We start from the raw sequence: 113,098 nt of genomic DNA on the forward strand, positions 1-113,098 counted from the left end.
GGTAGAAAATCGCCCGTTCGGCCTGTGGATGGTTTGCAACAGCCGTCCCGGAGCCCCGTCCGGCGTGGCTTGCAGCCGCCCCTCTCACGCGCCGCGTCCGGCGGCGCTACAATCGCACGATGAATGCGCCCCTCGATACCGCCATCGCCGTCGACGTCTACCGCCAGCGCCGTGAACGCGTGCTTGCCGCACTGCGCGCCGCGGGCGGCGGCGTCGCCATCGTCCCCACCGCGCCGGAACTGCTGCGCAACCGCGATACGGCCTTTCCGTACCGGCATGACAGCTACTTCCACTACCTGACGGGCTTCACCGAGCCGGATGCCGTGCTCGTGCTGAACGCGGCCGGGTCGCACGGCGCGCCGGAATCCATCCTGTTCTGCCGCGCGAAGAATGCCGACCGCGAGATCTGGGAAGGTTTTCATTACGGACCGGAAGCCGCGCGCGACGCGTTCGGCTTCGACGCGGCCTACGCGGTCGACGTGATCGACACCGAAATGACGCGCCTGCTCGCCGATGCGGGCACGGTGCACTACCGGTTCGGCGCGTCGGCCGAGTTCGAGCGCCAGCTTGCCGGCTGGATCGACGCGGTGCGCGCGCAGGCACGCACGGGCGTGGCCGCGCCGGACGCGCTGCTCGACCTCACGCCGCTGCTCGACGACATGCGGCTCGTGAAGGACGAACACGAACTCGCGATCATGATGCGCGCCGCGCACATCTCCGCGCTCGCGCATCGCCGCGCGATGCAGGTGTGCCGCCCGGGGATCCGCGAATACGAACTCGAGGCCGAGCTGCTGTATATGTTCCGCAAGCACGGCGCGCAGGCGCCCGCGTACGGCTCGATCGTCGCGGCCGGCGCGAATGCGTGCGTGCTGCACTACCCGGCCGGCAACGCAGCCGCGCAGGACGGCGACCTGATCCTGATCGATGCCGCATGCGAACTCGACGGCTACGCGTCGGACATCACGCGCACGTTCCCGGCCAACGGGCGCTTCTCGCCCGCGCAGCGCACGCTGTACGACATCGTGCTCGCCGCGCAGCAGGCAGCGATCGACGCGACGCGTGCGGGCGTGCCGTTCGAGGCGCCGCACGACGCGGCCGTGCGCGTGCTCGCGCAAGGGCTGCTCGATACCGGCATCATTCCGAAGACGCGCTTCTCGAGCGTCGACGACGTGATCGCCGAGCGCGCGTACGCGCGCTTCTACATGCATCGCACCGGCCACTGGCTGGGCATGGACGTGCACGATTGCGGCGATTATCGCGAGCGTCTCGCGGCGCGCGACGCGAACGGCGCGCTGCCGTGGCGCACGCTGAAACCGGGCATGACGCTCACCGTCGAGCCGGGCCTGTACGTGCGGGCCGCGGACGACGTGCCGGCCGAATACTGGAACATCGGCATCCGCATCGAGGACGACGCGATCGTGCGCGAGCACGGTTGCGAGCTGATCACGCGCGACGTGCCGGTGGCCGCCGCCGAGATCGAGGCGCTGATGCGCGCGGGCGCGGCCGGCGCATGAGCGTGCCGCAGGCTGCCGTGGACTCTCGGCCTTCGGAAGGCGCCGGCGTCCATCGCCCGTCTGCCTGTCCGTTGTCGTTCGCCGTTGACTTGCCGTTGAGCCGCCGTTGACCCGCCGTTGACCGTTACCCCGTTTCACGAACACTGATGACGACCGCTTCCTCCCCGGCCACGCCGGACTACGACCTCGCCATCGTCGGCGCGGGCCCCGTCGGGCTCGCGCTCGCCGGCTGGCTCGCACGACGCAGCGCGACGCAGCACGCGTCGATCGCGCTGATCGACGCACGCGAACCGTCCGCGAGCGCCAACGACCCACGCGCGATCGCCGTGTCGCACGGCAGCCGCGTGCTGCTCGACACGCTCGGCTGGCCCGGCGACGCGACGCCGATCGAACACATCCACGTATCGCAGCGCGGCCATTTCGGCCGCACGCTGATCGATCGCGACGAACACGATCTCGCCGCGCTCGGCTACGTCGTGCGCTACGGCTCGATCGTGCAGGCGCTCGCGCAGGCGGTACGCGGCACGCGGGTCGACTGGCTCACGTCGACCACCGCACGCGCGCCGCACCAGGACGCCGACGGTGTCACGCTGACGCTCGACGGCCCGCAGGGCGAACGCATGCTGCGCGCGCGCATCGTCATCAATGCCGAAGGCGGGCTGTTCCACGAACAGCAGGCCGACGCCGGCAAGCATCGCCGCGACTACGGCCAGACCGCGATCGTCGGCACGGTCACGGTGTCGGCACCGCGCCCGAACGTCGCGTGGGAACGCTTCACGCACGAAGGCCCGCTTGCATTGCTGCCGCTTGGCGGTCCGCGCCAGGCCGAGTATTCGCTCGTGTGGTGCTGCGCGCCCGATGAGGCGGCCCGGCGCGCGGCGCTGCCCGACGACGCGTTCCTGCGCGAACTCGGCGCAGCCTTCGGCGAGCGGATGGGCCGGTTCGTCGCGATCGCGGGGCGCGCGTCGTTCCCGCTCGGGCTGAACGCGGCGCAAACGCTCGTCAACGGACGCATCGCGATCGTGGGCAACGCCGCGCAGACGCTGCACCCGGTCGCGGGCCAGGGGCTCAACCTCGGGCTGCGCGATGCGCACACGCTCGTCGACACGCTGTCCACGCAGGGCTTCGAAGCGACCGCGCTCGCGACCTTCAATGCGCGGCGCGCGCTCGACCGCCGCTTCACGATCGGCGCGACCGACACGCTCGCGCGCCTCTTCACGATCGATGGCGGGCCGCTGCCGCTGCTGCGCGGCGCGGCACTCACCGCGCTCGAATTCGTGCCGCCGCTCAAGAAGGCGATCGCACGCCAGATGATGTTCGGCCAGCGCAACTGACACGCAACGCCCCGCGCGTTGATCGCGCGCAACCCGACCACGCAAACCGGGTCAAATCGGCGGGGCATGGGAATACGCTAAAATACGCGTTTTCCCTCCGCCCTTTTTGGCCCGCGACGCCCCGCGCTCGCGGGCGGTGCCATTGCGATGCCCGTTATCGGCTCTCACGTTTTGCGTAACAACCTGTTCGTCGCGCCGATGGCCGGCGTGACGGATCGCCCGTTCCGCCAGCTGTGCAAGCGGCTGGGGGCCGGATACGCCGTGTCCGAGATGGTCGCGTCCAATGCGCAGCTGTGGAAAAGCGCGAAGACGATGCGGCGGGCCAACCACGAAGGCGAAGTCGAGCCGATCGCGGTGCAGATCGCCGGCGCCGATCCGGCGATGATGGCCGAAGCGGCCCGCTACAACGTCGACAACGGCGCGCAGATCATCGACATCAACATGGGCTGCCCGGCGAAGAAGGTGTGCAACGTCGCGGCCGGCTCCGCGCTGCTGCAGAACGAGCCGCTCGTGCAGCGGATCGTCGAGGCCGTCGTCGCGGCGGTCGGCACGGGGCCCGATGCCGTGCCCGTCACGCTGAAGATCCGCACCGGCTGGGATCGCGAGCACAAGAACGCGATCACGATCGCGCGCCTCGCCGAAGCGGCCGGCATCTCGATGCTGACCGTGCACGGCCGCACGCGCGCCGACCTCTATCGCGGCGACGCGGAGTACGACACCATCGCGGCCGTGAAGGCGGCCGTGCGCATCCCGGTCGTCGCGAACGGCGACATCACGTCGCCGGCGAAAGCGAAGGCCGTGCTCGACGCCACCGGCGCCGACGCACTGATGATCGGTCGCGCCGCGCAAGGTCGGCCGTGGCTGTTCCGTGAAATCGATCATTTCCTGCAAACCGGCGAACTGCTGCCCCCGCCGCGGATCGACGAGATCCAGCACGTGATGAACGAACACCTGGAAGACCACTACGCGTTCTACGGCGAATTCACGGGAGTCCGTACTGCGCGCAAGCACATCGGCTGGTACACTCGCGGCCTTTCCGGTGCCAACGGGTTCCGGCACAGGATGAACACGCTCGATTCCACCCGCGAGCAGCTCGCCGCCGTCAATGCATTCTTCGAGGCGCAAAAGGCGCTGTCGGACCACCTCGTCTACGTCGATGACGAAGAGGAAAACGGCCAGGGCGAGTCGGACGACCATAACCAGTTAGCAGCATGAGCAAGCACAACATCGAACAATGTGTCCGCGAGAGCCTGGACGTGTATTTCCGGGATCTAGACGGCTCCAATCCGCACGACGTCTATGAAATGGTGATGTCCTGCGTCGAAAAGCCGATGCTCGAGGTCGTGCTCGTACAGGCCGGCGGCAACCAGTCGCTCGCCGCGGAGTACCTCGGCATCAATCGCAATACGCTGCGCAAGAAGCTGCAGCAGCACGGCCTGCTGTAGGCAGCCGTCCCGTCCCCGTTTCCCTGGCTATTGGTGGTTCCATCATGATCAAGCAAGCGCTCATTTCCGTTTCCGACAAGACCGGCATCGTCGACTTCGCGAAGTCGCTGTCCGACCTCGGCGTCAAGCTGCTGTCGACCGGCGGCACCGCGAAACTCCTCGCCGACGCGGGCCTGCCCGTAACCGAAGTGGCTGACTACACGGGCTTTCCGGAAATGCTCGATGGGCGCGTGAAGACGCTCCACCCGAAGGTGCACGGCGGCATCCTCGCGCGCCGCGACCTGCCCGAGCACATGCAGGCACTGGAGCAGCACGGCATCCCGACGATCGACCTGCTGGTCGTGAACCTGTATCCGTTCGTCGCGACGATCGCGAAGGACGACTGCACGCTCGCCGACGCGATCGAGAACATCGACATCGGCGGCCCGACGATGCTGCGCTCGGCTGCGAAGAACCACCGCGACGTGACGGTCGTCGTCGATCCGGCCGACTACGCGGTCGTGCTCGACGAAATGAAGGCGAACGGCAACGCGATCGGCTACGCGACCAACTTCCGCCTCGCGACGAAGGTGTTCGCGCACACCGCGCAATACGACGGCGCGATCACGAACTACCTGACGAGCCTGACCGACGAGCTGCAGCACGCATCGCGCAACACGTACCCGGCGACGCTGAACCTGGCGTTCGACAAGGTGCAGGACCTGCGCTACGGCGAGAACCCGCACCAGAGCGCCGCGTTCTACCGCGACCTCGCCGCGCCGGCCGGCGCACTGGCCAACTACCGCCAGCTGCAGGGCAAGGAACTGTCGTACAACAACATCGCGGATTCGGACGCGGCGTGGGAATGCGTGAAGACGTTCGACGCGCCGGCCTGCGTGATCATCAAGCACGCGAACCCGTGCGGCGTCGCGGTCGGCAACGACTCGGCCGACGCGTACGCGAAGGCATTCCAGACCGACCCGACCTCCGCGTTCGGCGGCATCATCGCGTTCAACCGCGAAGTCGACGAAGCGGCCGCGCAAGCCGTGGCGAAGCAGTTCGTCGAAGTGCTGATCGCGCCGTCGTTCTCGGACGCCGCGAAGCAGGTGTTCGCCGCGAAGCAGAACGTGCGCCTGCTCGAGATCGCACTCGGCGAAGGCCATAACGCATTCGACCTGAAGCGCGTCGGCGGCGGCCTGCTCGTGCAATCGCTCGATTCGAAGAACGTGCAGCCGAGCGAGCTGCGCGTCGTCACGAAGCGCCAGCCGACCGCGAAGGAAATGGACGACCTGCTGTTCGCATGGCGCGTCGCGAAGTACGTGAAGTCGAACGCGATCGTGTTCTGCGGCAACGGCATGACGCTCGGCGTCGGCGCAGGCCAGATGAGCCGCGTCGATTCGGCGCGCATCGCGAGCATCAAGGCGCAGAACGCCGGCCTCACGCTGGCCGGCTCGGCCGTCGCGTCGGATGCGTTCTTCCCGTTCCGCGACGGCCTCGACGTCGTCGTGGCAGCCGGCGCGACCTGCGTGATCCAGCCGGGCGGCTCGATGCGCGACGACGAAGTGATCGCGGCAGCCGACGAGCACGGCATCGCGATGATCCTGACGGGCGTGCGTCACTTCCGTCACTGATCGCACGCGGCCCGCGCGGCCGCTGCACGCAAACCCGGCGGCGTCGCACCCGCCGGGTTTTTTATTGCGCGGCGCCGGCGCACGCGAGCATGCGGCCGGTGCCGTGCACCATTCGTTGTAGTATCGCTGCATCAGCTTTTTCTCCTCACTCATGCGAATTCTCGGCATCGACCCTGGCCTGCGCGTCACCGGCTTCGGCGTCATAGACGTCAGCGGCCATCGGCTCGCGTATGTCGCGAGCGGCGTGATCCGCACGCCCACGGCCGACCTGGCCACCCGGCTCGGCACGATCTTCCAGGGCGTCTCGACCCTCGTGCGCGAGCACGCGCCCGACCAGGCTGCGATCGAACAGGTGTTCGTCAACGTGAACCCGCAGTCGACGCTGCTGCTCGGCCAGGCGCGCGGCGCCGCGATCTGCGGGCTCGTGTCCGGCGGACTGCCGGTCGCCGAGTACACCGCGCTGCAACTGAAGCAGGCCGTCGTCGGGTACGGCCGTGCGACCAAGTCGCAGATGCAGGAAATGGTCACGCGGCTGCTCAACCTGACCGGCCAGCCCGGCAGCGACGCGGCCGACGCACTCGGGATGGCGATCTGCCATGCTCACAGCGGCAATACGCTCGGCACGATCAGCGGCCTCGCACCGGCTCTCGCGAAAAAGGGGCTGCGCGTGCGGCGCGGACGGCTCGTCGGCTGACGCAGCGGCACGCAAGCGCCGAGCGCGGCGCACGGCCACGCACGGCCGCACACGGCCGCAAGCGTCGCGCGCATTTCACGTCCGGGCGCCCTGCCCGGGTAATCCTCCCCGACGCGCATCCATCGCCCATCGCCTCGACCGGACGGCCAACCCATCGGCATCGCGCCGCACCTGCGCTACACTCGCGCTTTCTTCCTCGCATCCCGCCATCCATGATCGGTCGCATCGCCGGCATCCTGCTCGAAAAGAACCCGCCTCACCTGCTCGTCGACTGCAACGGCGTCGGCTACGAAATCGACGTGCCGATGAGTACCTTCTACAACCTGCCGCAAACCGGCGAGCGCGTCGTGCTGCTCACGCAGCAGATCGTGCGCGAGGACGCGCACCTGTTGTACGGCTTCCTGACGCCGCAGGAGCGCACGACCTTCCGCGAACTGCTGAAGATCACCGGCATCGGCGCGCGCGTGGCGCTTGCCGTGCTGTCGGGCATGAGCGTGCAGGAGCTCGCGCAGGCCGTCACGATGCAGGACGCCGCGCGCCTCACGCGCCTGCCCGGCATCGGCAAAAAGACCGCCGAGCGCCTGTTGCTCGAGCTGAAGGGCAAGCTCGGCGCGGACCTCGGCGCACTCGCCGGCGCCGCGTCGCCGTCCGACCACGCGACCGACATCCTCAACGCGCTGCTCGCGCTCGGCTATTCCGAGAAGGAAGGCCTCGCCGCGATCAAGAACGTGCCGGCCGGCACCGGCGTGTCCGACGGCATCAAGCTCGCGCTCAAGGCATTGTCGAAGGCGTAACGGCGGCCCGGGCAGGCGCCTGAACCGGCTGTCGGAGCCAGTGTCGCGCCGCCGTGCGGCGCGCGCCAGTCGGCCGTTCGGCCAGTTCGGCCGCGTGACGGTGCGCGGTACAATGGCCGCATGATTGAAACCGACAAACTCGCCGCCGAGCGGATCATCGCCGCCACGCCCGCCTCTTCTCACGAGGAGGTGTTCGAACGCGCGCTGCGGCCGCGCCAGCTCGACGACTATGTCGGCCAGGAAAAGGTGCGCGGCCAGCTCGAGATCTTCATCGAGGCCGCGAAGCGCCGCTCCGAGCCGCTCGACCACGTGCTGCTGTTCGGGCCGCCGGGCCTCGGCAAGACCACGCTCGCGCACATCATCGCGCGCGAGATGGGCGTGAACCTGCGCCAGACGTCGGGCCCCGTGCTCGAGCGCGCGGGTGATCTCGCCGCGCTGCTGACCAACCTCGAAGCGAACGACGTGCTGTTCATCGACGAAATCCACCGGCTGTCGCCGGTCGTCGAGGAAATCCTGTATCCGGCGCTCGAGGATTACCAGATCGACATCATGATCGGCGAAGGGCCGGCCGCGCGCAGCGTGAAGCTCGACCTGCAGCCGTTCACGCTGGTCGGCGCGACCACGCGCGCGGGGATGCTGACCAACCCGCTGCGCGATCGCTTCGGGATCGTCGCGCGCCTCGAGTTCTACGACGCCGAGCAGCTGTCGCGCATCGTGCGGCGCTCGGCGTCGCTCTTGAACGCGCAGATCGATCCGCACGGTGCGCTGGAGATCGCGAAGCGCTCGCGCGGCACGCCACGGATCGCGAACCGGCTGCTGCGCCGCGTGCGCGACTACGCGGAAGTGAAGGCCGACGGCCAGATCACCGCGGCCGTCGCCGACGCCGCGCTCGCGATGCTCGACGTCGATCCGGTCGGCTTCGACCTGATGGACCGCAAGCTGCTCGAGGCGATCCTGCACAAGTTCGACGGCGGCCCGGTCGGCATCGACAACCTCGCGGCCGCGATCGGCGAGGAGCGCGACACGATCGAGGACGTGCTCGAGCCGTACCTGATCCAGCAGGGCTTCCTGCAGCGCACGCCGCGCGGGCGCATCGCGACACTGCTCACGTACCGCCACTTCGGGCTCTCCGCGCCCGATGCCGGCAACGCCGAACGCGGCACGTGGGATACCACCGACGGAAAGTAGCGCGCCGCCTGCGCCAGACCCGTCGCCAAGCTCGCCATGACCACGCCGCCCAGCCCTCACCCCGCCGCGCCCGCATCGCGCCCGCGCTGGGCCGAGCCGATCCGCAAGCGGCTGGTGGCCGGCATCACGCACCTGACGGCAGGCGGCGGCGGACCGTCGATCGATCTGTCGTCGCCGCCCGGCGACCCGGGGCTCTTCGGCCCCGACGCGATCTGCTGGCGCGTGCATGCCGATTTCACGTCGATGATGACGGGCGGCATCGCCGCGCTGCTGCTGCAGGCGCTCCATCCGCTCGCGCTCGCGGGCGTCTGGGACCACTCGTCGTTTCGCACCGACATCCTCGGCCGCTTGCGCCGCACCGCCACGTTCATCACGGGCACGACGTTCGGCAGCCGCGCGGACGCACTCGCGCTGATCGAGCGCGTGAAAACGATCCACGCACGCATCTCGGGCACCGCGCCCGACGGCCGGCCGTACCGTGCCGACGATCCGGCGTTGCTGACCTGGGTGCATGTCGCGGAAGTGTCGAGCTTTCTCGCCGCGCATGTGCGCTATGTGAATCCCGCGCTCGCCGGCGAGCTTCAGGACCGCTACTACGCTGAAACGGCGTTGATCGCCGAGCTACTCGGTGCGCAGGATGTTCCGCGCTCACGTGCCGAAGTGGCGGCCTATCTCGCGCGCATGCAGCCCGAGCTCGCCGCCGGGCCGCACACCTTCGAAGTGATGGATATCCTGCTGAATGTGCCGGTCGCCTCGCCGGCGCTACGGCCGGCCGCGTCGCTGATGATGCATGCGGGCATCGACCTGCTGCCGCCGTGGGCGCAGCGCATGCTCGGCGTGTCGACGTTCGCGCCGCTGCGACGTGCGGTGGTCCGGCCCGGCGTGCGCGCCGTCGCGCCCGTGCTGCGTTGGGCGCTCGTCAATGGCGCGTCGAAACGCGCACGCCGCCGCGCGGCCGCGACACCGCCCGACGGCACCCCGCCCGCCTGACGGCTCTTCCGATCATTTACTGGTAACAGGCTGGCGCACTTGTACCCGCGCAGCATTGCGCCCGCTGGCTATTCGCGAGGCGCAGGCCCGCGCGATCGGATCAGAGTACCTTGCGATACCCGTCGTCGTCGTCGCTCGCGTCTTCGAGATGCGACACGTCGGCCCATTGCACGACCTGCGCACGGCCGTCGACGTAATCGACGACGTTGATGCTCGTGTTGAGCAGCTGATAGCTGCGCGGCGCCGACAGCTCGAGACCGTTTGCGAAGCGGTACACGCAGTCGAGCACGCCGCCGTGCGCGACGCACGCGATCCGGCCGCCCGGATGCGCGGCGACGATCGGCTCGAGCGCATGCAGCACGCGGTGATAGAACGCGCGCTGCGACTCGCCGCCGTCGGGCGCGAAGCCCGGGTCGCGGGTCTGCCATGCGGCGTACGCGTCGGGGAACAGCGTTTCGATTTCGGTGCTGTCATGGCCCTGGAACACGCCATACGACCGTTCGCGCAGCCCTTCGCGCAGTTGCAGCGGCAACCCGAGCGCATCGGCGAAAGGTTGCGCGGTCTGCTGCGCGCGCATCAGGTCGCTCGAATAGACGGCATCGATCCGCTGCCCTTCGCGCGCTTCCCGCGCGAGCCGCACGGCCAGCCGCTGCGCCTGCGCGAGCCCCGAGTCGGCCAGCGGAATGTCGATATGGCCCTGGATGCGCTTGATGCGGTTCCAGGCCGTCTCGCCGTGACGAATGAACAGAATCTGCGTGGTGGCCATCGCGGCACGTCTCCGGGAAAGAATCAGGGCCGCACTTGCAGCCAGAACGTGACGGGGCCGTCGTTGACGAGCGACACCTGCATGTCGGCGCCGAACTCGCCCGTCTCGACGACCGGATGGCGCGCGCGTGCGGCCGCGACGAAATAGTCGAACAGGCGCTCGCCTTCGTCGGGCGGCGCGGCCGGCGTGAAGCTCGGCCGCAACCCGCTGTTGGTGTCGGCCGCGAGCGTGAACTGCGACACGAGCAGCAGGCCGCCGGCACCACCCGCGCCGTCGATGTTCGACACCGGCAGGTTCATCTTGCCGGCCGCGTCGCTGAACACGCGATAGCCGAGCAGCTTCGCGAGCAGCTTGTCGGCCGCGGCCTCGGTGTCCCCGCGCTCCGCGCAGACGAGCGCGAGCAGCCCCGCGCCGATCTCGCCCGTCGTGCGATCGCCGACGCGCACGTCGGCGCGCTTCACGCGCTGGATCAGCGCGATCATGCGGTCAGCGTGACGCGCGCGAAGCGGCGCTTGCCGACCTGGACCACGAATTCGCCGGCCTCCACCTTCAGGCCCTTGTCGGACACGGTCGCGCCGTCGATCTTCACGCCGCCCTGCTCGATGTTGCGCAGCGCTTCGCTCGTCGACGGCACGAGGCCGGCCTGCTTCAGCAACTGGCCGATCGCGAGCGGTGCGCCCGCGAGCGTGACCGACGGGATGTCGTCCGGCACGCCGCCCTTCGCGCGGTGGTTGAAGTCCTCGAGCGCGCGCTCGGCGTCGGCCTGCGAGTGAAAGCGCGCGACGATTTCCTGCGCGAGCAGCACCTTGAAGTCGCGCGGGTTGCGGCCGCCTTCGGCGTCGCGCTTGAAGCCGGCGATTTCGTCGAGGCTGCGGAACGACAGCAGTTCGAAGTAACGCCACATCAGCGTGTCCGAGATGCTCATCAGCTTGCCGAACATGTCGGTCGGCTTTTCGCTGATGCCGACATAGTTGCCCTTCGACTTCGACATCTTCTCGACGCCGTCGAGCCCCTCGAGCAGCGGCATCGTCAGGATGCACTGCTGTTCCTGGCCGTACTGCTTCTGCAGTTCGCGGCCGACCAGCAGGTTGAACTTCTGGTCGGTGCCGCCGAGCTCGAGGTCGGCGTTCAGCGCGACCGAGTCGTAGCCCTGCATCAGCGGGTACAGGAATTCGTGGATCGAGATCGGCACGCCGCCCTGGAAGCGCTTCGTGAAGTCCTCGCGCTCGAGGATCCGCGCGACCGTGTAGCGCGACGCGAGCTTGATCATCCCGTCCGCGCCGAGCGGCATCGACCATTCGCTGTTGTAGCGGATCTCGGTCTTGTCGCGGTCGAGCACGAGCGCGGCCTGTTCGAAGTAGGTTTTCGCGTTCGATTCGATCTGTTCGCGCGTGAGCGGCGGACGCGTCGCGTTGCGGCCCGACGGATCGCCGATCAGCGACGTGAAATCGCCGATCAGGAAGATCACGGTGTGGCCGAGATCCTGCAGCTGGCGCATCTTGTTCAGCACGACCGTGTGGCCGATGTGGATGTCGGGCGCGGTCGGGTCGAGGCCGAGCTTGATGCGCAGCGGCGTGCCGGTGGCCGCGCTGCGCGCGAGCTTCTGCGCGAACTCTTCCTCGATCAGCAGTTCGTCGACGCCGCGCTTCGTGACGGCGAGCGCATGGCGGACTTCGTCGGTGATCGGGAAAACAGGCTTGGAACTGGGTTCGGTGCTCATCGGGGCCGGGAAGAATGTCGCAAAGACAGGGATTTTCCCATAACTTGCACGTGCATCGCTTAACGACGCGTCAGGTTGCGCGGATAATCGGGCGCAAGGCGCGCGGCACCGGCCCGCGCCGCTCGATCGAGGAGAACCCAACGTGCCGCAACGACATCCGCAACCCGCCCATCCGGCCGACGGCATCTACTTCGGGCTGATGTCGGGAACCAGCATGGACGGCGTCGACGGCGTCGCCGTGCGTTTCGAGACCGGCCGCGCACCGGTCGTGCTCGCGGAAGCGTTCGTCGGCTTCGCGCAATCGCTGCGCGACGCGTTGTTCGCGCTGCAGCAGCCCGGCGACAACGAGATCGACCGCGAATCGGTCGCGGCGAACGCGCTCGTCGCCCGCTATGCGGTGTGCTGTCACGAGCTGCAGCGCACGGCCGGCCTGACGCGCGATGAAATCCACGCGATCGGCGTGCACGGCCAGACGGTCCGGCACCGTCCGGAGCGCGGCTACACGCGCCAGCTCAACAACCCGGCGCTCCTTGCCGAGCTCACCCATCTCGACGTGATCGCCGATTTCCGCAGCCGCGACGTCGCGGCCGGCGGCCACGGCGCGCCGCTCGCGCCGGCGTTCCATGCGACGGTGTTCGGCGCGCCGGGAAACACGCGGGTCGTCTGCAATCTTGGCGGTATCAGCAACATCACGATCCTGCCCGGCGAAGGCGGCGACGTGCGCGGCTTCGATTGCGGGCCCGCGAACGCGCTGCTCGACGAATGGGCGACGCGCCACCTCGGCAAGCCGTACGACGACGGCGGCAAGTTCGCGGCGCGCGGCAACGTGCACGGGCCGCTGCTCGACGCGCTGCTCGACGAGCCCTACTTCGCCGCGCCGCCGCCGAAAAGCACCGGTCGCGACCTGTTCAATCCCGCGTGGCTCGACGCGAAGCTCGCCGCTTTCGCGCAAGTCGCACCGGAGGACGTGCAGGCGACGTTGACGGCGCTCACCGCCGTTTCCGTGGCCCGCGAGATCGCGCAGCACGCGCCGGCGTGCAAGGCCGTGTTCGTCTGCGGCGGCGGCGCCCGCAATCCGGTGCTGCTCGATGCGCTCAGGAATGCGCTGCAGAAGGCCGGCGTGCCGGCGACGGTCGATACGACGGCCGCGCTCGGCGTACCGCCGCAACAGGTCGAGGCGCTTGCGTTCGCATGGCTCGCCTATCGCTTCACCGCGCGCCAGCCGGGCAATCTCGCGAGCGTGACGGGTGCCGCGGGCGAACGCGTGCTCGGCGCGCTGTATCCGCGCTGACGGCCCGACCAAGCCGGCGCGGTTCGCACCGCTTACAGGAATAAAAAAACGGGGCATCAGCCCCGTTTTTCATTCCGGCGAACCGGACAGGATCCGTCGTGCGCTCAGACCGAGAACGACGAACCGCACCCGCAGGTGGTCGATGCGTTCGGGTTCTTGATCACGAACTGGGCGCCGTTGAGGTCGTCCTTGTAGTCGATCTCGGCGCCGACCAGGTACTGGTAGCTCATCGAGTCGATCAGGAGCTGGACGCCGTTCTTGTTCATCACGGTGTCGTCCTCGTTGACTTCCTCGTCGAACGTGAAGCCATACTGGAAGCCCGAGCAGCCGCCGCCCTGCACGAACACGCGCAGCTTCAGGTCGGGATTGCCCTCTTCGTCGATCAGTTGCTTGACCTTGTCGGCCGCGGCGTCGGTGAAGACGAACGGAACCGGCATTTCGGTGGTCGTTGCTGCGGATTCGGTAACAGCGTTCATGCGAACTCTCCAAAAAGCTTTAGCCGCTATTGTAGGGCCGATCAGAAGATCGTGCTGATGTCCATGAAATCAATAGGTTCTTGTTGATTTCAATGCGCGGCCCGGCACGCGGACGGCCACCGAGCGGGCATAAAAAAACCGCCAGCGCGAAAACTGGCGGTTTTTCCGGCGAACACCGCCCGAAAGCGGCGCGGCCATGAAGCGGAATTAACGCTTCGAGAACTGCTTTGCGCGACGTGCCTTGCGCAGACCAACCTTCTTACGCTCGACTTCACGTGCATCGCGCGTGACGAAGCCTGCGTTCGACAGCGACGGCTTCAGCGTTGCATCGTAGTCGATCAGCGCGCGGGTGATGCCGTGACGCACTGCGCCTGCCTGACCCGTTTCGCCGCCGCCGTTGACGTTGACCTTGATGTCGAACGTCTGGCCGTGGTTCGTGAGTTCCAGCGGTTGACGCACGATCATCAGCGACGTTTCACGCGAGAAGTAGTCAGCGATGGGCTTGCCGTTGACGATGATGTCGCCCTTGCCAGCCTTGATGAAGACACGTGCGACTGCGCTCTTGCGGCGGCCCGTACCGTAGTTCCAGTTACCGATCATGTGGGTCCCCTTAGATCTCGAGCGCCTTCGGCTGTTGAGCCGAGTGCGGATGCGTCGCTTCTGCGTAGACCTTCAGCTTCTTGATCATCGCGTAGCCGAGCGGGCCCTTCGGCAGCATGCCCTTGACCGCCTTCTCGAGCGCACGGCCCGGGAAGCGTTCTTGCATCTTGCCGAACGTCGTTTCATAGATACCGCCCGGGTAGCCCGAGTGACGGTAGTACTTCTTGTCCAGAGTCTTGTTGCCCGTGACCTTCAACTTGCTTGCGTTGACGATGATGATGAAATCACCGGTGTCGACGTGCGGGGTGAACTCAGGCTTGTGCTTGCCGCGCAGACGGCGTGCCACTTCGCTGGCAACACGGCCGAGAACCTTATCCGTCGCGTCAATCACGTACCATTCGCGCGTCACCTCATGGGCTTTTGCGGAAAACGTCTTCATGATCGATCCAAAAAAAATGCTTTGCCCGATGTGTTCGTCCTGCTTGTCTGTGTGCGCTTCGAGGCGCGGTGCAGGCTCTCCCTGTTCTTTTTCCGTGGGCATGAATGCGGAAAAGCCCTGAATTATAAAGGAAATACCGCAGCACGGTCAAAGAGAATCCATGCCCCGTGCCGGCGGCGCCCGAAATGGGCCAAAATCCGGTCGTGCCCCAACACACCAGGCGAACCGAGCGCCCGGGGAGGCACCCATCGACGCGCGGCACGCAACCCTGCCGCGCCAGACCGGTCGAACACGGAAAACAACAAACAAGCATGATGAAACAACGACTTACGCCCTTTCTCGCGGCCGCGTTGCTGGCCGCCGCGACACCTGCCATCGCCGCCCGGGCCGGCTGCGAAGCCAAGCTCGACGCCCTCGATGCCCGGATCGCCGACGCCCGCGGCACCCATGCCGAAGAGCGCATCGCGCGCCTGCGCGCCGTTCGCGCACGCGTACGCCACTTCTGCGCGCACGGTCACGGCCAGGCGTCGGCCGACAACGCGCCCGCGCCCGCCGCGCGTTCGACGGACACGCCGCCCGGCGCGGCGTCGCAGCCGCCTGCAAGGCAGCCGGCCTGACCGGCGTCAACCCGCGGTGCCGGAACGTGCAAACCGCGGGTCGATACTTGCATGGGACGAAAAAAAGCCCGAACGGCTGGTTCGGGCTTAATCCACCTCAGGAGGAGAGTGGAGGAGACATGCGGAGGTTGCCGCAGCGCGACAACCAATGAGGCTCATTATACGAACGGGTTTTCGACTGCACAAGAAAATTTGCATTGCGAAATCCAAAACCACAATGCGGGATGCATCAGGCTCGCAGGGGCCCGACACATTTTTCCCTTTGAAATCAATTGTCTGGGCAAAAACCGCGGGATCGACGAACTGTCGCATCTAGAGCAAAACCCCTAAAGCAGACAGGGAAATCGGCGTTCGGGGCCCCGTTGGGCAGCATCGACGCGACCGCGGCATTTCGCGTCGTGCAGCGCATCAGCCGACCATTGCGCCGCGGGCTACAATGCCGGATCGAATCCGAATCAGGCAACGCTGGAGTGCAAGCATGGAATGCAAAGTAAGCTGGATGGGTCAGGACGGCATGGCGTTTTCGGCCCAGACCGGAAGCGGGCATCTCGTCGCGATGGACGGCGCGCCGGAAGGCGGCGGTCATAACCTCGCACCGCGCCCGATGGAAATGGTGCTGGTCGGCACCGGCGGCTGCACCGCGTACGACGTCGTGCTGATCCTGAAGAAGAGCCGCCAGGAAGTCACCGGCTGTTCGGTCACGCTGAAGGCCGAACGCGCGAGCGAAGATCCGAAGGTGTTCACGAAGGTCCACTTCCACTTCACCGTCACGGGCCGCAACCTGAACCCGGCCACGGTCGAGCGCGCGATCAACCTGTCGCACGACAAGTACTGTTCCGCGTCGATCATGATCGCGAAGACGGCCGAACTCACGCATTCGTTCGACATCGTCGCCGACTGATCGCACGGCGGCCGCGCATGAGAAAAAGGGCCGGCGCTCCGATGGAGCGCCGGCCCTTTCGCATTCGAACGGCAAAGCAGGCCGATAAGCCGGATTCTGTGCACGCTGCGCACCGAAGCGCACAACGCGTGGCAGCCATTCCTCTAGGCGCGCCATTGCTGACGCGCTCAAGCTTCCTACCCGCAGACGAGACGGGGGCCCCGTCCTGCATCCGAAAATGCGCGCCTGCCTACTTGGAATTGCTCCGGGTGGAGGTTACCGTGCCGGCGAACGTCGCCGTCGCCGCGGTGCGCTCTTACCGCACCGTTTCACCCTTACCTGATCCCGGCTTGCGCCGGGCCATCGGCGGTTTGCTTTCTGTTGCCCTGTTCCGCGTGTCGCCACGGATGGCCGTTAGCCATCACCCTGCCCTGCGGAGTCCGGACTTTCCTCGCCCCCGCCTGCCCGAAGGCGGCGAGGCCGCGACTGCCTGGCCTGCTTTGCGACGCGCATTCTAGCACTGCGCGCCGCCGTCGGCAGCACGCGCGCGCCGGCCGCTGCGGAACACCGCCGGATCGTCGTAGAACGCGGCCTCGGCATTCGCGTCGCACCAGCCCGGCACGCCGAGCACCGGCAACGGTGCGAAATCGCGGCTCGTCAGCGCGCGCGTCGCGAGTTCGCCGGCGATCCGCGCGTCCAGATGCGCGGCTCGCTGCGCGTCGGACCAACAGAAATAGTCGTCGCTCACTTCGATGATCCACGCGTGCGCGGTGCAGGACTTGTAGGGCGCGACGAGCTGCTCGAGCAGCGCATGGCCGACGAGCCGCGCCTCGCAGCGCGTGCCCCACGCGTCGCGCGCGGCCACGAGCAATTGCTGCCAGCTGAAGCCGCGCAGTGCATCGGCAAGCGTGCGGTCGGCCGTCACGAACAGCGCGGCGTTCTCGTCGAACAGCGTCAGCGCATCGCGCAGCGTGCCGCGCACCGGCCCGACGCCGCCCGCGGCATCGATCGCCGCGGCCTGGCGGGCATTCAGCGCGGCCTTGGTACGCGGATACGCGAACCAGACGAGCGCATTGAAGAAGTCGTGAAGATTGTGGCGGGTCGGCACGCGACCCGTGTCGGCGATATGAGTCTCGTACGCAATGCCGGGCGGCAGTTCGGCCTGCGGCACGAAACGAAGCGGCTTGCCACGACCGCTCGCGTGCGCGCCGCCTTGCAGCGCGCCGTTCAGCGCGTCGAGCAGCGCGACCTCGCCCGCGAGCGCGGCCGCCTGCAGCGTACGACCGGGCTGCGCGTAACACGCGAGCCACGGCGCGGACCAGTCGATCCGCGCGAACGCCGCCGCCGCTGCGCCGGCCGTCTGGCCGGCGACGCGCGGCGGCGAGGCCGTCACGCGAACTTCCACCCGATCGTTTCGCCGGCGCGCAGCGGCACGACCGGCGTATCGCCCGCGAAGACCTCGCGCGGCAGTTCCCAGGTCTCGCGACGCAGCGTGATCGTGTCGGTGCTGTGCGGCAGCCCGTAGAAATCGGCGCCGAAGCGGCTCGCGAAATTCTCCAGCTTGTCGAGCGCGCCGGCCTTGTCGAACGCTTCCGCATACAGCTCGAGCGCGTGCAGCGCCGTGTAGCAGCCCGCGCAGCCGCACGCGGTTTCCTTTGCGTCGCGTGCGTGCGGCGCGCTGTCGGTGCCGAGGAAGAAGCGCGGGTTGCCCGAGGTCGCCGCTTCCACGAGCGCGACGCGATGCGTCTCGCGCTTCAGCACCGGCAGGCAGTAATAGTGCGGGCGGATCCCGCCGACGAACAGCGCGTTGCGGCTGTACAGCATGTGCTGCGGGGTGATCGTCGCGCCGAGCAGGCCCGGCGCCGCGTCGGCGTCGCGCACGTAGTCGGCCGCATCCTTCGTCGTGATGTGCTCGAACACCACCTTCAGGCCCGGGAAATCGCGGCGCAGCGGCGTCATCACGCGGTCGATGAACACCTTCTCGCGATCGAACATGTCGATCGCCGGATCAGTCACCTCGCCGTGCACGAGCAGCGGCATGCCGGTTTCCTCCATCACCTCGAGCGTCTTCGCGCACTTCGCGAGATCGCTGACGCCGTGGTCGGAATTCGTTGTCGCACCGGCCGGATACAGCTTCACGCCGTGCACGAAACCGCTGTCGCGCGCGCGGCGGACCTCGTCGGGCGCCGTGTTGTCGGTCAGGTACAGCGTCATCAGCGGCTCGAACGTCATGCCCGCCGGCAGCGCGGCGAGGATCCGCTCGCGATAGGCCTGCGCATGCGCGGTGGTCGTGACGGGCGGCTTCAGGTTCGGCATCACGATCGCGCGGGCGAACTGGCGGGCGGTGTGCGGCAGCACCGCGGCCAGCATGTCGCCGTCGCGCAGGTGCAGGTGCAGGTCGTCGGGACGGGCGAGCGTGAGCGTCGCCGGAGAGGAAGCGTTCGAGGCAGTCATAGGAGGCGTCGTGAGGAACGGGCTGGCGAAACGGGCTGGCCATCTGCGGGGCCGGAACGCGCGTGCGCGGGCCGACTGACGGCAAACCGCAACACGCGGCCTTCGGCCGGCGGAATCCGCTTTTTACCGCTCAAGGCTCGGTGATATGCTAGAAGCCATATTGTACCGGGGTTCACCCGGTTGGTTACCCTGCTTCCGCCCCCGCCCCCAAGTAAAATGTGCCAACTCCTTGGAATGAACTGCGCCGCGCCGACGGACGTCACATTCTCCTTCACGGGTTTCGCGGCTCGGGGCGGCCTCACCGATCACCATGCCGACGGCTGGGGCATCGCGTTCTTCGAAGATAAAGCCTGCCGCCTCTTCATCGACCAGCAGGCGTCGGCCACGTCGCCGCTCGCGGAAATGGTGAAGCGCTACCCGATCAAGTCCAAGAACACGATCGCGCACATCCGCAAGGCCACGCAGGGCCACATCCTGCTCGAGAACAGCCATCCGTTCATGCGCGAGCTGTGGGGGCGCCACTGGATCTTCGCGCATAACGGCGATCTGCAGGACTACGAACCCGATCTCGACGGCAGCGTCTACCACCCGGTCGGCACGACCGACAGCGAGAAGGCGTTCTGCGTGCTGATGCAGGGGCTGCGCGAAGCGTTCCCCGGCGCGCAGCCGCCGTTGCCGGAGCTGTTCGAGCGCGTCGGCGAGCTGACGCGCGACATCACCGATCACGGCGTGTTCAACTTCCTGATGTCGAACGGCCAGGCGCTCTTCGCGCACTGCTCGACGCGGCTGCACTACCTCGTGCGGCGCTGGCCGTTCTCGACCGCGCACCTGGTCGACGAAGACCTGTCGATCGACTTCGCGAAATACACGACGCCCGAGGATCGCGTGGCGGTGATTGCCACGCAGCCGCTGACCGACAACGAAATCTGGACCTCGTTCGAACCGGGCGAGCTGATCATGTTCCAGTGCGGCGACGTCGCCGCGCGGATGCAGATCCCGGTGCCGGAGCGCGTGCTCGAGAAGCTGCGCAATCCGGCGCTCGATGCGTCGGCGTCCTCGCCGTGCGCCGGTGCCGCCGTGCGCCGCGCGGCGCTGGCGGCCAGCGGCGCGGACGACGGCGACGATCCGATCGATTTCTGAGCCGCGCGGCTCGCACCCTTCCCCGCTTCCTATCCCTTTCCGGCGCTCGCCATGCGACGGCGCGATCGTCGGTCGTGCCCGTTTGGCGTAGCCGGCGATCGGCACCGTTGCGCATGAGCGCGGAAAATCGCACCGCTCAGCCGCCCGCAGCCGTATTTCCGTTTCGTCGGAACCCGCCGACGAAAAAAAACCGCCCGGCGTTTCGGCCGGGCGGTTTTCGCATCGCGGATGCACGAACGCTCAGTGCAGGATTTTCGCGAGGAAGTCCTTCGCGCGATCCGACTTCGGGTTCGCGAAGAACTCTTCCTTGCGGTCGTCCTCGACGATCGCGCCCTTGTCCATGAAGACCACGCGATGGGCGACCTTCTTCGCGAAGCCCATTTCGTGCGTGACGACCATCATCGTCATCCCTTCCTGCGCGAGTTCGACCATCACGTCGAGCACCTCGTTGATCATCTCCGGATCGAGCGCCGACGTCGGTTCGTCGAACAGCATCGCGATCGGGTCCATCGACAGCGCGCGCGCGATCGCGACCCGCTGCTGCTGGCCGCCCGACAGCTGGCCCGGAAACTTGTGCGCATGCGCCTTCAGCCCGACGCGATCGAGCAGCTTCATGCCCTTGTCGGCCGCTTCGTCCTTGCCGCGGCCGAGCACCTTGATCTGCGCGAGCGTCAGGTTCTCGGTGATCGACAGGTGCGGAAACAGCTCGAAATGCTGGAACACCATCCCGACCTTCGAGCGCAGCTTCGACAGGTTCGTCTTCTTGTCGCCGACCGACTGGCCGTTCACGAGGATCTCGCCCTGCTGGAACGGCTCGAGGCCGTTCACGGTCTTGATCAGCGTCGACTTGCCCGAGCCCGACGGACCGCACACGACGACCACTTCGCCTTTCTTGACCTCGGTCGTGCAATCGGCGAGGACCTGAAACTGGCCGTACCACTTCGAAACGTTCTTGATGGAAATCATCTTGTGACCTTTTTCTGGAGACCTTTGACGAGGGCAGACGCCACCGAGCAAATCACGAAATAGCATGCACCCGCGAACAGGACCATCTCGACGGTCGTGCCGTCGCGATCGCCGATGTTGGCGGCGGTGCGGAAGAAGTCCGCGAGACTGATCACGTACACGAGCGACGTATCCTGGAACAGGACGATCGCCTGGGTGAGCAGCAGCGGCACCATCGCGCGAAACGCCTGCGGCAGGATCACGAGGCGCATGGCCTGTGCGTAGTTCATGCCGAGCGCGAACGCGGCGTTGACCTGCCCGCGCGCCACCGCCTGGATGCCGGCGCGGATGATCTCGGAATAATACGCGGCTTCGAACAGCGAGAACGCGACCATCGCCGACGCAAGTCGGATGTCGATCGTCGGCGACAGCCCGAGCACGCCCTGCAGCACCTGCGGCACGATCAGGAAGAACCACAGCAGCACCATCACGAGCGGGATCGAGCGGAACAGCGTCACGTAGCCCTTCGCGAACCACGCGAGCGGCTTCACGCCGGACAGCCGCATCAGCGCCAGCAGCGTGCCCCAGACGATGCCGACGACGATCGCGATCAGCGTGATCTTGAACGTGATGATCGCCCCCGACCACAGGGTCGGTACCGCGCCGGGAATACTACTCCAGTCGAACTGATGCATCACTTGCCTCCGATGTAGCCGGGCAGCCGCGTGCGGCCTTCGATCCAGCGCATGAACGCCATCACGACGAGGTTGATGAGCGCGTACGCGAGCGTGACCGCGATGAACGACTCGTAGGTCTGCGCGGTATAGTCGACCAGCTGGCGCGCCTGCGCGGACAGGTCGAGCAGACCGATCGTCGACGCGACCGCCGAATTCTTGAAGATGTTCAGGAACTCGGACGTGAGCGGCGGCACGATGATCCGGTAGGCAACCGGCAGCAGCACGTAGCGGTACGTCTGCCATTGCGTGAAGCCCATCGCGAGGCCGGCCGCGCGCTGGCCCTTCGGCAGCGCGTTGATCCCCGAGCGCACCTGTTCGCACACGCGCGCGCCGGTGAACAGGCCGAGACAGACGATCGACGCGGTGAAGAACTGCGTGCCGGGCGGCAACTGCTTGATCCAGGTGCCGATCGATGCAGGCAGCAGTTCGGGTATCACGAGATACCAGATGAAGAACTGCACGATCAGCGGGATGTTCCGGAAGATCGACACGTACACGGTGCCGATCGCGGACAGCCATTTGTTCGGCACCGTGCGCAGCACGCCGAACAGCGAACCGACGACCAGCGCGATGACCCAGGCGACGAGCGATACCTCGATCGTCACCAGGAAGCCGGACAGCAGCCAGCCGAAGTAGGTCGTCGGCTCGCCGGTCGACACGGGGCTCAGGAAGATGCCCCAGTTCCAGTGGTAAGACATGGGCAAGACTCCAGCAAAAAGAAACGGAAGAAGCGTGGCCTCTTCCGTTTCAGTAGCATCATTTCTGCATCAACAACCGCGTGGTCAGTCGAGCGCCTTGTCGTTCGGGTTCGCGTACAGCTTCTTCATCGACTCGGACAGCGGGAAGTTGAGGTTCAGCCCCTTCGGCGGGATCGGGTTCTCGAACCACTTCGCGTAGATCTTCGCGGCTTCGCCCGACTTCTCGACTTGCGAGATCGCGTCGTCGACGACCTTCTTGAAGTCCGCATCGCCCTTGCGCATCATGCAGCCGTACGCCTCTTCCGATTGCGGCGTGCCGACGATCACCCACTCGCCCGGCTGCTTCGCCTTCGCGCGCTCGCCCGCGAGCAGCGCGTCGTCCATCATGAACGCGACCGCGCGGCCCGACTCGAGCGTGTTGAACGAGTCGCCGTGGTCCTTCGCGCTGATGATGTTCATGCCCAGCTGCTTGTCGTTGTTCATCTTGCGCAGCAGGCGCTCGGACGTCGTGCCGGCGGTGGTCACGACCGTCTTGCCCTTGAGGTCGGCGAAGTCCTTGATGCCGGAATCCTTCTTCGTCATCAGGCGCGTGCCGATCACGAAGATCGTGTCGGAGAACGCGGCTTGCTGCTGACGCTCGGTGTTGTTGGTCGTCGAGCCGCATTCGATATCGACCGCGCCGTTCTGCACGAGCGGGATGCGGTTCTGCGACGTGACCGGGATGTTCTTGACCTGCAGGTTCGGCAGGTTCAGCTTTTTCTTCACCGCGTCCACGATCTTCATCTGGAATTCGCGCGAATAGCCGACGACCTGCTGGCTCTGGTCATAGTAGGAGAACGGGATCGACGATTCGCGGTGCCCCAGCGCGATCACGCCCGAGTCCTTGATCTTCTTCAGCGTGCCGGTCTCCTGTGCATGCGCGCCGCTCGCGAACGCGCACAGCGCCGCGACCATCAGGACTGCCTTGTGGTATTTCATTTTGGTCATCTCCTTGGCTAAAACCCGCGCCAGTGTATCAAAGTAATATTTTTGAAAGAACTGGTTGTTAACCGCACTACGAATCGCTCTGTGCGAAGCCGTCCTCTCGACTCCGGGCACCGCGCTTGCGACGCCTGTTGCGACGCTCGCAACACCTGAATGCACGCGCGGGCGATGCCGGATTCGGCACCGCCCGCGAGGGTTCATGCACGCAAACGGGTGGATTGCGTCATGCTTCGATCGTAGTCAACCGATCGACGATCGGCAATGATGGATCAGGGGTAGAGGCCGCGCATTTCGCGCGCCATCAGGATGCGCTTGCACGCAACGATGAACGCTGCCGTACGCACCGTCACCTTGTGCTCTTCCGACACCGCCCACACGCCGGCGAACGCTTCGCGCATCACGCGCTCGAGACGGTGGTTGATCTCGTCTTCCGTCCAGAAGAAGCTCGAGAAATCCTGCACCCACTCGAAGTACGACACGGTCACGCCGCCTGCGTTCGCGATCACGTCGGGGATCACGAGCACGCCGTTCGCGCTCAGGATGTCGTCGGCCGCGGTGGTCGTCGGGCCGTTCGCGCCTTCGACGATGATCTTCGTGCGGATCTTCGATGCGTTCTTCTCGGTGATCTGGTTTTCCAGTGCCGCCGGGATCAGGATGTCGGTTTCGACCGTCCAGAACTCGTCGTTCGGCATCGGTTCAGCACCTTCGAAGCCCGCGACGCCGCCCGTGCGTGCCACGTGGTCGAGCAGCTTGTTCGAATCGAGGCCGGCCGGCTGGTAGATCGTGCCCGTGTGATCCTGTACCGCGATCACCTTCGCACCCGCTTCCTGGAACAGCTTCGCCGCGATGCCGCCGACGTTGCCGAAGCCCTGCACCGCGATGCGCGCCCCTTCGATTTCCAGGCCCTTCTTCTTCGCCGCTTCGGAGCCGACGACGAACACGCCGCGGCCCGTTGCTTCCTTGCGGCCGAGCGAACCGCCGAGCGAGATCGGCTTGCCGGTCACGACGCCGGTCGACGTCTGGCCCTGGTTCATCGAGTACGTGTCCATCATCCACGCCATCACCTGTTCGTTGGTGTTGACGTCCGGTGCCGGAATGTCCGTGTTCGGCCCGATGATGATGCCGATTTCGCTGGTGTAGCGGCGCGTCACGCGCTCGAGCTCACCACGCGACAGCTTGCGCGGGTCGACGCGGATGCCGCCCTTCGCACCGCCGTACGGCACGTTCACGGCCGCGTTCTTCACCGACATCCATGCGGACAGTGCCATCACTTCCGACAGCGTCACGTCCTGGTGGTAGCGCACGCCGCCCTTGCCCGGACCGCGCGACACGTTGTGCTGCACGCGATAGCCTTCGAAGTGGGCGACGGTGCCGTTGTCGAGTTCGATCGGGCAGTCGACGATCAGGATGCGCTTCGGACGCTTCAGCGTTTCCAGCCAGCGCGACAGCGAACCGAGGTACGGTGCGACGCGATCGACCTGCTGAAGGTAGTTGCCCCACGGGCCGAGATCGTCGGCGTGAAGGTAGGACGGGATGGACTGCAGTTGCGAAGACATGGACGCTCCAACGTTCAACGGATTGCGCACATTGTCGAAAAACCCCTTTTTTTTATCCAATGCCGTTTGCTTATTCGATTATGCGTTTCTTGCATGATCGCGATTTTTCGCAAATCCGCGGTCGATTTGCGCAAGAACGCGCGCGATCGACCGTGCATCGCGTGCGTGAAAAATTGTGGGGAAAGGTGCGGGACGCCCGCCGGACAGGCTTCCGACAGGGTTGGAAGCGGGCCGTCAGCCGCGCGCGGTCGGTCGTCCGGCCAGCCCGCTTGGTCCGGTCAAGCTGGTTAGGCGGGTTAACCGCCCGCGGTTAACCGGTCGTTTCGCGCAGTTCGTCGCGCACGACTTCCCACAGCGCGCGCACGAGCTTCTGGTGCGGATCGTCGCCCTGCAGCACGAGCTTGTCGCAATACAGGCGGATTTCCATCGTCAGCGTGAACGGATGCGTGCCGCCGCGCGTGGAACGGTCGAGCCGGACCAGGCGGCCGCCGGCGACCGCGTCCTCGACCGCGCTGTGCGGCAGGAACGCGACGCCGTGGCCCGCGAGCGCCATCGCCTTCAGCCCTTCGGCCATGTCGGTCTCGTACACGCGATCGAGGAACAGCGACGTCGGTGCGTTCGCAATGATGACTTCGGTCATCCGGCCGAGATACGCGTTCGGCGTGTACGACAGGTACGGCACGCGCGCATCGGCCGTGCCCGGCAGCGTGTAGCGCGGCCGCCCCGCGCGGCCCGGCGCCGAGAACGCGCTGATCGGCTCGCTGCCGAGCACCAGCATGTCGTAGCGGGCCGGGTCGAGTGCGACCGGGTGGCTGGGATGGTGATAGCCCATCACGAGATCGCAGCCGCCCTCGACGAGCGACAGCACGGCGTCGTGCACGTTCAGCGCGCGCAGCCGCGTGTGGACCTGCCCCATCTTCGCCTCGATCCGCTGCAGCCAGCGCGGAAAATACGTGAGCGACAGCGTGTGCGGCACGGCGAATTCGATGGTCGGCACCGGCGCGCCCACGTGGCCGCGCAGCAGCGTGCGCGCCTCGTGCGCCTGCGACAGCATCGTCAGCGCCTGCTCGTAGAAGATCTGGCCGGCCTGCGTGAGCCGCGTCGGATAGACCGACCGATCGATCAGTTCGGTCGCGAGCCACGCCTCGAGCGCCTGGATGCGCCGCGAGAACGCCGGCTGCGACACGTGCCGCAGTTCGGCGGACCGGCTAAAGCTGCGCGTTTCCGCGAGCGAGACGAAGTCTTCGAGCCATTTCAGTTCCATGCAGGCGGGCGCGGCGGGCGGCGGTCGGGTAGAAGCCTGCATTCTACCGGCCGGCCGGCGGGCCCGGCCGCCGGTGTGGCGGAAGGCCCGGCGGGCGGGCGCGGGCACCCGCCGGCGCCGGCCTCGCGCGCCATTCCGGCGCCATTCGGCCGTCGCTGGCCCGCGGCAGCCGCGGCCGGACCGGTTCGGCCGGGATCGGCGCGCGCCAATGGTAAAATGCGGGATTCTCCCCCTCGTTCGCCCCGGCCCCCAAGGCCCTGCCCGATCATGTCCGACACTCGTCCCGATACGCTTTTCGCCCTCACCGCGCTCTCGCCCATCGATGGCCGCTACGCCAGCAAGACCGAAGCGCTGCGCGACTGGCTCTCCGAAGCCGCCTTCATGCGCCACCGCGTCACCGTGGAGGTGCATTGGCTGATCGCGCTGTCGCGTGCCGGCTTCGCGGAAGTCCCGCGCTTCTCCGACGCGTCCGAACAATTCCTGCTGCAGCTCGCCGAGCGCTTCACCGCGCACGACGCCGCGCGCATCAAGGAAATCGAGCGCGTGACGAACCACGACGTGAAGGCCGTCGAATACTGGCTGAAGGAATCGGTGAAGGGCCAGGCCGAACTCGAGAAGGCCAGCGAATTCATCCACTTCGCGTGCACGTCCGAAGACATCAACAACACGTCGCACGGCATGATGCTCGCCGGCGCGCGCGAGCACGTGATCGTGCCGGCGCTGCGCACGGTCCACCAGCGCCTCGTCGCGCTGTCGCACGCGCTCGCCGAGCAGCCGATGCTGTCGCGCACGCACGGCCAGCCGGCCAGCCCGACGACGCTCGGCAAGGAACTCGCGAACGTCGCCGCGCGGCTCGCCCGCGCAATCGCGCGCATCGAGAAGGTCGAGATCCTCGGCAAGATGAACGGCGCGGTCGGCAACTTCAACGCGCACTTGTCCGCGTATCCGGAATTCGACTGGGAAGCGTTCTCGCGCGACGTGATCGAGAACCGCCTGAAGCTCACCTTCAACCCGTACACGATCCAGATCGAGCCGCACGACTACATGGCCGAGCTGTTCGACGCGGTCGCCCGCGCGAACACGATCCTGCTCGACCTCGACCGCGACGTGTGGGGCTACATCTCGGTCGGCTACTTCAAGCAGAAGACGAAGGCCGGCGAGATCGGCTCGTCGACGATGCCGCACAAGGTCAACCCGATCGACTTCGAGAACTCGGAAGGCAACCTCGGCCTCGCGAACGCAACGCTGCGCCACCTCGCCGACAAGCTGCCGGTGTCGCGCTGGCAGCGTGACCTGACCGACTCGACGGTGCTGCGCAACATGGGCGTCGCGCTCGGCTACTCGCTGCTCGCGTACGACTCGCTGATCCGCGGCCTCGACAAGCTCGAAGTGAACCCGCAGCGCCTGAACGACGATCTCGACAACTGCTGGGAAGTGCTCGCCGAGCCGGTGCAGACGGTGATGCGCCGCTACGGCATCGAGAACCCGTACGAGCAGCTGAAGGAGCTGACCCGCGGCAAGGGCATCACGCGCGAAGCGCTGCAGGAATTCGTCGGCACGCTGGCGATTCCGCAGGACGCGAAGGATCGCCTGCTCGCGATGACGCCTGCGTCGTACATCGGCAAGGCCGTCGAACTGGCGAAGCGGATCGCGTAAGCGCCGCCGTCGCCGGACGAAACGAAGCCCGATGCGAAGCAATTCGCATCGGGCTTTTTTTGTTCGCCGCGCACGGCGCCAGAAACGACAAAGGTGCCCCGCAGGGCACCTTTGCCTGACGATTGCCGCGAGCCGCGCTCAGTGCTGCTGCGCCAAGCCGAGCTTCACCATCACTTCATCGACGATCTGCTCGGGCGTCAGCTCGATGCTGACCTCGATCGCTTCGTCCGGGCCCGGCTCCTCGAGCGTGTCGAGCTGGCTCTTCAGCAGCGACGGATCGAAGAAATGGCCGGTGCGGCTCTTCAGGCGCTCGTGCAATACGTCGAACGAACCCTTCAGATACACGAACCGCACGTCGGTGTCGGTGCCGCGCAGCACGTCGCGGTACGAGCGCTTCAGCGACGAGCACGTGAACACGGCCGTCTCGCCGGCCCGCTGCTTTTCCTCGATGGCCGCGCGGATCGTGCGCAGCCAGGGCCAGCGGTCTTCATCGGTCAGCGGAATGCCGTGGTGCATCTTTTCCTTGTTCGCCGCGCTGTGAAACGCGTCGCCATCGGTATAGCTGCACGACAGGCGTTCCGCCAGCAGTTCGCCGATCAGCGACTTGCCGGCGCCCGACACGCCCATTGCGATCAGAATCATTGACTACCCCTTGTTACAAAACCAGGCTCAGCAGCAGCGTAAAGCTCAGACCGAGCACCGAGATGATGGTTTCAAGCAGCGACCAGGTCTTGAAAGTCTGACCGACCGTCATCCCGAAGTATTCCTTGATCAGCCAGAAGCCGCCGTCGTTCACGTGCGAGAAGATCAGCGAACCCGAGCCGGTCGCGAGCACCAGCAGCTCCGGACGAACCGCCGCACCCGACGCCGCCGCGATCGGCGCGACGATGCCGCAGGCCGTCGTCATCGCGACGGTTGCCGAACCCGTCGCAAGACGCATCAGCGCCGCGACGAACCAGCCGAGCAGCAGCGGCGACAGGTGCGCGTGCTTCGCGGTCTCGACGATCTGCTGCGAGATTCCGCTGTCGCGCAGGACGCCGCCGAAGCCGCCGCCCGCGCCGACGATCAGCGTGATGCCGGCGATCGGCGCCAGACACTCGCCGCAGAACTTCTGGATCTGGTCGCGATTGAAGCCCTGCAGCTTGCCGAACGTGAAGAAGCTCACGAGCACGGCGATCAGCAGCGCGACGTCCGAGTTGCCGGCAAAGCGCAGCAGGTTGTTCGGCAGCGACTTCGGTGCGAACACCAGGTCGGCCCAGCTGCCGACGAGCATCAGCACGACGGGCAGCAGGATCGTGAACAGCGTGATGCCGAAGCTCGGCAGTTCGCGCGTGCTGCCATCCGTGCGCGTATCGACGAACTGCGACGCGAGCGGGTTGTTTTCCGGCAGCTTCACGAACTTCGAGATCATCAGCGCGAACAGCGGGCCCGCGATGATCGCGGTCGGCACGCCGACGACCAGGCCGAACGCGATCGTCTTGCCGATATCGGCGCCGTATTGCTGGACGGCCAGCAGCGCGGCCGGATGCGGCGGGATCAGCCCGTGCACGACCGACAGGCCGGCCACCATCGGCAGGCCGACGACAAGCAGCGACTTGCCGGTGCGCTTCGCGACGTTGAACGCGATCGGGATCAGCAGCACGAAGCCGACTTCGAAGAACACCGGCAGGCCGACGATGATCGCGACGAACATCATCGCCCAGTGGATGTTCTTTTCACCGAACCAGTTGATCAGCGTGGTCGCGATCCGTTCGGCGCCGCCCGATTCGGCCATCATCTTGCCGAGCATCGTGCCGAGGCCGACGACGATCGCGATGTGGCCGAGCGTGCCGCCGGTGCCCGTTTCGAACGACTTGACGATCTTGTCCATCGGCATGCCGACGACGAGACCCAGGCCCAGCGAAACGATGATCAGCACCAGGAACGGGTAGATCTTGTAGCGCGCGATCATCAGGATCAGCGCGGCAATCGCGATCAGCGTGAATACGAGCAGCATGCTGCCTTGGACAGCCCCCATGTGGCACTCCTCCTTGGATTAGTTCGAAACCGGGCGAGTTGTTGCGAGTATGCCCGGCTATGCAGGTCTCCGAAACCACGGGGGGTACCCACCCCGTGAGGACGCTGAATTTTACTTATCTTTACGGTCCACGGATAGAACCGGTTCCATCAGCAAAAACCCTCGGTAAAACAAGCACTAAGCGCTTGATTTCCGAGGGCTAAACCGTCCTTTGACGCAAGGTTTAACGGGGCAGCTGGCTCGCGGCTTGCGCGAGGCGCGTGACTTCGGCCCAGTCCTGCGCGGCGAGCGCGGCCTTCGGCGTGAGCCACGAGCCGCCGACGCACACGACGTTCGGCAGCTTCAGGAAATTCGGCGCGGTGTCGACCGTGATCCCGCCCGTCGGGCAGAACTTCAGCCCCGGGAACGGGCCGTGGAACGCCTGCAGCATCGGCACGCCGCCCGCCTGCTGCGCGGGGAAGAACTTTACGATGTCGTAGCCGAATTCGAGCGCCTGGATGATGTCGCTCGGCGTCATCACGCCCGGCAGCAGCGGCAGGCCCGCGTCGAGCGAAGCGAGGTGCAGTTCCTTCGTCAGGCCCGGCGACACGCCGAACGTCGCGCCCGCGCGCTTCGCCTGCGCGCAGTGCTCGGGCTTCGTGATCGTGCCGACGCCGACGACGATGTCGTCCGCAAGCTGGCTCGCGCGCTGGATCGCCTCGAGGCCCGCCGGCGTGCGCAGCGTGATTTCGAGCACCTTGACGCCGCCCGCGTGCAACGCGCGCGACACGTTTTCGCCCTGCTCGACCGAGTCGAATGCGAGCACCGGAATCACCGGGCCCAGCTTCACGATTTCAGCAATCGTCTTCATTGATCACACTCCTTGAAATTCATGCAGCGACGCCGACGGCCGCTTCGCCGACCAGCGTCCCGAAAACCGATGCGCCCTGCTCGGCCGGCGCGGCCGCCGCGCGGAACACGCCGAACAGTTCGCGCCCGAAACCGACCTCGTTCTCGGCCTGATGCAGCGGCTGCGCGACCGGGCGCGCTTGCCATTCCGCTTCGTCGACCTCGATGTCGAGGACGCCGGCTTCCGCGTCGATCACGAGCGTGTCGCCCGTCTTCACCTTGCCGATCGGGCCGGCGAGCAGCGCTTCCGGCGACACGTGGATCACGGCCGGCACCTTGCCCGACGCGCCGGACATGCGGCCGTCGGTGACCAGCGCGACGTGGAAGCCCTGATCCTGCAGCACGCCGAGCAGCGGCGTCAAACGGTGGAGCTCAGGCATCCCGTTCGCACGCGCGCCCTGGAAGCGCACGACCGCGACGAAATCGCGCTTCAGCTCGCCGCGATCGAATGCCGCCTGCACGGCTTCCTGCGAATCGAACACGATCGCCGGCGCCTTTACCTTGCGGTGTTCCGGCGCGACCGCCGAGATCTTGATCACGCCGCGGCCGAGCCGGCCCTGCATCAGGCGCAGGCCGCCGTCGGGCTGGAACGGCTCGCGGATGCCGCGCAGCACCTTGGTGTCGTGGCTCTCGGCCGTGCCGTCGACCCACGTGAGCTTGCCGTCGATCAGCTTCGGCTCCTTCGTGTAGTGCGACAGGCCCTTGCCCGCGACCGTCGTCACGTCTTCGTGCAGCAGCCCGCCTTCGAGCAGGTTGCGCACCAGGAACGCGACGCCGCCCGCAGCATGGAAATGGTTCACGTCGGCCTTGCCGTTCGGATAGATCTTCGCGAGCAGCGGCACCACGGCCGACAGTTCGTCGAAATCGTTCCAGTCGATCAGGATGCCGGCCGCGCGCGCGATCGCGACGAGGTGCAGCGTGTGGTTGGTCGAGCCGCCCGTCGCGAGCAGCGCGACGATCCCGTTGACGATCGCCTTCTCGTCGATCACATGGCCGATCGGCGTGTACTGGCCGCGCTCGACGGTCAAGTCGAGCACGCGGCGCGCGGCTTGCGCGGTCAGCGCGTCGCGCAGCGGCGTATGCGGATGGACGAATGCCGAGCCCGGCAGGTGCAGGCCCATCAGCTCCATCAGCATCTGGTTGCTGTTCGCGGTGCCGTAGAACGTGCAGGTGCCGTGGCCGTGATACGCGGCCGATTCGGCTTCGAGCAGCGCGTCGCGGCCGACCTGGCCGGTCGCGAACTGCTGGCGGATCTTCGCCTTGTCGTCGTTCGACAGGCCGCTCGTCATCGGGCCGGCCGGCACGAAGATGGTCGGCAGATGGCCGAACTGCAGCGCGCCGATCAGGAGGCCCGGCACGATCTTGTCGCAGATGCCGAGGCACAGCGCCGCGTCGAACATGTTGTGCGTGAGCGCGATCGCCGTACCCATCGCGATCGCCTCGCGCGAGAACAGCGACAACTCCATCCCCGGGTTGCCCTGCGTGACGCCGTCGCACATCGCCGGCACGCCGCCCGCAAACTGAGCGACACCGCCGTTCTCGCGCGCGGCGGCCTTGATGATGTCGGGGAAATCCTTGTACGGTGCGTGCGCGGACAGCATCTCGTTGTACGAGGACACGATGCCGATGTTCGGCTCGCGGATCGCCTTGATCTGGAACTTGTCGCTGCCTTCCAGACCCGCAAAGCCGTGCGCGAGATTGGCGCACGACAGCGCGCCGCGCGCCGGGAACTTGCCTTGCGCGCCGTCGATGCGCTGCAGATAGGCGGAACGGGTCGATAGGCTGCGGGCGATCACGCGTTCGGTGACTTTCGCCAGAGTGGGGTGCAGCGACGTCATGCTGGGCGCTCCTGTATGCCGGACGACACCGGCGGTTGGAATCGTGGGGACGATCGAGTGCGTCGAACGAACGAAGCCAGTCTAGTAGAAAAACTACAAGCATGCAATGCGGATCAATGTGCCCGCAACCCTCGTTCCCGCCACCAGCAAGGCTTTACCTAGTGAAAACCCTAATCCACACCACTACCACCCTCATGAATTACCGGCGATGGTGCTAGCATTTTCTTGTAGATTTTCTACAATTCGATTGCGATACACTCGCTCATCCGAACCCGATTTCCATCCGCCGTCCCATGCTGCCTCGCATTGAAGCGATCCGCGCCGACCTGCGCCCGTCCGAGCGCAAGCTCGCCGACTACATCCTCGCCGCGCCGCGCGAGGTGCTCGACCTCGCGATGACCGAGCTGTCCACCCGCGCGGGCGTCAGCCAGCCGACCATCGCACGCTTTTGCCAGGCGCTCGGCTGCAGCGGCTTTCGTGAATTCAAGATCCGGCTCGCGCAGAGCGTCGCGCCGGGCGTGTCGTCGGTGTATCGCGACGTCGAGCCCGACGAGCCCGCGCCCGGCATCATCGGCAAGGTGTTCGACCGCACGATCGGCGCGCTGATCGAGGTGCGCAACAGCCTGTCGGCCGGCAGCGTCGCCGACGCGATCGCGCTGCTGTCGAACGCGTCGCGCATCGAGTTCTACGGCGCCGGCGGCTCGGGCATCGCCGCGCAGGACATCCAGCACAAGTTCTTCCGGCTCGGCGTGCCGAGCGTCGCGTATTCGGATCCGCACACGTTCTCGATGTCGTCGGCGCTGCTCGGGCCGCATGATGTCGTCGTCGCGATCTCGAACACCGGCCGCACGCGCGACATCGTCGACGCGGCGCGCTCGGCGCTCGCGTGCGGCGCGAAGGTCGTCGCGATCACGCAGAGCCATTCGCCGCTCGCGAAGCTCGCGACGGTGAGCCTCGCGTCGAACGTCGCCGAGGAAACCGACGTGTTCTCGCCGATGACGTCGCGGATGTCGCATCTCGCGATCGGCGACATCCTCGCGGTCGGCGTCGCGCTGTCGCGCGGGCCGGCGCTGATGGAGCGCGTCGGCCGCGCTAAGGAAGCGATCACGCGCCGCCGGATCGACGACGGCACGAAGGATTGACCGGGCACGGCGTGCCGCCGGCGCATGACCCACGCGCGATCCGGCGGATCAGCGGCTACCTGGCATGCACGTAAACGAACAACGGCGCCCCGAGGGGCGCCGTTGCGCATGGGTCGCCGGCAGCAGTGCCGTGCCGCCGATTCAGAACGGCTTGATCACGACCAGCGCGACCGCGGCAAGCATGCCGAGCACCGGCAGCTCGTTGAACACGCGATACCACTTGTCGGAGCGGCGGTTCTCGCCGCGCTCGAACACCTTCAGCAAGTGCCCGCAATACGCGTGATAGACGATCAGCAGCAGCACCACCGTCACCTTCGCGTGAATCCACCCCTGCCCCTGGCCGATGCCGATCACGAGCCACAGCCACAGCCCGCATGCGAGCGCCGGCACGGCGATCAGCGTCATGAAGCGGAACAGCTTGCGCGCCATCAGCAGCAGCCGGCGCACCGCGGCCGGATCGGTCTCCATGGCCAGGTTCACGTAGATGCGCGGCAGGTAGAACAGCCCCGCGAACCACGCGGCGATCAGAACGATGTGGAACGTCTTGACCCAGAGCATTGCCATCGATTGTGCGCCTCGCGTTACTGACGGCCTTCGCCGTGTCCGAGCACCACGTACTTCAGCGACGTCAGCCCTTCCAGGCCGACGGGGCCGCGCGCGTGCAGCTTGTCGTTCGAGATGCCGATTTCCGCGCCGAGACCGAATTCGAAGCCGTCCGCGAAGCGCGTCGACGCGTTGACCATCACGCTCGCCGAATCGACTTCGCGCAGGAAGCGCATCGCGCGGTCGTGATCCTCGGTGACGATCGCATCGGTGTGATGCGAGCCGTAATGGTTGATGTGCTCGATCGCGGCGTCGAGGCCATCGACGACCTTGATCGCGAGCACCGGCGCGAGATACTCGGTGTGCCAGTCTTCCTCGGTCGCGTCGACGAGCGGGCCGACGCCGGCTTCGGCGAGCACCGCGCGCGCGGCTTCGTCGACGCGCAGCTCGACCTGCTTGTCGCGATACAGCTTGCCGAGCGACGGCAGCAGCGCGGCCGCGATGCCGCTCGACACGAGCAGCGTCTCCATCGTGTTGCAGGTGCCGTAGCGGTGCGTCTTCGCGTTGTCGCACACGGTCAGCGCCTTCGCGACATCGGCACGATCGTCGACGTACACGTGGCAGATGCCGTCGAGATGCTTGATCATCGGCACGCGCGCCTCGTTGATCAGGCGCTCGATCAGGCTCTTGCCGCCGCGCGGCACGATCACGTCGACGTATTCGGTCATCGTGATCAGCTTGCCGACCGCCGCGCGATCGGCGGTCGCGACGACCTGCACCGCATCCTGCGGCAGGCCGGCCGCCTCGAGCCCTTCACCGATCAGCTTCGCGAGCGCCGCATTCGATTCGAGCGCCTCGGAGCCGCCGCGCAGGATCGTCGCGTTGCCCGACTTCAGGCACAGCGCGGCCGCGTCGATCGTCACGTTCGGACGCGACTCGTAGATGATGCCGATCACGCCGAGCGGCACGCGCATCTGGCCAACCTGGATCCCGCTCGGGCGGTACTTGAGGTTGCCGATCTCGCCGATCGGATCGGCGAGCGACGCGACCTGGCGCAGCCCTTCGACCATCGTGTCGAGCGCCTTGTCGGACAGCGTCAGGCGGTCGATGAACGCCGCATCGAGCCCCTTTTCACGGGCACGGGCGACGTCGCGCGCATTCGCATCCTTCAGCGCCTGCGCGTCGCGCTCGATCGCGCGGGCCACGGCGTCGAGCGCCGCGTTCTTCGCGGCCGTGCTGGCGCGCGCCATCGCGCGGGAAGCGTGCCGGGCACGGCGGCCCAGGTCCGTCATGTACTGGTCGATATCCATCGTGTGACTCGAGAAGCGAGCCGCTAGGCGCGGCGTGAATTCGTGGGGAAGCGGGACGCGCGGCGCCGGCAAGGCCGCGCCGCGTCAGCGAAATATTGTAAGCGGGTTGCGATGCGTGCGCTGAACGCCCGGACGGGGCTTAACGCCGCACGCGACCCGCGGTCGGCGGTCGCTCGCCGCGCGCGCCTGCGACCGTCATCGCGAGCTGGAACAGGCCGTCCCACGGATCGGGCGGCGGCTCGTCCTGCGTGCGGCGGCCCGGCGTGACGGCCGACAGCCCCTTCACCTGCCGGTCGAGCTTCGCGGCAAACGCGAGCGCCTTCTCGAGCATGGGTTCCGATACGCGGTTCAGCGCGGGGCCGATCAGCCGTTCACGCGGCCCCCATACGCGGTTCTCGCGCAGCAGCGTGGCGAGCGGCTTGCCGGCGTTCGCGCCGCGCTTGATCCGCAGCAGCGTGCGCAGTTCCTCGACGACGGCCCACATCACGAGCACGATCGCCTCGCCCTCGCCCTTCAGCCCGTCGATCATCCGCGCGAGCCGCGCGGCGTCGCCCGCGAGCATCGCCTCGTTCAGCTTGAACACGTCGTAGCGCGCGACGTTCAGCACCGCGTCGTGCACCTGCTCGAACGTCAGCACGCCCTGCGGATAGAGCAGCCCGAGCTTCTGGATTTCCTGGTGCGCGGCGAGCAGGTTGCCCTCGACGCGCTCCGCGATGAACTGCAGCGCGCGCCGGCCGTCGTCGCCGGGCGCGACGCGCTGGCCCTGCATCGACAGGCGTTGGCCGATCCAGTTCGGCAGCTGCGCGCGGTCGACCGGATCGATCTTCAGCGCGACGCCGCCGTTCTGCAGCGCGGTGAACCACGCGGATTTCTGCGTTGCCGCGTCGAGGCGCGGCAACGTGACGAGCATCAGCGCGTCGGGATTGGGCGTGGCCGCGAGCGTCTTCAGCGCGTCGGCGCCTTCCTTGCCGGGCTTGCCGGACGGAATGCGCAGCTCGATCAGCTGGCGCTCGCCGAACAGCGACATCGCCTGCGTCGCGCCGAGCAGTACGCTCCAGTCGAAGCCGCGCTCGACCGTATGCACCGAGCGCTCGGTGAAGCCCGCCGCGCGCGCGGCCGCACGAATGCGGTCGCACGCTTCCTGCGCGAGCAGCGGCTCGTCGCCATAGACGGTGTAGAGCCCGGCCATCCCCTTCGCGAGGTGCGGCTCCAGCGCATCAAGTCGCAATTGCATCGCTGAATGCGCCCGCGATCAGAGCGGCGGCGGCGGCAGCGGCGCGCCCGGCGACACGCCCGGCACCACGTCCTCCGGCGCCGGCGTCAGCGAATGGACGATCGCGAGACGCCGCATCAGCTGGTCGACCGCGTCGTTCTGCATGTCGCCATACAGGATGTCGGCTTCCTGCGCCTTCGCGTTGGTGTACTGGTCGCTGTACGTCATCGCGCGGTTCAGCGCGATCGCGCTCGGCGGGATCAGCACGGTGCCGTCCTTGCTCGTCAGCGTGTAGTTCAACGTGTAGAACAGCGCATATTCCTGCGCGGAGCCGTACTTGTTGAGCGTCAGCGTGTTCTGCCCGCGCGACTCCCACATGCGCAGCACGGCGTCGGCGTCGTCCGCCGACTTGACGATCTTCGTGTCGCTGCCGGCCTCGACGAGGCGCGTGAGCCGCGCCTCGACGACCGCCGGCGCACCCGCGATCAGCAGTTGCTTGAACGCGTAGTTCTGCTGGCCGCGCAGCTGGAAACCGCATGCCGACAGCGCGAGCGCGCTGCCGGCGGCGAGCATCAAAAACGATCTGCGGATCACCTTCGCTCCTTCTGTGTGCGCCCGACGGCCCGCGGCCGTCAGACGACGATGTTCACGAGGCGGCCGGGCACGACGACGATCTTCTTCGCCGGCTTGCCGTCGCTGAACTTCGCGAACGCTTCGTCGGCCACCGCCGCGGCTTCGATCGCCTCGCGGCTCGCGTCCTTCGCGACCTTCAGCGCGCCGCGCACCTTGCCGTTCACCTGCAGCACGAGTTCGATCTCGGCCTGCTCGAGCGCGGCCTCGTCGACCTTCGGCCACGGTGCATCGAGCAGCGGGCCGAATTCGTCCGCGTAGCCGAGCGCCTTCCACAGCTCGAACGTGACGTGCGGCACGACAGGGTACAGCACGCGCAGCAGCACGCCGTACGTCTCGCGCAGCACGGCCGGCGTCGCGCCCTTCGCGCCGTCGATCGCGTTCAGCATCTTCATCGCGGCCGACACGACCGTGTTGTACTGCAGACGCTGGTAGTCGAAATCGGCCTGCTTCAGCACGCTGTAGATCTCGCGGCGCAACGCCTTGTCGGCATCGCCGAGCGTCGCCGCGTCGAAACCGGCGCGGGCGGCGAGCGCCTCGCGATTGCCGGCGCCGAAGCTCCATACGCGGCGCAGGAAGCGGCTCGCGCCTTCGACGCCCGCGCCCGACCACTCGAGCTGCTGCTCGGGCGGCGCGGCGAACATCGTGAACAGGCGTGCGGTGTCGGCACCGTACTGGTCGATCAGCAGTTGCGGATCGACGCCGTTGTTCTTCGACTTCGACATCTTCTCGATGCCGCCGAGCACGACCGGCTGGCCGTCCGCGTTCAGCGTCGCGCCGACCGGGCGGCCCTTGTCGTCGTGCGTGACCGTCACGTCGAGCGGGTTGTACCAGGTCTTCTTGCCCGCTGCGTCTTCGCGGTAGTACGTCTCGTTCAGCACCATCCCCTGCGTGAGCAGGTTCTTCGCCGGCTCGCCGAACTTCACGAGGCCGAGGTCGCGCATCACCTTGGTCCAGAAGCGCGAATACAGCAGGTGCAGGATCGCATGCTCGATGCCGCCGATGTATTGATCCATCGGCATCCAGTAATCGGTGCGCGCGTCGACCATGGTCTCGGCGTCCGGCGCCGTGTAGCGCGAGAAGTACCACGACGAATCGACGAAGGTGTCCATCGTGTCGGTTTCGCGCTTCGCGGCTGCGCCGCACTTCGGGCACGTGCAGTTCAGGAACGCTTCGGACTTCGCGAGCGGGTTGCCCGAGCCGTCCGGCACGAGGTCTTCCGGCAGCACGACCGGCAGGTCCTGCTCCGGCACCGGCACGTCGCCGCACGACGGGCAGTGGATGATCGGGATCGGCGTGCCCCAGTAGCGCTGGCGCGACACGCCCCAGTCGCGCAGGCGCCACGTGATCTGCTTGTCGCCGAAGCCGCCGGCCTTCAGGTCGGCCGCGACCGCGTCGACCGCTTCCGCATAGCGCAGGCCGTCGTACTTGCCGCTGTTCACGCAGACCGCGGTCTCCTTGTCGCCGTACCACTCCTGCCATGCGTCGAGCGAGTAGGTCTGGCCTTCGCTGCCGATCACCTGCTTGATCGGCAGGTCGTATTTCTTCGCGAACGCGAAATCGCGTTCGTCGTGGCCCGGCACGCCCATCACCGCGCCTTCGCCATAGCTCATCAGCACGTAGTTGCCGATCCACACCTCGACCGGCTCGCCGGTCAACGGGTGCGTGACGGAGAAGCCCGTCGGGACGCCCTTCTTCTCCATCGTCGCGACGTCGGCCTCGGCGACGCCGCCGCGCTTGCATTCGTCGATGAACGCCTGCAGTTCCGGCTTGCCCTGCGCGAGACGCGTGGCGAGCGGGTGCTCGGCCGCGATCGCGCAGAACGTGACGCCCATGATCGTGTCGGCACGCGTCGTAAACACGCGCAGCAGCGCCTTCTCGCCGTCGAGTTCGTACGGGAAGCCGAAGTTCACGCCGAAGCTCTTGCCGATCCAGTTCTGCTGCATGATCTTCACGCGCTCGGGCCAGCCGAGGCCGTCGAGATCGTTCAGCAGCTCATCCGCGTACTGCGTGATCCGCAGGTAGTACATCGGGATCTCGCGCTTCTCGACGAGCGCGCCCGAACGCCAGCCGCGGCCGTCGATCACCTGCTCGTTCGCGAGCACGGTCTGGTCGACCGGGTCCCAGTTCACGGTGCCCGTCTTCTTGTACGCGATGCCCTTCTCGAGCATCTTCAGGAACAGCCACTGGTTCCACTTGTAGTAGTCGGGCTTGCACGTCGCGATTTCGCGCGACCAGTCGATCGCGAGGCCCATCGACTGCATCTGGCCCTTCATGTAGTCGATGTTGTCGTAGGTCCACTTCGCGGGCGGCACGCCGTTCGCCATCGCGGCGTTCTCGGCCGGCATCCCGAACGCGTCCCAACCCATCGGCATCAGCGTGTTGTAGCCGTTCATCCGCAGATAACGGTACATCACGTCGTTGATCGTGTAGTTGCGCACGTGACCCATGTGCAGCTTGCCGGACGGGTACGGCAGCATCGACACGCAGTAGAACTTCGGCTTCTGCGAATCTTCCTTCGTCTTGTAGGCATCGGCTGCGCGCCAGTCGCCCTGGGCGGCGGCTTCGACGTCGGCGGGTACGTATCTCTCGTGCATGGTGTGGTTCGGACTAGGCTTTAAGCGGCGCGCCACGGGGCGGGCACGCGGAAGTGGACGAAAATCGGGCAGCCCGGCGGCGGGAGCAGGCGCACGGTTCTCGGGCCTGCCTGATGGTTTCCGGATATTCGCCGGGTAACCCGGAGGGTCTCCAGGTTACCCGGCGAAACCCTGCCGACCGGGCGAAACGACGATTATACCGTTCGTGGCGGGCGGTACGGCCGGTCTTGCGGGCCGGTGCGCATTCTTGCCGGCAGTCGACCGGGGGAGCGGCGTGAATGACGCGGGCGGGAGGCGGGTCGGGTGGTCGGTGAGTCGGTGAGTCAGTGAGTCAGCGAGTCAGCCGGTCGGCCGATCAGCTGGGTTAGCGAGCCCGCGAGTCAGCCGGTCAGCGAGTCGCGCCCGAGGCGGCCGGCGCGGCGGCGCCCGCCGGCGGCACATCGGTGACGAAGCCGATCCGCGTGAGCCCGGCAGCCTGCGCGGCACCCATCACCTGCGCAATCACGTCGTAGCGGGTCGCGCGCGACGCGCGCAGCCGCAGCTCGGGCGGCGCGGCGCCCGCCGCGGCGGCCTTGAAGCGCGCGGGCAGCGCGTCGAGTGCAACGGGCGTGTCGTCCCAGTACAGCTTGCCGGCATCGTCGATCGACAGCGTGACCGACTGCGGCGTATCGCGCGCGACGCTCGCCGCGACTTTCGGCAGGTCGAGCCGGATCGCATGCGTCATCAGCGGCGCGGTGATGATGAAGATGACGAGCAGCACGAGCATCACGTCGATCAGCGGCGTCATGTTGATCTCCGCCATCGGCGCGGACGTCTTGTGGTGCTCCAGTCCGCCGAATGCCATGATCGTTCCTCCCCCGGTGGCGCGTCAGGCGCCCTGCGCGCACACGAACACGTGCAGGTCGCGCGCGAAGCCGTCGAGCTCCTCGGCGAGCTGCCGGACGAGCCGCCCGAGGATGTTGTACGCGAGCACCGCCGGAATCGCGACGACGAGCCCGAACGCGGTCATGATCAGCGCCTCGCCGACCGGCCCCGCGACGTTCTCGATCTGCGCCTGCCCGCTCGCGGCAATGCTGCCGAGCGCGTGGTAGATGCCCCATACGGTGCCGAGCAGGCCGACGAACGGCGCGGTGCTGCCGATCGACGCGAGCAGCACCTGACCGAACTCGAGGCGCCGCTGCGAGCGCAGCATCGCGTGGCGCAGCGCCCGCAGCACGCGTTCGCTGCGCTCGACGCGCGCGCCCAGCGCGGCCGGATCGTGTGCGTCGGCCGCATCGCGCGCGGCTTCGGCGAGCGGCACGAATACACGTTCGCGATCGGCGCCGGCGAGCGCGTCGATGCCCGCGTCGAGCGACGCGGCGCGCCAGAACGCGGCGAGCGCGCGCGGCCCCTGCCGCTTCGCGCGGACCAGGAGCCAGGCCTTCATCAGGAGGAAGCACCAGCTGGCGACGGACATCGCCAGCAGCACATAGGCGACGGCATGCGTGATCGCATCGCCGCTTTCGAGGTAGTGGACAACGCCGGTGGGAATGGCCATCGGAGTTTCCCCGTGAGGGTCAGCGCAGGCCGAGCACGTCCTGCATGTCGAACAGGCCGGCGCCATGCGCCGACAGGAAGCGGACCGCACGCAGCGCGCCCTGCGCATACGACACGCGGCTCGACGACTTGTGCGTGATCTCGATCCGTTCGCCGATCCCGGCGAACAGCACCGTGTGGTCGCCGACGATGTCGCCGCCGCGCACGGCCGCGAAGCCGATCGACGACGGATCGCGTTCGCCCGTCACGCCCTGGCGGCCGTACACCGCGCAGTCGTCCAGCGAGCGCCCGAGCGCGCCGGCCACGGCCTCGCCCATCATCAGCGCGGTGCCCGACGGCGCGTCGACCTTGTGACGGTGGTGCGCCTCGATGATCTCGATGTCGTAGCCGTGCGAAAAATGCTTCGCCGCGAATTCGAGCAGCTTCAGCGTGACGTTCACGCCGACGCTCATGTTCGCCGCGAACACGATGCCGATCTTGCCGGCCGCGGCCTGCAGCTCGGCCTTCTGCTCGGCGGTGAAGCCCGTCGTGCCGATCACGAGCTTCACGTCGTGGCGCAGCGCGGCCGCGACGTGCGCGATCGTGCCTTCCGGCCGCGTGAAGTCGATCAGGTAGTCGGCCTGCGCGAACACGGCGTCGAGATCGTCGGTCAGCTTGATCCCGGTTTCCTTGCCGAGGAACGCGCCCGCGTCCTGGCCGAGGAACGGCGAATCGGCGCGGTCGAGTGCGCCGACGAGCTGCGCGTCGGAATCGTTGAGAACGGCTTCGATCAGCATCCGGCCCATACGGCCCGATGCACCGGCAATCGCAATCTTCATGGCTTTCTACACGACAGGTCTAAAGGCGGGCGGCGCATGCCGCCCTGTTTCCGCACGCCGGCCGCTTACTGCGACTGGGCCGGCGCGGTGAGCGGCTGGTTCTGCAGGTTGTCGGAGCCTTGCGGGCCGACGGGCGGCGCCGCTTCGTTCGTCGCGTTCGGCTGCGGCGGGCGATGGAACTGGAACTGCGGCTGGATCGCCGGCGCGGCGCCCGGCGGCTGGCCGCCCGGCACCGGCGCGCCGGCCGAAGCCTTCGCGGACGGCGTGAAGCGGCGGGACGCCGAGCCCTGCCCGGACACCTGGTTGGTCGCGCGGTTCGCCGCGCGCGCCGCCTGGGCGTTCGCATCCTGGTCGAGCACCGCGGCGGACGCCGGCTCGGCGGACGGGCTCGCGGCAGCGGTCGCCTGCGCCGCGCTCGCGGCCGCAGCGGCTGCGGCGGCTTCCGACGCCTTCTTGGCCGCGGCCGCGGCCTTCGCCTTCTTGCCGCCGCGGTCGCCATCGATATCGGCCAGCAGGTCGAGCTCGGACGGCAGGTTGTCGGCGCCCGTCCAGCTGGCGAGGCGATCGCCCGCGAACGTCAGCACGAGGTCGCGCTGCTGGACGACGGACGTCGAGCCGCGCTTGAAGTAAAAGAGGTAATCCCAGCGGTCGGCATGGAACATGTCCGCCAGCAGCGGCGTACCGAGCAACGCGCGGACTTGCTCGCGCGTCATCCCGGCCTGCAGCTGCGCGGCCTTCTCCTGCGACACGAAGTTGCCCTGCACTACGGTGATCCGATAGGGCGTGATGCTCTGCGCAATGCGCTGCGTCACGCTGTCGTACGACGAACAACCAGCCAGCGCGGCAACGGCGGCGGCAGCGATGATGGCACTCCGCATGCGACTCCTCTGAAAGTGCATAAGAGATTCGGGGAACATTTCCTTCACCGAGCTGGCCCGCGTCGCGGGCCGCGCGTGTTTCTGGAACGGCGAAAAGCCGGTAACATTGAAGCCCTGCATTGTACTCTAGGGATGCCTAGCCATGACCAATCCGACGGATCTCAAGAATATCGGGCTAAAGGCCACCCTACCGCGCCTCAAGATTCTCGAGATCTTCCAGCAAAGCCCGGTGCGTCACCTGACGGCCGAAGACGTCTACCGCAACCTGCTCAACGAGCAGCTCGACATCGGGCTCGCCACCGTTTACCGCGTGCTGACGCAGTTCGAGCAAGCTGGCCTGCTCTCACGCAGCAACTTCGAATCCGGCAAGGCCGTGTTCGAACTGAACGAAGGTTCGCACCACGATCACCTCGTCTGCCTCGATTGCGGCCGCGTCGAAGAGTTCTTCGATGCCGAGATCGAATCCCGCCAGCAAGCGATCGCGAAGGAACGCGGCTTCCGGCTCCAGGAACACTCACTCGCGATGTACGGTTCCTGCACGACCGAGAACTGCCCGCACCGCAAGCACTGATCCGCATTCGGCGCGCATGCGCGACGGCCCGGCCGGCACCTCGCCGCCCGGGCCGTGTCGTTTTCGGGCCGGAATGAAAAACGGCCCGCACGTCGCGCGCGGGCCGGTTCGGGAACGTTTTCGATCGAGCATGCGGCGGCGGCGAGCCGTGCCGCATCGTCGCTACGTGGCGCTCGATCCGCTCGATCCGCTCGATCCGCGCGATGCGTCGTGCGCGAAGCCTGACGCCCGATGCCGCCTTCGCCGCGGATCAGGCCGCGCCGGCGCACGCCGGCTCGAACTCGAGCGCCCACGCGTCGTCGAGCGGAATCTCGTCGCAGTTCGGCTGCGGGCCGCCGCGATCGACGATCACGAAGTCGCTGACCGCGTCGAGCGCGAGCAGCGGGTGGTGCCAGACGCCCTTCGCGTAGTTCACGCCCTGCCAGCCCTCGGCCAGGAACGCACGCATCGCGTCGGGCCTGAACTCGCCGGCCGGCGCGACGACGATCGCGTAGCGCGACACGGCCGCGAGCGGAATGAACGCCTGGCTGCCGTGCGGATGACGCTCCATCAGCGTGATCGCGACCGGCAGCGCGCGCGGCTGCGCGCGGAACACGCTGACGAGCGGCCGGCCGCCGTCCGCGCACACGTCGATCGTCGCGAGATCGTGGAAGCGCTCGGTCGTGCCGCCGTTGATCGGGAAATGCCGCGCGCCTTCGAGCGCGATCACGTCGCCGAACGGCGTGAACGCTTCGCGGGTCAGGCGCTCGACGCGCAGGATGTGGGGTCCGCTCATGCCGATGCCCTCCTTCAAGCCGGCTCGCCCCACAGACGCAGGCGCGACACGCCGCCGTCCGGGAAGATGTTGAAGCGCACATGCGTGACGGGGCCAAGCGCCGCGAGCTGGTCGAACGTGTGCACGTGGTCCATCTGCAGCTTCTGCTCGCCGAGCAGTTCGGCCCAGAACATCGCCTGCGTGACGAGCGAATCGTCGGTGCCGCCCGTCACGTGCGCGGCCTGCAGCGAGCAACGATCGGGGAAGTTGCCCTTGAAGAACGCCGTGTCGACCTCGACGCGCCGGATGATGCCCGGCCGCGCCAGCGCGACGATCGCCCAGTCGTTGCCGGGCTCGCGGCGGCGGCGCGTTTCCCAGCCGTCGCCCATGTTCGCGCCGCGCCCCGGCATCAGCATCTGCGAGGCCGGACCGAAGTGCTGGTTGTTCGCGGCCACCAGGTAGCCGCCGTTCTCGATCGCCGCGAGATCGACGAGCTCGCCCGCCGGCACGTGGCGCCAGTCTCGCTGCGGCTGGCCGTACACGCGCAACCGCGCGAGCCCGCCGTCCGGATACAGGTTCACGCGCAGGTGCGTGACCGGCTGCGCATCGTCGACGCTCACGTAGTGATGCGAATTGCCCTGCAGCGTCGTCGCCGGGACGATCGTGCGCCATGCGGCGTCGTCCGGCGGCGTGTCGCCATCCGCCGCGCAGGCCTCGATCGACGCGGCCGGCGGGAAGTTGCCGGTGAAGTGGCTCGTGTCGAGATCGACGCCATAAATCACGCCCGGCCGCGCGAGCCGGACCACGCAGAAGTCGTGGCCGGTCGTGCGCTTGCGGCGCGTTTCCCAGCCGTCCATCCACTTGCCGTGATCGTCGTACTTGCCGGGAATGAAGACCGCCGGCTCCGGATTCAGCATCCGCTCCTTCGGCGCGAAGAATTCGTCGCTGGCGAAGAGCGCCTGCGCGCCCAGGCGCGGGTCGGCGAGGTTCATGTAGCGCCGCGTGAAAGCCGGCGCATTCGGATCGAGGATGGGGGCTGCCATGTCGTCTCCATTATCTTGGTAAGGACCGGCGCATCGTCGCGCCTGCCGCAGGACATTCGTTCGCGCGCAGCGGCCGGGAAAAGCGCCACGCGCGGAGGGTGTGCTCAGAGCGCGTGGGCCTGGTCGCCCGCGACCGGTGCTGCGCTGCCCGGCGCGTCGGCCACGTAGCGCAGCTCGCGGTTCAGCACGCGCTTCGCGCGGGCCCGGTCGATGTCGTTCTCCCACACCGCGACCACCACCGTCGCGACGCAGTTGCCGATCAGGTTGGTCAGCGCGCGGGCGATGCCGACGAACCAGTCGACCGGCAGGATCAGCACGAGGCCGAGCACCGGGATCGCGGGGATCGCCGACAGCGTCGCCGCGAGGATCACGATCGCCGAGCCGGGAATCCCGTGCGCACCCTTCGACGTGACGAGCGACACGAGCAGCACGACGATCAGGTCATGCGTGGACAGCGGCGTGTTGGTGGCCTGCGCGATGAACAGCACGGCGAGCGTCAGGTAGATCGAGAAGCCGTCGAGGTTGAACGAATAGCCGGTCGGGATCACGAGGCCGACCGTCGAATCCTTGATGCCCATGTATTCGAGCTTGCTCATCACCTGCGGCAGCACCGCGTCCGACGATGCCGTGCCGAGCACGATCGACAGTTCCTCGCGCAGGTAGCGGATCAGCTTGAACACCGAGAAGCCCGCCAGCCGCATCACCGCGCCGAGCACCACCGTGACGAACACGATGCAGCTCAGGTAGAACACCGCGACCAGATAGCCGAGCTGCTTGAGCGACGAAACGCCGTACTTGCCGGTCGTGAACGCGATCGCGCCGAGCACGCCGAGCGGCGCGAGCTTGATGATGAAGCCGATGATCTTGAAGAACACGTGCGACAGCTCCTCGATCAGGCTGTTCACGCGCTGCGCCTTGTCGCCGAGCAGCGACAGCGCGGAGCCGAACAGCACCGCGAACACGAGGATCTGCAGGATGTCGCCCTTCGCGAACGCGTCGATCGCGGTCTCGGGGATGATCTTCATCAGGTAGCCGGCCGTGTCCTTCAGGCTTTCGGCGTTCTTCGCGTACGTCGACAGCGACGCCGCGTCGAGCGAGTGCAGGTCGATGTTCATTCCGACGCCCGGGCGCGTGAGCCATGCGAGCACGAGCCCGATGCCGAGCGCAAGCGTCGTCATCACCTCGAAGTAGATGACCGCCTTCAGGCCGACCCGGCCGACCTTCTTCAGGTCGCCCGCATTGGCCATCCCGCTGACCACGACGCAGAACACGATCGGGCCGATGACCATCTTGATGAGCTTCAGGAAACCATCGCCGAGCGGTCGCAGCGACTCGGCGAAATGCGGGAAGAACGCGCCCAGCGCGACCCCGAGGATTAATGCGACGACTACCCGGCCAAACAGCGAATTGAGGAATTTCGACACGGCGCTCTCCCGATCCAACGGTTGCAGTTTCGTCTGTTCATACTGGTAAGACCAGTGATGTTATGGTGGATAGTAGGAAGCCGATATAGTCGCGTCAAGGACGAACAAAATAGGGATTTCCCGCCCTCCCGCGCCGTGCGGCACTGCACCAGAGCGCGTTTGATCGTGGCTTTCCCGTAGGTCGGTCGTGGACCGCGCGCGTGCGGATTACAATGCCGGTCAGACCGGCCATCGTTCACATCATGAAAAACGTTCCGCACACCGTGACCGACGCCGCCATCGCGACGATCCGTGACCGGATCGAGGCAGGCGTGTATCCCGTCGGCAGCCTGCTGCCGGCCCAGCGCCAGCTCTCCGAGGAGCTGGAGATCAGCCGCGCGTCGCTGCGCGAGGCGCTGTCCACGCTCGAGGCGCTCGGAATGCTGCGCATCCGCGCCGGCAAGGGCGTGTATGTCGAAAGCGCGCAGGCGACGGCCGCGCATCCGTGGCAGTTCGCCGAGCAGTCGTCGCCGCCCGATACGTACCAGATGCGCTATGCGCTCGAAGGATTCGCCGCGCGGATGGCCGCGCACGTGGTCACCGACCACGACATCGCATGGTTCGAGGAGAACCTCGCCGACCTGCACGTCGCGCTGACCGACAGCGCGCTCGACGAAGCGTCGCGGCTCGACTTCGACTTCCACATGCGGATCATCCATCTCGCCGGCAACGCCGCGATCGAGTCGGTGCTGCGCAGCAGCGCGGACATCATGAAGGAAAGCCAGCGCATGCCGTTCTACCGGCGCGAGCTGCTGCTGTCGACGTGGCACGAGCACCGCGCGATCGTCGACGCGCTGATCGCGCGCGATGCCGCCGCCGCAGGCATCGCGATCGAGACGCACATCGCTAACGCCGCGCAGCGCGCGGGCATCTTCTTCCCGACGCCGGGCACCTGACGCAGCCCGGCCCGTGGTCGAGGCCGGCGCGTCAACCGCTCTCCGGCCCTGTCGTTTTCATCGCCCCGAAGGATCGCGATACGCGAGAGCGCGCTGTCCTGTGCGCTGATCGCGCTGTGGGTCCCGTCGCAGCACGTCGGCATGCGGCAGGTCACGCCGGCCATTGAAAAAGGCACGCCGTGAACTGAACCACGGGCGTGCCTTTTTTGCCTCGGCGGCGTCGCGCAATCGGCGACGCCCGATCACGCGCGTTCGTCCGCGAAATCGATCAGCACCTTCATCGCGCGCTGCCGGTCGCCGGCCAGTTCGAACGCATGGTTCGCGTCGCGCATCGGGAATACGCGCGTCACGGCCGGCCGCAGGTCGACGCGCCCCGCGTTGATCAGCTGCACCGCGAGCGCGAATTCCGCATGGAAGCGGAACGAGCCGCAGATCGACAGCTCCTTCGCGACCACGACGTTCTGCGGCAGGCTCACGTCGCCGCCCAGGCCGAGCTGCACGACGACGCCGCGCGGCCGCATCACGTCGAGCCCGTCGCGCAACGCGCGCGCATTGCCCGAACACTCGATCACCACGTCGAACGTGCCCTTGTCGGCGCCGTAGCGCGCGACCCACCCGGTGTCGGCCGCCGCGTTGATCGTGTGATCCGCGCCGAGCGCACGAGCGACCTCGAGCGGCGCATCGACGACGTCGGTCGCGACGATCTCCGCCGCGCCATGCACGCGCGCGGCCGCAACCGCCAGCACGCCGATCGGCCCGCAGCCCGACACGAGCACGCGCCGACCGATCAGCGGGCCCGCGCGCGACACCGCATGCAGGCCGACCGCGAACGGCTCGGCGAGCGCCGCGAGCGACAGCGGCACGTGATCGGCCACCTTCACGCACTGCGTGGCATCGCACACGAGCGCGTTGCGAAACGCGCCCTGCACGTGCGGCATGCGCATCGCGCTGCCGTAGAAGCGCATGTCGAGACACTGGTTCGGCAGCCCTTCGAGGCAGTAGCGGCACGCGCCGCACGGGCGGCTCGGATTCACCGCGACGCGATCGCCGACCTGCACCGACGTCACGTCCGGCGCGACCGCCGCCACCGTGCCGGCCACTTCATGGCCGAGCACCATCGGCTGCTGCAGCCGGATCGCGCCGAAGCCGCCGTGCCGGAAGTAATGGAGATCGGAGCCGCCGATGCCGCCCATCGCGACATCGACACGCACCTGGCCCGGGCCGATCTCGCCCGCGTCCTGCTCTTCGAGCCGCAGATCGTTGGGCCCGTGGATCACGACACACATGCAACGCATACGCATGACGTTTCTCCTTGCCTAGACGGCGCTCGTCAGGCCGCCGTCGACGAACAGCGTCTGGCCGTTGACGAAATCGGACGCGGCCGACGCGAGGAAGATCGCCGCGCCGCACAGCTCGTCGACCTGCCCCCAGCGACCGGCCGGCGTGCGCTTGCACAGCCAGTCGGAGAACGCCGCGTCGTCGACCAGCGCGCGATTCAGTTCGGTCTCGAAATAGCCGGGCGCGAGGCCGTTCGCCTGGATGCCGTGGCGCGCCCAGTCCGCGCACATCCCTTTCGTCAGCATCCGCACCGCGCCCTTCGTCGCCGCATACGGCGCGATGGTCGGCCGCGCGAGCTCGCTCTGCACCGAGCAGATGTTGATGATCTTGCCGCGGCCGCGCGCGATCATGTGGCGCGCCACCGCCTGCGCGACGTTGAACACCCCGTCGAGATTCACGCGCATCAGCGCGTGCCAGTCGTCCGGGTCGAACGCATCGAGCGGCGCGCGGCGCTGGATGCCCGCGTTGTTCACGAGGATGTCGATCGCGCCGACGCGCGCCTCGAACGCGTCGATCGCCGTGCGCACCTGCGCGTGCTCGGCGACGTCGAACACCGCATGGTCGGCCGCGAACCCTTCGTCGCGGAAATGGCGCGCGAGCGTCGCGGCCTTCTCTTCATTCCGATCGTTGATCACGATCGCCGCGCCGGCTTCCGCCAGCCCGCGGGCGAGCGTCAGCCCGATCCCGCGTCCGGAACCGGTGATCAGTGCGCGGCGGCCGTCCAGGCGGAACCGGTCAAGCGCGTTGCTCATGCATGTCTCCTCGTGCCGTCGAGTCATCGAGCCGGCCGCCGGTCGCGGCCGATCTCGCACTGACGCCATCTTCGGCGCTCGGCTGCGGTCGCGCCAATGGTCTTTTTTGATCCGGTTATCATCAAATCCGATCACCGTTCGCTAACGCCCGCCCCCTCATGGAACTCAAGCAATTGCGCGCCTTCGTCACGCTCGCGGAAGAGCTGCATTTCGGGCGCGCCGCGCAGCGCCTGTTCATCGTGCAATCGGCGCTGAGCATGCAGATCAAGGCGCTCGAGGACGATCTCGGCGCGCGGCTGTTCGAGCGCGACCGCCACAAGGTCGAACTCAGCGATACGGGGCGCGTGTTCCTGCCCGAGGCGCGCGCGACGCTGCAGCAGGCCGCGCGCGCGGAGCAGTTGGCGCGGCTGTCGAGCCGCGGCGAGATCGGCACGCTGCGCATCGCGTTCGTGTCGTCGGTGCTGCCGGCGCTGCTGCCGGCCGTGCTGCGCACGATGCGCGAGCGCTATCCGCTGATCACGGTCGAACTGAAGGATTTGCCGACGCCCGACCAGATCGCCGCGCTGCGCGAGCGGCGCATCGATTTCGGGATGATCCGGCTGCCGGCCGCCTATGCGGGCATCGACACGCGCGTGGTGCTGGAGGAGGGTTTCGTCGTCGCGCTGCCGCGTGACCATCCGCTCGCCGCATGCGACACGATTTCGCCGGCCGCGTTGCGCGGCCACCCCGCGTTCGTGCTCGCGCGCCGCTACGCGCCCGGCTTTCACGACGACATGCTGCTCGCGCTGAGCCGCGCGGGCACGACGCTCGAGATCGCACAGGAATTCGGTGAATTCACGACGATGCTCGCGCTCGTCGCGGCCGGGATGGGAATCGGGCTGATCCCGGCGGAAGCCGCGAGCGCGCTGCCGCCGAACGTGCTCGCGCGACCGCTCGACCTGGCCGGCCATCGCACCGGCATCGGCCTCGCGTGGACCGACCTCGACAGCCCGCTGAAGCGCGCGTTCGTCGACGCGCTCGAACACGTGACGGCAAGCGCCGGAAAATAAAAAGCCCGGCCGGAAAACTCCAGGCCGGGCTCGTTCGCCACACCGGCCGCCTCGCGGCAGCCGTGCGACGTGCGGGATTACTTCGCGTTCGCGAATGCGACTGCCGTATCCAGCATGCGGTTCGAGAAACCCCACTCGTTGTCGTACCAGCTCGACACCTTGACGAGGCGGCCCGACACCTTGGTCAGCGTTGCGTCGAACGTCGACGAAGCCGGGTTGTGGTTGAAGTCGATCGACACCAGCGGTGCGTCGTTGTAGCCGAGGATGCCCTTCAGCGCGCCTTCCGATGCTTCCTTCATGATCGCGTTGACTTCCTCGACCGTCGTGTCGCGCTTCGCGATGAACGACAGGTCGACGACCGACACGTTGATCGTCGGGACGCGGATCGCGTAGCCGTCGAGCTTGCCGTTCAGTTCCGGCAGCACGAGGCCGACGGCCGATGCAGCGCCCGTCTTGGTCGGGATCTGGCTGTGGGTCGCCGAACGCGCGCGACGCAGGTCTTCGTGATAGACGTCCGTCAGCACCTGGTCGTTCGTGTACGCGTGGATCGTCGTCATCAGGCCGGTTTCGAGGCCGATCTTGTCGTTCAGCGGCTTGACGAGCGGCGCGAGGCAGTTCGTCGTGCACGATGCGTTCGAGATGACGGTGTGCTCGGCCTTCAGCACGTTGTGGTTCACGCCGTAGACGATCGTCGCGTCGACATCCTTGCCGCCCGGTGCCGAGATGATCACCTTCTTCGCGCCGCCCTTCAGGTGCGCGCTCGCCTTTTCCTTCGTCGTGAAGAAGCCCGTGCATTCCATCACGACGTCGACGCCGAGCTCGCCCCACGGCAGTTCTGCCGGGTTGCGGTTCGCCAGCACGCGGATCTTGTCGCCGTTCACGACGAGGTAGTCGCCGTCGACCGACACTTCCCCCGGGAACTTGCCGTGCGCGGTGTCGTACTGGGTCAGGTGCGCGTTGGTCTTCGCATCGCCCAGATCGTTGATCGCGACGATCTCGAGATCGTGCTTCTTGCCGTTTTCATAAAACGCGCGCAGCGTGTTGCGGCCGATACGGCCGTAGCCGTTGATTGCGACGCGAATCGTCATGGTCTATCTCCTGATGGCTGAAAAAATTCGTTTCGTGCAGCTTCACGGTGCGACGCGCGCGAGGGGCGGCGCGCGTCGCGAATGCATTTAGGCCAGCACGGCCTTCGCGGTCTCGACGACGTGCTCGACGGTGAAGCCGAAGTACTTGAACAGCACGCCGGCCGGAGCCGATTCGCCGAACGTGTCGATCCCGACGACGCCGCCTTCGAGGCCGACGTACTTGTGCCAGAACGAGGTCACGCCCGCTTCGATCGCGACGCGGCGCACGCCGTGCGGCAGCACGCGTTCACGGTATTCGGCGTCCTGGCGGTCGAACACGTTGGTCGACGGCATCGACACGACGCGCGCCGCGATGCCCTGCTGCGCGAGCGGCTCGACGGCCTTCATCGCGAGTTCGACTTCCGAGCCCGTCGCGATCAGGATGATCTTGCGCGCGACGATCTCTTCGTCCCAGTCCTTCAGCACGTAGCCGCCCTTCTCGATGTTCGCGATCTGCGCATCGGTACGCGGGTTGAATGCGAGGTTCTGGCGGCTGAAGATCAGGCTCGACGGACGGTCGGCAGCGACCGCGTGGGTCCAGGCGACGGCCGTCTCGACCGTGTCGGCCGGACGCCACACGTCGTGGTTCGGGATCAGGCGCAGGCTCGACACGTGCTCGACCGACTGGTGCGTCGGGCCGTCTTCGCCGAGGCCGATCGAGTCGTGCGTGAACACGAAGATCGACGGGACCTTCATCAGCGACGCGACGCGCAGCGCGTTGCGGCTGTAGTCGGAGAACGTCAGGAACGTGCCGCCGAACGGCTTGTGGCCGCCGTGCAGCGCGAGGCCGTTGATCGCGGCGCTCATGCCGAATTCGCGCACGCCGTAGTTGATGTGGTTGCCGAGCAGCACGCCCGCGCCTTCCGGATTCGCGCGCACCGCCTTCGACGCCTTCCAGTTGGTCAGGTTCGAGCCGGTCAGGTCGGCCGAGCCGCCGAGCAGTTCCGGCAGTGCGGCAGCCAGCCCCTCGATCGCCTGCTGCGACGCCTTGCGGGTCGCGACCGTCTCGGCGCGCTCGTTCGCGCCGGCGATGATCGCCGCAGCCTTTTCGGCCCAGTCGGCCGGCAGCTTGTTGGCCATCCGGCGCTCGAATTCGGCGGCTTCAGCCGGGAATTTCGCGCGATAGGCGGCGAACGTCGCGTCCCACTCGGACTCGGCGCGCTTGCCGGCTTCCTTCGCGTCCCATGCCGCGTAGACTTCCTGCGGAATCACGAACGGCTCCCAGGTCCAGCCGAGTGCCGCGCGCGTCTTCGCGATTTCTTCCGCGCCGAGCGCCGCGCCGTGCACGTCGTGGCCGCCGGCCTTGGTCGCCGCGCCCTGGCCGATCACCGTCTTGCAGCAGATGATCGTCGGCTTGTCCGACAGCTTCGCCTTCGCGATGGCCGCGTCGACCGCGTCGACGTCATGGCCGTTCACGTTCGGGATCACGTTCCAGCCGTACGCTTCGAAGCGCTTCGGCGTGTCGTCGTGGAACCAGTTGACGACGTCGCCGTCGATCGAGATGCCGTTGTCGTCGTACAGCGCGATCAGCTTGTTCAGCTTCAGCGTGCCCGCGAGCGAGCAGGCTTCGTGCGAGATGCCTTCCATCAGGCAGCCGTCGCCGAGGAACACATACGTGTGGTGATCGACGATCTTCGCGCCGTCACGGTTGAATTCGTCCGCCATCAGCGCTTCGCCGAGCGCCATGCCGACCGCGTTCGCGAGACCCTGGCCGAGCGGGCCGGTGGTCGTCTCGACGCCCGGCGTGATGCCGTATTCCGGGTGGCCCGGCGTCTTCGAGTGCAGCTGGCGGAAGTTCTTCAGCTCTTCCATCGGCAGGTCGTAGCCGGTCAGGTGCAGCAGCGAGTACAGCAGCATCGAGCCATGGCCGTTCGACAGCACGAAGCGGTCACGGTCCGCCCAGTGCGGGTTCGTCGGGTTGTGTTTCAGGTGGCGCGACCAGAGCGCGACGCCGATTTCGGCCATGCCCATCGGCATGCCGGGGTGGCCGGAGTTCGCTTGCTGGACGGCGTCCATCGCGAGCGCACGGATCGCGTTGGCCATCAGAGTGGTGGAGGCGGGAGACGAAGTCGTCATGTCGAGTCCGGAGAACGAGTCGAGGAAACGGGGGCACGGCGGCATCCGGAAGCTCGAGCGTCAATCGTTCCGGGCGCGCGGTGCGGCGCCTGACGGACGCGAAGCGGACGGAGCCTACGGACTGGGCTGCAAAGCTCGTCATTTTAACAGATGGGCTGACATTTCCCTTGTCGGCGCGTAGTGTTCCGGCACGGTTTTCCATCCAACCGCGCGCCTCCTATAATTCAGGCGTCGGAACTCCCCGCCCCGAGCGGCCCCCGCCCTTGAGCACGACCCTTCTCTTTCATCCCACGCCCGACGTCGCTTACGGCTTCCCGAACGCCCGCCGGCTCGCGCACGTCGCGTCGCCGCACCAGCAGATCGAAGTCTGGGAGACCCCGCAGCTCGGCCGCCTGTTCACGCTGGACGGGCGGCCGATGACGTCGGTCGGCGACGAATACGTGTATCACGAGTGCATGACGCACCCGGCCGCGCTCGCGCATCCGTGCCCGAGGAAGGCGCTCGTGCTCGGCGGCGGCGACGGCGGCGCCGCGCGCCAGCTGCTCAAGCACGCGTGCATCGAGCGGATCGTCGTCGCCGAGCTCGACGACGAAGTGGTCGGCATGGCGCGCCGCTATCTCGACGACGTGCACCAGGGCGCGCTCGACGACCCACGTGTCGAGGTCGTGATCGGCGATGCCGCGCATTTCGTCGCGTCGACCGTCGAGCATTTCGATCTCGTCGTGTTCGACCTCACGCCGCCCGACTCGCCGGCCGCCGGCCTCTACACGCGCGAGTTCTACGCACGGCTCAAGCGGATCCTGACGCCGCGCGGCGCGGTCTCGATGCACCTCGGCTCGCCGGTGTTCCACGCGGCGCGCATCGCCGCGCTGCTCGACGACCTGCGCGCGAGCTTCGCGTTCGTCGATCCGCTGTCCGCGCACGTGCCGCTGTACGGTTCGCAATGGCTGATGGCGATCGCGAGCGACACGCTCGATGCGGCCGCGCTGTTCGCGCACGACGTCGACGAACGGCTCGCCGCGCGCCGCGTGCAGGGATTGCGCTACTACGATGCGCGACTTCATGCGGCCCTCTTTGCCCTGCCGCGCGCGCTGCGCGATACACTGGGCGTCCGCCGCTGAGCTTCCAGGCAAGCGCATCGTTGTGCGGGCTCGTCGCGATTCTCCCGCGAACGACCCGCGAACTACCCGCGACAAGCAGGCCCGGCACGACAGGGGCCGCCCGCCACGTTGGCCGAGATGCATTGCGTGCCGCGGACGGGCGCCCGGGGCGCCGTTTTCCGTTGGACCGCACGGCACAGGACCGGAGTCGCTGCTGAAGCGCCAACACCGTTCGACAGGAGATTTTCATGACCGATCCACGTCCGGCCAACGTGCCTTGGTTGACGCCTTATCTGGCCGTGCGCAATGCGCAGTCGGCCATCGAGTTCTTCCAGGCCGCATTCGGCTTCGAGCTGCGCGACGTCCTCGACGAGGACGGCGCGATCATGCACGTCGAGATGACCTACCGCGGGCAGCTGATCGTGATGTTCGCGCCTGAAGGCGCGTTCGGCTCGATCGCGCTTACGCCGAAGAGTGCGCACGCAACCGCGCCGCAGTCGTTCTATCTGTATGTCGACGACGTCGACGCCACCTGGCAGCGCGCGCTCGACGCGGGCGCGAAATCGCTGACCGCGCCGCAGGACCAGTTCTGGGGCGACCGCTTCGCGCAGATCGAGGATCTCGACGGCTATCGCTGGGCGCTCGGGCGCCGCCTGCGCGCATGAACGGAGCCGGACCAAGCATGAGTGAAGCCACCACCACCGCGGCCGTGCCGCGCTTTTTCGTCGAAGCGGCGCTGCGCGCCGATGCGACGCTCGCGTTGCCGGCCGACGTCGCACGCCATGCGCAGGTGCTGCGGCTGCAGCCCGGCGATGCGCTCGCGCTGTTCGACGGCAGCGGCGGCCAGTACCGCGCGCGCATCGTCGAGATCGACAAGCGCAGCGCGCTCGCACGGATCGACGCGTTCGACCCGGCCGAAGCCGAGCCGCCCTATCGCGTGACGCTCGCGCAAGGGATCGCCGGCGGCGACAAGATGGACTGGGTGATCGAGAAGGCCGTCGAGCTCGGCGTCGCGGCGGTCGTGCCGCTGTCGACCGCGCGCGGCGTCGTGAAACTGTCCGGCGAGCGCGCGGACAAGCGCGTCGCGCACTGGCGCGGCGTCGTGCGCGCATCGTGCGAACAATGCGGCCGCAACCGCGTGCCCGACGTCGCGGCGGTACGCGGCTTCGGCGCGTGGCTCGATACGCTGCCTGCCGCACCGGCCGACGGCGAGCTGCGGCTGCTGCTGTCGCCGCGCGCGAGCATCCCGTTTGCGTCGCTGCCCGACGCACCGCCCGCGGCAACCGTCACGCTGCTGATCGGGCCGGAAGGGGGGCTGTCGCCGGACGAAGAGAACGCGGCCCGCGCCCACGGGTTCACCGCGTTGTCGCTCGGGCCGCGCGTGCTGCGCACCGAGACGGCCGGCGCGGCCGTGCTCGCGGCGCTCGCGGCACGCTGGGGCGGGTGGTGATGGGCAGCCGGAAGCGATTCTATCCGGCTCTACCCAACGCGTGGATCGCCTCGTGTTCATTCCGCGGCGATAAATTGCGTTGTCGTGTTTGGAGGCAAACCGTGCAAGCGCATTATCGAGCGTGCCGTGATGCCCACCCGTCCATCGTGTACGTCCGCCTTGTACTCGCAATAATCTTCCGGAAGGTACATGGCGACCGCCGTGTCGCCCATTGCTATCACGAGCGAGCGCTCTCGCTTGGGACCGGCTGACAAGTGCCCCTGTCGGGATGTGCCGGACACGGCCGAGCCTAGCTCGAACGTGTCGGGTCGACGCGGGGAAATGATGTGCAAATCACCCTGAAAATCGACTTTTACCCCTTCGTCAACACGACTGACTTGGGTAATCCAGCAAATGCGCGCCGCTTCCGCGAACACTGTTGCCGGCGTCAGAGCCATCGCAATCGTAAGAATTCCTGTAATTCGTTTCATGACTTTAATCGGACGAGTGAACAGCGAAAATTGTATTTCGCCGCTCGAGCGAATTTCGGCGCCTCGTCAAACGCAAGCGACAGACCGGCAAAATCTGCGTTGTCCTATTGCCTTGATGTGCTTATCGTTGGCATGGCTGCGCTGATGTGAAGCACGGTCCGCGGGTGCCCGGCGTGCCTGCAGACTTTGTCGCCAAGCGCAAAAAAACCCGCACAAAGGCGGGTTTTGAAGAAGTTGCGGACCTGATTCCGGTGCCGGCGGCGTGCGCGACCGGAAGCTGCGATGACGCTGCGTACCGGGCCGCCGATATGCGCGCTTTACGCGAACGAATAGAACACGCGGAACGCGACCTTGCGCTCGGCCCAGAACTCGGCGGCTTCGCGGAACACGTCGAGCAGCGTCTCGCGCCCTTCCTTGTCGAACTTCTGCGCGATCGGCAGCCCTTCGAGGACGATCACGAAACCCGGCTGCGCGCCGGCCTTCGCGACGAGGTCGGTCAGGCAGTCGTACAACGCGTCGTAGTTCTTCCCGAAATGCTTCGGAAACAGGAACGACGTCGCGATCGTCTCCATCACTTCCTGCTTCGACTGCGCGGCGCCGCAATACGCGTACAGGAAGTGCTGGCCGAGCCGACCGGCTTCGTCGGCGAGATCCTGCACGCGGAACGCGCGGATCGACTGCACGAGGTTGGGTCGCACGGTCGTGAAAAGGCTCATAGGCTCCTCGTTCGATGAAAGCCCGGCTTCGGCTTCCTGTTGCTCCGGCGTGCCGCCGGCCTGCGCCGCCGCGTGCAGCTGAATCACACGCTGAAACAGATTACCGTCGCCGGCCGCGAACAGATCCGCCGCCGCCGTATCGTGCGCGTAGATGGAGTCGCTCATGCCATTCGTCCCGAAGTCATTCAACAATACGTTTAAAACTGTTGTAGTGGTCGTCCGTGTAATAACAGTTGTCGATCCGGCGCAACGGCCCGCCACAGACGATGCGGCGCGCGCCGCGATTGCGCGCGCGCGGTGTCGGCACCGTGTACTCGTGGTAGTAGCCGCGCTTCGCCTTCGGCAGGATCCGCTCGCGGTTGCCGAACACGACGCCGTCCTTCTCGTACGGATAGGGGCCACCGGCGCCGATCAGGCCAAGCGTGGTCACGGCCTCGCGCGGCAGACGGGCGGTCGGGATCGTATCGACCCCGCCGACGGCCATGTCGGCCGAAACGGCCTGCCGTGCGTAAGCGGCGGAAACCAGACTACCCGTCGGCGTGCCGACGATACCCATCGCGAACATCGCGAAGACGGACGCGAGCGCGCCGTTGCGGAGCCACTTGCGTGCCATGAACCAGGGTTCCCGCTGTTAAATCAAGTAGTTGACGACCAACCAAAGGCGTTAGCGTAGCGCTATTGTCCGCGCGAATCAATGTTCGTTTGGGAACCGAAAGCCGCGCGCCGCGCAGAATCGCGCATTTTTTACCGAAATAAGACTACATTTATCTTACATAGGATAAAATGCGCGTGGCATCTCCGTCATGGCAAGACCCTGCCTCCTTGCCACGCTCGCTACCCGGAGTGGGGAGATGCTGCTGTTGCTTATGGGAAGCGCGGTTGCGCCCTACCCGACGGCGTGCCCATTGCGGGCACGCCTCTTTTTGCTTTTGTTTACAATTTCGCCCGACGCGCCGCCCCGGATCGACCGGCGCGGCGTTCGTTTTTGGCTTATGTGGCTTAGCGCGCGGCGTTCACGTCGGCGACCAGCAGCGCCGCCATGTTGACGATGCGGCGAACGGTCGCCGATTCGGTCAGCACGTGCACCGGCTCGGCCGCGCCGAGCAGGATCGGCCCGATCGCGATGTTGTTGCCGGCGGCCGTCTTCAGCAGGTTGTACGCGATGTTCGCGGCGTCGATGTTCGGCAGGATCAGCAGGTTCGCGTCGCCTTCCAGCGTCGATTCCGGCAGGATTTCCTTGCGCAGCGCCGCATCGAGCGCGACGTCGCCGTGCATTTCGCCGTCCACCTTCAGCTCCGGCGCGGTTTCCCGCAGGATCGCGAGCGTATCGCGCATCTTCTGCGCCGAAGGTGCGTTGCTCGTGCCGAAGTTCGAGTGCGACAGCAGCGCGACCTTCGGCTCGATGCCGAAGCGGCGCACTTCTTCCGCGGCCATGATCGTGATCTCGGCGAGCTGCTCCGGGGTCGGATCGACGTTCACGTGCGTGTCGACCAGGAAGATCTGGCGACCCGGCAGCACGAGGCCGTTCATCGCGGCATACACGCTGCAGCCCGGGCGCTTGCCGATCACCTGATCGATGAAGTGCAGGTGGCGGTGCGTGGTGCTGATCGTGCCGCAGATCATCCCGTCCGCTTCGCCCTTCTTCACCAGCATCGAGCCGATCAGCGTCGTGCGGCGGCGCATTTCCACGCGCGCGAGCTGCTCGCTGATGCCCTTGCGCGCCATTATCTTGTGGTACGTCTGCCAGAAGTCGCGATAGCGCTCGTCGTGCTCGGTGTTGACCACCGTGAAATCGATGCCGGGCGTGAGGCGCAGGCCGTAGCGCTGGATACGGTGCTCGATCACCGACGGGCGGCCGATCAGGATCGGCTTCGCGAGCTTTTCGTCGACGATGATCTGGACCGCGCGCAACACGCGCTCTTCCTCGCCTTCCGCGAACACCACGCGCTTCTTCTCTGCCGGCGCGGCGCGCGCGATCTGGAAGATCGGCTTCATCGTCGTGCCGCTGTGATACACGAACTGCTGCAGGTGCTGCTTGTACGCGTCCATGTCCTCGATCGGCCGCGTCGCGACGCCGCCGTCCATCGCGGCCTGCGCGACGGCCGGCGCGATCTTGACGATCAGGCGCGGGTCGAACGGCTTCGGAATCAGGTATTCGGGCCCGAACGACAGATCCTGAATCCCGTATGCGGTCGCGACGATGTCGCTCTGCTCGTGCTGCGCGAGTTCGGCGATCGCGTTGACGACCGCGATCTCCATTTCACGCGTGATCGTCGTCGCGCCGACGTCGAGCGCGCCGCGGAAGATGAACGGGAAACACAGGACGTTGTTGACCTGGTTCGGGTAGTCGGTGCGGCCGGTCGCAAGAATCGCGTCCGGGCGCACTTCGAGCGCGAGTTCCGGCAGGATTTCCGGCGTCGGGTTCGCGAGCGCGAGGATCAGCGGGCGCTCGGCCATGCCCTTCACCATCTCCTGCTTCAGCACGCCGGCGGCCGACAGGCCGAGGAAGATGTCCGCGCCGTCGATCACCTCGGCGAGCGTGCGGGCTTCGGTTTCGCGCGCGAAACGCTCCTTGTCCGGATCCATCAGCTCGGTGCGGCCCTTGTAGACCACGCCGGCCAGGTCGGTCACGATGATGTTCTCGATCGGCAGGCCGATGTCGACCAGCAGGTCCAGACACGCGAGCGCGGCAGCGCCGGCGCCCGATGCGACCAGCTTGACCTTCTTGATGTCCTTGTTCACGACCTTCAGGCCGTTCGTGACGGCCGCGGCCACGACGATCGCGGTGCCGTGCTGGTCGTCGTGGAACACCGGGATCTTCATCCGCTTGCGCGCTTCGCGCTCGACGATGAAGCAGTCCGGCGCCTTGATGTCTTCCAGGTTGATCCCGCCGAAGGTGGGCTCCAGCGCGGCGATCACGTCGACCAGCTTGTGCGGGTCCGACTCGTTCAGCTCGATGTCGAACACGTCGATGCCGGCGAACTTCTTGAACAGCACCGCCTTGCCTTCCATCACCGGCTTCGACGCGAGCGGGCCGATGTTGCCGAGCCCGAGCACCGCCGTGCCGTTCGTGACGACGCCGACCAGGTTGCTGCGCGCGGTGAAGCGCGCGGCATTCAGCGGGTTCTCGACGATCTCCTCGCACGCATACGCGACACCCGGCGAATACGCGAGCGCGAGGTCGCGCTGGTTGATCATCTGCTTGGTCGGAGCGATCGCGATCTTCCCGGGCGTCGGGAATTCGTGATAGTCGAGAGCGGCTTCGCGGAGCTTGGCTTTGGAGGAGGCTTGGGTCGACATGTGTCTCTTGACGGGCGGATTAGAATAACTGTTCGACGGCATTGTAGCGCCAATCGAAGGCCGCCAGACCGGCGATTCAGGTGCAACAGCCGCGACAAAAATGGGGCGAACGGTGCGGAAACGGCGCCTTTCGCTGCGTACAATGCCGTTCCTTTCACCGCTTCCGGGTCCGTCCGCCGTGCCAGCCGCCTTGTCCGAGTTCTCGCTGATCGATCGCTTCTTCGCGCGCCGCGCGGCCCGGGGAGCGCGCGCGTCGACGCTCGGCATCGGCGACGATTGCGCACTGATCGCGCCTCGATCCGGCAAATTGCTGGCCATTTCGACGGACATGCTCGTCGAAGGCCGCCATTTCTTCCCCGATGTCGCGCCCGATGCGCTCGGCCACAAGACGCTTGCGGTCAACCTGTCGGATCTCGCGGCGATGGGCGCCGAACCGCGCGCGTTCACGCTCGCGTGCGCGCTGCCGCGCGCCGATGCCGCGTGGCTGGAGGCATTCAGCAACGGGCTGTTCGCACTCGCCGAGCGCTTCGGCTGCGAGCTGATCGGCGGCGACACGACGAGCGGGCCGCTGAACCTGTGCGTGACCGTGTTCGGCGAAGTCGCGCCGGATGCGGCGCTGCGGCGCGATGCCGCGCGCGACGGCGACGACGTGTGGGTGTCCGGCACGCTCGGCGACGCCCGCGCGGGGCTCGGGCTCGCGCGCGGCGAATGGACCGCCGGCGCGGCCGAAGCGGTCGCGTTCCGGCAGGCACTCGAGCGTCCCGAACCGCGCATCGCGCTCGGACTCGCGCTCGCCGGCGTCGCGCACGCGGCGCTCGACATTTCGGACGGCCTGGCCGGCGACCTGCGGCATATCCTGACGCGCTCGAACGTGAGCGCTGAAATCGACGCCGACGCGGTGCCGCGCTCGGCCGCGCTCGCGACACTGCCGCCCGACGTGCAGCGGCGCTGCACGCTGGCCGGCGGCGACGACTACGAACTGTGCTTCACCGCGCCGGTCGCGGCGCGCGCGGCGATCGACGCGGCGGGCGCAAGCGCCGGCGTGCGGGTCACGCGAATCGGTACAATACACGCGTTGTCCTCGCCGTCGGAGCAGCCCGCGATCGCGTGGCACGACGCAGCCGGCGCGCCCCTGACTCTCACGTTGCACGGTTTCGACCACTTCCATGCAGACTGATCCGACGACCGCGCAACCCGCGGCCGCGCCGGGCGCCGCCCGCAACGCGCCGCAGCGCGCCACCGCGCGCTTCATGCTGTCGCACCCGGCGCACATCGTGTCGCTCGGCTTCGGCAGCGGGCTCGCGCCGTTCATGCCCGGCACCTTCGGCTCGCTGTTCGGCTGGCTGTCGTTCGTCGTGCTCAACCGCTACCTGACGGTGCCCGAATGGTGGGCGCTGACCGCGGTCGGGTTCGTCGCCGGCACGTGGCTCACCGGCTTCACCGCACGCAGGATGGGCACAGCCGATCCGGGCGCCGTCGTCTGGGACGAAATCGTCGCGATCTGGCTCGTGATGCTGTTCGTCACGCCGGCGACCTTCATCGGCCAGCTGTGGGCGTTCGTCGTGTTCCGCTGCTTCGACATGCTCAAGCCGCCGCCGATCCGCTATTTCGACCGTCGCGTGAAAGGCGGGCTCGGCATCATGGTCGACGACCTGATCGCCGCGTTCATGACGCTGCTCGTGATCGCGCTGTGGCGCTCCGTCGTCGGCTGACCGATTTTCCGACTCCCGTTTTCCCGACGCGCATGCCAACCGATTCCGTCGTCCATCAGCTTGCGATCCGCGCAGGCAACAAGCTGCGTGACGAGCACCTGTCGCTCGCCACCGCCGAATCCTGCACGGGCGGCATGATCGCCGCCGCGATCACCGACATCTCCGGCAGCAGCCAGTGGTTCGAGCGCGGCTTCGTCACCTATTCGAACCAGGCGAAGAGCGAGATGATCGGCGTGCCGCCCGAATTGATCGACAAGCACGGCGCCGTGAGCGAGCCGGTCGCGCGTGCGATGGCCGAAGGTGCGCTGCGCAACAGCCGCGCGCAGGTCGCGCTGTCCGTCACCGGCATCGCCGGCCCGGCGGGCGGCAGCGAGAAGAAGCCGGTCGGCACCGTGTCGTTCGCGTGGAGCAACCGGCTGCACACCGATGTCGAGACGCTGGTGTTCAAGGGCGACCGCGAGCAGATCCGCACGCAAGCCGCCGCGCACGCGCTGCGCGGGCTGCTGAAGCTGCTCGACGAACGCGAGCGCTGATTCAACGCGGCATTGGCCGAGTAGGTCGCGGCCGGCGTCACCAGCGCCCCGCCCCGCCCCGCTTACTGGATCGCGTCGGGCTTCACGACGATCCAGTTCTTGTCTGCCGTGACCGGCAGGCCGAGCGGCTTCTGCTGCGCGGGGCCGGCGCCAACCGCCCGGCTGGGCGGCGTGATGCGATGTGAGGCAGTGCGCTTCGATCAGCGATGCGCGTTGATCGTGTCGCGCGTCTTCTGCGCGGCGAGCGCCGCGGCTTCCGCGAAATCCTCACCGTTGCTCGCGTACAGGATCGCGCGCGACGAGTTGATCATCATGCCGGTGCCGTCCTCGGTGCGGCCGGCGTTGACGGTCGCCTGCACGTCGCCGCCCTGCGCGCCGATGCCGGGGATCAGGAGCGGCATGTCGCCGACGATCCCGCGCACGACCTCGATTTCCTTCGGAAACGTCGCGCCGACCACGAGGCCGAGCTGGCCGTTCTTCGCGTTCCACTTGTTCGCCGCGAGATCGGCGACGACCTGGTACAGCGGTCGGCCCGGATGGCCGGCCCCATTCGTCTCGAGGAACTGCAGATCGGACCCGCCCGGGTTCGACGTGCGGCACAGCACGATCACGCCCTTGCCATCATGCTCGAAGTACGGCTCGACCGAGTCGTAGCCCATGTACGGGTTCACGGTGACCGCGTCCGCGCGATAGCGCTCGAATGCTTCGCGCGCGTACTGTTCGGCCGTGCTGCCGATGTCGCCGCGCTTCGCATCGAGGATCACGGGCAGGCCCGGATGCTGGAGGTGGATGTGCGCGATCAGGCGCTCGAGCTGATCTTCGGCGCGATGCGCGGCGAAGTACGCGATCTGCGGCTTGAACGCGCTCGCATACTCGGCGGTCGCGTCGACGATCTGCCGGCAGAATTCGAAGATCGCGTCGGGCTGGCCGTTGAACTGCACGGGAAAGCGCGACGGCTCGGGATCGAGGCCGACGCACAGCAGCGAATTCGTGCGCTGCCACGCGGCGCGCAGCGATTCGATGAAAGTAAGCGGGGAAGACATGGCGGATACTCGCGGCAAACCGTTGGTAGACCGCGTATTTTACCCGCGTCGCCGGCGTCCCTCGCGCGCGGTCGCATCGATGCGTGCATCGGTGCGCTCGACGGTGAACGCGAAACGCCGCGTGAGCCGCTCGCCGGGCGCGAGCAGCGTCATCCCGTGCGCGGCCGCGCCGCCCGGCAGGTTCACCGCATTGATCGGATGATCGACCGGCTCGAAGCAGAAAAAATGCTCGCCGGGCGGCGTATAGAGCACGTACGCATCGGCGTCCGCCGCCACCGTCAGCGACAGCGCGCGGCGCGGCCAGCTCACCGCCGCGTGGCCGCCCCAGCCGGTGAACGCATGATTGACGAGCGTCGCCGGCAGCGGATACGCGACGCCGAACTGCCACGCCGGCGGCACGCTCACGTGCCGCACCGGCAGGAAATCGGCGCCCGACAGCCACAACCCGCCGGCCGCCGCGGCCAGCTCGGTCGCATCGTCGCGCACCAGGAACGGATGCAGGCCGAGCCCGAACGGCAGCCGTGCGCGCCCCGCGTTTTCGATCGTCAGCGCGATCGACAGCGTCGTGTCGTCGAGCGCGAACGACTGGATCGCGCGAAACGCATACGGTGCGCCGCTCGCGCGATCGAGCGACAGTTGCAGCGTCGTGTCGGTCGCGTCGTCCACCTGCCACGGCGCGAGCCAGCCGTCGCCATGGATCGGCAGCGGCTCGTCGCGGCGATTGCGCGGCACCGCGACGCTGCGCCCGTCGCATTCGAAGCGGCCGTTGCCGATCCGGTTCGAGTACGGCAGCAGCGGATAGCACGCGAGCTGGTTCGGGTCCGTCGCCGTTTCCGGATGCTCGCAGCGGCGGAACACCGGCACCAGCGCGCCATGATCGCCGCGCCAGTCGAAGCGCGCGATGCCGCCGCCCAGGTGCGGCAGCACGTCGAGCCGCAGCGACGCGTTCGACAGCGTGACGGCCGCCGCATGCGCGGCGCCGACGCCCTGCGCGAACGCGGCGGTCTGCGGGCCGGCGCTGACCGGCTGCGCGGCGGCAGCCAGGCGCGCGCGGCGCGACTGGCTCGTGGACGACGATGCGCGCGAGGACGTGGCGGTCATGGTGAACTCCTTTCCTTCGTCGATGAAACGTTACGGGTCATGGCGCGCGGCCGCGCGCGCACGAACTCCGGCAATCAGGCCCAGCCGCCGTCGACCACCACCTCCTGCGCGGTGATCATCCGGCTGTCGTCGGCCGCGAGGAACAGCGCCATCCGCGCGAGATCGTCCGGAAGCAACTCGGCGTCGATGCACTGGCCGGCCTTGATCGACGCGCGACCGGCGTCGTCGAGCCACAGCCTGCGCTGCTTGTCGGTCATCACCCAGCCGGGCACCAGCGAATTCACGCGGATCCCGAACGGCCCGAGATCGCGCGCGAGCCCGCGCGTGAGCCCCTGCACGGCCGCCTTCGCGATCACGTACACGGGATAGCCGCCGTTCTTCAGCATCCAGCTGATCGAGCCGAGGTTGATGATCGCGCCGCCGCCGCGCTGCTTCATGTCGTCGATCACGGCCTGCGCGGCGAAGAACTGGTGGCGCAGGTTCACCGCGATTCCCGCGTCGAACGATGCGGGCGTCACGTCGGCGATCGCGTGGCGCGTGTCGTTCGCCGCGTTGTTCACGAGCACCGCGATCGCGCCGATCCGCGCGCGGATCGCATCGATCGTGCGGCGCAGCGCGTCGACGTCGGTCAGGTCGCACGGCAGGAACAGCGGCGCATGGCGGACGTCCGGTGCCTGCTCGAGCGCTTGCGCGAGCGCCTGGCCCGCGTGCGCGTCGAGATCGACGAACGCGACGCGCGCGCCCTGCCGCGCGAAGTGCTCGACGAACGCCGCGCCGATGCCGGTCGCGCCGCCCGTGATCAGCACCGCGCGATCCTCGAGGCTCGGGTAGCGCGCATAGCGCGCATCGCTGGCCGGGGCGTGCGTGCGCTGCACGGATGTTTCGTTGGTCATGCGAATCGTCTCCGGGGAATCGTCAGTCGCGTACGCCGCGGTTCTTCAGCTGGTCGAGCAGCACGGCCGCGAGCAGGATCGCGCCGCGCACCAGGTACTGGTAGAACGCGTCGATGTTCATCAGGTTCATCACGTTCTCGACGGTGCCCATGATCAGCACGCCGATCACGACGCCCGAGATCGTCGCGCGGCCGCCCATCAGCGACACGCCGCCGAGCACGCAGGCGGAGATCACGTTCAGCTCGAACCCCTGCGCGGCGTTCGGCTGGCCCGACGTGATGCGCGACGCGAGGATCACGCCGGCGAGCGCGGTTACCGCGCCCTGGATCAGGAAGATGTACACGCGCGTGCGTTCGACGTTGATCCCCGCGAGGCGTGACGCCTCGGGATTGCCGCCGATCGCGAGCGTGTTGCGGCCATAGACGGTCTGGTTCAGCAGCACGCCGAACACGACGAAGCACAGCAGCGTGACCCAGATCGGCAGCGATACGCCGAAGAGCGACAATCCGCCGAGCGCGATGAACGTATCCGACGATACGCCGACCGCCTGCCCCTTCGACACGATGAAGCCGAGCCCGCGCACGATTTCCATCGTCGCGAGCGTCGTGATCAGCGCGTTGATGCGCAGGTACGCGATCACCGCGCCGTTCACGAAGCCGATCGCCGCACCGGCCGCGACCGCCGCGATGATCGCGACGAACGTGTTGTCGGTCGCGTTCAGCACCATCGCGCACAGCACGCCGGAGAACGCGACGGTCGAGCCGATCGACAGGTCGAAGTCGCGCGATGCCAGACAGAACATCATCGTGCACGCGACCATCCCGATCTGCGAGATCGACAGCGCGAGGCCGAGCATGTTGTCGATCGAGAAGAAGTGATCGACCGTCAGCGACATCGTGATGAACATCACCGCGAAGATCGCGATCAGGCTGTATTCGGTGAGGTGCTGCCACCACTTCTGGCGGTCGCTCTGCTGCGGAACCAGCGTGTCGGCCGACGGCTTCACGGCTGTGCTGGCGAGGTTTTCCCTGACTTGCATGATTGTGTCTCCTGCTCCTGCATCGCGCGGCCCGCGCCGCGCGTGATCGATTCGAATTCCTGGCCGTTTTCTGCCGTTTCCGGCCGCTTCAAGCTGCTTCAAGCCGCCTCGACGACGCTCGTCTGCGGCAGCGCGAGGCTCAGCACCGCATGCTCGTTCGCCCGCTCGCGCGGCAGCTCGCCCGCGATCCGCCCTTCGCGCATCACGACGATGCGATCGGACACGCCGAGCACTTCCGGCAGTTCCGACGACACCATCACGATCGCGCAGCCGCGCTCCGCGAGCCGGTAGATCACGTCGTAGATCTCGTGCTTCGCGCCGACGTCGATCCCGCGCGTCGGCTCGTCGAGGATCACGACCTTCAGGTCGGGCTCCGCGAGCCAGCGCGACAGGATCGCCTTCTGCTGGTTGCCGCCCGACAGGAAGCGGATCTTCTGGCGCCGGTTCGGCGTCTTGATCTTCAGCCGCTGGATGAAGCGGTCGGCCGTCTCGGTTTCGACCTTGCGGTCGATGAAGAGCCCCGCGCGCAGCGAATGCCGGCGGCAGCTGATGTTGATGTTCTCCGCGACCGACGCCATCGCGATGATCCCTTCCTCCTTGCGGTCCTCCGGACACAGCACGATGCCGTGGCGGATCGCGTCGCCCGTGCGCTTCACGTCGATGCGCTTGCCGTCGAGCGTCAGCGTGCCCGCGCGCCGCCGATCCGCGCCGTACACGAGCCGCATCAGTTCGCTGCGGCCCGCGCCGACCAGCCCGAAGAAGCCGACGATCTCGCCCGCGCGCACCGAGAAGCTCGCCGGTTCACGCAGCGCCGGGCCGTCGACGCCTTCGGCCGAGAACCGCACGTCGCCGACCGCGCGCGGCGCGTAGTGGTAGATGTCCGAAATCTCGCGCCCGACCATCTCGGCCACCAGCCGCTCGCGCGGCACGTCGGCCAGCGATTCGTGCGACGCGATCTTGCGCCCGTCGCGAAAGATCGTGCATGCATCGCAGAGCCGATAGATCTCGTCCATCCGGTGCGAGATGTAGATCAGCGCGCGGCCCTGCGCACGCAGGTCGTCGACGAGCTTGAACAGCACCTCGGTCTCGCGATGCGACAGCGAGCTCGTCGGCTCGTCGAGCGCGATCACGCGCGCGTTGCGCATCAGCGCCTTGCAGATCTCGACCATCTGCCGCTGCGCGATCGACAGCCGGCCGAGCTTCGCGTCCGGATCGAGATCGACGCCCATCGCTGCGAGCCGCTCGCGCACGTGGCGCTTCGCCTCGCCCTTCCTCACCCAGCCGAGCGCATTCGGCAGGCGGCCGAGCAGCAGGTTCTCCGCGACCGTCAGGTCGGGCACGTACTGCAGTTCCTGGTGAATCACCGCAATGCCGGCCGCGATCGACGCAGCCGCGCTGGAAAAATGCACGGGCTGGCCGTCCACCAGCACGCTGCCCGCATCGGGCTGGTATTCGCCGCCGAGAATCTTCAGCAGCGTCGACTTGCCCGCGCCGTTCTCGCCCATCAGGCCATGCACCTCGCCCGCATGCACGTCGAACGAGATGCCGTCGAGTGCGCGCACGCCGGGAAATACCTTGCCGATATTGTCAAAACGCAGTGCCGCTGACACGTCGTCTCCCCACTTGCAGATCCATCGAGCGCCGGCCGCCGCATCGCCGCGGCAGCCGGCGAGCCGCTTACTTCGACGCGAGCCCCATCTCCTCGCGCACCTTCGACACGTTGTCGCGCGTCGCGAGCATGCCGGTCGTCAGCGTCAGCGCCGGCGGTGCCTTGCCTTGCGTGATCCACGCGTACATCAGGTCCGAGGTTTCCTCGCCGTGGCGCTTCGGGCTGATGATCACGGTGCCGTAGAAGCCCGTCGGCTGCGGCTTCTTGAACTCGTTCAGCGCGGAATCGGAACCCCCGATGCCGATGCCGATCATGTTGTCCGCCTTGAAGCCGCGCCCTTCGGCCGCGCGCACCGCGCCGAGCACGGCCTCGTCGTTCAGGCCGTACGCGACCCAGTGCTTGAACTGCGGGTTCTTGGTGAGCGCGATGTTCGCCGCGTTGAATGCGTTCTCGGTGTCGGTCTTCGCCTGCGGCGCCGCGATCACGTTCGCCTTCGGGAAGCCGGCCGCGACCAGCGCGTCGGTCGCGCCGCTCGTGCGGTCGTGCGCGGTCGGCAGCTGTTCGTACGTGATGTCGATCGCGCCGACGTCCTTCATGTTCCAGCCGCGCTTCTTGATCTCGGCCGCGATGCCGTCACCGACCTGCTTGCCGATGTTGTATGCGGAGATCCCCATGTGCGGCACCGACTCGATCGGCTTGCCGGCACCGTCGACGAGGCGGTCGTCGACCGTCATCATCTTCAGGTTGTGCGACTTCGCCTTCGCGACGATACCCGGCCCGAGCTTCACGTCGGGCGTGCAGATGATGAAGCCCTGCGCCTTCTGCGCGGACAGGTTGTCGATCGCGCTCATCACCTTCTCGCCCGACGGCGCGCCGATCTTCACGAGCGTGAAGCCCTTTTCCTTCGCGGCCGTTTCGGCGAACTTCCATTCGTCCTGGAACCACGGTTCTTCCGGCTGCTTCACGAGGAAGCCGATCTTGACCGGGTCGGCCGCGTGCGCAACCGGGCTCCCCATCACCACCGCGGCCGCGGCGGCCAGCGTTACGAACGTTCTGCGTTTCATCTCCAGTGTCTCCTTGTCTTCATCGAACAGGATGCAGCCGCTTGTTGGTTTCGACGCAGCGTGCGCGCGGCCGTCGCACGTGCGGTCTTTCGAATCGTTACGTCAATCGTGTCAGTCGTGGTACAGCGCCGCGCGCCCGCCGTCGACGGTGATGCACGCGGCATTGATGAACGGCGCCTCGTCGGACGCGAGAAACACGGCCGTCATCGCGACTTCCTCCGGCTTGCCGATGCGCTTCATCGGCTGCAGCGCGAGCGTCTCGGCCCGCGCCGCGGCCGGATCGGGCTGCGCATCCCACCAGTCGCGCGTGAGCTGCGTCTCGATGTAACCCGGCGCGATCGCGTTCACACGCACGTTGCGCGATGCATATTCGATGCCGAGCGCACGCGTGAGGCCCAGCACGCCGTGTTTCGCGACCGGGTACGGAAAGCAGCCCGGGATGATCCGGAACGCATGCGTCGACGCGATGTTCACGATGCTGCCGCGACCGCGCTCGACCATTCCCTCCAGTGCCGCGCGACAGCCGTGCCACACGCCGTCGAGGTCGACCGCGAAGCAGCGGCGCCAGTCGTCGTCCGTCATCGTCAGCGGATCGGCGAACACGTTGATGCCGGCGTTGTTCACCAGCACGTCGAGCGGGCCGAACGCGGCTTCGGTCTGCGCGAGCGCGTCGCGCACCGAGTCCTGCCGCGCGACGTCCGCATGCAGCGGCAACACGCGCGCGCCGTGGATGTCGTCGGCGATCGCAGCCGCCGTGCGCTGCGCGAGCGGGAAGTCGAGGTCGACGAGCGCGACGGCCGCGCCTTCGCGCGCGAATGCCTGCGCGATCGCGGCGCCGATCCCGCGGCCCGCGCCCGTCACCATCGTGACCTTGCCCGCGAGGCGCCCCATCATGCGGCTCCGCCGCGCGCCGCGCGCAGGCCGGCCTGGAACGCGCGCGCGTTCGCCGCGGTCGCGTCGGCCGACTGGCCGGGCCGGTACAGCGCCGAGCCGAGCCCGAAGCCGTTCGCGCCGGCGTCGAGGAACGGCTGCATGTTGTCCGGCGAAATGCCGCCGACCGGAATCAGCGGCACCGCGCGGTCGATCACCGCGCGCCACGCCTTCACGACCGTCACGCCGAGCTGCTCGGACGGAAACATCTTCAGCACGTCGGCGCCGTTCGCGAGCGCGGCGAACGCCTCGGTGGGCGTCGCCACACCAGGTGCGCTCGCGAGCCCGCGCTCGCGCGCACGGCGGATCACCGCCGCGTCGCTGTGCGGCATCACGATCAGCGTGCCGCCGGCGTCCTGCACGCGATCGACGAATTCGGCGCGCAGCACGGTGCCCGCGCCGACGATCATGTCGTCGGGCAATGCGCGGCGCAGCGCCGCGATGCTGTCGAATGGAGCAGGCGAATTGAGCGGCACCTCGACGATCCGGAAGCCGGCTTCATGGAGCGCAAGGCCGTGGTCGGCCGCTTCGGCGGGCGTGATCCCGCGCATGATCGCGATCAGCGGGCACGCGTCGAAGGCGCGCATCAGCGCGGCGTTCGGCGTGTACGGCGCGGGCAGCGTAAGGTCGGACGACATCGGCGTTTCCTCTTCAATCGGTTCAGTGGTCGGCGCACACGGTTTCGCCATCCGCGCGCACGAGTCCGGCGCGCGAGGCGATCCACCACAGGCCGCGTTCGGTCGCCTGCGCGACGACGCGTGCATGCGTGCAGCCGAACACGTTCAGCGCGTCGACATAGCGTGCGCACAATCCGTCGTCGCCGATCAGCAGCAGCGGCTGGTTCGCGAGCGCGACGCCGCGCTCCGCGAGCATCGCGTCGAGCGCGTTCAGCTCATGGCCGATCAGCAGGCCGGACAGGTAGTCGGCCTGCGCATCGGGCGCGAGCCGGTCGGTCAGGCCGAGCGTGCGCGTACTGAAGATCGTCGCGAGCAGCCCGGCGCGCTGCGCGCCGCGCGCCACCGCGACGCCGCGCGCGAATGCGTCGCGGTCGGGTGATGCGCTCGCGCGCATCGTGCGGCCGAGAATCGTGTGATCGCGCAATGCAGCGAACAGCTCGCCCGTCATGTAGGTCTGGAAGCGCTCGATGAGCCCGTCCTTCACCCACGCCCACTTCGCATGCGTGCCCGGCAGTCCGATCAGTACCCCTGAACGATCGGCATCAAGGGCGGGCTCGTTCGCGAGCGCGCCGAATATCTGCGTTTCTTCGCCGCGCATCACGTCGGGCAATTCGCCCGTCGCGATCACGCCCGGCACGATCGACACGGTCGTGCCGCGCGCCGTCGTCACCGTGACGAGGCCCGCGACAAGTGCGTCCGCACCGGCCGGCACCGCGACGTACGGCGCCTCGCGCCAGCCCTGCGCGCTGCCGACCATCCCGGCGGCCAGCACCGGCACGCCGGGCGTGCGGTCGAGCCAGTCGCCGCACGCTTCCTCGAACACGACGTCGAACGCGCGCGCGCCGCCGGCCGGCACGTGCATCACGCCCGCCGCGCGGCTGCGCGTGTCGATGAGCGCGCCGTGCGCGTCGAACAGATACGCGCGCAGCGACGTCGTGCCCCAGTCGAGCGCGATCAGCGACGGATTGGCGGAGTTGGCGTCCGGAGCGGTCCGGGTCGATTTGGTCATCGTTTGATCCTGCGGGTACCCTGCGGCGGGCTCCAGCCCAGTTCCGCGGAAATGGCTCGCGCTTCGCGCTGCACGAGCAGAATCAGTTCGTCCATCCGGTCGTGCGGCATGTACGGAATCGTGCTCGCGACCGACACGGCCGCGACGATCGCGCCCGACGCATCGCGGATCGGCGCGGCCACGCAGCGGATCGATGCTTCGTTCTCCTCGAGGTCGAACGTGTAGCCGCCGGCCGCGTAATGCGCCATGCGCTGCAGGAACGCGCTCGTCTCCGGCCGGTTGTCCGGCTTGAAGTTGACGCCGGCCAGCGCGCGCCGCGCGGCTTCGAACAGCGAGCGCCACAGGTCCGGATCGAGGTCCAGCATCATCGCCTTGCCGATGCCGGTCGACGCGAGCGGCATCCGGTGGCCGACGCGCGAGCGCATCTCGAGGCCGCGCGTGCCGGGAATCTTGTCGATGTACAGCACGTCGTCGCCGTCGCGCACGCCGAGGTGAATCGTGTCGAGCGTCGCTTCCGCGAGCGCCTCGAGGTGCGGCCGCGCGACCGCCGTGAGCGGCATCTGTTCGAGTGCGATCGTGCCGAGCTCGATCAGCTTCGGACCGAGCAGGTAGCCGCCCTGCACCTGGCGCAGGTAGCGCGCCTGCACGAGGCTGCTGACGAGACGGTGCGTCGTGCTGCGCGTCGTGCCGAGCGCGGCGCCGATCGCACGCATGTCGCGCGCGCCGTTCGCGATCGCTTCGAGGATCGCGAGGCCGCGCAACAGCGTCTGCGTGCCGGCCTGCTGCGCGGCGAGGTCGAGCGGCGTGCTGGTCGCGCCGATGCTGTCGGTCAGCGGCGCATCGTCCGGCGTCGCGCGCCGGGCGTCGAGAGCAAGGGTGTCGGGCATCTTGATCATGGAACAGGCTTCTTCAACGGAATCGGGCAAGCCGCTGTCGCGACGCCGGAACCAGGTCGGGCGTCGCGGCAACGCGGCGGTCGATGCACCGAGGAAAGCGCCCGGCGAACTTCATGGAAGGTGTCTCCGTGTGTTCGGGCGCCGCGCGGTGCGTGGGTCCGAAGCTGTCGATGTGCTTCGGATTGTAGGAGCGCACGCACCCGTCTCCAATATTTGAGTGCGTTGTCCAGATAATGAGAAAAGTGGCCGGAGGCAGCGGCATGCGTCATCGAAACGGCCATGCGATGCGCACGGGGGCGGAACCCCGCGTACCGCAGGTCCCGCCCCCGTTATCCACGCAGGCCGCGCCTACTGCTGGTTCGTGCTGCGCGCCTGCATGTAGCGCTGCACGTCGGAGAACGACACGCGGCCGCTGCCGCTCGCATCGATCTGCCGGAAGTGGTTCGCGACATAGCCGAGGCCGGCCGCGCGCGCCTGCGCCTCGGTAATCGAACCGGTGTTCTGCGTATCGGCCGCGCCGAACTGCTGCGCGAGCTTGCGCACCACCTGCGCGTGCAGCGCCGCGCCGGTCGTCTGCGTGCCGGCGGTCGGCTTGCGCGCGGCCGGCGGCACGTACGGATCGCCGAGCTGCGCCTGGCGCGCGCGCGGCGGCGTGGCGGCGTCGCTCGCCTGCGCGAACGCGGACACCGATGTGGATGTAACGCCGGCACATGCAAGCGCGGCGGCAACGACGATGAAACGTTTCTTCATGTCAGGCTCCAGTCTGGAATGAGGTCGTCGACGGCCGGCGAGCCGCGCCGCCACGGGCGCGCATCGCCGGGCCAGCCCATCGCATCAGTGCGCGGCCGCGTTGTAGAACGCCACGAGGTCGGCTTTCTCCTGCGGACGCGACGTGTCGTCGAGATAGACCATGTGCCCACCCTGATAGTCCTTGATCGTCAGGTTCGGTTGCGACCCGAGCCGCGCGAGGTCGAGCTCGGTCTGGTAGAACGGCGTCGCGATGTCGTGATACCCGTTCAGCGACAGCACCTTCAGCGACGGATTCAGCGTCAGCGCGGCGGCGAGATCGGGGATCGTGTCGGGCATCGCGAGGCCGTCGTGCGACCAGTCCCAGGTCTGGATCGCATTGCTGCTGACCGAATACGCGGACTGCGCGCTGTACTTCAGCACGTTCGGCAGGTAGCTGCCGATCGTGTCGGTGAACGGCTTCGTGATGAACGTGCTCGACGGATCGCCGTCGGCCGCGAGCGGGCTCGACGACGGCACGTTCACGCGTGCGTCGTAGCGGCCGATCAGCGTGCCCGGGATCAGCGACACCTGGACGCTGTTGTCGAAGAAGGTCGGCACCACGTTGAAGTCCGCATTCCACAGCGCCTGCTTCACGCCGGTCGAGTTCGACATCGTCGTGACGAGGCTCGGCGGCGGCGGCGTGTGGCTCGCGAGATACGCGTTCACGGCGGGCGCGTAGCTGCCGGCCGTCAGCTGGCGCATCTGGTCCGCGTACTGCGGCAGGTTCGACGGGTTCGGATTGTCGAGCTGGTAGTACGCGCCGACCGTGCCGTACGACGGCACGAAGCCCGCGCAGCTCACCGGGCTCGAACCGTTGTTCGAGTTGCCGATGTAGTCGCTCGCCATGTCGCAGTTCGCGTTGTAGTTCAGGATCGACGACTGCAGCACGATGCCGGCGAGTTTCACGCCGGCCGTCTCGAGCAGGTTCGCGAGCACGTCGGTGCGCGGTGTGCCGTACGACTCCCCGAACAGGTATTTTGGCGACGCGTCGCGCTGGTTCACGGCGATGTAGCGCGTGACGAAGTCACGGAACGCGCCGCCGTCCTGGTCGACGCCCCAGAAGGTCTGGTTCGTGTTCGGCGCGATCGCCTCCGAGAAGCCGGTGCCGATCGCATCGACGAACACGAGATCGGTCGTGTCGAGCAGGCTTTCCGCGTTGTCGACGAACGGGAATGTCGACGCGTTCGCGTTCGGGTCGCCCGTCTGGATCCGCTTCGGACCGAACGAGCCGAGATGCAGCCACACCGATGCGGAGCCGGGGCCGCCGTTGTACAGGAACGTGACGGGCCGCTTGCTCGCGGGCTGGTTGTCGGCGGTGTACGCGACGTAGAAGAACGATGCTTCGGGCGCGCCCGTCTGCGGGTTGCGCGCGACGAGGTGGCCGGCGGTGGCCGTGTAACGGATCGTCTGGCCGTTCAGCGTGATCTGGTGATGGGTGACGGCGGCCTTTTCGACCGCGGCGGACGCGTCGAGCGACGCGCTCGCACTCGATGAATAACTGTTCGGATCGTTGTACGGCCTGTCCGCCTGCGCGGCGGGATCGGCTGAATTGTCGGTGCCTGCTGCGGCGGACGACGTCAGGTCGTCGTTGCAGGCCGTCAGAATCAGCGAAGAGAACACAACTCCCAACAACAGCTTCGCTTTGCTCGCTGGCATCGTTGCTTTCCTTCTCTCGAATGTTTTTGTGTGTCGAGCAGCCGGATAAGCCGCCCCCCGCCTCGATTGCGGCCGATAAGCCGAGGCGCTGGCCAATATACGCGAGCGGGTGGGCTTTGAAAAATTTGGAAATATTCGAGCGTGGAGGGATGCACGTTCGGTGCGGTGCACACCTTTCAACAATGCTTCGAATGACGAACCATCGTTTTTCAGCCGCCTTTCATCGGCTTTCGCGTTTGCCAGGCGACACTTGATTCAAGCGGATTTCGTGCCGTATCGGCAAACAAATGGACGCCGCCGAAGGCATTGGTCAGGAAAGCGAAATAGACGATTTCGTCTAATGATTGTGGCACGACGTGCGGGCGCCCCATTCGCGCTGCAGTGCACCAATGGCGCACCGGCGACGGAACGGAAAATACGACGGCGGGAGCGCGCCGCTCACTGCGATTGCGGCAGCTCGGCGGCGCCCATCCTGCGCGCGATGACGGCCGCGCGCTGCGCCTGGTAGGCCGAGCCGCGATGCGCGTCGAACCAGCGCGGCTTCGGCAGCATCACCGCGAGGCGCGCCGACTGCCATGCGCCGAGCCGGCTCGCGGGAATCTTGTAGTAATAGCGCGCGGCGGCTTCGGCGCCGTACACGCCGCGGCCCCATTCGACCGAATTCAGATAGATCTCGAAGATCCGCTCCTTGTCGAGCACCGTCTCGAGCATCCACGTGATGATCAGTTCCTGCCCCTTGCGGATGTAGCTCTTCTCGCGCGACAGGAACAGGTTGCGCGCGAGTTGCTGCGTGATCGTCGAACCGCCCGCGACGATCCGGCCGCGCGCCTTGTTCTTCTCCCACGCCTGCAGGATCGCGTCGACGTCGTAGCCGTTGTTGGTCGCGAAGGTCGAATCCTCCGAAGCGATCAGCGCGCGCTTCAGGTTGCGCGAGATCTGGTCGTACGGCACCCATTGATGCTGGATCCGCGCGGGCGGCGTGTCGCGCGACAACCACCATGCGTCGGTGCGCATGAACGCGGTCGAACCGGGATTGATGAACGACCACGCCGCGATCTGCACGAGATAGAACAGCTGCGTCGCGAGCCATGCGCCCGCGAACACCGAACCCGCATAGACGAGCCAGCGGGTCAGCCCCACCGTGCGCGTGCGCTGCGTGCCGCTCACCGCCGCCACTGCCGTGCTCCGCTCAGGCCGCCGCGAGCGCTTGGCGCAGCGCGGCCAGCACCGGTGCGCCGTCCGGCCGCACGCCGCGCCAGATGAAGAACGATTCGGCCGCCTGCTCGACCAGCATCCCGAGCCCGTCGGCCGTACGCGCGCCGAGCGAGGCCGCATGCTGCATGAACACGGTCGGCTGCGCGCCGTACATCATGTCGTACGCGAGCGTGCCGGCGCCGAACGCGGCCGCGTCGCACTCGGGCAGCGCCGCATCGAGGCTGCCGGCCGTCGCGTTGACGATCACGTCGTACGGCTCCGCTCGCACGATCTCCGGCCCGCCGCCCGCCAGCATGCAGCCCGCATCGTGCGCGGCCTGCATGAACTGGCTGACGAGCGCCTCGGCCTTGCTCGCGGTGCGGTTCACGATCGTGACCGACAGCGGCGCGCGGTCGAGCAGCGGCAGCACGACGCCGCGCGCAGCGCCGCCCGCCCCGAGCAGCAGGATGCGCGCGCCCGCGAGCGACACGCCCAGATTCAGTTCGATGTCGCGCACGAGGCCGACGCCGTCGGTGTTGTCGCCGTGGATGCTGCCGTCGGCCTCGATGCGCAGCGTGTTCACCGCGCCCGCCGCGGCCGCGCGCGGCGACAGCGTGTTGGCGAGCGCATGCGCGTCGAGCTTGAACGGCACCGTCACGTTCGCACCTCGGCCGCCTTCGGCGACGAACGCGCGCACCGCGGCCTCGAAACCGTCGACCGGCGCGAGCCGGTGCTGGTAGTCGATCGCCTCGCCCGTCTGCGCGGCGAACTGCGCATGGATGAACGGCGACTTGCTGTGCGCCACCGGATTGCCGAACACCACGTAGCGGTCGACGCCGCTCAGCGACGCGACTGCGCTCATGATGCGCGCCCCTCTTCGCTTTCCGCGCCTTGCTGGCCGTTGCCGTTCGCGGCCTCGCCGCCTTCGGCCGACGCGCCGTCCGCTTCAGCCAGCGCTTCGGCTTCGGCCTCTGCCGACGCGTCCTCCGCATCGACCAGCGTGTCCTCGCCGCCTTCGTTGTCGCCTTCGTTATCGTCTTCGTCGTCCGCCGCGTCGCCGCTCGTCACGGTCGGCGCGTCGAGCACGTTCAAGAGTCGCACCGACGCCTCGATCGTCAGCTCGTCGAGCGACATCACGTCGAGCAGCACGCGCGTGCCGCGCGCATGCACGCCGAGCCCCGGCACGTGCAGCAGCAGCGGAATTTCCTCGAGGCGCACCAGATCGCCCTTCACGACGCTCGCGACGACCTGTTTCTTCTGCTCCTGCTTGAGCCAGCGCAGGCACCAGAAATATTCCATCCGGCGCTGGTAGTCGGCGTACGCGGTATAGGTGTCGTCGAAGCCCTGCACGACCGCGTAGAGATCGGCGTCCTTCGGCTTGAACGGCGCGGCGAGTTTCGCGGTGACGCCGTGCTGCACGCACGCGAGCAGCTGCCACTGGTTGACCAGGTCGACGTAGCGGCGCAGCGGCGACGTGCTCCACGCGTACTGCGCGACGCCGAGGCCTTCGTGCGGCGCGGCCGTCGTCTGCATCCGCGTGCGCTTCGGGCCCGGCGCGCCGAAGCCGCGCTGCGAACGGTAGATGCCCGGCACCGTGTGATCGTGCAGGAACGCGCCCCACGTCGAGTTCGCGAGAATCGCGAGTTCCGACACGATCAGGTCGAGCGGCGATCCGCGGCGACGCGGCGTGATCGACACGTGCTCGCCTTCGACGTAGAAGTTGTAGTCGGTATTGCGCTGCACTTCGCGCTTCAGGCCGTAGCCCGCGCGCGCGACCTGGCGCTTCTCGAACAGTGCCTGCGCGAGCGGCCACAGCACGGCGATGTCGTCCTTGTGCGGATAGTCGCCGGTGCCGGCCGCGAGCGTCTCTTCGTTGACGAGCTCGTCGAGCGTGTTGTGGCGCAGGTTGTTCTTCACGAACACGAGTTCGGCGCGCGTCTCGTTCGCGACGATGTCCTGCGTCTCGCGGTTGACGATGATGTACAGCGACAGCGCCGGGCGGTAGTCGCCCTCTTTCAGCGTGAACACGTCGACGACGTCGTCCGGCAGCATCGTGATCTTGTCGCCCGGCATGTAGACGGTCGACAGGCGCGTGCGCGCGATCGCGTCGACCGCATCGCCGCGCACGATGCCGAGCGCCGGGGCCGCGATGTGCACGCCGATCCGCACGCGACCGTCGGCCAGGTGTTCGACCGAGAACGCGTCGTCGATTTCGGTCGTCGTGATGTCGTCGATCGAGAACGCCTCGACGTTCGCGCGCGGCAGGTCGTCCGGCAGCGGGCCGACCGTGACGGGCGGAAAGCCCGTGCCATGCGGAAAGAATTCCGCGAGGAAGCGCGCCTCGTGCAGCGCACGCGGCGACTCGATGCCGCCGCAGTCGAGCATCAGCCGCGCCGGCGACACGCCGCGCGCGCCGGCCGCCGCTTCCATCGCCTTGTATTCGATCGCGTTCTTGTCCGGCCGCGTCAGCAGCCCGAGCACCTTGCCCGCGAACGCTTCCGGCAGCTTGCCGGCCTTCAGTTCCTCTTCATACTGCGCCTGCACGAGCGCCTGCTGGCGCTTGCGCTCGAGCGATGCGAGCGCCATCTTGAGCTGCTCTTCCGGCGCGCGCTGGTACTGGCCGCGCCCCTTGCGGCGGAAGTAGACGGGCGAGCCGTGCAGCCGCAGCACCAGTGCCGCGCGCTCGACGGGGCCGTAGGTCGCGCCGAAGTATTCCGAGGCCAGCGCCGTATAGGCGAACTCCTCGGCCGGCGCGCATTCCCACAGGAAATCCAGGTCGATCTGCTGCGCGGCCGTGTCGGCTTCCTGCATCAGCTCGCTCGCGGCCGGCTTGTCGAATTCGATCAGCACGTCTTTCGCGCGCACCTTCGCCCGCCGCCCGCCGGGCAACTCGACCTGAAACGCGTCGCCCTGGCGCGACAGCACGCTGCCCGCCTTGAAACTGCCCGATTCCTCGAAGAAAACGTTCACTCAGTACTCTCGTTCAGACTGCCGGGCGCCGGATGAACGGCGCCGCATGATGATGGGAATTCGATCGGCATGACGCCGGTTTCATGACGTTCTGTCGTCGCAAAAAGCGAGAACGTCGTCGACATAGTCGGCAAATTCGCTGATTCCGTGATCGCTGCCTTCGATCACGCGCGTTTTCGCGCCCGGGTAGTGGGCGAGCATCTCGCGGTAGTCCAGCACTTCGTCGCCCGTCGCCGCGAACAGATAGTAGCGTTCGGGCCGCGAAATCGCCGGCACGCGCAGCGCATCGAGCTCCTGCAGGTAGCGGCGTTCGACGACGATCGACCCGCCGCCGTGCCATAACGGCTGTTCGCCCAGATGCTGTTCGAGATCGCGCTGCGGCACGATCGCCGGATTCAGCAGCACCGCCTTCCAGCCGTGCTGCTCGGCGAGCCAGGTCGCGTAGTAGCCGCCGAGCGAGCTGCCGATCACCGTCACGTCGCGCGCACCGGCCACTTCGGCCTCGGCGACGGCGATCGCCTCCAGCGGCGACACCGACAGCGACGGGCAGCGCCACTCGTGCGTGCGCCCGAGCTCGGCCATGCGCGCGGCGAGCAGCCGCGACTTCTGCGACTCCGGCGACGACCGGAACCCGTGCAGGTACAGGATCACGCGCGGCTCCCGAGCGCATCGAGCAGCTTCTGGTGCACGCCGCCGAACCCGCCGTTGCTCATCACGAGCACGTGATCGCCGGGGCGCGCGGCGGCGACGACTGCCTTCACCAGCAGATGGAGATCGTCGAACGCGCGGGCCTTGTCGCCGAGCGGCGCGAGCGCATCGCCGAGGTTCCAGCCGAGCGCGTCGCGCCCGGTCGGTGCGCCGTAACCGAACACGAGATCGGCGTCGGCAAGGCTGGCCGGCAGTTGCGCCTTCATCACGCCGAGCTTCATCGTGTTCGAGCGCGGCTCGAGCACCGCGAGAATGCGGGCATTTTGACGGCCGATTCGCGCACGAAGGCCGGCGATCGTGGTGTCGATCGCGGTCGGATGGTGCGCGAAGTCGTCGTAGACGGTCACGCCGTCCACGCTGCCGCGCACTTCCATCCGGCGCTTCACGTTGCGGAACGATGCGAGCGATTCGGCGGCCTGCGCGGGCGGCACGCCGACGTGGCGCGCGGCGGCGATCGCCGCGAGCGCGTTCATCCGGTTGTGGTCGCCCTGCACCTGCCACGCGACTTCTCCGACGCGCTCGGCCTGCGAATACACCGCGAAGCGCGTGTCGACCGGCACGCCGTCCTCGGCCGGCAACGCCTGCCAGCCGCCGTCGACGCCGAAGCGCTCGACGTCGCTCCAGCAGCCGCGCGCGAGCACGCGCTCCAGCGCGTCGGAACGGCCGTTCGTGACGATCCGGCCGATGCCCGGCACGGTGCGCACGAGATGGTGGAATTGCGTTTCGATCGCGGCGAGATCCGGGAAGATGTCGGCGTGATCGAATTCGAGGTTGTTGAGTACCGCGGTGCGCGGCCGGTAGTGGACGAACTTCGAGCGCTTGTCGAAGAACGCCGTATCGTATTCGTCGGCCTCGATCACGAAGAAGCTCGAATCGGTCAGCCGTGCCGACACGCCGAAGTTCAGCGGCACGCCGCCGATCAGGAAGCCCGGATTCAGGCCGGCATCTTCCAGCAGCCACGCGAGCATCGACGACGTGGTCGTCTTGCCGTGCGTGCCGGCCACCGCCAGCACCCACTTGCCGGCGAGCACGTGCTCGCCGAGCCATTGCGGGCCGGACACGTACGGCAGGCCGCGATCGAGGATCGCCTCCATCAGCGGGTTGCCGCGCGTGACGACGTTGCCGATCACGAACAGGTCGGGCTTCAGGTCGATCTGCTCGGCGCCGTAGCCCTCGATCAGCGTGATGCCCTGCGCCTCGAGCTGCGTGCTCATCGGCGGATAGACGCCCGCGTCGCAACCCGTCACCGTGTGGCCCGCCTCGCGCGCGAGCACGGCGAGACCGCCCATGAAGGTGCCGCAGATGCCAAGAATGTGGATGTGCATAGATGAATGCTTTCGCGCCGCCGGGCGCCGTCGATTCGGAAAGATGGTCTGCGGCACGCCGGACGGGCCGCCCGGCCAACGACTTGCGCCGCGACACAAAGACCGTCATTGTAACTGACGGCCCGCCGTGCCCGGCGGCCCGAACGACGGATCGACGTGCCGCGCGGCGCATCGGGCGGCACGCGGGTGCACCGGGTTCGGCCGTGGCGGCGATCGAGTATGATTGCCGGATCATGTCTCGCAAACCCCTTGTCGACCCGCGGCGCGCCCGCGAGGAAATCGCCCAGTCCGCCGCCCGCCTGATCGCGGAAGACGGCCTCGATTACGCCAGCGCGAAACGCAAGGCCGCCCGCCAGTTGTTCGGCGATGCGCGCGTTGCCGGCGAATGGCTGCCGGATAACGACCTGATCGAGGAAGAACTGCGCGAGTTCCTGGCGCTGTTCCAGAGCGACACGCAACCGGACGAACTGCGCCGCCTGCGCGAGATCGCACTCGACTGGATGCGCCGGCTCGCCGAGTTCAATCCGTATGTGACGGGTGCGGTGCTGCACGGCACCGCGAACGAGCATTCGGACATCCATTTGCAGCTGTTCACCGACAACCCGAAGGACGTCGCGATCTACCTGCTGAACCAGAACGTTCAGTACGACGTGTCCGAGACCCGGCATTTCGCCGGTCGCGCCGACGTCGAGACGCTCAGCTTCCTGTGGCGCCCGCGCCGCGACGTCGACGCGATCGGCATTCACGTCGCGCTCTACGCGAGCGACGACCTGCGCGGCGCGGTCAAGGCCGACGCCCGCGGCCGCGTGGCCCGTGCGGATGCCGCCGCGTTGCGCGCGCTGCTCGAGGCCGGCAACGCTCCTTCCGAACCGGAATGATTCAACGATGATGATGAAACGCATGTTGGTGCTCGCGGTAGTCGCGGCCGCCGCCGTCGCTGGCGGGCTCGCCGCCGGCCACTGGTTCCGCGGCGGCAGCGCCGACGACGGTATCGCCGTCGCCGCACCCGCGCAGGGCAATCCGGTCGATCAGTTGTGGGCCGCCTCGCTGACCGGCATCGACGGCAAGCCGGCGTCGCTCGCCTCCTTCAAGGGCCAGAAGGTCGTGGTCAATTTCTGGGCGTCGTGGTGCGGCCCGTGCGTGGAGGAGATGCCGGAGCTCGTCGCGCTGTCGCATCAATACAAGCAGAAAGGGATCCGCTTCATCGGGATCGGCGTCGATTCCGACCAGAACGTGAAGAACTTCCTGCAGAAGGTGAAGGTCGACTACCCGGTTTTCGTCAGCGGATACGCGGGCGCCGATCTGGCCCGTAATTTCGGAAACACGGCCGGTGCGCTGCCTTTTACGGTCGTGATCGACGAAACCGGCAAGATCCGCGAGACAAAATTAGGACAAATCCAGCCGGCCGAGCTGAAAAAGACCCTCGACGCGCTGTGAAGGCGCGGAGCGGCCGCCCGCACGTTCGCGGCGATTTATGCGTGGATCGCCGCAATTTCACGTCAATTCGCCGATACTTTGCGGTCGGGCCGGTAATTCTTGCAGGTCCCGCGCGCTCGGCCGTTCGGCAAAACTAGACAAATTTCTCTAAATAGCGCTAAAGTTCGCGCAATTCCGCAGAAATAGAAGCGACCATGACACGATTGCTGGTGCTGCACGGCCCCAACCTGAACCTTCTCGGCACCCGGGAACCGGAGGTGTACGGCCGCGTCACGCTCGCGCAGATCGATCAGGCGCTGGCCGCACGGGCGCAGGACGCCGGCGCCGAACTGTCGTCCTTCCAGAGCAATCATGAAGGCGCACTCGTCGACCGCATCCAGGCCGCGCGGCAGGAACAGACCGATTACATCCTGATCAATCCCGCCGCGTATACGCACACGAGCGTCGCGATCCGGGACGCGATCGCCGGCGTTGGCATCCCGTTCGTCGAGATTCATCTGTCGAACGTGCACCGCCGCGAAGCGTTCAGGCATCACTCCTACTTTTCCGACCAGGCCGAAGGCGTCATCTGCGGGCTTGGCTGGAAAGGTTATCTGTACGCGCTCGAGTACGCGCTGGACAAGCTGCAAGGCGCGTCGCGCGGCTGATTTCGCGATCTAGATTCAGCGCCGGTCTCACCGGCGCTTTCACGTATTGAAAGGGGAATTCCCGATGGATCTTCGTAAGCTGAAAACTCTGATCGACCTCGTTTCCGAATCCGGCATCTCCGAGCTGGAAGTGACGGAAGGCGAAGGCAAGGTGCGTATCGTCAAGAACGCGCCGCCGGTCTACGTGCAGCCGACGGCTGGGTATGCCCCGCAAGTCAGCGCGCCCGCTCCGTCGGCCGCGCTGCCGACCGACGGCGCCGCTGCTCCGGCAGCGGGCGGTGCGGCCGCCCCGGCGGTCCCGCAAGGCCACGTCGTGACGTCGCCGATGGTCGGCACGTTCTATCGCGCGCCGTCGCCGGGTGCAGACCCGTTCGTCCAGGTCGGCGACACGGTCAAGGAAGGCCAGACCATCTGCATCATCGAAGCGATGAAGCTGCTCAACGAGATCGAGTCGGACAAGGCCGGCGTGATCAAGGAAATCCTCGTCGAGAACGGCCAGGCCGTCGAATACGGCCAGCCGCTTTTCGTGATCGGCTAAGTCCGCCGCGCGGCCCGACGGCCGCGCGCCGCCGATGCTCGCCAGGCGCCGTTCGCGCGCCCCTCGAAGAGACGAATACTCGCTATGTTTGAAAAAATCCTCATTGCCAACCGCGGTGAAATCGCGCTGCGCATCCAGCGCGCGTGCCGCGAACTCGGCGTCAAGACGGTGGTCGTCTACTCGGAAGCCGACAAGGAAGCCAAGTACGTGCGCCTCGCGGACGAAGCCGTCTGTATCGGCCCGGCCCCGTCGAACCTGAGCTACCTGAACATGCCGGCGCTGATCAGCGCCGCGGAAGTCACCGATGCCGAGGCGATCCACCCCGGCTACGGCTTCCTGTCGGAGAACGCCGATTTCGCGGAACGCGTCGAGCAGTCGGGCTTCACGTTCATCGGCCCGCGCCCGGAAACGATCCGCATGATGGGTGACAAGGTCACCGCGAAGCAGACGATGATCAAGACCGGCGTGCCGTGCGTGCCGGGCTCGGAAGGCGCGTTGCCGGAAGATCCGAAGGAAATCGTCAAGATTGCGCGCTCGATCGGCTATCCGGTCATCATCAAGGCGGCGGGCGGCGGCGGCGGGCGCGGGATGCGCGTCGTGCACACCGAAGCCGCGCTCGTCAACGCAGTCAACATGACCCGCGAGGAAGCCGGCCGTGCGTTCGGCAACCCGCAGGTGTACATGGAGAAGTTCCTCGAGAACCCGCGCCACATCGAAATCCAGGTGCTGTCCGATGCGCACAAGAACGCGATCTGGCTCGGCGAGCGCGACTGCTCGATGCAGCGCCGTCACCAGAAGGTGATCGAGGAAGCGCCGGCGCCCGGCATTCCGCGCCGCCTGATCGAGCGCATCGGCGACCGCTGCGCGGACGCGTGCAAGAAGATGGGCTACCTCGGCGCGGGCACGTTCGAATTCCTGTACGAGAACAACGAGTTCTACTTCATCGAGATGAACACGCGCGTGCAGGTCGAGCACCCGGTGTCGGAGATGATCACGGGCGTCGACATCGTGCAGGAACAGATCCGCATCGCGGCCGGCGAGAAGCTCGCGCTGCGCCAGCGCGACATCCAGTTCCGCGGACATGCGATCGAATGCCGGATCAACGCGGAAGATCCGTTCAAGTTCACGCCGTCGCCGGGCCGGATCACGTCGTGGCATACGCCGGGCGGCCCCGGCGTGCGCGTCGACTCGCATGCCTACAATGGCTATTTCGTGCCGCCGAACTATGATTCGATGATCGGCAAGCTGATCACCTACGGCGCGACGCGCGACCAGGCGATCCGCCGGATGCGCATCGCGCTGTCGGAAATGGTCGTCGAAGGCATCCAGACCAACATCCCGCTGCACCGCGAGCTGATGATCGACTCGAAGTTCGTCGAAGGCGGCACCAGCATCCATTACCTCGAAAACCGGCTCGCGCAGAAGCAGCAAGTCGCACCGGAAGAAGCGTAAGCATGAGCTATCGCGAACTCGTCGTCGAACTGGCCCGTGAGCATGCGGAGGCGCTGTCCGACGCGCTGCTCGATCTCGGCGCGCTGTCGGTGTCCGTCGAAGACGCCGACGCCGACACGCCCGACGAACAGCCGCTCTTCGGCGAGCCCGGCCTGGTTCCCGACCGCACCGCGTGGCAGCACTCGCGCGTGATCGCGCTGCTGTCGCCCGATCACGAGCCGGCCGTGTTGCTCACGGCAGCCCTGAACGAGATCGGTGTCGCCGAGCCGCCGAAGTTCGACGTGCGCGAAGTCGAGGAACAGGACTGGGTACGGCTCACGCAGTCGCAGTTCGAGCCGATTCCGATCGGCGAGCGCATCTGGGTCGTGCCGTCCTGGCACGACGCACCCGACCCCGACGCGCTGATCCTCGAACTCGACCCGGGCCTCGCATTCGGCACCGGCAGCCATCCCACCACGCGTCTCTGCATGGAGTGGCTCGAACAGTCGGTGAAGCCCGGCCAGTCGGTCCTCGACTACGGCTGCGGCTCGGGCATTCTCGCGATCCTCGCGCAGAAATGCGGGGCGAACCCCGTGGTCGGCATCGACATCGATCCGCAGGCGGTCGAATCGGCGCGGCAGAACAGCGAACGCAACCGTGCGGAAGTCACGTACGGACTGCCCGATGCATGCCCGGCCGGCGAATTCGACATCGTCGTCGCGAACATCCTGTCGAACCCGCTGAAGCTGATGGCGTCGATGCTGGCGTCGAAGGTGAAACCGGGCGGGCGCATCGCGCTGTCGGGCGTGCTCGCACGCCAGGCGGACGAGGTCGCGGCCGTCTATGCGCGCTACGTCGACATCTCGGTCTGGCGGGAACACGAAGGTTGGGTATGCCTGGCCGGAACCCGGCGCGAAAGCCATTAGAATAGCGCTGTCCTTCACTCTGGCCAGCAGGCCGCCCGGCTCGACATGCTTCTTGCGACGCGCTGCCCTCATTGCGAAACCGTCTTCCGGCTGCAGCAGGAACAGCTGTCGCTGCATGACGGCCTCGTGCGCTGCGGACACTGCGAGCAGGTCTTCAACGCATCGCAGTCGCTCGTGCCCGATCCGGCGCGGCAGCCGGAGCCCGCGCTGACCGAAGCGGTACCGGCCGAGCCGGCCGCCGCCAACCCGCAACACGAAGCCGCGCCCGCGCGGCTGTTCGCCACCGGCGCACCGGTCGGGCCGGCCTCCGGCGCCGACTACAAGCCCGAAGGCTGGGACATGTGGGCGCCCTGGCTCGATGCCGGCGTCGACCCGTCCCTGCAGCACAACGGGCAGACCGTGCGTACCGAACCGCTGGTGCCGCTCGCGCTGCCGTCCACGGACGCCGGTGTCGTTCACCTGTCCGGCACCCCCGCCCCGTTCGCGTCCGGCCCCGCCGAACTGCACGCTGCCGGCGGGCAATTCACCGAACCCGAAGCAGCGGATGCGGCGGCGCTGCGTGAAGCCGACGAATCGCTCACACGGCCGCCCGAACCCGACCCGCGCGAACCGCGCTTCGTCGCGCCCGAGCCGTCGGCCGGACCCGCCGCAGCCGGGCCCGCCGAACCGGCCGGCACCCTGCATTTCTCCGTGCCCGACGACGAACACGCACCGCGCGAGCCGCGCTTCGCATTCCGGCCGGTGCAGGCCGAATCCGAATCCGCATCCGCCCCGGACACCCGCGCGGACGAACGCGCGGCCGCAGCGGCCAGCGAGCCGGCCGAGCCAGCCCTCCAATCGAACGTCGAACCGGCGGCTCAACCGGCCGTCCCGCTGGCCGCCCCCTTCCCCGCCGCACCGACCGACGACGACCGCCCGCCCTTCGCCGTGACGCGCGAGACGCGCGCGCCGCAGCAACGCGGGATGCTCGGCGGCTTTTTCGGCGGCCTCGTCGCCGCCGCGCTCACGGTGCTGCTCGTCGCGCAGCTCGCGTGGTGGCAGCGCGAAACCGTGATGATCTACTGGCCCGTCACGCAGGGCTGGTTCCGGCAGGCGTGCGCACCGCTCGGCTGCAAGGTCACGCCGCCGCGCGCGATCGACGGGCTGCGGCTCGAGGCGACCGACCTGCGCCAGATTGACGGCCCGCGCATGCTGGAGCTGAAGGTGCCGCTGACGAACCGCTACCGCGTCCCGCTCGCGTACCCGTCGCTCGAGCTGACGCTGCTCGACGACACGAATCACGTGACCGTGCGCCGCGTGCTCGCGCCGCGCGACTACGTGCGCCCGGGCATGTCGATCGACGCAGGGCTGCCGCCCGGCACGACGCAGACGATGATCGTCCGGCTCGACACCAACGGCGCGCCGGCCTCGAATTTCCGCGTCCAGATCTTCTATCCGTGACGCCCCGCGGCGCGCGCATGCGCGCCGTCTCAACCCGCGCGCCGCAGCGGCGCGCTATTTCGGAGCACGAACATGAGCAAAGTTACGCTGGGTGGCAACCCGATCGATCTCGCCGGCACGTTCCCGGCCGTCGGCTCGCAAGCCCCCGACTTCAAGCTGGTCGGCAAGGACCTCGCCGATCTGTCGCTCGCGAGCTTCGCCGGCAAGCGCAAGGTGCTGAACATCGTCCCGAGCCTCGACACGCCGACCTGCGCGACGTCGACCCGCAAGTTCAACGAAGCCGCGTCGTCGCTCGACAACACGGTCGTGGTCGTCGTGTCCGGCGACCTGCCGTTTGCCGCCACGCGCTTCTGCACGACCGAAGGCCTCGCGAACGTCGTGACGGCTTCGACGTTCCGCGGCGGCCGCGCATTCGCGAACGCGTACGGCGTCGACGTGACGAGCGGCCCGCTGAACGGCCTGACGGCCCGTGCGGTCGTCGTGCTCGACGCGCAGGACAACGTGATCCACGCGGAACTCGTCGGCGAGATCAAGGACGAGCCGAACTACGACGCCGCACTCGCCGCACTGAAGTAATCCGCTGCCGCCCGGCCCTGCCGCGCGAGGCCCGACGGCCTGCGCGCGCCGTCCGGGCGGCCGCCTCCCTTTGCTCTCTACAGGAACGCACGCCTTGACTACGCTGATTTGCGGCTCGCTCGCCTACGACAACATCATGACCTTCGAGGGCCGGTTTCGCGAGCACATCCTGCCCGACCAGGTTCACCTTCTGAACGTGAGCTTCCTCGTGCCGACGATGCGTCGCGAATTCGGCGGTTGCGCGGGGAACATCGCGTACGCGCTGCGCATGCTCGGCGGCGACGCACGCATCATGGCGACGATCGGCGCGAACGACGCCGATCGCTATCTCGAGCGTCTCGACAGTCTCGGCCTGTCCAAGGACAGCGTGCGCGTGTTGCCCGAATCGCACACCGCGCAGGCGATGATCACGACCGATCTCGACAACAACCAGATCACCGCATTCCACCCGGGCGCGATGATGCAGTCGCACCTGAACCGCGCGGACGAAGTGCCGGGCGTGAAGCTCGGCATCGTCGCGCCCGACGGCTTCGACGGGATGGTCCAGCACGCCGAACAGTTCGCGAAGGCCGGCATCCCGTTCATCTTCGATCCGGGCCAGGGCCTGCCGCTGTTCGACGGTGCGACGCTGCGCCGCATCATTGAACTCGCGACCTTCGTCGCGGTCAACGACTACGAGGGCAAACTCGTCAGCGACAAGACGGGCTGGTCCGAACAGGAAATCGCCAGCCGGGTTCAGGCGTTGATCATCACGCGCGGCGAGCACGGCTCGACCATTCTTCACAAAAACGGCGAAGAACAGATTCCGGTCGTGCAAGCAGAGCGAGTCGTCGATCCGACCGGCTGCGGCGACGCCTTCCGGGGCGGCCTGCTGTACGGCATCGAGAACGGCCTCGACTGGGCAACCACGGGCCGCCTCGCGAGCCTGATGGGCTCGATCAAGATTGCCCACCAGGGGCCTCAAACTTACGCACTGACGCGCGCCGAAATCGACGCGCGCTTCGAGGCTGCCTTCGGGTACAGTCTCAAATGAATATTGTGGGAGAGCAAAGATGTTGACTCAAAAAACCCTCACGCTCGCGGCCATGCTGACGGCCACGCTGACGCTCGCCGGCTGCTTCACGGCGCCGGGCTCGGCGGATGTCTATAGCGTCGGCCAGGCGCAGCGCGAACAGACCGTCCGCATGGGCACGGTCGAAAGCGTTCGGGCAGTGCGCATCCAGTCCGACGGCGGCGGCAGTGCAGTCGGCACGCTCGGCGGCGGTGCGCTCGGCGCAGTCGCGGGCAGCGCGATCGGCGGCGGCAAGGGGTCGATCCTGACTGCCATCGCGGGTGGCCTCGTCGGCGCGGTCGCGGGTAACGCGGTCGGGCAAAACCTCAGCACGGCGAACGGTGTCGAAATCACCGTGCGCCTCGATAACGGCGACCTGCGCTCGATCACGCAGGCAGCGAGCGGCGAAATGTTCCGCGCCGGCGAGCGTGTGCGCTTGCTGTCGAGCGGCGGTGTCACGCGCGTCACGCACTAAAGAGCATCCTCAGCACGCGGCGCAAGCCGCGGTCGAACGCATGTGCGACGCTGCACATGCGTTTTTTTTCGTCCGCGCCCGGCCGACGGCCGACGGCCACCATGCGGGTCACCGGCGGGCCGCTGGATGCGGACGAAAAAAATCCCGCCATCTGAGCCAGATGGCGGGACCGATTGAGTAGCGCTACTCAACCCACGGACACCACGCGAGTGTCCGGGTGATACCGATCAGCCGCGATTACGGACGGCTGCCGGTCGGGAACGGCCATGCCGCTGCCGGGTTGAGCGCGGTCTTCACGCCCGATGCCGGCGCAACCGATGCGGTCGACGCGGTGGTTGCCGGTGCAGCCTTCTTCACGACGGCCTTCTTCGGAGCAGCAGCCTTCTTCGGTGCAGCGGCCTTCTTCGCCGGAGCAGCAGCCTTCGGTGCAGCTGCCGTCGGTGCAGCAGCCTTCTTCGCGGGCGCAGCCTTCTTCGCAGCAGCCTTCTTCGCCGGCGCTGCCTTCTTCGCAGCAACCTTCTTCGCCGCGACCTTCTTCGCAGCAACCTTCTTCACTGCAGCGGCCTTCTTCGCCGGAGCAGCAGCCTTCTTCGCAACGGTCTTCTTGGCAGCAACCTTCTTAGCAGCCGGTTTCTTCTTGGCAGTAGCCATGTTGTTCTCCTTCAGGTTCAGATGAGAGTCAGTTCAAACTACACCCTTCGTCAAAACCCGCTTCCCGCGGACGCTGTTCAGGACGTGCGCTTCGAAGCGGGCTATTCATCGGCGTACGCGGATACCGCGCGCTTACGCTAATGAATACGGTATGGCGCGCGTGACCCCATGGCCTCGCGCGCCAAATCAAGTCGGTAGCCGGCGCACCCCGCGCCGCTACCCCTAATCGCTTGATCAAGCGGATCGCCACACGGCTGTCCGCTTTTTCCGGAGGGAAGTTTGCCCATCCCACTGAAGGGTTCGCAAAGTGCCGATCATGTCGTTGGGCCGTTAAGGCACCGGGCATGCTTTGCATCAGGCGTTCTTGCTCCTAAACCTTGGGCCGGGGCCGAGAGGCCGCCGGCTGCTCCATCATGTGACGGGTTCGCTGCTGCGGGTTATTCCCAGGACAGCGCGCCGCCCGTCTGATACTCGATCACTCGCGTCTCGAAGAAGTTGCGTTCCTTCTTCAGGTCGATCATCTCGCTCATCCACGGGAACGGGTTTTCCTCGTTCGGGTACAGCGGATCGAGGCCGATCTGCTGGCAACGGCGGTTGCTGATGAAGCGCAGATAGCTCTTGAACATCGACGCGTTCAGGCCCAGCACGCCGCGCGGCATCGTGTCCTCGGCGTAGCGGTATTCGAGTTCGACAGCCTGCTTGAACAGCTCGCGAATCTCGGCGCGGAATTCCGCGGTCCAGAGATGCGGGTTCTCGAGCTTGATCTGGTTGATCAGGTCGATGCCGAAGTTGCAGTGCATCGACTCGTCGCGCAGGATGTACTGATATTGCTCTGCAGCACCCGTCATCTTGTTCTGGCGGCCGAGCGCGAGGATCTGCGTGAAGCCGACATAGAAGAACAGGCCTTCCATGATGCAGGCGAACACGATCAGCGACTTCAGCAGCTTCTGATCCGCTTCGAGCGTGCCGGTCTTGAAGGCCGGATCCGTCAGCGTGTGGATGAACGGGATCAGGAATTCGTCCTTCGCGCGGATCGACGTGACCTCGTGGTACGCGTTGAAGATCTCGCCTTCGTCGAGACCGAGCGATTCGACAATGTATTGATACGCGTGCGTGTGGATCGCCTCTTCGAACGCCTGGCGCAGCAGGAACTGCCGGCACTCGGGCGCCGTGATGTGGCGGTACGTGCCGAGCACGATGTTGTTCGCGGCGAGCGAGTCGGCCGTCACGAAGAAGCCGAGGTTACGCTTGACGATGCGGCGCTCGTCCTCGGTCAGACCGTTCGGGTCCTTCCACAGTGCGATGTCGCGGGACATGTTGATTTCCTGCGGCATCCAGTGGTTCGCGCAACCGGCCAGATACTTTTCCCACGCCCACTTGTACTTGAACGGCACCAGCTGATTGACGTCAGTCTGGCCGTTGATGATGCGCTTGTCCGCAACGTTCACCCGCGCTTCCGAACCGCCGGCGGGAACAGCCGATGCTTGCGGCGGCACCGCAAGATCGCCTTCGAAAATGTCACGGACCTGATGGGCGGCAGGCGCAGCAGCCTGCATTCCGACAGCCATCCCGGCGGAGGTGCGCATCGCGTTTTGCTGCGCTCCGCTCGCGGGGGTTACGGCAGTCTTCTCGTCATCCCAGTTGAGCATAAATTCTCACCATCAATTTAGAACGGTTTGTACCATCTTTTCCTGAGCGATAAAAGGGTTCGCTCACGAAAAATCCTTTTTTCGATTCGCGTTGCGACCTCGATACAACACTTTGAGCAACGCATCGTCGTTCATGCAGCGCGCGATGTGAGTCGCGCTTGTATCGCGAGGTGCGCTCGACGCATCGAACGCTGATCGAAACGCGACGTCGTCGGGGATGTTTCGATCGTTTGTCATTGCCTGCAACGCAGGTGTCGCGTTACAGATTCCTTATCATTTTTTTAGTTGAGAGCGGCGCACACTTCAACCTCGATCGGTTGTCGTGTGCGCCGCTCGGGCCTGCTTCTCAGCTCAGGCGCACTGCGTTACTGGCACGCTTCGCACTCGTCGAAGCCGGGATCGCCCGGACGCATCGTGCACACCGGACCGTCTGCTTCGACCGGCGCCAGTGCCGGCGCCGCGTTGACCGCGCCCGACGACGCACCGCCGCCGGCCGCACCGAAGCCGCCCGCAGCGCCTTGCGCGCCGCCGCTGCCGCCCGCACCGCCCGTCGGCACTGCGTTCAGCGCGCCGTGTGCGACCGTCGACTTCTCGACGTGCGTCGCCGCCATCGTGCGGAGGTAGTAGGTCGTCTTCAGGCCGCGCAGCCATGCGAGCTTGTAGGTCTCGTCGAGCTTCTTGCCCGACGCGCCGCCCATGTAGATGTTCAGCGACTGCGCCTGGTCGATCCACTTCTGACGACGCGATGCCGCTTCGACGAGCCAGGTCGGATCGACCTCGAACGCGGTCGCGTAGATCGCGCGCAGGTCGGCCGGGATGCGGTCGATGCGCGACAGCATGCCGTCGAAGTACTTCAGGTCGGCAACCATCACTTCGTCCCACAGGCCGCGTTCCTTCAGGTCGCGAACGAGGTACTCGTTGACCACCGTGAATTCGCCCGACAGGTTCGACTTCACGTACAGGTTCTGGAAGGTCGGCTCGATACACGCCGACACGCCGATGATGTTCGAGATCGTCGCCGTCGGCGCGATCGCGACGCAGTTCGAGTTACGCATGCCGTGTGCCGCGATCCGCGAACGCAGCGTCGTCCAGTCGAGCGACTCCGACGTGTCGACCTCGACGTAGCCGCCGCGCGCTTCCGTCAGCAGCTTCAGCGTGTCCTGCGGGAGGATGCCGCGATCCCACAGCGAGCCGCGGTAGCTCGAGTAGCGGCCGCGCTCTTCGGCCAGCTCGGTCGATGCGTAGTACGCGTAGTAGCAGACCGCTTCCATCGAACGATCGGCGAACTCGACCGCCGCTTCCGACGCGTACGGCGTGCGCAGCAGGTGCAGGCAGTCCTGGAAGCCCATGATGCCCATGCCGACCGGACGGTGCTTCAGGTTCGAGTTACGCGCCTTCGGCACCGCGTAGTAGTTGATGTCGATCACGTTGTCGAGCATGCGCATCGCGACGCTGATCGTGCGCTTCAGCTTGTCGTGGTCGAGCGCGTAGCTGCCGTCGGCCTGCTTCACTAGGTGGGCGACCAGGTTCACCGAACCCAGGTTGCACACCGCGATCTCGGTGTCGCTCGTGTTCAGCGTGATTTCCGTGCACAGGTTCGACGAGTGGACGACGCCGACGTGCTGCTGCGGCGAGCGCACGTTGCACGGATCCTTGAACGTGATCCACGGGTGGCCCGTTTCGAACAGCATGCCGAGCATCTTGCGCCAGAGCTGCTGCGCCGGGATCTTCTTGAACAGCTTGATCTCGCCGCGCGCGACCTTGTCTTCGTAAGCCGTGTAAGCCGCCTCGAATTCCGCGCCGAACTTGTCGTGCAGGTCCGGGCAGGTCGACGGCGAGAACAGCGTCCAGTCGGCGCCTTCCATCACGCGCTTCATGAACAGGTCGGGAATCCAGTTCGCCGTGTTCATGTCGTGCGTGCGGCGGCGATCGTCGCCGGTGTTCTTGCGCAGCTCGAGGAACTCCTCGATGTCCAGGTGCCACGATTCGAGGTACGCGCACACCGCGCCCTTGCGCTTGCCGCCCTGGTTGACCGCGACGGCCGTGTCGTTGACGACCTTCAGGAACGGGACCACGCCTTGCGACTTGCCGTTCGTGCCCTTGATATGCGAGCCGAGTGCGCGCACGCGGGTCCAGTCGTTGCCGAGACCGCCGGCGAACTTCGACAGCAGCGCGTTTTCCTTCAGCGCTTCATAGATGCCGTCGAGATCGTCCGCGACCGTCGTCAGGTAGCACGACGACAGCTGCGAGCGGTGCGTGCCCGAGTTGAACAGCGTCGGCGTCGAGCTCATGAAGTCGAAGCTCGACAGCACGTTGTAGAACTCGATCGCGCGCGTTTCGCGGTCGATCTCGTTCAGCGACAGGCCCATCGCGACGCGCATGAAGAATGCCTGCGGCATTTCGATGCGGCTGCCTTCGACGTGCAGGAAGTAGCGGTCGTACAGCGTCTGCAGGCCGAGGTAGCCGAACTGCAGGTCGCGGTTCGCGTCGAGCGCTTCGCCCAGACGCTTCAGGTCGAACTGCAGCAGCTTGTCGTCGAGCAGGCCGGCGTCGACGCCGCGCTTCAGGAACTGCGGGAAGTATTCCGCGTAGCGGGTCGACATCTCGGCCTGCAGCACTTCCTCGCCGAGGATCTCGCGACGGATCGTGTGCAGCAGGATGCGGGCCGTGACCTGGCTGTACGCCGGATCCTTTTCGATCATCGTGCGCGCAGCAAGGATCGCCGAGTCGTAGACCTGGCTCATCGGCACGCCGTCGTACAGGTTCTTCACCGTCTCCGCGACGATCGGGTCAGGGTTAACCGCAGCGCCGAGACCTTCGCATGCCGACACGATCAGCGCGCGCAGTGCTTGCAGGTCGAGCGGGCGCGAAACGCCGTTGTCGACGACGTTGATGCCTGCGCTCGATTCGCCGCCCGCTGCCGCTGCTTCCTCGCCCGCATGCTGGCGCTCGAGGTGACGCTTCTCGCGATACAGCACGTACGCACGCGCGACGTTGTGCTCGCCGCCGCGCATCAGCGCGAGTTCGACCTGATCCTGGATGTCTTCGATATGGAACGTACCGCCGTTCGGACGGCTGCGCACGAGCGCGCGCACGACGTTGTGCGTCAGCTGCTCGACGAGCTCGCGTACGCGCGCCGATGCCGCGCCCTGCCCGCCATTGACGGCCAGGAAAGCCTTGGTCACCGCAATCGCGATCTTCGACGGTTCGAACGACACGACGCTGCCGTTGCGGCGGATCACCTTGTAGTCGGCGAACGTGGCCTGCGGCGCGAGCGCCTGTGCGCCCTGTTCGGTCCCGCCGAGCGGACGGCTCGAGGCGCTCTCGTACTGGGACGTCGCGTTGTCGGTGGTTTGCATGTGCAAAGCTCCTGGTGTTGGATGGTGCGGAGAGAACCGCGGATTAAAACGAACGCTGCGCAATGCGGTGCGCGAGCGGTAAGAGGCGAGCGATGCGTCGGGGAAGCCGGTTCGGCCGATGCGCGACAACCGAGCCGGTCGTGTGCTTCGTCATGTGTACTCCACCCCGTCGAGGTTCGCTGCGCTTGGTCGCGACACCCAGACCGCATGGCCTGGCGCGCCGCCCTGAGAACCCTGTCCGCCGGTTGGCCGCCGGCCGGTGCCGCTCGGGTTTTCCCTGCGACACACACTATATCTAGTACAGAACTGCTCAACTGGCACCAAGTATAGTGGACATTCCGACGAGGTCAAAACGGATAATTTGCGCTGAAGGTATTGACATCACCCCCGCCCCGCGCAGGCGCAGACGTGACAAGGCATTGGTCGGAAAAAAAAATTTCGCGGTCTCAAAAACGCCGCGCTCAGTGCTGACGGAAAGGAAAGTATTCGGCGGAAAAGCCGGCATCGCCTGCGAAGCGTTGCCAATCGAAGTGCGGCCCCGGGTCGGTCTTGCGGCCCGGCGCGACGTCGGAATGTCCGGCCACGGCGTCGATCGGGTAGCGCGCGGCGAGCGTGCGTGCGAGCACGCCGAGCGTCGCGTACTGCGCGGCGTCGAACGGCACGTCGTCCGCGCCTTCGAGCTCGATGCCGATCGAGAAGTCGTTGCAGCGCGGCCGGCCGAAGAACTCGGATGCGCCCGCATGCCATGCGCGCTCGTCGCACGACACGAACTGCACGAGCTCGCCGTCGCGGCGGATCAGGAAGTGCGCGGACACGCGCACGCCGCGCAGATGACTCTGGTAATAGGGGTGCGCATCGCAATCGAGGCGATTGAGGAACAGCGCCTCGATCGCGTCGCCGCCGAACTCGCCGGGTGGCAGGCTGATGTTGTGCACGATGATGAGCGTCGGCACCGCGCCGGCCGGCCGCACCTCGAAATTCGCCGACGGTGCGTGGCGCGCTTCACGCACCCAGCCGTGCGCGTCGACCGACAGCAGCGCTGCGTCGCTCATCGTGCGTCGTGGCCGCTCGCGCGTGCGCCGTGACGCTGCGCGTGCTCGGTGCTGCAGAAGTATTCGCCGCCGGCGGCAACCGCGTCGCCCTTCGGCGCATGCACGCCGCATTCGGCGCAGCGCACCATCGGTTCCGGCAGCGCGCGCGCATCGCCGTTCGGGCCGCCCGCACCGGCGCCGCCATGACCGGGCGCGCCGTCGTAGCCGCCCGCGCGGCCGGTGCGCGCCTGCGCGTGCTCCTGCGCGTGGCGCACCTTGCGCGCGAGCCACGAACCCGCGAAGAAAAGAAGAATCAGGAGAAGAATCTGTCGCATCGGAAACCTGCGTTCAAACCACGGAGCGGTGCAGCAGCACCTCGAAAACGAACCGGCTGCCGACATACGCGAGCAGCAGCGCGGCAAACGACACGAGCACCCAGCGCGCGGCGCCGCGCCCGCGCCAGCCCGACGTCTTGCGGGCGACCAGCAGGCCGCCGAACATCAGCCACGACAGCACCGCGAACACGGTCTTGTGATCGAGCCGCAGCAGGCGCGCATCGACCTGCTCGCTGAACAGGATCCCCGATGCGAGCGTGAGCGTCAGCAGCACGAAGCCGGCGCCGATCAGGCGGAACAGCAGCTTCTCGAGCGTGAGCAGCGGCGGCAGCGTTTCGAGCCAGCTCGCGATCCAGCCGGTCGAGCCGTCGCGCCCGCCGCTCCTCAGCGATTGCAGGCGCCGCTCGACCATCAGCATCAGGACCGCGTGCAGCGCGGCGATCGCAAAGAGGCCGTACGCGATGTTCGCGATCAGGAAGTGCATCTTGAACAGCGGCGCTGCGGCATAAGGCAGCACCCGCACGCCGCCGAACACGAGCGGCAGCAGCGACGCGCCGCATGCGAGCGGCAGCACCAGCAGGCGCAGGCTGTCGAGCGGGAAGAAGAAGCTCTCGATCCAGTAGATGCCGGCGCCGAGCCAGAACATCGCCGACAGCGCGAACGCGAAACCGAACACCATCGCGTCGTGCGGAAAGATCGTCATGTGGAGCAGCACGCCGTGCGCGACGAGCGCCGCGAACAGCAGCGCGCGGCCTGCGCCGCTCATCCCCGACGCGGCGGACGCCGGAACCGGCACGGCCGGCACGCTCGCGACGAGCGGCGTCGCGCCCTGGCGGTGCGTGCGCCAGCCTGCGACGGCGAGGCCGCCGTACAGGAATGCGGTGAGGGCATACAGTACAATATCCATGTTCGAAGTTTACACTAGGCCCCCTTCCCGCGACGGCTCCCTTTTGTCAGGTTCCGTTGCGCCTTCGGGCCCCACTGTCCATCGCTCCCCATGCTCGACAATCTCACTCAACGGATGGCGCGCGTCGTCAAGACGCTGCGCGGCGAGGCCCGGCTTACCGAGGCGAACACCCAGGAGATGCTCCGCGAGGTGCGTCTCGCGCTGCTGGAGGCCGACGTCGCGCTGCCCGTCGTCCGCGAATTCATCGCCAAGGTCAAGGAAAAGGCGCTCGGCGAGGAAGTGATCAGTAGCCTGTCGCCGGGCCAGGCGCTCGTCGGCGTGGTCCAGAAGGAACTGACCGCCGTGATCGGCGGCGACTACGAAGGCAAGGCCGCCGAGCTGAACCTCGCGGTCACGCCGCCCGCCGTGATCCTGATGGCCGGCCTGCAGGGTGCCGGCAAGACCACGACCGTCGGCAAGCTCGCGAAGCTGCTGCGCGAGAAGTACAAGAAGAAGGTGCTGACCGTGTCGTGCGACGTGTATCGCCCGGCCGCGATCATGCAGCTCAAAACGGTGAGCGAACAGGTCGGCGCCGACTTCTTCCCGTCGACGCCCGAGCAGAAGCCCGTCGACATCGCCGTCGCGGCCGTCGACTGGGCGAAGCGCCATTACCATGACGTGCTGATCGTCGACACGGCCGGCCGCCTCGGTATCGACGAGGCGATGATGCAGGAAATCGCCGCGCTGCACGGCACGCTGAAGCCGGCCGAAACGCTGTTCGTCGTCGACGCGATGCTCGGCCAGGACGCGGTCAACACCGCGAAGGCGTTCAACGACACGCTGCCGCTCACCGGCGTCGTGCTGACCAAGCTCGACGGCGATTCGCGCGGCGGCGCCGCGCTGTCGGTGCGTCACATCACGGGCAAGCCGATCAAGTTCGTCGGCGTCGCCGAAAAGCTCGACGGCCTCGAGGTGTTCCATCCGGACCGGATGGCGAACCGGATCCTCGGCATGGGCGACATCCTCGCGCTCGTCGAGGAAGCGCAGCGCGGCGTCGACGTGCAGGCCGCGCAGAAGCTCGCCGACAAGGTCAAGAAAGGCGGCGACTTCGACCTGAACGATTTCCGCGCGCAGATCTCGCAGATGAAGAACATGGGCGGCCTGTCGTCGCTGATGGATAAACTCCCCGCGCAGTTCCAGCAGGCGGCGGCCGGCGCCGACATGGGGCAGGCCGAGAAGTCGATCCGCCGGATGGAAGGGATCATCAGCTCGATGACGCCCGCCGAGCGCGCGAAACCCGAAATCATCAAGGCGACGCGCAAGCGCCGCATTGCAGCCGGCGCGGGCGTGCCGGTGCAGGAAGTCAACCGGATGCTGAACCAGTACGACCAGATGCGTACGATGATGAAGAAGCTGAAGGGCGGCAACATGCAGAAGATGATGCGCGGCCTGAAGGGCATGATGCCCGGCATGCGCTGATTTCGCCCGTCGGCCGGCGCGCGGGTTTTTGCCGTAGCGCGCGCCGCCCGTTCTGCTTCATCCTTATTTGTATACCGACTGCCCGCCAGAACACATGAACCGCGAAGAAGCCCTCCACATTTTCGACCACTCGGAAGAGATCGTCTCGGCCGATGCCGTCAACGCGTCGATCTCCAAGATGGCCGACGCGATCCGCGCCGAGATCGGCGACGCGTTCCCGCTCGTTCTCTCGGTGATGGGCGGCGCCGCGGTGTTTACCGGGATGCTGCTGCCGCATCTCGATTTCCCGCTGGAATTCGACTACATCCACCTGACCCGCTACCGCAACACGACGCAGGGCAGCCCGGAGATGCACTGGCGCGTCGCGCCGCGCGAATCGGTGAAGGACCGCATCGTGCTCGTGCTCGACGACATCCTCGACGAAGGCGAGACGATGGCCGCGATCCGCGACCGCATCCTCGACATGGGCGCAACGCGCTTCATGTCCGCCGTGCTGTGCGAGAAGACGCTCGCGAAGGCGAAACCGCTGCATCCCGACTTCTGCGGCTTCGCGGTGCCCGATCGCTACGTGTTCGGCTGCGGGATGGACGCCAAGGGCTACTGGCGCAACCTGCCGACGATCCGCGCGCTGACCGCGAACGTCTGATCGCCCTGCCCGTCCTGTAAGGAAAAGCGGCGCGCCGGTTTCCCGGCGCGCCGCTTTTTTTCGTCCGCACGTGCCGCACGCGCCTAAGGCTGCAACTGGTGCACGAACGCGCGAATGCCCGCCAGCAGCATCTCGACCGAGATCGCGACGAGCACGAGGCCCATCAGCCGTTCGAACGCGGCGACGGTCCGTTCGCCGAGCCACGCCTGGATTCTTTCGGCCAGCACCAGCGTGATCGCGCAGACGATCATCGTGACCGTCAGCGCGCCAACCCACTCGAACATCTTGCCGGGCGCCTGCGACGTCAGCAGCATCACCGTCGCGAGCGCGGACGGCCCGGCGAGCGCCGGAATCGCGAGCGGCACGATGAACGGTTCACCGCCCGCGCGCGGATCGCTGCCGAGCGCGCCGTCCGGATGCGGGAAGATCATCCGCAGCGCGATCAGGAACAGCACGATCCCGCCGCCGAGCCGCAGCGACAGGTCGGTGAGGCTCATCATCCGCAGGAAGCGGTCGCCGACCACCATGAAGAACAGCAGGATCACGAACGCGATCCCCACTTCACGCAGGATCAGCTTCACGCGCCGCTCGCGCGGCACGTCGCGCATCGCCGTGATGAACAGCGGGATGTTGCCGAGCGGATCCGTGATCAGCACGAGGAGCACGGTGGCCGACAGGAAGGTGTATTCCACCGTGTCCCCCGGTCGAAGCGCTTAGCGCGCGAGCGCGGCGCGGATCTTCTCCGTCACCGTCGCCGCGGCCGTGTCGGCCGGCAGCAGCGTCGCTTCGGCGTCGCGGCGGCCCTGGTACTCGATCTTGCCTTCCTTCAGGCCGCGCTCGCCGATCACCAGACGGTGCGGCACGCCGATCAGTTCCCAGTCGGCGAACATCACGCCCGGGCGCTCGCCGCGATCGTCGAGGATCACGTCGATGCCGGCGGCACTCAGTTCCGCGTACAGCTTGTCGGCGGCTTCGCGAACCATGTCACTGCGGTCGTAGCCCATCGGGCACAGCACGACCTCGAACGGCGCGATCGACTCGGGCCAGATGATGCCGCGGTCGTCGAAGTTCTGTTCGATCGCCGCGCCGAGAATACGCGTGACGCCGACGCCGTAGCAGCCCATCAGCATCGGTTGCGGCTTGCCCGACTCGTCGAGGAACGTCGCGCCCATCGCTTCCGAATACTTGGTGCCGAGCTGGAACACGTGGCCGACTTCGATGCCGCGGCAGATGTCGATCTCACCCTTGCCATCCGGCGACGGATCGCCCTTCTTCACGTTGCGCACGTCGGCGACTTCCGGCTCCGGCAAGTCGCGGCCCCAGTTCACGCCGGCGATGTGATAGTCGACCTCGTTAGCACCGACCACGAAGTCGCTCATGTTCGCAACCGTGCGATCGGCGATCACCTTCACCGGCTTCTTCGTGCCGACCGGGCCGAGATAGCCCGGCGGCGTGCCGAACCATTCGACGATTTCCTGCTCGGTCGCGAAGCGGTGGTTCTTCAGCCCCGGCAGCTTCGATACCTTGATCTCGTTCAGGTCGTGGTCGCCGCGCAGCATCACGAGCCAGATGGTCGGCTCGGCGCCTTCATTCTCGGTGGCGAGCACGATCGACTTGATCGTGCGCTCGAGCGGGATCGCCAGCAGTTCGGCGACGGCTTCGCACTTCGCCTTGCCGGGCGTCGCGACCTTCTCCATCGCTTCGGCCGGCGCAGCGCGCTCGGCAATCAGCGGCAGCGCTTCGGCTGCCTCGACGTTCGCCGCGAAGTCGGACGTCGGGCAGTATGCGATCGCGTCCTCGCCGGTATCGGCGATCACGTGGAACTCGTGCGAGAAGTTGCCGCCGATCGAGCCGCTGTCGGCCGCGACCGCACGGAACTCGAGGCCGAGGCGCGTGAAGATCCGCACGTACGCGTCATACATCTTGCGATACGACTCGTTGAGGCCGGCCGCGTCCTTGTCGAACGAATACGCGTCCTTCATGATGAACTCGCGGCCGCGCATCACGCCGAAGCGCGGACGGATCTCGTCGCGGAACTTCGTCTGGATCTGGTAGAAGTTCACCGGCATCTGCCGGTAGCTCTTGATCTGGTTGCGCGCGATGTCGGTGACGACTTCCTCGTGCGTCGGCCCGATCACGAAGTCGTTGTCCTTGCGGTCCTTGAAGCGCAGCAGCTCAGGGCCGTACTGCTCCCAGCGGCCCGATTCCTGCCACAGCTCAGCCGGCTGCACGGCCGGCATCAGCAGCTCGATGGCGCCTGCCCGATTCATTTCCTCGCGCACGATCGCCTCGACCTTGCGAATCGAACGCAAGCCGACCGGCAGGTAGTTGTAGATGCCGCCGGCGACACGACGGATCATGCCGGCGCGCACCATCAGCTTGTGGCTGACGATCTCTGCGTCGGCCGGTGCTTCTTTGAGGGTGCCGATAAAGAAACGGGAAGCTTTCATGCGGACGGTTCCAAATACGGCGCCCCAGGCGGGGCGCCCGAAAAAGTTTCAAGGTGAAAAAGCTGCGCGCGACGAACAACGATAGACGACGATGGCGCAGACGACGTAGCAGACAAATCAGGGACAATTCAGCCGGTGCACCCCGCGCGGTTTCGCTCCACCACGGTGCGCAGCGCCCGTTATCTGTTTATAATCAAAGCAATTTTAAAGGATTCGAAGGTGGTTGTATGCTGGATCGTGAAGGCTTTCGCCCGAACGTCGGCATCATCCTCTTGAACGCGCGCAACGAGGTGTTTTGGGGCAAGCGGCTCCGCGAGCATTCCTGGCAGTTTCCTCAAGGTGGGATCAAGTACGGCGAGACCCCCATGCAGGCGATGTACCGGGAACTGCACGAGGAGACGGGCCTGCACCCGGAACACGTCAAGATAATCGGCCGCACCCGCGACTGGTTGCGTTACGAGGTGCCTGACAAGTTCATCAAACGCGAAGTACGCGGCCATTACCGCGGCCAGAAACAGATCTGGTTCCTGCTGCGGATGGTCGGACGCGATTGCGACATTTGCTTGCGCGCGACCGATCACCCGGAGTTCGATGCGTGGCGCTGGAACGAGTATTGGGTGCCCCTCGATGCGGTAATCGAGTTCAAGCGGGATGTCTATCAGTTGGCGCTGACGGAACTGTCGCGCTTCCTGCGCCGCCCGGCGCAGCGAGCCGAAAAGCCGCGTGGGCCGCGTCCGTCGCGCTATCCGCGCGTCATCGGCGCGCAGGCCCAGCAGACGCTGACGATTGTCGACACATCGGTAGTTTGTTCGGAGATCGAAGTGGAGGCGAGCACGCTCGACGAGATGCCGCCCAGTGTGATCATCGGCAAATAGACGAGTCGGACTGCATGACCGGGCGCGACCTTGGTGTCGCGCCCTTTTTTTACGAGGAATGCATATTGAAAGCGATTGCTCTCGCGCTCGCATCGGTTATCGCGGCGGCCACCCTGGCCGGTTGCGCGAACTCGAAGGCGCCGACCAACAAGGATGACAGCGCGTTCGTGTATCTGCTGGACCGCCAGGGCAACTGGAAGGAAAACCCGGTCGACACGCTCCCGCCGCTACCGCAGGCCGGCGATCTGCTGCCGTTCACCGTGTCGCAGAACACGCCGCTCAAGTTCGCCGTCGACGCGAAGTCGCTCGCGGTCGGCACCGACGGCGTCGTGCGCTATGCCGTCGTCATCACGAGCCCGGCCGGCGCGCGCAACGTGAACTACGAAGGCATCCGCTGCGACACCTACGAGTGGCGTCAGTACGCGGGCCTGAATTCCGATCACGATGGCTGGGACCGCACGGTCGAAAACGACTGGCGTCGCATCGAGAACGGCGAGCTGAATGCGTACCATGCGGCGCTGTATCAGGACTATTTCTGCTCGAACAAGATGCCGCAGGGCACGACCCACCAGATTCTCGAGAACATCAAGTTCCATCGCACCGCGATGAGCCAACTGCGCTGATCGCCGCAACGCGGGGCGCCTGCCCTGGTGGAAGCAAAAAAGCCCGCGCATGCGGGCTTTTTCATTGTCTCGCGCCACCACGCATCGTGGCCGACGAGCGGTTACACGAGCACGAGGTTGTCGCGGTGGATCAGTTCCGGCTCCAGCATGTAGCCGAGCACCGTCTCGATCTCGCCGCTCGGCTTGCGATGAATCAACTTCGTTTCCGCGCTGCTGTAGTTCGTGAGACCGCGCGCCACTTCGCGCCCGTCGGGGCCGACGCATGCGATCACTTCGCCGCGAGCGAATGCACCCTGCACGCCGATCACGCCGATCGGCAGCAGGCTCTTGCCGCCGGCCGTCAGCTTCTCGACCGCACCCGCGTCGATCACGACGTGCCCGCGCACCTGCAGGTGATCGGCCATCCATTGCTTGCGCGCCGCCATCCGCGCGGTACGCGCGATCAGCTGCGTGCCGATCGCTTCGCCCGCCGCCAGCCGCACCAGCACGTCGGCTTCGCGGCCGCTCGCGATTACCGTGTTCGCGCCGCTGTGCGCCGCGCGCTTCGCCGCGAGGATCTTCGTCAGCATCCCGCCGCGGCCGAGGCTCGAGCCTGCGCCGCCGGCCATCGCCTCGAGCTCCGGCGCGCCCGCGCTGGCCTCCGCGACGAGCGTCGCGTTCGGATCCTTGCGCGGATCGGCGGTGAACAGCCCCGTCTGGTCGGTCAGGATGATCAGCGCATCGCCTTCGATCAGGTTCGCGACGAGCGCGCCCAGCGTATCGTTGTCGCCGAACTTGATTTCGTCGGTGACGACCGTGTCGTTCTCGTTGATGATCGGCACGACGCCGAGCCGCAGCAGCGTGAGCAGCGTCGAGCGCGCATTCAGGTAGCGTTCGCGATCCGCGAGGTCGGCATGCGTGAGCAGGATCTGCGCGGTGCGGATGTCGTGCTCGGTAAAGCGGCTTTCATAGACTTGCGCGAGGCCCATCTGACCGACCGCGGCAGCAGCCTGCAACTCGTCGATCTCGCGCGGACGCTTGCTCCAGCCGAGCCGCTGCATTCCTTCGGCAATCGCCCCCGAACTGACGAGCACGACTTCCTTGCCCTGCGCGCGCAGCGCGGCGATCTGGGCCGCCCAGCGGCCGATTGCAGCATGATCGAGCCCCTTGCCGTCGTTGGTCACGAGGCTCGAGCCCACCTTCACCACCAATCGCTTCGAATCCGCGATGATCGAACGCATCGTGCGCCGTCTCCTGTATCTGATGCCTGCCCGGCCGGGCGCGACTGAATTCCGGCACCGGGCGCCGCGCCCGGTGCGTCTCAGGCCCGCTCAGGCGTCGTCGCCGGGCGTCGCACCGCCGTCCGTGGGCGGCGCATCGCGGAAGCGCACATCCGCGGCCAGGTCTTCCTCTTCCGCCGCACGGTGCGCGTCCGAATGCTCGGCGAGGTAATCGTAGATCGCGTAGACCAGCGCCTCACAGCCCTGGCCCGTGAGCGCCGAAATCTCGAACACCGGGCCGTCCCAGCCGAACCGGTCGAGGAAGTCGGCGACGCGTGCTTCGCGCTCGTCTTCCGGCACCATGTCGAGCTTGTTGAGGACAAGCCAGCGCGGCTTCTCGTACAGCGCCTCGTCGTACTTGCGCAGTTCGCCGACGATCGCCGTCGCTTCCGCGACCGGATCGACGCTTTCGTCGAACGGGGCCAAATCGACGAGATGCAGCAGCACCCCGGTGCGCTGCAGGTGTCGCAGGAACTGATGGCCGAGGCCCGCGCCTTCGGCGGCGCCCTCGATCAGCCCCGGGATATCGGCGATCACGAAGCTCTTGCTCGGGCCGACCCGTACGACGCCGAGATTCGGCGCGAGCGTCGTGAACGGATAGTCGGCGATCTTCGGCTTCGCGTTCGACACCGACGAGATGAAGGTCGACTTGCCTGCGTTCGGCATGCCGAGCAGGCCGACGTCGGCGAGCACCTTCAGCTCGAGGCGCAGCATGCGCCGCTCGCCCGGCTTGCCGTCCGTCTTCTGACGCGGCGCGCGGTTCGTGCTCGACTTGAAGTGCAGGTTGCCGAGACCGCCGGCGCCACCCTGCGCGAGCATCACCCGCTGGTCGTGCTCGGTCAGGTCGGCGATCAGCTCGCCCGTCTCCATGTCGGTCACCACCGTGCCGACCGGCATGCGCAGCGTGACGTCGTCGCCGCCCTTGCCGTAGCAATCCGAGCCGCGACCGTTCTCGCCGTTGCGCGCCAGGTGCTTCTTCGCGTAACGGTAGTCGATCAGCGTGTTGATGTTGCGGTCGGCGACCGCGTAGACGTTGCCGCCCCGGCCGCCATCGCCGCCGTCCGGCCCGCCGAACGGAACGAATTTCTCGCGGCGCATCGACGCGCTGCCATCGCCTCCGTCGCCGGCGATGACTTCGATTCGTGCTTCGTCAATGAACTTCATTCGTCACTCCGACCAGTATTTCCGCTATTGTGCCGCGCGCCGGCGCGCTTGAACAATCTGCCGTTCGGCCGACTGCCCGCCGTTTCGCGACAGCCGCCGGCGCGCACATGCGCCCGGCGGCCAAATAAAAAAAGGCCCCGCGAAGACTGCGGGGCCTTTCGGCTACGAAGCCCGTGGGTGCCTGAACTTAGGCAGCCGCCGGGACAACGATGACCAGATGCTTCTTGTCCGCGCCCTTGGTCGCGAACTTGACGTGACCGTCGACCAGCGCGAACAGGGTGTGATCCTTGCCCATGCCGACGTTCTCGCCAGCGTGCATGCGCGTACCGCGCTGACGCACGATGATGCCGCCAGCGTTGATCGCCTGGCCGCCGTACACTTTCACGCCGAGACGTTTCGACTCGGAGTCGCGGCCGTTCCGGGAAGAGCCGCCTGCCTTTTTGTGTGCCATCTGATTGCTCCTTTACCGAGGCGCTTACGCGTTGATCGCGTCGATGCGCAGCTCAGTGTAGTTCTGGCGGTGGCCGCCGTGCTTTTGGTAGTGCTTCCGGCGACGCATCTTGAAGATGGTGACCTTGGCATGACGACCGTGCGACACAACGGTGGCCTTGACGGAAGCCCCACTGACCAGCGGCGTACCGAACTTAATCGATTCGCCTTCGCCCACTGCGAGAACCTGGTCGAGCGTGATTTCAGCGTCAATGTCAGCCGGTATCTGTTCTACTTTGAGTTTTTCGCCAACGGCAACCTTGTACTGCTTGCCGCCGGTTTTTATGACCGCGTACATTGAGAACCTCACTCTGGATCCAATTTTTCCGCACACCACGCGCGGAAAACACGTGATTATACATGGGGTTAGCAGCCAAGTCAAAGCCGATCGACGATTGCCTCGGATTGCCGCTCGCGAAGCCCTGGCCGGACGGCCAAAATCGCCGTGCACGCACGTCCGACAGACCGGCATGTCGCGGATTCGACTTATAATCCGCCGCATCACCCATTTCGATCATCATGTCGTCGTCCACCGCCTCCCCCACCCTCAGCGCCGCCCAGCTGCTCGCTCCGATCGCCAGCGACATGGAGCAGGTGAATCGCGTTATCCGGCAAAGCCTCGCGTCCGACGTGCTGCTGATCAACCAGATCGCCGAGTACATCATCGGCGCGGGCGGCAAGCGGCTGCGTCCGGCCCTGCTGTTGCTCGTCGCCGGCGCGCTCGGCGAGACCTCGCACCAGCGCCACGTGCTGGCTGCCGTCGTCGAGTTCATCCACACGGCCACGCTGCTGCATGACGACGTCGTCGACGAATCCGAACTGCGGCGCGGCCGCCAGACGGCCAACGCGCTGTTCGGCAACGCGGCGAGCGTGCTGGTAGGCGACTACCTTTATTCGCGCTCGTTCGAGATGATGGTCGGCGTCGGGAAGATGCGCGTGATGGAAATCCTGTCGGAAGCGACCACGATCATTTCCGAAGGCGAAGTGCTGCAGCTTCTGAACATGCACGATGCGGACGTCGACGAGACACGCTACATGCAGGTGATCCGTTACAAGACGGCGAAGCTGTTCGAAGCATCGGCCCGCCTGGGCGCGGTCCTCTCCGGCGCCGATGCGCCGACCGAAGCCGCGGCAGCGGAATACGGCCGCCGAATCGGCACCGCATTCCAGATCATGGACGACTGGCTCGACTACGCAGGCACGGCCGAAGCGATGGGCAAGAATGCCGGCGACGACCTGCGCGAAGGCAAGCCGACACTGCCGCTCATCTATTTGATCGAACGCGGCACGCCCGAACAGTCGGCACTCGCCCGCGAGGCCATCGAACATGGCGGCACCGATCGCTTCGACACGATCTTCGACGCGATCACGCGCTCCGGCGCGCTCGACCATACGCTCGAATGCGCACGCCAGGAAGCACAGGCCGCCGCCGCCGCGATCGCCGAGTTTCCGGATTCGATCTATAAGGAAAGCCTGCTCGCGCTGTGCTCGTACTCGACGTCGCGGCAGTCGTAAACAGCCGTACCCGCGCCGCGAACGTGAGGCGATACCTTGTCTCGAAAAATTTCTTCACCAAGGTATTCCCTTTTAGAAAAAACATCGTTATAGTTACGTTCTTGCTTGTGACGACGCAGCGATCTTCACCGAGACAGCGAAGTCGGAACAGCAGAAATTCGGGGTGTAGCTTAGCCTGGTAGAGCGCTACGTTCGGGACGTAGAGGCCGGAGGTTCGAATCCTCTCACCCCGACCAGAATTTGGAAGCCTTGCGAATCTCTTCGGTTCGCAAGGCTTTTTTCATTGCTCCAACACAATCGTGTCGATGCCGACAAATACGGCGCCTTCCTCTGGGGCAACGTCCGCCAAGCGGACCGTGCTGCCCATCAACGACACGCCCCGACGCTGCTCCTGACCTATCCATCCGAACACGAGACGCAGGCCATGCAACCGGCAGCGATTGCCGGACGCCACGCGCAAGCCGCCGCGCTAGTGCTCGCATCGATCAGCATCCCGCTTGCCATCCAGTCCCCACAGCGACAGGTATAAAGTTTGGCCGGCACCATGCCGATATTCGTCGGCATAGCAACTGAACGAACCTGGCGCGCCAGACGGATTTTCCGTCGCCGCTCCCGTTCGAGCGGATGCCCAGCGGGATAGTCGATTGAAGAGCGCAACGCTCACAACGGGAAGGTCGAGTGGACATCAGTAGCTGGAAGAATCAGGCAAAACAGGCGCTTGCTGGCACCATCGGTGCCCACGAAGTGATCGCGCAGCTAGCCAACGCGCAGATCGACAGCTCGGATTGTGAAGCGAATCTCCTTCTCGGCATTCTGTATGGCCAGACGGGGCAGCTAAACCTTGCGGTCCAGCATCTTCGGCAAGCGCTCGAGCAAGACCCGCGGAATCCAGACGCGATCTTCTTTCTGGGTTGCTTCGATGCGTTGCGGTTTCCCGGTCTCCACAAGAGCTGGGCGATTCGCCGAGACCACGCAAAAAGCGCACTTCGCGTCGTCGAAAATACGCCGGAGGCCACGACGTGGCCTCAACTGAAACTCTGTCTCGAGATCCTTGCGACAGCAGCGAGCTACGTCGGGCCGCCGGAGGATGCAGAGTTCGCCTATCGGTGGCTTATCAAGATCGATCCGGCGAATGCCGACCACTTCGCGAAGCTTTCCCAACTCCGCGCGGACGACGATCTTGAAGAAGCCGTCGCGCTTATCGATCACGCGCAATCACTCAATCCCGCCGTCGTCAACAAAACCGATGTTGAATTTTCCCGCAGAGTGCTTTCGGACGGCACACGGCGAAAGAGCGTTGCGCGCGCCAAGTATCCCAACACGCGTGAAATGAGAGGTGACCTGGCGGCCGTGATCCGGACGAGCTTGCTGGACGGCTTGCCGAAGCAGCGCTTCATCGACAAGGACACCCGTTTTTTTACACTCGGCTCATGCTTTGCAAGAGAGATTGCCGTACGCCTCATCGAACGCGGCTATCAGGCCGACTTCTTCGAAGTCGTCGAGCACATCAATTCGAGCTTCGCAAACCGCGAGATGGTGGACTGGGCGTCAGGCCAATGCACAGGCCAGAGCCGGGAGCGCCTCGACGAGCTCTTTGCATCTCTCAATATCACCCCGGACAATCTCCGGGCCCGTCTCGCCGCGGCCAAGGTGTTCGTCTACACCCTCGGAGTGGCTCCTGCCTTCTTCGACCGACAATCCGGCGAATTCGTGATGCCTTCCAGTTCCACACTGGGCTCGCGTGCGTTCGCGGAGATGTACGACTTCCGAACCACCACCGTCCAGCAAAATCTGGCCAATCTCGAATACATCATCGCGAACATCAAGGCGTTGAATCCGGGCGTCAAGGTCGTGATCACGGTCAGCCCCGTACCGTTGAAAACGACGTTCGAGTTCAAGTCTGCAATACAGGCCGATTGCATTTCCAAATCGACGCTCCGGGTCGTCGCCCACGAATTCGTTACCAAGCATCCCGACGTCATCTATTGGCCGAGCTTCGAGATCGTGCGCTGGCTGGGCGGACATGTGGGACCGTATTACGGCAACGACGACGATGCAGCCCTTCATGTGGGCGACCATGTCGTCAAGGCCATCACGGATTCGTTTATCGAGCACTTTTCGTAAGAACCGCATGACCTCGGACCGCGGGAGATGCGGGCAGCGAATGCGCGCTGTCCGGAAGCAAAGGCCGCCTTCCGGCTCGACCGGCAAGCGATCCGGCCTTCCGAACCGCGCTTCGCATCCAAAAGGGGCCGCACCGCCGGTTTCCCTTATGTACGCGGGACGCGACTCCGGAAACCGTGACGCTACACCGCGGTGCGCGTGCCCCCATCCCGACCGGATTTGAAGGAACGTGCACCGCGTGCACATCTTCCGATGGCTTTTTGCCGCTTCGCACGGGCCGACGTGCCTCGCGCGACACCTCCCGGCCGCCGGCCTCTGCTATATTCCCTCCATCCCTGTCCTTCACTGCCCTTCTGACGCGTGGACCAAATTCCCTTATGGGCGCAAATCGGCGCCGTCTTCCTGCTTCTTCTCTGCTCCAGCTTCTTTTCCATTTCCGAGACCGCGATGATGGCGCTCAACCGCCATCGGCTGAAGCATCTCGCCGGCCAGGGCGTGATGGGCGCGAAAACCACGCAAGGCCTCCTCACGCGCACCGACCTGCTGCTCAGCGTGATCCTGATCGGCAACAACCTGTTCAACACGATCATCCCGGTCCTGACGACGTCGCTCGCGCTGCACACGTTCGGCCGTAACAACCTCGCGCTGTCGATCGCGACGGGCATCGTCGCGTTCCTGATCATCGTGTTCGCGGAAATCGCGCCGAAGATCGTCGGGGCCACTTTCCCCGAGCGCATCGCGCTGCCCGCAAGCCTCGTGATCGCGCCGCTGATGCGCGTGTTCAAGCCGGTCGTCTGGTTCGTCAACGCGCTCGCGAACGGCGTGCTCTGGATGCTGCGCATCAACACGAAGAAGGGCCGCGACCAGCGGATGTCGGCCGACGAGCTGCGCGCGATCGTGCTCGAGTCGAGCAGCTTCATGCCGACCAAGCACCGCAGCATCCTGCTCAACCTGTTCGACCTCGAGAACATCACGGTCGACGACGTGATGGTGCCGCGCCGCCAGATCGAGTCGCTCAACTTCTACGCGCCGCTCGACGACATCCTGCATCAGCTCGAGACCTGCTATCACAACCGCCTGGTCGTGTACGAAGGCGACATCGACAAGGTGCTCGGCGTGCTGCACGTCCGCAAGACGCTCACGGCGCTGCACAACCAGGATTTCGATCGCGAGACGTTGCGCACGCTGCTCGCGGAGCCGTACTACGTGCCGTCGGGCACGCCGGTCGTCCAGCAGCTCCAGTATTTCCAGGAAAGCCGGCAGCGCACCGCGCTCGTCGTCAACGAGTACGGCGAGCTCGAAGGGCTCGTCACGCCCGAGGACATCATCGAAGAGCTGATCGGCGAATTCACGACGTCGATGCCGCGCGGCGAACGCGCGGGCGGCTGGGACCAGAACGGCGAATGCATCGTCGCCGCCCGCATGCCGCTGCGCGAGCTGAACCGCTGGCTGCACCTGCACCTGCCGACCGACGGGCCGAAGACGCTGAACGGGCTGATCCTGGAGATCCTCGAGGAAATTCCCGAAGGCGACGTCTGCATGAAAATCGGCGACGTGATGCTCGAAGTGATGCGCAGCGACGATCAG

The 113,098-nt window shown here is 66.8% G+C and carries 110 protein-coding genes, 1 tRNA gene and 1 other RNA gene (1 of these 112 only partly in view); 42 read left to right on the plus strand and 70 right to left on the minus strand.

Annotation, left to right across the window (positions count from 1 at the left end; all coding sequences use genetic code 11):
* Positions 1-119 precede the first annotated feature (119 nt).
* The 9 genes from C7H84_RS08680 (at position 120) to C7H84_RS08725 (ending at position 9,569) form a co-directional block, all read left to right on the plus strand.
* Entirely contained in the window at positions 120-1,514 is a 1,395-nt protein-coding gene (locus C7H84_RS08680; RefSeq protein ID WP_121858433.1) for an aminopeptidase P N-terminal domain-containing protein, read from the plus strand.
* Positions 1,515-1,660: 146 nt separating this feature from the next.
* Entirely contained in the window at positions 1,661-2,848 is a 1,188-nt protein-coding gene (locus C7H84_RS08685; RefSeq protein ID WP_121858434.1) for a UbiH/UbiF/VisC/COQ6 family ubiquinone biosynthesis hydroxylase, read from the plus strand.
* A gap of 147 nt (positions 2,849-2,995) precedes the next feature.
* Positions 2,996-4,063, plus strand: a complete 1,068-nt coding sequence (gene dusB / locus C7H84_RS08695; RefSeq protein WP_121858435.1) for a tRNA dihydrouridine synthase DusB — start codon at positions 2,996-2,998, stop codon at positions 4,061-4,063.
* Complete coding sequence (locus C7H84_RS08700; RefSeq protein WP_006476892.1) at positions 4,060-4,293, plus strand: Fis family transcriptional regulator; 234 nt, start codon at positions 4,060-4,062, stop codon at positions 4,291-4,293. Before dusB ends, C7H84_RS08700 begins: the two co-directional genes overlap by 4 nt.
* 44 nt (positions 4,294-4,337) lie before the next feature.
* Positions 4,338-5,903, plus strand: coding sequence for a bifunctional phosphoribosylaminoimidazolecarboxamide formyltransferase/IMP cyclohydrolase (gene purH / locus C7H84_RS08705; protein WP_121858436.1), 1,566 nt, complete (start codon positions 4,338-4,340; stop codon positions 5,901-5,903).
* A 151-nt stretch (positions 5,904-6,054) separates the two neighbouring features.
* Entirely contained in the window at positions 6,055-6,597 is a 543-nt protein-coding gene (gene ruvC, locus C7H84_RS08710) for a crossover junction endodeoxyribonuclease RuvC (protein WP_121858437.1), read from the plus strand.
* Between the two features lie 212 nt (positions 6,598-6,809).
* Positions 6,810-7,391: a Holliday junction branch migration protein RuvA gene (gene ruvA, locus C7H84_RS08715; RefSeq protein ID WP_121858438.1), complete on the plus strand. Its 582-nt coding sequence runs from the start codon at positions 6,810-6,812 to the stop codon at positions 7,389-7,391.
* Positions 7,392-7,511: 120 nt separating this feature from the next.
* Positions 7,512-8,579: a Holliday junction branch migration DNA helicase RuvB gene (ruvB, locus tag C7H84_RS08720; RefSeq protein ID WP_121858439.1), complete on the plus strand. Its 1,068-nt coding sequence runs from the start codon at positions 7,512-7,514 to the stop codon at positions 8,577-8,579.
* 36 nt (positions 8,580-8,615) lie between these two features.
* Positions 8,616-9,569 carry an oxygenase MpaB family protein gene (locus tag C7H84_RS08725; protein WP_121858440.1) on the plus strand — a complete coding sequence of 318 codons (954 nt, stop codon included), beginning with the start codon at positions 8,616-8,618 and terminating at the stop codon, positions 9,567-9,569.
* A 100-nt stretch (positions 9,570-9,669) separates the two neighbouring features.
* Here C7H84_RS08725 and C7H84_RS08730 read toward each other — a convergent pair whose 3' ends face one another.
* The 3 genes from C7H84_RS08730 to tyrS are packed head-to-tail and all read right to left on the minus strand — an operon-like array spanning position 9,670 to position 12,055.
* Complete coding sequence (locus C7H84_RS08730; RefSeq protein WP_121858441.1) at positions 9,670-10,335, minus strand: histidine phosphatase family protein; 666 nt, start codon at positions 10,333-10,335, stop codon at positions 9,670-9,672.
* Between the two features lie 23 nt (positions 10,336-10,358).
* Positions 10,359-10,817, minus strand: coding sequence for a D-aminoacyl-tRNA deacylase (gene dtd, locus C7H84_RS08735; protein WP_121858442.1), 459 nt, complete (start codon positions 10,815-10,817; stop codon positions 10,359-10,361).
* A complete protein-coding gene (gene tyrS / locus C7H84_RS08740) occupies positions 10,814-12,055 on the minus strand; it encodes a tyrosine--tRNA ligase (RefSeq protein ID WP_121858443.1) in 1,242 nt (413 codons plus the stop codon). The genes dtd and tyrS overlap by 4 nt, the downstream gene beginning before the upstream one ends.
* Positions 12,056-12,197: 142 nt before the next feature.
* Here tyrS and C7H84_RS08745 point away from each other — a divergent pair, with 142 nt between their 5' ends.
* Complete coding sequence (locus tag C7H84_RS08745; protein ID WP_121858444.1) at positions 12,198-13,346, plus strand: anhydro-N-acetylmuramic acid kinase; 1,149 nt, start codon at positions 12,198-12,200, stop codon at positions 13,344-13,346.
* 104 nt (positions 13,347-13,450) lie between these two features.
* Here C7H84_RS08745 and erpA read toward each other — a convergent pair whose 3' ends face one another.
* From erpA to rplM, 3 genes are all read right to left on the minus strand, one after another.
* Entirely contained in the window at positions 13,451-13,822 is a 372-nt protein-coding gene (gene erpA / locus C7H84_RS08750; RefSeq protein WP_121858445.1) for an iron-sulfur cluster insertion protein ErpA, read from the minus strand.
* Positions 13,823-14,029: 207 nt separating this feature from the next.
* Positions 14,030-14,422, minus strand: coding sequence for a 30S ribosomal protein S9 (gene rpsI, locus C7H84_RS08755; RefSeq protein ID WP_011883283.1), 393 nt, complete (start codon positions 14,420-14,422; stop codon positions 14,030-14,032).
* Positions 14,423-14,432: 10 nt separating this feature from the next.
* The gene (gene rplM, locus C7H84_RS08760) at positions 14,433-14,861 is read right to left on the minus strand and encodes a 50S ribosomal protein L13 (protein WP_041490553.1); all 429 of its coding nucleotides are present in this window, start codon (positions 14,859-14,861) and stop codon (positions 14,433-14,435) included.
* 311 nt (positions 14,862-15,172) lie between these two features.
* On the opposite strand from rplM, the gene C7H84_RS08765 reads away from it, so the two are divergent.
* Together C7H84_RS08765 and C7H84_RS08775 are read left to right on the plus strand one after the other, a co-directional pair.
* Positions 15,173-15,478, plus strand: a complete 306-nt coding sequence (locus C7H84_RS08765) for a DUF1090 family protein (RefSeq protein WP_121858446.1) — start codon at positions 15,173-15,175, stop codon at positions 15,476-15,478.
* A 436-nt stretch (positions 15,479-15,914) separates the two neighbouring features.
* The gene (locus C7H84_RS08775) at positions 15,915-16,379 is read left to right on the plus strand and encodes an OsmC family protein (RefSeq protein WP_072465471.1); all 465 of its coding nucleotides are present in this window, start codon (positions 15,915-15,917) and stop codon (positions 16,377-16,379) included.
* 69 nt (positions 16,380-16,448) lie between these two features.
* Here the strand turns inward: C7H84_RS08775 and rnpB are convergent.
* From rnpB to pyrC, 3 genes are all read right to left on the minus strand, one after another.
* An RNA gene (gene rnpB / locus C7H84_RS08780) (RNase P RNA component class A) lies at positions 16,449-16,860 on the minus strand.
* 12 nt (positions 16,861-16,872) lie between these two features.
* Complete coding sequence (locus C7H84_RS08785; RefSeq protein ID WP_121858448.1) at positions 16,873-17,751, minus strand: DUF3025 domain-containing protein; 879 nt, start codon at positions 17,749-17,751, stop codon at positions 16,873-16,875.
* Positions 17,748-18,812 carry a dihydroorotase gene (gene pyrC / locus C7H84_RS08790; RefSeq protein WP_121858449.1) on the minus strand — a complete coding sequence of 355 codons (1,065 nt, stop codon included), beginning with the start codon at positions 18,810-18,812 and terminating at the stop codon, positions 17,748-17,750. The genes C7H84_RS08785 and pyrC overlap by 4 nt, the downstream gene beginning before the upstream one ends.
* A gap of 216 nt (positions 18,813-19,028) precedes the next feature.
* On the opposite strand from pyrC, the gene C7H84_RS08795 reads away from it, so the two are divergent.
* Complete coding sequence (locus tag C7H84_RS08795) at positions 19,029-19,952, plus strand: class II glutamine amidotransferase (RefSeq protein ID WP_121858450.1); 924 nt, start codon at positions 19,029-19,031, stop codon at positions 19,950-19,952.
* A gap of 240 nt (positions 19,953-20,192) precedes the next feature.
* On the opposite strand, the gene C7H84_RS08800 is transcribed toward C7H84_RS08795, so the two are convergent.
* The 6 genes from C7H84_RS08800 to C7H84_RS08825 form a co-directional block, all read right to left on the minus strand.
* The gene (locus C7H84_RS08800) at positions 20,193-20,918 is read right to left on the minus strand and encodes an amino acid ABC transporter ATP-binding protein (protein ID WP_121858451.1); all 726 of its coding nucleotides are present in this window, start codon (positions 20,916-20,918) and stop codon (positions 20,193-20,195) included.
* Positions 20,915-21,592, minus strand: a complete 678-nt coding sequence (gene gltK / locus C7H84_RS08805; RefSeq protein ID WP_121858452.1) for a glutamate/aspartate ABC transporter permease GltK — start codon at positions 21,590-21,592, stop codon at positions 20,915-20,917. Before gltK ends, C7H84_RS08800 begins: the two co-directional genes overlap by 4 nt.
* A complete protein-coding gene (locus C7H84_RS08810) occupies positions 21,592-22,332 on the minus strand; it encodes an amino acid ABC transporter permease (RefSeq protein ID WP_121858453.1) in 741 nt (246 codons plus the stop codon). The genes gltK and C7H84_RS08810 overlap by 1 nt, the downstream gene beginning before the upstream one ends.
* An 84-nt stretch (positions 22,333-22,416) precedes the next feature.
* Complete coding sequence (locus C7H84_RS08815; RefSeq protein ID WP_162999241.1) at positions 22,417-23,310, minus strand: glutamate/aspartate ABC transporter substrate-binding protein; 894 nt, start codon at positions 23,308-23,310, stop codon at positions 22,417-22,419.
* Between the two features lie 275 nt (positions 23,311-23,585).
* Positions 23,586-24,872 carry a Glu/Leu/Phe/Val dehydrogenase gene (locus tag C7H84_RS08820; RefSeq protein ID WP_121858455.1) on the minus strand — a complete coding sequence of 429 codons (1,287 nt, stop codon included), beginning with the start codon at positions 24,870-24,872 and terminating at the stop codon, positions 23,586-23,588.
* A 310-nt stretch (positions 24,873-25,182) separates the two neighbouring features.
* On the minus strand, positions 25,183-26,136 hold the full coding sequence (locus C7H84_RS08825; RefSeq protein ID WP_121858456.1) for a LysR substrate-binding domain-containing protein: 954 nt from the start codon (positions 26,134-26,136) through the stop codon (positions 25,183-25,185).
* A gap of 267 nt (positions 26,137-26,403) precedes the next feature.
* Here C7H84_RS08825 and purB point away from each other — a divergent pair, with 267 nt between their 5' ends.
* Complete coding sequence (purB, locus tag C7H84_RS08830; RefSeq protein WP_121858457.1) at positions 26,404-27,792, plus strand: adenylosuccinate lyase; 1,389 nt, start codon at positions 26,404-26,406, stop codon at positions 27,790-27,792.
* A gap of 138 nt (positions 27,793-27,930) precedes the next feature.
* Here purB and C7H84_RS08835 read toward each other — a convergent pair whose 3' ends face one another.
* The 4 genes from C7H84_RS08835 to edd all read right to left on the minus strand — a co-directional run bounded on the left by C7H84_RS08835 (position 27,931) and on the right by edd (position 32,535).
* Complete coding sequence (locus C7H84_RS08835; protein ID WP_121858458.1) at positions 27,931-28,434, minus strand: gluconokinase; 504 nt, start codon at positions 28,432-28,434, stop codon at positions 27,931-27,933.
* 13 nt (positions 28,435-28,447) lie between these two features.
* The gene (locus tag C7H84_RS08840; RefSeq protein WP_121858459.1) at positions 28,448-29,809 is read right to left on the minus strand and encodes a GntP family permease; all 1,362 of its coding nucleotides are present in this window, start codon (positions 29,807-29,809) and stop codon (positions 28,448-28,450) included.
* A 223-nt stretch (positions 29,810-30,032) separates the two neighbouring features.
* Complete coding sequence (eda, locus tag C7H84_RS08850) at positions 30,033-30,659, minus strand: bifunctional 4-hydroxy-2-oxoglutarate aldolase/2-dehydro-3-deoxy-phosphogluconate aldolase (protein WP_121858460.1); 627 nt, start codon at positions 30,657-30,659, stop codon at positions 30,033-30,035.
* Between the two features lie 19 nt (positions 30,660-30,678).
* Positions 30,679-32,535, minus strand: a complete 1,857-nt coding sequence (edd, locus tag C7H84_RS08855; RefSeq protein ID WP_121858461.1) for a phosphogluconate dehydratase — start codon at positions 32,533-32,535, stop codon at positions 30,679-30,681.
* Positions 32,536-32,828: 293 nt separating this feature from the next.
* On the opposite strand from edd, the gene C7H84_RS08860 reads away from it, so the two are divergent.
* A complete protein-coding gene (locus C7H84_RS08860; RefSeq protein WP_059236154.1) occupies positions 32,829-33,677 on the plus strand; it encodes a MurR/RpiR family transcriptional regulator in 849 nt (282 codons plus the stop codon).
* Between the two features lie 141 nt (positions 33,678-33,818).
* Here C7H84_RS08860 and C7H84_RS08865 read toward each other — a convergent pair whose 3' ends face one another.
* From C7H84_RS08865 to C7H84_RS08905, 9 genes are all read right to left on the minus strand, one after another.
* On the minus strand, positions 33,819-34,241 hold the full coding sequence (locus tag C7H84_RS08865) for a CopD family protein (protein ID WP_121858462.1): 423 nt from the start codon (positions 34,239-34,241) through the stop codon (positions 33,819-33,821).
* Positions 34,242-34,258: 17 nt separating this feature from the next.
* Positions 34,259-35,530 (minus strand): glutamate-5-semialdehyde dehydrogenase, encoded by a 1,272-nt coding sequence (locus C7H84_RS08870; protein ID WP_121858463.1) that lies wholly within the window; start codon positions 35,528-35,530, stop codon positions 34,259-34,261.
* Between the two features lie 139 nt (positions 35,531-35,669).
* On the minus strand, positions 35,670-36,764 hold the full coding sequence (holA, locus tag C7H84_RS08875; RefSeq protein ID WP_121858464.1) for a DNA polymerase III subunit delta: 1,095 nt from the start codon (positions 36,762-36,764) through the stop codon (positions 35,670-35,672).
* Positions 36,765-36,782: 18 nt separating this feature from the next.
* The gene (gene lptE / locus C7H84_RS08880) at positions 36,783-37,337 is read right to left on the minus strand and encodes an LPS assembly lipoprotein LptE (RefSeq protein ID WP_121858465.1); all 555 of its coding nucleotides are present in this window, start codon (positions 37,335-37,337) and stop codon (positions 36,783-36,785) included.
* 38 nt (positions 37,338-37,375) lie between these two features.
* Positions 37,376-39,970 (minus strand): leucine--tRNA ligase, encoded by a 2,595-nt coding sequence (leuS, locus tag C7H84_RS08885; protein ID WP_121858466.1) that lies wholly within the window; start codon positions 39,968-39,970, stop codon positions 37,376-37,378.
* A gap of 388 nt (positions 39,971-40,358) precedes the next feature.
* On the minus strand, positions 40,359-40,814 hold the full coding sequence (locus tag C7H84_RS08890) for a biopolymer transporter ExbD (RefSeq protein ID WP_121858467.1): 456 nt from the start codon (positions 40,812-40,814) through the stop codon (positions 40,359-40,361).
* A 24-nt stretch (positions 40,815-40,838) separates the two neighbouring features.
* Positions 40,839-41,507: a MotA/TolQ/ExbB proton channel family protein gene (locus C7H84_RS08895; RefSeq protein WP_121858468.1), complete on the minus strand. Its 669-nt coding sequence runs from the start codon at positions 41,505-41,507 to the stop codon at positions 40,839-40,841.
* Positions 41,508-41,526: 19 nt separating this feature from the next.
* Positions 41,527-42,324 (minus strand): 4-hydroxy-tetrahydrodipicolinate reductase, encoded by a 798-nt coding sequence (dapB, locus tag C7H84_RS08900; RefSeq protein ID WP_121858469.1) that lies wholly within the window; start codon positions 42,322-42,324, stop codon positions 41,527-41,529.
* 65 nt (positions 42,325-42,389) lie between these two features.
* On the minus strand, positions 42,390-43,202 hold the full coding sequence (locus tag C7H84_RS08905) for an outer membrane protein assembly factor BamE (RefSeq protein ID WP_121858470.1): 813 nt from the start codon (positions 43,200-43,202) through the stop codon (positions 42,390-42,392).
* A gap of 142 nt (positions 43,203-43,344) precedes the next feature.
* On the opposite strand from C7H84_RS08905, the gene fur reads away from it, so the two are divergent.
* A complete protein-coding gene (fur, locus tag C7H84_RS08910; RefSeq protein WP_006400349.1) occupies positions 43,345-43,773 on the plus strand; it encodes a ferric iron uptake transcriptional regulator in 429 nt (142 codons plus the stop codon).
* Between the two features lie 250 nt (positions 43,774-44,023).
* On the opposite strand, the gene C7H84_RS08915 is transcribed toward fur, so the two are convergent.
* From C7H84_RS08915 to C7H84_RS08925, 3 genes are all read right to left on the minus strand, one after another.
* Positions 44,024-44,548 carry an ureidoglycolate lyase gene (locus tag C7H84_RS08915; RefSeq protein ID WP_121858471.1) on the minus strand — a complete coding sequence of 175 codons (525 nt, stop codon included), beginning with the start codon at positions 44,546-44,548 and terminating at the stop codon, positions 44,024-44,026.
* A gap of 14 nt (positions 44,549-44,562) precedes the next feature.
* Positions 44,563-45,570: an allantoicase gene (alc, locus tag C7H84_RS08920; RefSeq protein ID WP_121858472.1), complete on the minus strand. Its 1,008-nt coding sequence runs from the start codon at positions 45,568-45,570 to the stop codon at positions 44,563-44,565.
* A 104-nt stretch (positions 45,571-45,674) separates the two neighbouring features.
* Entirely contained in the window at positions 45,675-46,994 is a 1,320-nt protein-coding gene (locus C7H84_RS08925; RefSeq protein WP_121858564.1) for a C4-dicarboxylate transporter DctA, read from the minus strand.
* 212 nt (positions 46,995-47,206) lie between these two features.
* Between C7H84_RS08925 and C7H84_RS08930 the strand changes: the two genes are divergently transcribed.
* Positions 47,207-47,929, plus strand: a complete 723-nt coding sequence (locus tag C7H84_RS08930; protein ID WP_205611408.1) for an FCD domain-containing protein — start codon at positions 47,207-47,209, stop codon at positions 47,927-47,929.
* A 242-nt stretch (positions 47,930-48,171) separates the two neighbouring features.
* Here C7H84_RS08930 and C7H84_RS08935 read toward each other — a convergent pair whose 3' ends face one another.
* Positions 48,172-49,230, minus strand: a complete 1,059-nt coding sequence (locus C7H84_RS08935) for an L-idonate 5-dehydrogenase (protein ID WP_121858474.1) — start codon at positions 49,228-49,230, stop codon at positions 48,172-48,174.
* A gap of 15 nt (positions 49,231-49,245) precedes the next feature.
* Positions 49,246-50,019: an SDR family NAD(P)-dependent oxidoreductase gene (locus tag C7H84_RS08940; protein ID WP_121858475.1), complete on the minus strand. Its 774-nt coding sequence runs from the start codon at positions 50,017-50,019 to the stop codon at positions 49,246-49,248.
* Positions 50,020-50,177: 158 nt separating this feature from the next.
* Between C7H84_RS08940 and C7H84_RS08945 the strand changes: the two genes are divergently transcribed.
* Positions 50,178-51,068 carry a LysR substrate-binding domain-containing protein gene (locus C7H84_RS08945; RefSeq protein WP_121858476.1) on the plus strand — a complete coding sequence of 297 codons (891 nt, stop codon included), beginning with the start codon at positions 50,178-50,180 and terminating at the stop codon, positions 51,066-51,068.
* A 77-nt stretch (positions 51,069-51,145) separates the two neighbouring features.
* Here the strand turns inward: C7H84_RS08945 and gap are convergent, their stop codons facing one another.
* Positions 51,146-52,156 carry a type I glyceraldehyde-3-phosphate dehydrogenase gene (gap, locus tag C7H84_RS08950; protein ID WP_014898111.1) on the minus strand — a complete coding sequence of 337 codons (1,011 nt, stop codon included), beginning with the start codon at positions 52,154-52,156 and terminating at the stop codon, positions 51,146-51,148.
* 87 nt (positions 52,157-52,243) lie between these two features.
* Positions 52,244-54,316, minus strand: coding sequence for a transketolase (gene tkt, locus C7H84_RS08955; protein WP_121858477.1), 2,073 nt, complete (start codon positions 54,314-54,316; stop codon positions 52,244-52,246).
* A gap of 218 nt (positions 54,317-54,534) precedes the next feature.
* Here tkt and speE point away from each other — a divergent pair, with 218 nt between their 5' ends.
* The 3 genes from speE to C7H84_RS08970 all read left to right on the plus strand — a co-directional run bounded on the left by speE (position 54,535) and on the right by C7H84_RS08970 (position 56,821).
* Positions 54,535-55,392: a polyamine aminopropyltransferase gene (speE, locus tag C7H84_RS08960; protein WP_121858478.1), complete on the plus strand. Its 858-nt coding sequence runs from the start codon at positions 54,535-54,537 to the stop codon at positions 55,390-55,392.
* 227 nt (positions 55,393-55,619) lie between these two features.
* Positions 55,620-56,036 carry a VOC family protein gene (locus tag C7H84_RS08965; RefSeq protein ID WP_121858479.1) on the plus strand — a complete coding sequence of 139 codons (417 nt, stop codon included), beginning with the start codon at positions 55,620-55,622 and terminating at the stop codon, positions 56,034-56,036.
* Positions 56,037-56,053: 17 nt separating this feature from the next.
* Positions 56,054-56,821 carry a 16S rRNA (uracil(1498)-N(3))-methyltransferase gene (locus C7H84_RS08970; protein WP_121858480.1) on the plus strand — a complete coding sequence of 256 codons (768 nt, stop codon included), beginning with the start codon at positions 56,054-56,056 and terminating at the stop codon, positions 56,819-56,821.
* A gap of 56 nt (positions 56,822-56,877) precedes the next feature.
* Here the strand turns inward: C7H84_RS08970 and C7H84_RS08975 are convergent, their stop codons facing one another.
* The 4 genes from C7H84_RS08975 to C7H84_RS08990 form a co-directional block, all read right to left on the minus strand.
* A complete protein-coding gene (locus tag C7H84_RS08975) occupies positions 56,878-57,291 on the minus strand; it encodes a hypothetical protein (protein ID WP_162999242.1) in 414 nt (137 codons plus the stop codon).
* A gap of 317 nt (positions 57,292-57,608) precedes the next feature.
* Positions 57,609-58,172 (minus strand): barstar family protein, encoded by a 564-nt coding sequence (locus C7H84_RS08980; protein ID WP_121858482.1) that lies wholly within the window; start codon positions 58,170-58,172, stop codon positions 57,609-57,611.
* Between the two features lie 16 nt (positions 58,173-58,188).
* Positions 58,189-58,620 (minus strand): ribonuclease, encoded by a 432-nt coding sequence (locus C7H84_RS08985; RefSeq protein WP_059451950.1) that lies wholly within the window; start codon positions 58,618-58,620, stop codon positions 58,189-58,191.
* A 386-nt stretch (positions 58,621-59,006) separates the two neighbouring features.
* Positions 59,007-61,349: an NADP-dependent malic enzyme gene (locus tag C7H84_RS08990; protein WP_276208395.1), complete on the minus strand. Its 2,343-nt coding sequence runs from the start codon at positions 61,347-61,349 to the stop codon at positions 59,007-59,009.
* Positions 61,350-61,449: 100 nt separating this feature from the next.
* Between C7H84_RS08990 and thiL the strand changes: the two genes are divergently transcribed.
* The 3 genes from thiL to C7H84_RS09005 are packed head-to-tail and all read left to right on the plus strand — an operon-like array spanning position 61,450 to position 63,552.
* Positions 61,450-62,484 (plus strand): thiamine-phosphate kinase, encoded by a 1,035-nt coding sequence (thiL, locus tag C7H84_RS08995; protein ID WP_121858484.1) that lies wholly within the window; start codon positions 61,450-61,452, stop codon positions 62,482-62,484.
* Complete coding sequence (locus C7H84_RS09000; protein WP_121858485.1) at positions 62,474-63,019, plus strand: phosphatidylglycerophosphatase A; 546 nt, start codon at positions 62,474-62,476, stop codon at positions 63,017-63,019. The genes thiL and C7H84_RS09000 overlap by 11 nt, the downstream gene beginning before the upstream one ends.
* Positions 63,020-63,051: 32 nt before the next feature.
* Positions 63,052-63,552, plus strand: a complete 501-nt coding sequence (locus C7H84_RS09005; RefSeq protein WP_121858486.1) for a CinA family protein — start codon at positions 63,052-63,054, stop codon at positions 63,550-63,552.
* Positions 63,553-63,752: 200 nt separating this feature from the next.
* Here the strand turns inward: C7H84_RS09005 and pyrF are convergent, their stop codons facing one another.
* From pyrF to mpl, 18 genes are all read right to left on the minus strand, one after another.
* Positions 63,753-64,595 (minus strand): orotidine-5'-phosphate decarboxylase, encoded by an 843-nt coding sequence (pyrF, locus tag C7H84_RS09010; protein WP_121858487.1) that lies wholly within the window; start codon positions 64,593-64,595, stop codon positions 63,753-63,755.
* A 39-nt stretch (positions 64,596-64,634) separates the two neighbouring features.
* Positions 64,635-65,696: an aldose 1-epimerase gene (locus C7H84_RS09015; RefSeq protein ID WP_121858488.1), complete on the minus strand. Its 1,062-nt coding sequence runs from the start codon at positions 65,694-65,696 to the stop codon at positions 64,635-64,637.
* A 74-nt stretch (positions 65,697-65,770) separates the two neighbouring features.
* Positions 65,771-66,589 (minus strand): SDR family oxidoreductase, encoded by an 819-nt coding sequence (locus C7H84_RS09020; RefSeq protein ID WP_121858489.1) that lies wholly within the window; start codon positions 66,587-66,589, stop codon positions 65,771-65,773.
* A gap of 22 nt (positions 66,590-66,611) precedes the next feature.
* Positions 66,612-67,628, minus strand: a complete 1,017-nt coding sequence (araH, locus tag C7H84_RS09025; RefSeq protein ID WP_121858490.1) for an L-arabinose ABC transporter permease AraH — start codon at positions 67,626-67,628, stop codon at positions 66,612-66,614.
* Between the two features lie 98 nt (positions 67,629-67,726).
* On the minus strand, positions 67,727-69,238 hold the full coding sequence (gene araG, locus C7H84_RS09030) for an L-arabinose ABC transporter ATP-binding protein AraG (protein ID WP_121858491.1): 1,512 nt from the start codon (positions 69,236-69,238) through the stop codon (positions 67,727-67,729).
* A gap of 67 nt (positions 69,239-69,305) precedes the next feature.
* Complete coding sequence (locus C7H84_RS09035; RefSeq protein WP_121858492.1) at positions 69,306-70,301, minus strand: arabinose ABC transporter substrate-binding protein; 996 nt, start codon at positions 70,299-70,301, stop codon at positions 69,306-69,308.
* Positions 70,302-70,412: 111 nt separating this feature from the next.
* The gene (locus C7H84_RS09040) at positions 70,413-71,192 is read right to left on the minus strand and encodes an SDR family oxidoreductase (protein WP_121858493.1); all 780 of its coding nucleotides are present in this window, start codon (positions 71,190-71,192) and stop codon (positions 70,413-70,415) included.
* On the minus strand, positions 71,192-71,869 hold the full coding sequence (locus C7H84_RS09045; RefSeq protein ID WP_121858494.1) for a 2-dehydro-3-deoxy-6-phosphogalactonate aldolase: 678 nt from the start codon (positions 71,867-71,869) through the stop codon (positions 71,192-71,194). Before C7H84_RS09045 ends, C7H84_RS09040 begins: the two co-directional genes overlap by 1 nt.
* 22 nt (positions 71,870-71,891) lie before the next feature.
* Positions 71,892-72,917, minus strand: coding sequence for a 2-dehydro-3-deoxygalactonokinase (locus tag C7H84_RS09050; RefSeq protein ID WP_121858495.1), 1,026 nt, complete (start codon positions 72,915-72,917; stop codon positions 71,892-71,894).
* Positions 72,914-73,813 carry an IclR family transcriptional regulator gene (locus C7H84_RS09055; RefSeq protein ID WP_121858496.1) on the minus strand — a complete coding sequence of 300 codons (900 nt, stop codon included), beginning with the start codon at positions 73,811-73,813 and terminating at the stop codon, positions 72,914-72,916. The genes C7H84_RS09050 and C7H84_RS09055 overlap by 4 nt, the downstream gene beginning before the upstream one ends.
* 348 nt (positions 73,814-74,161) lie before the next feature.
* Positions 74,162-74,563, minus strand: coding sequence for an EF-hand domain-containing protein (locus C7H84_RS09065; RefSeq protein ID WP_121858497.1), 402 nt, complete (start codon positions 74,561-74,563; stop codon positions 74,162-74,164).
* Positions 74,564-74,647: 84 nt separating this feature from the next.
* Positions 74,648-76,258, minus strand: coding sequence for a peptidase S10 (locus tag C7H84_RS09070; RefSeq protein ID WP_121858498.1), 1,611 nt, complete (start codon positions 76,256-76,258; stop codon positions 74,648-74,650).
* Between the two features lie 209 nt (positions 76,259-76,467).
* Positions 76,468-76,629 (minus strand): hypothetical protein, encoded by a 162-nt coding sequence (locus C7H84_RS36920; RefSeq protein ID WP_205611409.1) that lies wholly within the window; start codon positions 76,627-76,629, stop codon positions 76,468-76,470.
* Positions 76,630-76,696: 67 nt separating this feature from the next.
* Positions 76,697-77,434 carry a monofunctional biosynthetic peptidoglycan transglycosylase gene (gene mtgA, locus C7H84_RS09075; protein ID WP_121858499.1) on the minus strand — a complete coding sequence of 246 codons (738 nt, stop codon included), beginning with the start codon at positions 77,432-77,434 and terminating at the stop codon, positions 76,697-76,699.
* 13 nt (positions 77,435-77,447) lie between these two features.
* Complete coding sequence (aroE, locus tag C7H84_RS09080; RefSeq protein WP_121858500.1) at positions 77,448-78,314, minus strand: shikimate dehydrogenase; 867 nt, start codon at positions 78,312-78,314, stop codon at positions 77,448-77,450.
* Positions 78,311-80,422, minus strand: coding sequence for an RNB domain-containing ribonuclease (locus C7H84_RS09085; RefSeq protein WP_121858501.1), 2,112 nt, complete (start codon positions 80,420-80,422; stop codon positions 78,311-78,313). The genes aroE and C7H84_RS09085 overlap by 4 nt, the downstream gene beginning before the upstream one ends.
* Before the next feature lie 81 nt (positions 80,423-80,503).
* Positions 80,504-81,073, minus strand: coding sequence for a YqiA/YcfP family alpha/beta fold hydrolase (locus C7H84_RS09090; protein ID WP_121858502.1), 570 nt, complete (start codon positions 81,071-81,073; stop codon positions 80,504-80,506).
* Positions 81,070-82,455, minus strand: a complete 1,386-nt coding sequence (gene mpl, locus C7H84_RS09095) for a UDP-N-acetylmuramate:L-alanyl-gamma-D-glutamyl-meso-diaminopimelate ligase (RefSeq protein WP_121858503.1) — start codon at positions 82,453-82,455, stop codon at positions 81,070-81,072. Before mpl ends, C7H84_RS09090 begins: the two co-directional genes overlap by 4 nt.
* Before the next feature lie 233 nt (positions 82,456-82,688).
* Here mpl and C7H84_RS09100 point away from each other — a divergent pair, with 233 nt between their 5' ends.
* The 10 genes from C7H84_RS09100 (at position 82,689) to C7H84_RS09145 (ending at position 90,976) form a co-directional block, all read left to right on the plus strand.
* Positions 82,689-83,333, plus strand: a complete 645-nt coding sequence (locus C7H84_RS09100) for a UDP-N-acetylmuramate--alanine ligase (protein WP_121858565.1) — start codon at positions 82,689-82,691, stop codon at positions 83,331-83,333.
* Between the two features lie 7 nt (positions 83,334-83,340).
* On the plus strand, positions 83,341-83,892 hold the full coding sequence (locus tag C7H84_RS09105; protein ID WP_121858504.1) for a TlpA disulfide reductase family protein: 552 nt from the start codon (positions 83,341-83,343) through the stop codon (positions 83,890-83,892).
* Positions 83,893-84,086: 194 nt separating this feature from the next.
* Complete coding sequence (gene aroQ, locus C7H84_RS09110) at positions 84,087-84,539, plus strand: type II 3-dehydroquinate dehydratase (RefSeq protein WP_121858505.1); 453 nt, start codon at positions 84,087-84,089, stop codon at positions 84,537-84,539.
* Between the two features lie 64 nt (positions 84,540-84,603).
* Positions 84,604-85,077, plus strand: a complete 474-nt coding sequence (gene accB / locus C7H84_RS09115; RefSeq protein WP_121858506.1) for an acetyl-CoA carboxylase biotin carboxyl carrier protein — start codon at positions 84,604-84,606, stop codon at positions 85,075-85,077.
* An 84-nt stretch (positions 85,078-85,161) separates the two neighbouring features.
* Positions 85,162-86,529, plus strand: a complete 1,368-nt coding sequence (accC, locus tag C7H84_RS09120) for an acetyl-CoA carboxylase biotin carboxylase subunit (protein WP_121858507.1) — start codon at positions 85,162-85,164, stop codon at positions 86,527-86,529.
* 2 nt (positions 86,530-86,531) lie between these two features.
* Entirely contained in the window at positions 86,532-87,434 is a 903-nt protein-coding gene (prmA, locus tag C7H84_RS09125; RefSeq protein WP_121858508.1) for a 50S ribosomal protein L11 methyltransferase, read from the plus strand.
* Between the two features lie 45 nt (positions 87,435-87,479).
* Complete coding sequence (locus C7H84_RS09130; RefSeq protein WP_121858509.1) at positions 87,480-88,874, plus strand: DUF3426 domain-containing protein; 1,395 nt, start codon at positions 87,480-87,482, stop codon at positions 88,872-88,874.
* A 72-nt stretch (positions 88,875-88,946) separates the two neighbouring features.
* Complete coding sequence (tpx, locus tag C7H84_RS09135; RefSeq protein WP_121858510.1) at positions 88,947-89,450, plus strand: thiol peroxidase; 504 nt, start codon at positions 88,947-88,949, stop codon at positions 89,448-89,450.
* Between the two features lie 94 nt (positions 89,451-89,544).
* Complete coding sequence (locus C7H84_RS09140) at positions 89,545-90,483, plus strand: carbohydrate kinase family protein (protein ID WP_121858511.1); 939 nt, start codon at positions 89,545-89,547, stop codon at positions 90,481-90,483.
* A 19-nt stretch (positions 90,484-90,502) separates the two neighbouring features.
* On the plus strand, positions 90,503-90,976 hold the full coding sequence (locus C7H84_RS09145) for a glycine zipper 2TM domain-containing protein (protein WP_121858512.1): 474 nt from the start codon (positions 90,503-90,505) through the stop codon (positions 90,974-90,976).
* Between the two features lie 237 nt (positions 90,977-91,213).
* On the opposite strand, the gene C7H84_RS09150 is transcribed toward C7H84_RS09145, so the two are convergent.
* The 7 genes from C7H84_RS09150 to ccsA form a co-directional block, all read right to left on the minus strand.
* Positions 91,214-91,627 (minus strand): histone H1-like DNA-binding protein, encoded by a 414-nt coding sequence (locus C7H84_RS09150; RefSeq protein ID WP_121858513.1) that lies wholly within the window; start codon positions 91,625-91,627, stop codon positions 91,214-91,216.
* 28 nt (positions 91,628-91,655) lie between these two features.
* Entirely contained in the window at positions 91,656-91,982 is a 327-nt protein-coding gene (locus tag C7H84_RS09155) for a hypothetical protein (protein ID WP_121858514.1), read from the minus strand.
* Positions 91,983-92,064: 82 nt separating this feature from the next.
* Complete coding sequence (locus C7H84_RS09160) at positions 92,065-93,276, minus strand: ribonucleotide-diphosphate reductase subunit beta (RefSeq protein WP_039317393.1); 1,212 nt, start codon at positions 93,274-93,276, stop codon at positions 92,065-92,067.
* 365 nt (positions 93,277-93,641) lie between these two features.
* Complete coding sequence (locus tag C7H84_RS09170; protein WP_121858516.1) at positions 93,642-96,635, minus strand: ribonucleoside-diphosphate reductase subunit alpha; 2,994 nt, start codon at positions 96,633-96,635, stop codon at positions 93,642-93,644.
* A gap of 461 nt (positions 96,636-97,096) precedes the next feature.
* Positions 97,097-97,687: a 1,6-anhydro-N-acetylmuramyl-L-alanine amidase AmpD gene (gene ampD / locus C7H84_RS09180; RefSeq protein WP_121858517.1), complete on the minus strand. Its 591-nt coding sequence runs from the start codon at positions 97,685-97,687 to the stop codon at positions 97,097-97,099.
* On the minus strand, positions 97,684-98,001 hold the full coding sequence (locus C7H84_RS09185; RefSeq protein WP_121858518.1) for a PP0621 family protein: 318 nt from the start codon (positions 97,999-98,001) through the stop codon (positions 97,684-97,686). Before C7H84_RS09185 ends, ampD begins: the two co-directional genes overlap by 4 nt.
* 13 nt (positions 98,002-98,014) lie before the next feature.
* Positions 98,015-98,908 (minus strand): cytochrome c biogenesis protein CcsA, encoded by an 894-nt coding sequence (gene ccsA, locus C7H84_RS09190; RefSeq protein WP_121858519.1) that lies wholly within the window; start codon positions 98,906-98,908, stop codon positions 98,015-98,017.
* Positions 98,909-98,998: 90 nt separating this feature from the next.
* On the opposite strand from ccsA, the gene ffh reads away from it, so the two are divergent.
* Positions 98,999-100,366: a signal recognition particle protein gene (ffh, locus tag C7H84_RS09195; protein ID WP_121858520.1), complete on the plus strand. Its 1,368-nt coding sequence runs from the start codon at positions 98,999-99,001 to the stop codon at positions 100,364-100,366.
* Positions 100,367-100,460: 94 nt separating this feature from the next.
* On the plus strand, positions 100,461-101,012 hold the full coding sequence (locus tag C7H84_RS09200; protein WP_121858521.1) for a hypoxanthine-guanine phosphoribosyltransferase: 552 nt from the start codon (positions 100,461-100,463) through the stop codon (positions 101,010-101,012).
* Between the two features lie 83 nt (positions 101,013-101,095).
* Here C7H84_RS09200 and C7H84_RS09205 read toward each other — a convergent pair whose 3' ends face one another.
* Together C7H84_RS09205 and C7H84_RS09210 are read right to left on the minus strand one after the other, a co-directional pair.
* Positions 101,096-101,704 (minus strand): MarC family protein, encoded by a 609-nt coding sequence (locus tag C7H84_RS09205; RefSeq protein WP_040143346.1) that lies wholly within the window; start codon positions 101,702-101,704, stop codon positions 101,096-101,098.
* Between the two features lie 21 nt (positions 101,705-101,725).
* Positions 101,726-103,462 (minus strand): proline--tRNA ligase, encoded by a 1,737-nt coding sequence (locus C7H84_RS09210; RefSeq protein ID WP_121858522.1) that lies wholly within the window; start codon positions 103,460-103,462, stop codon positions 101,726-101,728.
* A gap of 227 nt (positions 103,463-103,689) precedes the next feature.
* Between C7H84_RS09210 and C7H84_RS09220 the strand changes: the two genes are divergently transcribed.
* A complete protein-coding gene (locus C7H84_RS09220) occupies positions 103,690-104,337 on the plus strand; it encodes an RNA pyrophosphohydrolase (protein ID WP_121858523.1) in 648 nt (215 codons plus the stop codon).
* Between the two features lie 14 nt (positions 104,338-104,351).
* Entirely contained in the window at positions 104,352-104,960 is a 609-nt protein-coding gene (locus tag C7H84_RS09225) for a CNP1-like family protein (RefSeq protein WP_121858524.1), read from the plus strand.
* A 101-nt stretch (positions 104,961-105,061) separates the two neighbouring features.
* On the opposite strand, the gene proB is transcribed toward C7H84_RS09225, so the two are convergent.
* From proB to rplU, 4 genes are all read right to left on the minus strand, one after another.
* The gene (proB, locus tag C7H84_RS09230; RefSeq protein WP_121858525.1) at positions 105,062-106,180 is read right to left on the minus strand and encodes a glutamate 5-kinase; all 1,119 of its coding nucleotides are present in this window, start codon (positions 106,178-106,180) and stop codon (positions 105,062-105,064) included.
* A 90-nt stretch (positions 106,181-106,270) separates the two neighbouring features.
* The gene (obgE, locus tag C7H84_RS09235) at positions 106,271-107,383 is read right to left on the minus strand and encodes a GTPase ObgE (RefSeq protein WP_121858526.1); all 1,113 of its coding nucleotides are present in this window, start codon (positions 107,381-107,383) and stop codon (positions 106,271-106,273) included.
* 187 nt (positions 107,384-107,570) lie between these two features.
* Positions 107,571-107,834 carry a 50S ribosomal protein L27 gene (gene rpmA / locus C7H84_RS09240; protein WP_006476999.1) on the minus strand — a complete coding sequence of 88 codons (264 nt, stop codon included), beginning with the start codon at positions 107,832-107,834 and terminating at the stop codon, positions 107,571-107,573.
* 24 nt (positions 107,835-107,858) lie between these two features.
* Entirely contained in the window at positions 107,859-108,170 is a 312-nt protein-coding gene (gene rplU / locus C7H84_RS09245; protein ID WP_006025184.1) for a 50S ribosomal protein L21, read from the minus strand.
* Between the two features lie 221 nt (positions 108,171-108,391).
* Here rplU and C7H84_RS09255 point away from each other — a divergent pair, with 221 nt between their 5' ends.
* From C7H84_RS09255 to C7H84_RS09270, 4 genes are all read left to right on the plus strand, one after another.
* Positions 108,392-109,387: a polyprenyl synthetase family protein gene (locus tag C7H84_RS09255; protein ID WP_121858527.1), complete on the plus strand. Its 996-nt coding sequence runs from the start codon at positions 108,392-108,394 to the stop codon at positions 109,385-109,387.
* Positions 109,388-109,546: 159 nt separating this feature from the next.
* Positions 109,547-109,623: transfer RNA gene (locus tag C7H84_RS09260), tRNA-Pro, on the plus strand.
* Positions 109,624-110,065: 442 nt separating this feature from the next.
* Positions 110,066-111,511, plus strand: a complete 1,446-nt coding sequence (locus tag C7H84_RS09265) for a GSCFA domain-containing protein (protein ID WP_121858528.1) — start codon at positions 110,066-110,068, stop codon at positions 111,509-111,511.
* A gap of 360 nt (positions 111,512-111,871) precedes the next feature.
* Positions 111,872-113,098: the 5' portion of an HlyC/CorC family transporter gene (locus C7H84_RS09270; RefSeq protein ID WP_121858529.1), read on the plus strand. 63 nt of this gene lie beyond the right edge of the window; 1,227 of the gene's 1,290 nt are visible here — the first part of the coding sequence; its start codon is at positions 111,872-111,874; the stop codon falls past the right edge of the window.

This window comes from Burkholderia sp. Nafp2/4-1b (assembly GCF_003635165.1).
Taxonomy (GTDB): Bacteria; Pseudomonadota; Gammaproteobacteria; order Burkholderiales; family Burkholderiaceae; genus Burkholderia.

Bases quoted from the DNA above. Each gene is read 5' to 3' on its own strand.
- ccsA (WP_121858519.1), bottom strand. From the start codon at position 98,908: ATGGATATTGTACTGTATGCCCTCACCGCATTCCTGTACGGCGGCCTC.
- pyrF (WP_121858487.1), bottom strand. From the start codon at position 64,595: ATGTCTTCCCCGCTTACTTTCATCGAATCGCTGCGCGCCGCGTGGCAG.
- obgE (WP_121858526.1), bottom strand. From the start codon at position 107,383: ATGAAGTTCATTGACGAAGCACGAATCGAAGTCATCGCCGGCGACGGA.
- edd (WP_121858461.1), bottom strand. From the start codon at position 32,535: ATGACGTCGCTGCACCCCACTCTGGCGAAAGTCACCGAACGCGTGATC.
- C7H84_RS08970 (WP_121858480.1), top strand. From the start codon at position 56,054: ATGAGTGAAGCCACCACCACCGCGGCCGTGCCGCGCTTTTTCGTCGAA.
- C7H84_RS09065 (WP_121858497.1), bottom strand. From the start codon at position 74,563: ATGAAGAAACGTTTCATCGTCGTTGCCGCCGCGCTTGCATGTGCCGGC.
- eda (WP_121858460.1), bottom strand. From the start codon at position 30,659: ATGAAGACGATTGCTGAAATCGTGAAGCTGGGCCCGGTGATTCCGGTG.
- C7H84_RS08840 (WP_121858459.1), bottom strand. From the start codon at position 29,809: ATGGGGGCTGTCCAAGGCAGCATGCTGCTCGTATTCACGCTGATCGCG.
- C7H84_RS08775 (WP_072465471.1), top strand. From the start codon at position 15,915: ATGCCGGATCGAATCCGAATCAGGCAACGCTGGAGTGCAAGCATGGAA.
- C7H84_RS08825 (WP_121858456.1), bottom strand. From the start codon at position 26,136: ATGGAACTGAAATGGCTCGAAGACTTCGTCTCGCTCGCGGAAACGCGC.
- rpmA (WP_006476999.1), bottom strand. From the start codon at position 107,834: ATGGCACACAAAAAGGCAGGCGGCTCTTCCCGGAACGGCCGCGACTCC.
- ffh (WP_121858520.1), top strand. From the start codon at position 98,999: ATGCTCGACAATCTCACTCAACGGATGGCGCGCGTCGTCAAGACGCTG.
- C7H84_RS09150 (WP_121858513.1), bottom strand. From the start codon at position 91,627: ATGGCTACTGCCAAGAAGAAACCGGCTGCTAAGAAGGTTGCTGCCAAG.
- C7H84_RS08965 (WP_121858479.1), top strand. From the start codon at position 55,620: ATGACCGATCCACGTCCGGCCAACGTGCCTTGGTTGACGCCTTATCTG.
- C7H84_RS08835 (WP_121858458.1), bottom strand. From the start codon at position 28,434: ATGATTCTGATCGCAATGGGCGTGTCGGGCGCCGGCAAGTCGCTGATC.
- C7H84_RS08685 (WP_121858434.1), top strand. From the start codon at position 1,661: ATGACGACCGCTTCCTCCCCGGCCACGCCGGACTACGACCTCGCCATC.
- ampD (WP_121858517.1), bottom strand. From the start codon at position 97,687: ATGAGCGACGCAGCGCTGCTGTCGGTCGACGCGCACGGCTGGGTGCGT.
- C7H84_RS08730 (WP_121858441.1), bottom strand. From the start codon at position 10,335: ATGGCCACCACGCAGATTCTGTTCATTCGTCACGGCGAGACGGCCTGG.
- C7H84_RS09185 (WP_121858518.1), bottom strand. From the start codon at position 98,001: ATGCGACAGATTCTTCTCCTGATTCTTCTTTTCTTCGCGGGTTCGTGG.
- C7H84_RS09220 (WP_121858523.1), top strand. From the start codon at position 103,690: ATGCTGGATCGTGAAGGCTTTCGCCCGAACGTCGGCATCATCCTCTTG.
- C7H84_RS08725 (WP_121858440.1), top strand. From the start codon at position 8,616: ATGACCACGCCGCCCAGCCCTCACCCCGCCGCGCCCGCATCGCGCCCG.
- C7H84_RS09145 (WP_121858512.1), top strand. From the start codon at position 90,503: ATGTTGACTCAAAAAACCCTCACGCTCGCGGCCATGCTGACGGCCACG.
- mpl (WP_121858503.1), bottom strand. From the start codon at position 82,455: ATGCACATCCACATTCTTGGCATCTGCGGCACCTTCATGGGCGGTCTC.
- accC (WP_121858507.1), top strand. From the start codon at position 85,162: ATGTTTGAAAAAATCCTCATTGCCAACCGCGGTGAAATCGCGCTGCGC.
- dusB (WP_121858435.1), top strand. From the start codon at position 2,996: ATGCCCGTTATCGGCTCTCACGTTTTGCGTAACAACCTGTTCGTCGCG.
- ruvA (WP_121858438.1), top strand. From the start codon at position 6,810: ATGATCGGTCGCATCGCCGGCATCCTGCTCGAAAAGAACCCGCCTCAC.
- C7H84_RS08945 (WP_121858476.1), top strand. From the start codon at position 50,178: ATGGAACTCAAGCAATTGCGCGCCTTCGTCACGCTCGCGGAAGAGCTG.
- C7H84_RS08680 (WP_121858433.1), top strand. From the start codon at position 120: ATGAATGCGCCCCTCGATACCGCCATCGCCGTCGACGTCTACCGCCAG.
- C7H84_RS08820 (WP_121858455.1), bottom strand. From the start codon at position 24,872: ATGTCTTCGCAACTGCAGTCCATCCCGTCCTACCTTCACGCCGACGAT.
- fur (WP_006400349.1), top strand. From the start codon at position 43,345: ATGACCAATCCGACGGATCTCAAGAATATCGGGCTAAAGGCCACCCTA.
- C7H84_RS08815 (WP_162999241.1), bottom strand. From the start codon at position 23,310: ATGAAATACCACAAGGCAGTCCTGATGGTCGCGGCGCTGTGCGCGTTC.
- purH (WP_121858436.1), top strand. From the start codon at position 4,338: ATGATCAAGCAAGCGCTCATTTCCGTTTCCGACAAGACCGGCATCGTC.
- C7H84_RS08935 (WP_121858474.1), bottom strand. From the start codon at position 49,230: ATGCGTATGCGTTGCATGTGTGTCGTGATCCACGGGCCCAACGATCTG.
- C7H84_RS09040 (WP_121858493.1), bottom strand. From the start codon at position 71,192: ATGGGGCGCCTCGCGGGCAAGGTCACGATGGTGACGGGCGCGGGCCGC.
- C7H84_RS08800 (WP_121858451.1), bottom strand. From the start codon at position 20,918: ATGATTTCCATCAAGAACGTTTCGAAGTGGTACGGCCAGTTTCAGGTC.
- C7H84_RS08975 (WP_162999242.1), bottom strand. From the start codon at position 57,291: ATGAAACGAATTACAGGAATTCTTACGATTGCGATGGCTCTGACGCCG.
- C7H84_RS08890 (WP_121858467.1), bottom strand. From the start codon at position 40,814: ATGGCATTCGGCGGACTGGAGCACCACAAGACGTCCGCGCCGATGGCG.
- C7H84_RS09070 (WP_121858498.1), bottom strand. From the start codon at position 76,258: ATGCCAGCGAGCAAAGCGAAGCTGTTGTTGGGAGTTGTGTTCTCTTCG.
- C7H84_RS08940 (WP_121858475.1), bottom strand. From the start codon at position 50,019: ATGAGCAACGCGCTTGACCGGTTCCGCCTGGACGGCCGCCGCGCACTG.
- C7H84_RS09155 (WP_121858514.1), bottom strand. From the start codon at position 91,982: ATGCAAAGCATGCCCGGTGCCTTAACGGCCCAACGACATGATCGGCAC.
- rpsI (WP_011883283.1), bottom strand. From the start codon at position 14,422: ATGATCGGTAACTGGAACTACGGTACGGGCCGCCGCAAGAGCGCAGTC.
- C7H84_RS09225 (WP_121858524.1), top strand. From the start codon at position 104,352: ATGACCGGGCGCGACCTTGGTGTCGCGCCCTTTTTTTACGAGGAATGC.
- erpA (WP_121858445.1), bottom strand. From the start codon at position 13,822: ATGAACGCTGTTACCGAATCCGCAGCAACGACCACCGAAATGCCGGTT.
- C7H84_RS09170 (WP_121858516.1), bottom strand. From the start codon at position 96,635: ATGCAAACCACCGACAACGCGACGTCCCAGTACGAGAGCGCCTCGAGC.
- C7H84_RS08765 (WP_121858446.1), top strand. From the start codon at position 15,173: ATGATGAAACAACGACTTACGCCCTTTCTCGCGGCCGCGTTGCTGGCC.
- C7H84_RS09000 (WP_121858485.1), top strand. From the start codon at position 62,474: ATGCAGACTGATCCGACGACCGCGCAACCCGCGGCCGCGCCGGGCGCC.
- accB (WP_121858506.1), top strand. From the start codon at position 84,604: ATGGATCTTCGTAAGCTGAAAACTCTGATCGACCTCGTTTCCGAATCC.
- aroE (WP_121858500.1), bottom strand. From the start codon at position 78,314: ATGAGCGCAGTCGCGTCGCTGAGCGGCGTCGACCGCTACGTGGTGTTC.
- alc (WP_121858472.1), bottom strand. From the start codon at position 45,570: ATGGCAGCCCCCATCCTCGATCCGAATGCGCCGGCTTTCACGCGGCGC.
- C7H84_RS08870 (WP_121858463.1), bottom strand. From the start codon at position 35,530: ATGGATATCGACCAGTACATGACGGACCTGGGCCGCCGTGCCCGGCAC.
- C7H84_RS08700 (WP_006476892.1), top strand. From the start codon at position 4,060: ATGAGCAAGCACAACATCGAACAATGTGTCCGCGAGAGCCTGGACGTG.
- C7H84_RS09100 (WP_121858565.1), top strand. From the start codon at position 82,689: ATGTCTCGCAAACCCCTTGTCGACCCGCGGCGCGCCCGCGAGGAAATC.
- C7H84_RS08810 (WP_121858453.1), bottom strand. From the start codon at position 22,332: ATGTCTTACCACTGGAACTGGGGCATCTTCCTGAGCCCCGTGTCGACC.
- pyrC (WP_121858449.1), bottom strand. From the start codon at position 18,812: ATGACTGCCTCGAACGCTTCCTCTCCGGCGACGCTCACGCTCGCCCGT.
- C7H84_RS09055 (WP_121858496.1), bottom strand. From the start codon at position 73,813: ATGATCAAGATGCCCGACACCCTTGCTCTCGACGCCCGGCGCGCGACG.
- purB (WP_121858457.1), top strand. From the start codon at position 26,404: ATGTCCGACACTCGTCCCGATACGCTTTTCGCCCTCACCGCGCTCTCG.
- gltK (WP_121858452.1), bottom strand. From the start codon at position 21,592: ATGCATCAGTTCGACTGGAGTAGTATTCCCGGCGCGGTACCGACCCTG.
- tkt (WP_121858477.1), bottom strand. From the start codon at position 54,316: ATGCCGCCGTGCCCCCGTTTCCTCGACTCGTTCTCCGGACTCGACATG.
- C7H84_RS08865 (WP_121858462.1), bottom strand. From the start codon at position 34,241: ATGGCAATGCTCTGGGTCAAGACGTTCCACATCGTTCTGATCGCCGCG.
- rplM (WP_041490553.1), bottom strand. From the start codon at position 14,861: ATGAAGACGTTTTCCGCAAAAGCCCATGAGGTGACGCGCGAATGGTAC.
- C7H84_RS09210 (WP_121858522.1), bottom strand. From the start codon at position 103,462: ATGAAAGCTTCCCGTTTCTTTATCGGCACCCTCAAAGAAGCACCGGCC.
- tpx (WP_121858510.1), top strand. From the start codon at position 88,947: ATGAGCAAAGTTACGCTGGGTGGCAACCCGATCGATCTCGCCGGCACG.
- C7H84_RS08990 (WP_276208395.1), bottom strand. From the start codon at position 61,349: ATGCCGTCGAACAGTTATTCTAATCCGCCCGTCAAGAGACACATGTCG.
- C7H84_RS09005 (WP_121858486.1), top strand. From the start codon at position 63,052: ATGCCAACCGATTCCGTCGTCCATCAGCTTGCGATCCGCGCAGGCAAC.
- dapB (WP_121858469.1), bottom strand. From the start codon at position 42,324: ATGAAGATTGCGATTGCCGGTGCATCGGGCCGTATGGGCCGGATGCTG.
- C7H84_RS08930 (WP_205611408.1), top strand. From the start codon at position 47,207: ATGCCGGTCAGACCGGCCATCGTTCACATCATGAAAAACGTTCCGCAC.
- prmA (WP_121858508.1), top strand. From the start codon at position 86,532: ATGAGCTATCGCGAACTCGTCGTCGAACTGGCCCGTGAGCATGCGGAG.
- ruvB (WP_121858439.1), top strand. From the start codon at position 7,512: ATGATTGAAACCGACAAACTCGCCGCCGAGCGGATCATCGCCGCCACG.
- C7H84_RS08795 (WP_121858450.1), top strand. From the start codon at position 19,029: ATGTGCCAACTCCTTGGAATGAACTGCGCCGCGCCGACGGACGTCACA.
- C7H84_RS09050 (WP_121858495.1), bottom strand. From the start codon at position 72,917: ATGACCAAATCGACCCGGACCGCTCCGGACGCCAACTCCGCCAATCCG.
- C7H84_RS09160 (WP_039317393.1), bottom strand. From the start codon at position 93,276: ATGCTCAACTGGGATGACGAGAAGACTGCCGTAACCCCCGCGAGCGGA.
- ruvC (WP_121858437.1), top strand. From the start codon at position 6,055: ATGCGAATTCTCGGCATCGACCCTGGCCTGCGCGTCACCGGCTTCGGC.
- tyrS (WP_121858443.1), bottom strand. From the start codon at position 12,055: ATGAGCACCGAACCCAGTTCCAAGCCTGTTTTCCCGATCACCGACGAA.
- C7H84_RS09045 (WP_121858494.1), bottom strand. From the start codon at position 71,869: ATGTCGTCCGACCTTACGCTGCCCGCGCCGTACACGCCGAACGCCGCG.
- C7H84_RS09105 (WP_121858504.1), top strand. From the start codon at position 83,341: ATGATGATGAAACGCATGTTGGTGCTCGCGGTAGTCGCGGCCGCCGCC.
- C7H84_RS08915 (WP_121858471.1), bottom strand. From the start codon at position 44,548: ATGAGCGGACCCCACATCCTGCGCGTCGAGCGCCTGACCCGCGAAGCG.
- C7H84_RS08905 (WP_121858470.1), bottom strand. From the start codon at position 43,202: ATGCGGAGTGCCATCATCGCTGCCGCCGCCGTTGCCGCGCTGGCTGGT.
- C7H84_RS08985 (WP_059451950.1), bottom strand. From the start codon at position 58,620: ATGGCACGCAAGTGGCTCCGCAACGGCGCGCTCGCGTCCGTCTTCGCG.
- gap (WP_014898111.1), bottom strand. From the start codon at position 52,156: ATGACGATTCGCGTCGCAATCAACGGCTACGGCCGTATCGGCCGCAAC.
- holA (WP_121858464.1), bottom strand. From the start codon at position 36,764: ATGCAATTGCGACTTGATGCGCTGGAGCCGCACCTCGCGAAGGGGATG.
- C7H84_RS09255 (WP_121858527.1), top strand. From the start codon at position 108,392: ATGTCGTCGTCCACCGCCTCCCCCACCCTCAGCGCCGCCCAGCTGCTC.
- C7H84_RS09020 (WP_121858489.1), bottom strand. From the start codon at position 66,589: ATGACCAACGAAACATCCGTGCAGCGCACGCACGCCCCGGCCAGCGAT.
- C7H84_RS08860 (WP_059236154.1), top strand. From the start codon at position 32,829: ATGCTGCCTCGCATTGAAGCGATCCGCGCCGACCTGCGCCCGTCCGAG.
- C7H84_RS08895 (WP_121858468.1), bottom strand. From the start codon at position 41,507: ATGGCCATTCCCACCGGCGTTGTCCACTACCTCGAAAGCGGCGATGCG.
- proB (WP_121858525.1), bottom strand. From the start codon at position 106,180: ATGCGTTCGATCATCGCGGATTCGAAGCGATTGGTGGTGAAGGTGGGC.
- dtd (WP_121858442.1), bottom strand. From the start codon at position 10,817: ATGATCGCGCTGATCCAGCGCGTGAAGCGCGCCGACGTGCGCGTCGGC.
- C7H84_RS09035 (WP_121858492.1), bottom strand. From the start codon at position 70,301: ATGAAACGCAGAACGTTCGTAACGCTGGCCGCCGCGGCCGCGGTGGTG.
- C7H84_RS36920 (WP_205611409.1), bottom strand. From the start codon at position 76,629: ATGGGGCGCCCGCACGTCGTGCCACAATCATTAGACGAAATCGTCTAT.
- C7H84_RS08980 (WP_121858482.1), bottom strand. From the start codon at position 58,172: ATGAGCGACTCCATCTACGCGCACGATACGGCGGCGGCGGATCTGTTC.
- rplU (WP_006025184.1), bottom strand. From the start codon at position 108,170: ATGTACGCGGTCATAAAAACCGGCGGCAAGCAGTACAAGGTTGCCGTT.
- thiL (WP_121858484.1), top strand. From the start codon at position 61,450: ATGCCGTTCCTTTCACCGCTTCCGGGTCCGTCCGCCGTGCCAGCCGCC.
- aroQ (WP_121858505.1), top strand. From the start codon at position 84,087: ATGACACGATTGCTGGTGCTGCACGGCCCCAACCTGAACCTTCTCGGC.
- C7H84_RS09015 (WP_121858488.1), bottom strand. From the start codon at position 65,696: ATGACCGCCACGTCCTCGCGCGCATCGTCGTCCACGAGCCAGTCGCGC.
- leuS (WP_121858466.1), bottom strand. From the start codon at position 39,970: ATGCACGAGAGATACGTACCCGCCGACGTCGAAGCCGCCGCCCAGGGC.
- araH (WP_121858490.1), bottom strand. From the start codon at position 67,628: ATGCAAGTCAGGGAAAACCTCGCCAGCACAGCCGTGAAGCCGTCGGCC.
- C7H84_RS09200 (WP_121858521.1), top strand. From the start codon at position 100,461: ATGAACCGCGAAGAAGCCCTCCACATTTTCGACCACTCGGAAGAGATC.
- C7H84_RS09130 (WP_121858509.1), top strand. From the start codon at position 87,480: ATGCTTCTTGCGACGCGCTGCCCTCATTGCGAAACCGTCTTCCGGCTG.